The organism is Deferribacter autotrophicus (assembly GCF_008362905.1).
GTDB lineage: Bacteria > Chrysiogenota > Deferribacteres > Deferribacterales > Deferribacteraceae > Deferribacter > Deferribacter autotrophicus.
The window spans coordinates 115,344-230,686 of record NZ_VFJB01000005.1 but is presented as its reverse complement, the minus strand read 5'-3'; the positions used below and the strand labels follow the sequence as shown (position 1 = coordinate 230,686).

General features: G+C 32.8%; 106 protein-coding genes and 1 tRNA gene (2 of these 107 cut by a window edge). 23 read left to right on the top strand and 84 right to left on the bottom strand.

Going from position 1 to position 115,343, the window contains the following annotated elements:
* Nucleotides 1-89, bottom strand: the 5' portion of a protein-coding gene (locus FHQ18_RS07005) for an S-layer homology domain-containing protein (protein WP_149266456.1). Its footprint begins 1,126 nt before the window's first position; the window shows 89 of its 1,215 coding nt (coding positions 1-89); it begins with the start codon at nucleotides 87-89; its stop codon lies beyond the left edge, outside the window.
* Between the two features lie 12 nt (nucleotides 90-101).
* Nucleotides 102-1,310, bottom strand: coding sequence for a CsgG/HfaB family protein (locus FHQ18_RS07000; protein WP_149266455.1), 1,209 nt, complete (start codon nucleotides 1,308-1,310; stop codon nucleotides 102-104).
* A 142-nt stretch (nucleotides 1,311-1,452) separates the two neighbouring features.
* Between FHQ18_RS07000 and FHQ18_RS12975 the strand changes: the two genes are divergently transcribed.
* Both FHQ18_RS12975 and FHQ18_RS12970 read left to right on the top strand, forming a co-directional pair.
* On the top strand, nucleotides 1,453-1,584 hold the full coding sequence (locus tag FHQ18_RS12975) for a nuclear transport factor 2 family protein (RefSeq protein ID WP_149266580.1): 132 nt from the start codon (nucleotides 1,453-1,455) through the stop codon (nucleotides 1,582-1,584).
* A 28-nt stretch (nucleotides 1,585-1,612) separates the two neighbouring features.
* Nucleotides 1,613-1,795 (top strand): nuclear transport factor 2 family protein, encoded by a 183-nt coding sequence (locus FHQ18_RS12970; protein WP_149266579.1) that lies wholly within the window; start codon nucleotides 1,613-1,615, stop codon nucleotides 1,793-1,795.
* Between the two features lie 22 nt (nucleotides 1,796-1,817).
* Here the strand turns inward: FHQ18_RS12970 and FHQ18_RS06985 are convergent, their stop codons facing one another.
* Nucleotides 1,818-3,080, bottom strand: a complete 1,263-nt coding sequence (locus tag FHQ18_RS06985) for an ammonium transporter (RefSeq protein WP_149266454.1) — start codon at nucleotides 3,078-3,080, stop codon at nucleotides 1,818-1,820.
* 211 nt (nucleotides 3,081-3,291) lie between these two features.
* Here FHQ18_RS06985 and FHQ18_RS06980 point away from each other — a divergent pair, with 211 nt between their 5' ends.
* Nucleotides 3,292-3,891 (top strand): 50S ribosomal protein L25, encoded by a 600-nt coding sequence (locus FHQ18_RS06980; protein ID WP_149266453.1) that lies wholly within the window; start codon nucleotides 3,292-3,294, stop codon nucleotides 3,889-3,891.
* 345 nt (nucleotides 3,892-4,236) lie between these two features.
* Here the strand turns inward: FHQ18_RS06980 and FHQ18_RS06975 are convergent, their stop codons facing one another.
* Nucleotides 4,237-4,584: a cupin domain-containing protein gene (locus tag FHQ18_RS06975; RefSeq protein WP_149266452.1), complete on the bottom strand. Its 348-nt coding sequence runs from the start codon at nucleotides 4,582-4,584 to the stop codon at nucleotides 4,237-4,239.
* Between the two features lies 1 nt (nucleotide 4,585).
* Entirely contained in the window at nucleotides 4,586-5,122 is a 537-nt protein-coding gene (locus FHQ18_RS06970) for a 50S ribosomal protein L11 methyltransferase (RefSeq protein WP_149266451.1), read from the bottom strand.
* Between the two features lie 137 nt (nucleotides 5,123-5,259).
* On the opposite strand from FHQ18_RS06970, the gene FHQ18_RS06965 reads away from it, so the two are divergent.
* A complete protein-coding gene (locus FHQ18_RS06965) occupies nucleotides 5,260-6,279 on the top strand; it encodes an aspartate-semialdehyde dehydrogenase (RefSeq protein WP_149266450.1) in 1,020 nt (339 codons plus the stop codon).
* A gap of 48 nt (nucleotides 6,280-6,327) precedes the next feature.
* Here FHQ18_RS06965 and FHQ18_RS06960 read toward each other — a convergent pair whose 3' ends face one another.
* Genes FHQ18_RS06960 through murJ form a run of 3 tightly spaced genes read right to left on the bottom strand, consistent with a single transcriptional unit; the run spans nucleotide 6,328 to nucleotide 8,902 of the window.
* Complete coding sequence (locus tag FHQ18_RS06960; protein WP_149266449.1) at nucleotides 6,328-6,957, bottom strand: MBL fold metallo-hydrolase; 630 nt, start codon at nucleotides 6,955-6,957, stop codon at nucleotides 6,328-6,330.
* Between the two features lie 11 nt (nucleotides 6,958-6,968).
* Nucleotides 6,969-7,424, bottom strand: a complete 456-nt coding sequence (gene dtd, locus FHQ18_RS06955) for a D-aminoacyl-tRNA deacylase (RefSeq protein WP_149266448.1) — start codon at nucleotides 7,422-7,424, stop codon at nucleotides 6,969-6,971.
* Entirely contained in the window at nucleotides 7,421-8,902 is a 1,482-nt protein-coding gene (gene murJ, locus FHQ18_RS06950) for a murein biosynthesis integral membrane protein MurJ (RefSeq protein WP_149266447.1), read from the bottom strand. The genes dtd and murJ overlap by 4 nt, the downstream gene beginning before the upstream one ends.
* A gap of 171 nt (nucleotides 8,903-9,073) precedes the next feature.
* Between murJ and FHQ18_RS06945 the strand changes: the two genes are divergently transcribed.
* Entirely contained in the window at nucleotides 9,074-9,364 is a 291-nt protein-coding gene (locus FHQ18_RS06945; protein WP_149266446.1) for an integration host factor subunit beta, read from the top strand.
* Nucleotides 9,365-9,437: 73 nt separating this feature from the next.
* Here FHQ18_RS06945 and FHQ18_RS06940 read toward each other — a convergent pair.
* From FHQ18_RS06940 to FHQ18_RS06795, 30 genes are all read right to left on the bottom strand, one after another.
* Nucleotides 9,438-9,510: transfer RNA gene (locus tag FHQ18_RS06940), tRNA-Thr, on the bottom strand.
* A 45-nt stretch (nucleotides 9,511-9,555) separates the two neighbouring features.
* On the bottom strand, nucleotides 9,556-11,637 hold the full coding sequence (gene rnr, locus FHQ18_RS06935; RefSeq protein ID WP_246798678.1) for a ribonuclease R: 2,082 nt from the start codon (nucleotides 11,635-11,637) through the stop codon (nucleotides 9,556-9,558).
* A complete protein-coding gene (locus FHQ18_RS06930; RefSeq protein WP_425457886.1) occupies nucleotides 11,624-13,012 on the bottom strand; it encodes a sigma-54-dependent transcriptional regulator in 1,389 nt (462 codons plus the stop codon). Before FHQ18_RS06930 ends, rnr begins: the two co-directional genes overlap by 14 nt.
* A 155-nt stretch (nucleotides 13,013-13,167) precedes the next feature.
* Complete coding sequence (locus tag FHQ18_RS06925) at nucleotides 13,168-14,094, bottom strand: two-component system sensor histidine kinase NtrB (protein WP_149266444.1); 927 nt, start codon at nucleotides 14,092-14,094, stop codon at nucleotides 13,168-13,170.
* Nucleotides 14,095-14,097: 3 nt separating this feature from the next.
* On the bottom strand, nucleotides 14,098-16,281 hold the full coding sequence (locus FHQ18_RS06920; RefSeq protein ID WP_246798676.1) for a penicillin-binding protein 1A: 2,184 nt from the start codon (nucleotides 16,279-16,281) through the stop codon (nucleotides 14,098-14,100).
* A gap of 37 nt (nucleotides 16,282-16,318) precedes the next feature.
* Nucleotides 16,319-16,519 (bottom strand): hypothetical protein, encoded by a 201-nt coding sequence (locus FHQ18_RS06915; RefSeq protein WP_149266442.1) that lies wholly within the window; start codon nucleotides 16,517-16,519, stop codon nucleotides 16,319-16,321.
* 53 nt (nucleotides 16,520-16,572) lie between these two features.
* Entirely contained in the window at nucleotides 16,573-18,549 is a 1,977-nt protein-coding gene (gene uvrB / locus FHQ18_RS06910) for an excinuclease ABC subunit UvrB (protein WP_149266441.1), read from the bottom strand.
* 150 nt (nucleotides 18,550-18,699) lie between these two features.
* Nucleotides 18,700-19,488, bottom strand: a complete 789-nt coding sequence (gene fdhD, locus FHQ18_RS06905; protein WP_246798674.1) for a formate dehydrogenase accessory sulfurtransferase FdhD — start codon at nucleotides 19,486-19,488, stop codon at nucleotides 18,700-18,702.
* Nucleotides 19,448-20,059 (bottom strand): molybdenum cofactor guanylyltransferase, encoded by a 612-nt coding sequence (mobA, locus tag FHQ18_RS06900; RefSeq protein ID WP_149266439.1) that lies wholly within the window; start codon nucleotides 20,057-20,059, stop codon nucleotides 19,448-19,450. Before mobA ends, fdhD begins: the two co-directional genes overlap by 41 nt.
* A 301-nt stretch (nucleotides 20,060-20,360) precedes the next feature.
* Complete coding sequence (locus FHQ18_RS06895; RefSeq protein ID WP_149266438.1) at nucleotides 20,361-21,275, bottom strand: formate dehydrogenase subunit gamma; 915 nt, start codon at nucleotides 21,273-21,275, stop codon at nucleotides 20,361-20,363.
* Nucleotides 21,276-21,316: 41 nt separating this feature from the next.
* Complete coding sequence (gene fdh3B / locus FHQ18_RS06890) at nucleotides 21,317-21,904, bottom strand: formate dehydrogenase FDH3 subunit beta (protein WP_149266437.1); 588 nt, start codon at nucleotides 21,902-21,904, stop codon at nucleotides 21,317-21,319.
* Nucleotides 21,905-21,916: 12 nt separating this feature from the next.
* Entirely contained in the window at nucleotides 21,917-24,703 is a 2,787-nt protein-coding gene (locus FHQ18_RS06885) for a formate dehydrogenase subunit alpha (protein ID WP_149266436.1), read from the bottom strand.
* A gap of 10 nt (nucleotides 24,704-24,713) precedes the next feature.
* Entirely contained in the window at nucleotides 24,714-24,896 is a 183-nt protein-coding gene (locus FHQ18_RS06880) for a hypothetical protein (RefSeq protein WP_149266435.1), read from the bottom strand.
* A 12-nt stretch (nucleotides 24,897-24,908) separates the two neighbouring features.
* Nucleotides 24,909-25,523 carry a TorD/DmsD family molecular chaperone gene (locus tag FHQ18_RS06875; RefSeq protein ID WP_149266434.1) on the bottom strand — a complete coding sequence of 205 codons (615 nt, stop codon included), beginning with the start codon at nucleotides 25,521-25,523 and terminating at the stop codon, nucleotides 24,909-24,911.
* Nucleotides 25,513-27,237 carry a 4Fe-4S binding protein gene (locus FHQ18_RS06870; RefSeq protein WP_149266433.1) on the bottom strand — a complete coding sequence of 575 codons (1,725 nt, stop codon included), beginning with the start codon at nucleotides 27,235-27,237 and terminating at the stop codon, nucleotides 25,513-25,515. Before FHQ18_RS06870 ends, FHQ18_RS06875 begins: the two co-directional genes overlap by 11 nt.
* A 122-nt stretch (nucleotides 27,238-27,359) precedes the next feature.
* Nucleotides 27,360-29,450: a CHASE2 domain-containing protein gene (locus FHQ18_RS06865; RefSeq protein WP_149266432.1), complete on the bottom strand. Its 2,091-nt coding sequence runs from the start codon at nucleotides 29,448-29,450 to the stop codon at nucleotides 27,360-27,362.
* A gap of 31 nt (nucleotides 29,451-29,481) precedes the next feature.
* Nucleotides 29,482-30,504, bottom strand: coding sequence for a FecR family protein (locus FHQ18_RS06860; protein ID WP_188020364.1), 1,023 nt, complete (start codon nucleotides 30,502-30,504; stop codon nucleotides 29,482-29,484).
* Entirely contained in the window at nucleotides 30,449-31,366 is a 918-nt protein-coding gene (locus FHQ18_RS06855) for an ROK family protein (RefSeq protein WP_188020363.1), read from the bottom strand. Before FHQ18_RS06855 ends, FHQ18_RS06860 begins: the two co-directional genes overlap by 56 nt.
* 566 nt (nucleotides 31,367-31,932) lie before the next feature.
* Nucleotides 31,933-32,964, bottom strand: a complete 1,032-nt coding sequence (locus FHQ18_RS06850; protein WP_149266429.1) for an SPL family radical SAM protein — start codon at nucleotides 32,962-32,964, stop codon at nucleotides 31,933-31,935.
* Entirely contained in the window at nucleotides 32,951-33,763 is an 813-nt protein-coding gene (locus tag FHQ18_RS06845; protein WP_149266428.1) for a hypothetical protein, read from the bottom strand. The genes FHQ18_RS06850 and FHQ18_RS06845 overlap by 14 nt, the downstream gene beginning before the upstream one ends.
* A 49-nt stretch (nucleotides 33,764-33,812) precedes the next feature.
* The gene (gene ftsY / locus FHQ18_RS06840; protein WP_149266427.1) at nucleotides 33,813-34,943 is read right to left on the bottom strand and encodes a signal recognition particle-docking protein FtsY; all 1,131 of its coding nucleotides are present in this window, start codon (nucleotides 34,941-34,943) and stop codon (nucleotides 33,813-33,815) included.
* Nucleotides 34,944-35,276: 333 nt separating this feature from the next.
* The gene (locus FHQ18_RS06835) at nucleotides 35,277-35,498 is read right to left on the bottom strand and encodes a hypothetical protein (protein ID WP_149266426.1); all 222 of its coding nucleotides are present in this window, start codon (nucleotides 35,496-35,498) and stop codon (nucleotides 35,277-35,279) included.
* Nucleotides 35,491-38,859 carry an AAA family ATPase gene (locus FHQ18_RS06830; protein WP_149266425.1) on the bottom strand — a complete coding sequence of 1,123 codons (3,369 nt, stop codon included), beginning with the start codon at nucleotides 38,857-38,859 and terminating at the stop codon, nucleotides 35,491-35,493. The genes FHQ18_RS06835 and FHQ18_RS06830 overlap by 8 nt, the downstream gene beginning before the upstream one ends.
* Before the next feature lie 480 nt (nucleotides 38,860-39,339).
* Nucleotides 39,340-42,348 (bottom strand): AAA family ATPase, encoded by a 3,009-nt coding sequence (locus FHQ18_RS06825; protein WP_149266424.1) that lies wholly within the window; start codon nucleotides 42,346-42,348, stop codon nucleotides 39,340-39,342.
* Complete coding sequence (locus FHQ18_RS06820) at nucleotides 42,345-43,475, bottom strand: metallophosphoesterase family protein (RefSeq protein ID WP_149266423.1); 1,131 nt, start codon at nucleotides 43,473-43,475, stop codon at nucleotides 42,345-42,347. Before FHQ18_RS06820 ends, FHQ18_RS06825 begins: the two co-directional genes overlap by 4 nt.
* Nucleotides 43,463-43,942 (bottom strand): bifunctional nuclease family protein, encoded by a 480-nt coding sequence (locus tag FHQ18_RS06815; RefSeq protein WP_149266422.1) that lies wholly within the window; start codon nucleotides 43,940-43,942, stop codon nucleotides 43,463-43,465. The genes FHQ18_RS06820 and FHQ18_RS06815 overlap by 13 nt, the downstream gene beginning before the upstream one ends.
* 6 nt (nucleotides 43,943-43,948) lie before the next feature.
* Nucleotides 43,949-45,271: a tRNA (N6-isopentenyl adenosine(37)-C2)-methylthiotransferase MiaB gene (gene miaB, locus FHQ18_RS06810; protein ID WP_149266421.1), complete on the bottom strand. Its 1,323-nt coding sequence runs from the start codon at nucleotides 45,269-45,271 to the stop codon at nucleotides 43,949-43,951.
* Between the two features lie 126 nt (nucleotides 45,272-45,397).
* The gene (locus tag FHQ18_RS06805) at nucleotides 45,398-46,126 is read right to left on the bottom strand and encodes a hypothetical protein (RefSeq protein ID WP_149266420.1); all 729 of its coding nucleotides are present in this window, start codon (nucleotides 46,124-46,126) and stop codon (nucleotides 45,398-45,400) included.
* A complete protein-coding gene (locus FHQ18_RS06800) occupies nucleotides 46,123-47,328 on the bottom strand; it encodes a hypothetical protein (RefSeq protein WP_149266419.1) in 1,206 nt (401 codons plus the stop codon). The genes FHQ18_RS06805 and FHQ18_RS06800 overlap by 4 nt, the downstream gene beginning before the upstream one ends.
* Complete coding sequence (locus FHQ18_RS06795; RefSeq protein WP_246798671.1) at nucleotides 47,313-50,174, bottom strand: anaerobic glycerol-3-phosphate dehydrogenase subunit C; 2,862 nt, start codon at nucleotides 50,172-50,174, stop codon at nucleotides 47,313-47,315. The genes FHQ18_RS06800 and FHQ18_RS06795 overlap by 16 nt, the downstream gene beginning before the upstream one ends.
* A 191-nt stretch (nucleotides 50,175-50,365) precedes the next feature.
* On the opposite strand from FHQ18_RS06795, the gene pyrR reads away from it, so the two are divergent.
* From pyrR to FHQ18_RS06765, 6 genes are all read left to right on the top strand, one after another.
* Nucleotides 50,366-50,908, top strand: a complete 543-nt coding sequence (gene pyrR, locus FHQ18_RS06790; RefSeq protein ID WP_149266418.1) for a bifunctional pyr operon transcriptional regulator/uracil phosphoribosyltransferase PyrR — start codon at nucleotides 50,366-50,368, stop codon at nucleotides 50,906-50,908.
* 8 nt (nucleotides 50,909-50,916) lie between these two features.
* Nucleotides 50,917-51,846: an aspartate carbamoyltransferase catalytic subunit gene (locus tag FHQ18_RS06785; RefSeq protein WP_149266417.1), complete on the top strand. Its 930-nt coding sequence runs from the start codon at nucleotides 50,917-50,919 to the stop codon at nucleotides 51,844-51,846.
* A 2-nt stretch (nucleotides 51,847-51,848) separates the two neighbouring features.
* The gene (locus FHQ18_RS06780; RefSeq protein ID WP_149266416.1) at nucleotides 51,849-53,123 is read left to right on the top strand and encodes a dihydroorotase; all 1,275 of its coding nucleotides are present in this window, start codon (nucleotides 51,849-51,851) and stop codon (nucleotides 53,121-53,123) included.
* Between the two features lie 432 nt (nucleotides 53,124-53,555).
* Nucleotides 53,556-54,485 (top strand): ABC transporter ATP-binding protein, encoded by a 930-nt coding sequence (locus tag FHQ18_RS06775; protein WP_149266415.1) that lies wholly within the window; start codon nucleotides 53,556-53,558, stop codon nucleotides 54,483-54,485.
* Between the two features lie 294 nt (nucleotides 54,486-54,779).
* A complete protein-coding gene (gene cysS, locus FHQ18_RS06770) occupies nucleotides 54,780-56,225 on the top strand; it encodes a cysteine--tRNA ligase (protein ID WP_149266414.1) in 1,446 nt (481 codons plus the stop codon).
* Entirely contained in the window at nucleotides 56,225-57,196 is a 972-nt protein-coding gene (locus FHQ18_RS06765; RefSeq protein WP_149266413.1) for a GDP-mannose 4,6-dehydratase, read from the top strand. Before cysS ends, FHQ18_RS06765 begins: the two co-directional genes overlap by 1 nt.
* Before the next feature lie 131 nt (nucleotides 57,197-57,327).
* On the opposite strand, the gene FHQ18_RS06760 is transcribed toward FHQ18_RS06765, so the two are convergent.
* The 42 genes from FHQ18_RS06760 to fliD form a co-directional block, all read right to left on the bottom strand.
* A complete protein-coding gene (locus FHQ18_RS06760; RefSeq protein ID WP_149266412.1) occupies nucleotides 57,328-57,771 on the bottom strand; it encodes a hypothetical protein in 444 nt (147 codons plus the stop codon).
* 56 nt (nucleotides 57,772-57,827) lie between these two features.
* On the bottom strand, nucleotides 57,828-58,922 hold the full coding sequence (locus tag FHQ18_RS06755) for an ABC transporter permease (RefSeq protein ID WP_149266411.1): 1,095 nt from the start codon (nucleotides 58,920-58,922) through the stop codon (nucleotides 57,828-57,830).
* Entirely contained in the window at nucleotides 58,919-60,055 is a 1,137-nt protein-coding gene (locus FHQ18_RS06750) for an ABC transporter permease (protein ID WP_246798670.1), read from the bottom strand. Before FHQ18_RS06750 ends, FHQ18_RS06755 begins: the two co-directional genes overlap by 4 nt.
* Nucleotides 60,033-61,811 carry an ATP-binding cassette domain-containing protein gene (locus FHQ18_RS06745; RefSeq protein WP_149266409.1) on the bottom strand — a complete coding sequence of 593 codons (1,779 nt, stop codon included), beginning with the start codon at nucleotides 61,809-61,811 and terminating at the stop codon, nucleotides 60,033-60,035. The genes FHQ18_RS06750 and FHQ18_RS06745 overlap by 23 nt, the downstream gene beginning before the upstream one ends.
* Nucleotides 61,808-62,980, bottom strand: coding sequence for an HlyD family secretion protein (locus FHQ18_RS06740; RefSeq protein ID WP_149266408.1), 1,173 nt, complete (start codon nucleotides 62,978-62,980; stop codon nucleotides 61,808-61,810). Before FHQ18_RS06740 ends, FHQ18_RS06745 begins: the two co-directional genes overlap by 4 nt.
* Before the next feature lie 239 nt (nucleotides 62,981-63,219).
* Nucleotides 63,220-65,514 carry an endonuclease MutS2 gene (locus FHQ18_RS06735; protein WP_149266407.1) on the bottom strand — a complete coding sequence of 765 codons (2,295 nt, stop codon included), beginning with the start codon at nucleotides 65,512-65,514 and terminating at the stop codon, nucleotides 63,220-63,222.
* A 3-nt stretch (nucleotides 65,515-65,517) separates the two neighbouring features.
* Entirely contained in the window at nucleotides 65,518-66,036 is a 519-nt protein-coding gene (locus FHQ18_RS06730) for a CvpA family protein (RefSeq protein WP_149266406.1), read from the bottom strand.
* A complete protein-coding gene (locus FHQ18_RS06725; RefSeq protein ID WP_149266405.1) occupies nucleotides 66,023-66,475 on the bottom strand; it encodes a GatB/YqeY domain-containing protein in 453 nt (150 codons plus the stop codon). The genes FHQ18_RS06730 and FHQ18_RS06725 overlap by 14 nt, the downstream gene beginning before the upstream one ends.
* Entirely contained in the window at nucleotides 66,450-66,986 is a 537-nt protein-coding gene (locus FHQ18_RS06720) for a cob(I)yrinic acid a,c-diamide adenosyltransferase (RefSeq protein ID WP_149266404.1), read from the bottom strand. The genes FHQ18_RS06725 and FHQ18_RS06720 overlap by 26 nt, the downstream gene beginning before the upstream one ends.
* On the bottom strand, nucleotides 66,983-67,183 hold the full coding sequence (locus FHQ18_RS06715) for a DUF6485 family protein (protein ID WP_149266403.1): 201 nt from the start codon (nucleotides 67,181-67,183) through the stop codon (nucleotides 66,983-66,985). Before FHQ18_RS06715 ends, FHQ18_RS06720 begins: the two co-directional genes overlap by 4 nt.
* A gap of 11 nt (nucleotides 67,184-67,194) precedes the next feature.
* Complete coding sequence (gene pfkA / locus FHQ18_RS06710) at nucleotides 67,195-68,157, bottom strand: 6-phosphofructokinase (protein WP_149266402.1); 963 nt, start codon at nucleotides 68,155-68,157, stop codon at nucleotides 67,195-67,197.
* A gap of 190 nt (nucleotides 68,158-68,347) precedes the next feature.
* Nucleotides 68,348-69,055: a 7-cyano-7-deazaguanine synthase QueC gene (gene queC / locus FHQ18_RS06705; protein WP_149266401.1), complete on the bottom strand. Its 708-nt coding sequence runs from the start codon at nucleotides 69,053-69,055 to the stop codon at nucleotides 68,348-68,350.
* Nucleotides 69,056-69,519: 464 nt separating this feature from the next.
* Nucleotides 69,520-69,690: a hypothetical protein gene (locus FHQ18_RS12630; protein ID WP_188020362.1), complete on the bottom strand. Its 171-nt coding sequence runs from the start codon at nucleotides 69,688-69,690 to the stop codon at nucleotides 69,520-69,522.
* A 156-nt stretch (nucleotides 69,691-69,846) separates the two neighbouring features.
* The gene (locus FHQ18_RS06700) at nucleotides 69,847-70,524 is read right to left on the bottom strand and encodes a cytidylate kinase-like family protein (RefSeq protein ID WP_149266400.1); all 678 of its coding nucleotides are present in this window, start codon (nucleotides 70,522-70,524) and stop codon (nucleotides 69,847-69,849) included.
* Nucleotides 70,515-71,012, bottom strand: a complete 498-nt coding sequence (gene folK, locus FHQ18_RS06695; protein ID WP_149266399.1) for a 2-amino-4-hydroxy-6-hydroxymethyldihydropteridine diphosphokinase — start codon at nucleotides 71,010-71,012, stop codon at nucleotides 70,515-70,517. Before folK ends, FHQ18_RS06700 begins: the two co-directional genes overlap by 10 nt.
* Entirely contained in the window at nucleotides 71,005-71,709 is a 705-nt protein-coding gene (locus FHQ18_RS06690) for a lysophospholipid acyltransferase family protein (protein ID WP_149266398.1), read from the bottom strand. The genes folK and FHQ18_RS06690 overlap by 8 nt, the downstream gene beginning before the upstream one ends.
* Entirely contained in the window at nucleotides 71,699-73,063 is a 1,365-nt protein-coding gene (locus FHQ18_RS06685) for a dihydrolipoyl dehydrogenase family protein (RefSeq protein ID WP_149266397.1), read from the bottom strand. The genes FHQ18_RS06690 and FHQ18_RS06685 overlap by 11 nt, the downstream gene beginning before the upstream one ends.
* Nucleotides 73,064-73,066: 3 nt before the next feature.
* A complete protein-coding gene (gene ahcY, locus FHQ18_RS06680) occupies nucleotides 73,067-74,326 on the bottom strand; it encodes an adenosylhomocysteinase (RefSeq protein WP_149266396.1) in 1,260 nt (419 codons plus the stop codon).
* Between the two features lie 16 nt (nucleotides 74,327-74,342).
* Entirely contained in the window at nucleotides 74,343-75,497 is a 1,155-nt protein-coding gene (metK, locus tag FHQ18_RS06675) for a methionine adenosyltransferase (protein WP_149266395.1), read from the bottom strand.
* 2 nt (nucleotides 75,498-75,499) lie between these two features.
* Complete coding sequence (locus FHQ18_RS06670) at nucleotides 75,500-75,736, bottom strand: DUF465 domain-containing protein (RefSeq protein ID WP_149266394.1); 237 nt, start codon at nucleotides 75,734-75,736, stop codon at nucleotides 75,500-75,502.
* A 3-nt stretch (nucleotides 75,737-75,739) separates the two neighbouring features.
* Nucleotides 75,740-76,162 (bottom strand): ribosomal protein S18-alanine N-acetyltransferase, encoded by a 423-nt coding sequence (gene rimI / locus FHQ18_RS06665; RefSeq protein ID WP_149266393.1) that lies wholly within the window; start codon nucleotides 76,160-76,162, stop codon nucleotides 75,740-75,742.
* Complete coding sequence (gene tsaB, locus FHQ18_RS06660; protein WP_149266392.1) at nucleotides 76,140-76,730, bottom strand: tRNA (adenosine(37)-N6)-threonylcarbamoyltransferase complex dimerization subunit type 1 TsaB; 591 nt, start codon at nucleotides 76,728-76,730, stop codon at nucleotides 76,140-76,142. Before tsaB ends, rimI begins: the two co-directional genes overlap by 23 nt.
* Nucleotides 76,731-76,757: 27 nt before the next feature.
* Complete coding sequence (gene dut / locus FHQ18_RS06655; RefSeq protein WP_149266391.1) at nucleotides 76,758-77,195, bottom strand: dUTP diphosphatase; 438 nt, start codon at nucleotides 77,193-77,195, stop codon at nucleotides 76,758-76,760.
* A 38-nt stretch (nucleotides 77,196-77,233) separates the two neighbouring features.
* A complete protein-coding gene (pnp, locus tag FHQ18_RS06650) occupies nucleotides 77,234-79,333 on the bottom strand; it encodes a polyribonucleotide nucleotidyltransferase (protein WP_149266390.1) in 2,100 nt (699 codons plus the stop codon).
* A gap of 3 nt (nucleotides 79,334-79,336) precedes the next feature.
* Nucleotides 79,337-79,606: a 30S ribosomal protein S15 gene (rpsO, locus tag FHQ18_RS06645; RefSeq protein WP_149266389.1), complete on the bottom strand. Its 270-nt coding sequence runs from the start codon at nucleotides 79,604-79,606 to the stop codon at nucleotides 79,337-79,339.
* A 329-nt stretch (nucleotides 79,607-79,935) separates the two neighbouring features.
* A complete protein-coding gene (gene truB, locus FHQ18_RS06640) occupies nucleotides 79,936-80,838 on the bottom strand; it encodes a tRNA pseudouridine(55) synthase TruB (RefSeq protein ID WP_149266388.1) in 903 nt (300 codons plus the stop codon).
* Entirely contained in the window at nucleotides 80,828-81,178 is a 351-nt protein-coding gene (gene rbfA / locus FHQ18_RS06635) for a 30S ribosome-binding factor RbfA (protein ID WP_149266387.1), read from the bottom strand. The genes truB and rbfA overlap by 11 nt, the downstream gene beginning before the upstream one ends.
* Nucleotides 81,179-81,475, bottom strand: coding sequence for a DUF503 domain-containing protein (locus tag FHQ18_RS06630; RefSeq protein WP_149266386.1), 297 nt, complete (start codon nucleotides 81,473-81,475; stop codon nucleotides 81,179-81,181).
* Complete coding sequence (infB, locus tag FHQ18_RS06625) at nucleotides 81,465-84,278, bottom strand: translation initiation factor IF-2 (protein WP_149266385.1); 2,814 nt, start codon at nucleotides 84,276-84,278, stop codon at nucleotides 81,465-81,467. Before infB ends, FHQ18_RS06630 begins: the two co-directional genes overlap by 11 nt.
* A gap of 15 nt (nucleotides 84,279-84,293) precedes the next feature.
* The gene (locus FHQ18_RS06620; protein ID WP_149266384.1) at nucleotides 84,294-84,878 is read right to left on the bottom strand and encodes a DUF448 domain-containing protein; all 585 of its coding nucleotides are present in this window, start codon (nucleotides 84,876-84,878) and stop codon (nucleotides 84,294-84,296) included.
* Nucleotides 84,878-86,200 carry a transcription termination factor NusA gene (gene nusA / locus FHQ18_RS06615; protein ID WP_149266383.1) on the bottom strand — a complete coding sequence of 441 codons (1,323 nt, stop codon included), beginning with the start codon at nucleotides 86,198-86,200 and terminating at the stop codon, nucleotides 84,878-84,880. The genes FHQ18_RS06620 and nusA overlap by 1 nt, the downstream gene beginning before the upstream one ends.
* Before the next feature lie 8 nt (nucleotides 86,201-86,208).
* Nucleotides 86,209-86,685, bottom strand: a complete 477-nt coding sequence (locus FHQ18_RS06610) for a ribosome maturation factor RimP (RefSeq protein ID WP_149266382.1) — start codon at nucleotides 86,683-86,685, stop codon at nucleotides 86,209-86,211.
* Nucleotides 86,686-86,784: 99 nt separating this feature from the next.
* Entirely contained in the window at nucleotides 86,785-87,657 is an 873-nt protein-coding gene (locus FHQ18_RS06605; RefSeq protein WP_149266381.1) for a PHP domain-containing protein, read from the bottom strand.
* Nucleotides 87,647-88,216, bottom strand: a complete 570-nt coding sequence (locus tag FHQ18_RS06600) for an indolepyruvate oxidoreductase subunit beta (protein WP_149266380.1) — start codon at nucleotides 88,214-88,216, stop codon at nucleotides 87,647-87,649. Before FHQ18_RS06600 ends, FHQ18_RS06605 begins: the two co-directional genes overlap by 11 nt.
* Nucleotides 88,213-89,952, bottom strand: a complete 1,740-nt coding sequence (gene iorA / locus FHQ18_RS06595; protein WP_149266379.1) for an indolepyruvate ferredoxin oxidoreductase subunit alpha — start codon at nucleotides 89,950-89,952, stop codon at nucleotides 88,213-88,215. The genes FHQ18_RS06600 and iorA overlap by 4 nt, the downstream gene beginning before the upstream one ends.
* On the bottom strand, nucleotides 89,949-90,533 hold the full coding sequence (locus tag FHQ18_RS06590) for a hypothetical protein (protein ID WP_149266378.1): 585 nt from the start codon (nucleotides 90,531-90,533) through the stop codon (nucleotides 89,949-89,951). Before FHQ18_RS06590 ends, iorA begins: the two co-directional genes overlap by 4 nt.
* Nucleotides 90,534-91,196, bottom strand: coding sequence for a histidinol phosphate phosphatase domain-containing protein (locus tag FHQ18_RS06585; protein WP_149266377.1), 663 nt, complete (start codon nucleotides 91,194-91,196; stop codon nucleotides 90,534-90,536).
* A 56-nt stretch (nucleotides 91,197-91,252) separates the two neighbouring features.
* Nucleotides 91,253-91,936 carry an LOG family protein gene (locus tag FHQ18_RS06580; RefSeq protein WP_149266376.1) on the bottom strand — a complete coding sequence of 228 codons (684 nt, stop codon included), beginning with the start codon at nucleotides 91,934-91,936 and terminating at the stop codon, nucleotides 91,253-91,255.
* Between the two features lie 11 nt (nucleotides 91,937-91,947).
* The gene (locus tag FHQ18_RS06575) at nucleotides 91,948-92,250 is read right to left on the bottom strand and encodes a hypothetical protein (RefSeq protein ID WP_149266375.1); all 303 of its coding nucleotides are present in this window, start codon (nucleotides 92,248-92,250) and stop codon (nucleotides 91,948-91,950) included.
* Nucleotides 92,251-92,311: 61 nt separating this feature from the next.
* The gene (locus FHQ18_RS06570) at nucleotides 92,312-92,632 is read right to left on the bottom strand and encodes a hypothetical protein (protein WP_149266374.1); all 321 of its coding nucleotides are present in this window, start codon (nucleotides 92,630-92,632) and stop codon (nucleotides 92,312-92,314) included.
* Between the two features lie 4 nt (nucleotides 92,633-92,636).
* Nucleotides 92,637-93,056: a flagellar export chaperone FliS gene (fliS, locus tag FHQ18_RS06565; RefSeq protein WP_149266373.1), complete on the bottom strand. Its 420-nt coding sequence runs from the start codon at nucleotides 93,054-93,056 to the stop codon at nucleotides 92,637-92,639.
* A 13-nt stretch (nucleotides 93,057-93,069) separates the two neighbouring features.
* On the bottom strand, nucleotides 93,070-95,661 hold the full coding sequence (gene fliD, locus FHQ18_RS06560) for a flagellar filament capping protein FliD (RefSeq protein ID WP_149266372.1): 2,592 nt from the start codon (nucleotides 95,659-95,661) through the stop codon (nucleotides 93,070-93,072).
* Nucleotides 95,662-95,968: 307 nt separating this feature from the next.
* Between fliD and accD the strand changes: the two genes are divergently transcribed.
* Genes accD through FHQ18_RS06520 form a run of 8 tightly spaced genes read left to right on the top strand, consistent with a single transcriptional unit; the run spans nucleotide 95,969 to nucleotide 104,551 of the window.
* The gene (accD, locus tag FHQ18_RS06555; RefSeq protein WP_149266371.1) at nucleotides 95,969-96,817 is read left to right on the top strand and encodes an acetyl-CoA carboxylase, carboxyltransferase subunit beta; all 849 of its coding nucleotides are present in this window, start codon (nucleotides 95,969-95,971) and stop codon (nucleotides 96,815-96,817) included.
* Complete coding sequence (locus FHQ18_RS06550; RefSeq protein WP_188020361.1) at nucleotides 96,775-97,953, top strand: bifunctional folylpolyglutamate synthase/dihydrofolate synthase; 1,179 nt, start codon at nucleotides 96,775-96,777, stop codon at nucleotides 97,951-97,953. Before accD ends, FHQ18_RS06550 begins: the two co-directional genes overlap by 43 nt.
* 9 nt (nucleotides 97,954-97,962) lie before the next feature.
* Nucleotides 97,963-100,113 carry an LPS-assembly protein LptD gene (locus tag FHQ18_RS06545; protein WP_149266369.1) on the top strand — a complete coding sequence of 717 codons (2,151 nt, stop codon included), beginning with the start codon at nucleotides 97,963-97,965 and terminating at the stop codon, nucleotides 100,111-100,113.
* Complete coding sequence (locus FHQ18_RS06540; protein ID WP_149266368.1) at nucleotides 100,110-101,108, top strand: NAD-dependent epimerase/dehydratase family protein; 999 nt, start codon at nucleotides 100,110-100,112, stop codon at nucleotides 101,106-101,108. The genes FHQ18_RS06545 and FHQ18_RS06540 overlap by 4 nt, the downstream gene beginning before the upstream one ends.
* On the top strand, nucleotides 101,065-102,093 hold the full coding sequence (locus FHQ18_RS06535) for a hypothetical protein (RefSeq protein ID WP_149266367.1): 1,029 nt from the start codon (nucleotides 101,065-101,067) through the stop codon (nucleotides 102,091-102,093). The genes FHQ18_RS06540 and FHQ18_RS06535 overlap by 44 nt, the downstream gene beginning before the upstream one ends.
* Nucleotides 102,090-103,085: a DHH family phosphoesterase gene (locus tag FHQ18_RS06530; RefSeq protein ID WP_149266366.1), complete on the top strand. Its 996-nt coding sequence runs from the start codon at nucleotides 102,090-102,092 to the stop codon at nucleotides 103,083-103,085. The genes FHQ18_RS06535 and FHQ18_RS06530 overlap by 4 nt, the downstream gene beginning before the upstream one ends.
* Nucleotides 103,086-103,132: 47 nt before the next feature.
* Complete coding sequence (gene rd / locus FHQ18_RS06525; RefSeq protein WP_149266365.1) at nucleotides 103,133-103,294, top strand: rubredoxin; 162 nt, start codon at nucleotides 103,133-103,135, stop codon at nucleotides 103,292-103,294.
* A gap of 54 nt (nucleotides 103,295-103,348) precedes the next feature.
* A complete protein-coding gene (locus FHQ18_RS06520) occupies nucleotides 103,349-104,551 on the top strand; it encodes an FprA family A-type flavoprotein (protein ID WP_149266364.1) in 1,203 nt (400 codons plus the stop codon).
* A 90-nt stretch (nucleotides 104,552-104,641) separates the two neighbouring features.
* Here the strand turns inward: FHQ18_RS06520 and FHQ18_RS06515 are convergent, their stop codons facing one another.
* The 3 genes from FHQ18_RS06515 to FHQ18_RS06505 all read right to left on the bottom strand — a co-directional run bounded on the left by FHQ18_RS06515 (nucleotide 104,642) and on the right by FHQ18_RS06505 (nucleotide 108,430).
* Nucleotides 104,642-105,301, bottom strand: a complete 660-nt coding sequence (locus FHQ18_RS06515) for a potassium channel family protein (RefSeq protein WP_149266363.1) — start codon at nucleotides 105,299-105,301, stop codon at nucleotides 104,642-104,644.
* Between the two features lie 3 nt (nucleotides 105,302-105,304).
* Complete coding sequence (locus FHQ18_RS06510; protein WP_149266362.1) at nucleotides 105,305-106,588, bottom strand: TrkH family potassium uptake protein; 1,284 nt, start codon at nucleotides 106,586-106,588, stop codon at nucleotides 105,305-105,307.
* A 201-nt stretch (nucleotides 106,589-106,789) separates the two neighbouring features.
* Nucleotides 106,790-108,430: an AMP-binding protein gene (locus FHQ18_RS06505; protein WP_149266361.1), complete on the bottom strand. Its 1,641-nt coding sequence runs from the start codon at nucleotides 108,428-108,430 to the stop codon at nucleotides 106,790-106,792.
* Nucleotides 108,431-108,662: 232 nt separating this feature from the next.
* Between FHQ18_RS06505 and nifJ the strand changes: the two genes are divergently transcribed.
* The 3 genes from nifJ (at nucleotide 108,663) to pyrE (ending at nucleotide 113,800) form a co-directional block, all read left to right on the top strand.
* A complete protein-coding gene (nifJ, locus tag FHQ18_RS06500) occupies nucleotides 108,663-112,238 on the top strand; it encodes a pyruvate:ferredoxin (flavodoxin) oxidoreductase (RefSeq protein WP_149266360.1) in 3,576 nt (1,191 codons plus the stop codon).
* A 292-nt stretch (nucleotides 112,239-112,530) separates the two neighbouring features.
* On the top strand, nucleotides 112,531-113,226 hold the full coding sequence (pyrF, locus tag FHQ18_RS06495) for an orotidine-5'-phosphate decarboxylase (protein ID WP_149266359.1): 696 nt from the start codon (nucleotides 112,531-112,533) through the stop codon (nucleotides 113,224-113,226).
* On the top strand, nucleotides 113,219-113,800 hold the full coding sequence (pyrE, locus tag FHQ18_RS06490; RefSeq protein ID WP_149266358.1) for an orotate phosphoribosyltransferase: 582 nt from the start codon (nucleotides 113,219-113,221) through the stop codon (nucleotides 113,798-113,800). The genes pyrF and pyrE overlap by 8 nt, the downstream gene beginning before the upstream one ends.
* Before the next feature lie 138 nt (nucleotides 113,801-113,938).
* Here the strand turns inward: pyrE and FHQ18_RS06485 are convergent, their stop codons facing one another.
* Nucleotides 113,939-114,937, bottom strand: a complete 999-nt coding sequence (locus FHQ18_RS06485) for a GGDEF domain-containing protein (RefSeq protein WP_149266357.1) — start codon at nucleotides 114,935-114,937, stop codon at nucleotides 113,939-113,941.
* 120 nt (nucleotides 114,938-115,057) lie between these two features.
* Here FHQ18_RS06485 and FHQ18_RS06480 point away from each other — a divergent pair, with 120 nt between their 5' ends.
* Nucleotides 115,058-115,343 carry the 5' portion of a TetR/AcrR family transcriptional regulator gene (locus FHQ18_RS06480; protein WP_149266356.1) on the top strand. The gene runs 281 nt beyond the window's last position, so 286 of the gene's 567 nt are visible here — the first part of the coding sequence; its start codon is at nucleotides 115,058-115,060; the stop codon falls past the right edge of the window.

The following is a 115,343-nucleotide window of genomic DNA, read 5'->3' as shown; positions in this document are numbered from 1 at the left end:
GGTAAATTACATACAGTTTTAGGTTTTGAACAACTAACAAAGATAAAAGCAGTAATTACAGTAAATAACAGTAAAATATTCCTTTTCATAATTTTATCCTCCTAGAACAATTTTTCCACAACTCCCTGACCATGAAGTTTTGCCCTTTTTACAAGGGTTCCTATTTTCAATCTTTGCTTATTTTTATCATCACCTTCAATTTTTACCCAGCATTGATTCTCATCTACCTGATCTGAAACAACCAATTTCACTGGTATCTTTGCTTTGCTACATGATACTGTTCCTTTAAATGGATCTTTGATTTCCATAAACTCATAAGCTTCAAGCTCTTGCCCAGGCTGAATTCCATTCATTGTTCCAAGATTAACTAAAGCAACTTCTTTATTCCCTCTAAGCTGAATTATATACCCCTTCACTGCAAACAAATCAGACAATTCAGGTTTTATATCTTCAGCAGCTTCACCCATAGCTTTTTTAGCTGCAGTAATTATTAATTCTGGATTGAAATATGGCTGAGTACCAGCTAATTCACGTCCTTTAACTTTTTTGGAAGCAATAATCTTTCCAGTTGATACATCAATAACCTGAACAGTCATTTCCACATTAACATTCCACCCTTCAGTTGCTGCTTTAACAGCAGCTTTTGTCAGAGAAAGAGCTAAATTCGCAAGAGCATTACCTGTATCGGTACTCTCACTTTTTGTAGGTTGAACATAGTTAGCTTTTATATTATCTACTGTACCTGTTATAATATAACTCACCCCAGCTATCTTTCCAAACTGTACAAGAGTATTAGGATCAGCTACATTCATCTGAAATCCCTGTTCTTGCATTACTTTTTTCATATTTGCTCTTGTAAAAACTTCAACACCACCCATATTTACAAGAATATCTTCTACTGCACTTTGAGCATACTCACCAATATTTGGGGCTATTTGACGCATAAATGTATTAATATTTTTTGAATATTTAATTTTAGTCTTACTTGCTGTAGCATATCCAATCCCAGCTGCCCCTGGTGCAACCACTACACCTGCCACACCTGCAGAAGTATGTGTTCTTGTCCCCTGCCCTTGGATACTAGTATTAACACCCGCCATTTTACCAAAAGTGGTATTATTTGCAAAATCCACAACAGCAACTCTCAACTTTCTTGTTTCATATTGTGCTTTACAAACCTCAGGTACCTGAACCTGCTCAGTGTCAGCAGAAACAATAGATAAAGACATAGGATCTACTTTCGGTGGACCACATGAAACTATCATCAACACAATCACCATTATACTAGCAGCAACAAGAAATTTTTTCATCAAGCTCCCTCCCTTTTTATTTTTACTTTTCATATGCCCAATATATTATATCATAAAAAAAGTGGTTGTAAAAAAAATTTTAAGAAAAACTGTTGTTGGTGAAAGAGAGCTTTAGAAACTTTTAGAACGCTATCTTTATGCAATATATACTGATGACTTTAAAACATACAAACAAACTTTTGTAGCCGATTCATCCATCTATGAATGTGAATGGTTTGTAGATTCTCATAGAATCGATAGTCTAAGCTTTCATGAGTTTATGATGAAAAAATGACTGGGCAGGTTCTTATAAAGGTTTTAATATATATCTGACAAATAACCACGCACAGATTTATGAAAACACAGCAATACTATTATCCTATACCCTAATTTTGTCTACAACTAAAATTGAAACAAATTATAAAGTGGTAAATGAAACAAGAGTTATTGTAAAATTTAACGGTGAATTAAAAGTTGTTCACATCCACAAAAGTCCAGGAAAATAAACATGTAAGGAAGATATCTTCCTTACATGTTGTAAGCATTCTCACCATGTTGTGATAAATCAAGCCCTTCAACTTCCTCTTCTTGATCAACTCTAAGGCCAACAATCCCATCTACGATTTTTGCAATAATCAGTGTACCAATTGCAGTAAATACTATTGTTACAAAAATACCCACAAGCTGATAAAAAAGTTGACTTACATTTCCTAAAAACAACCCTTTACCGTTAATTGAAGCAAATAACCCTGTCATTATTGCACCTATTAAACCACCAACACCATGCACACCTACAACATCTAATGAATCATCATAGTTCAATTTAAATTTTAACTGAATTGCATAATAACAAATAAAACCTCCCATAAACCCTATCAAAAGAGCAACCGGAGGTGTAACAAAACCAGCAGCATTTGTAACAGAAGCTAGTCCTGCAATAATCCCTGAACAAATTCCAAGAAAACTTGGTTTTGCATTCCTCATTTCAAGAACCATCCACATAAAGCCACCTGCAGCACCGGCAATAAATGTATTAACAAAAGCATAAAATGCAGTGGAGTTAACTGCCAGAGCACTACCAGCATTGAAACCAAACCAGCCAAACCAAAGTAACCCTGTTCCAATACCAGTAAGCACAAGATTGTGAGGTAAAAACTGCTTAGTTTGAAAACCTTTACGATTCCCAATTAGTAAAATCAAAGTTATTGCTGCAACTGCAGATGATAAGTGTACCACTAAACCGCCAGCAAAATCTAAAACCCCCAGACTTGCAAGCCACCCTGTATCTCCCCACACCCAATGCGCAAGAGGAGCATATATAAAGAGCGACCATAAAGCTATAACAATAACATATGCAGAAAACTTCATTCTCTCAACAACAGATCCACTAAATAACGCAACAGTTATGATAGCAAACATTCCCTGAAAAAAAGCAAATACTGATTCAGGGATAGTCCCATGAATATCGGTCATAAGAGCCTTATTCACAAACAAATACTTCATACTACCCAAAAATGCAGAACCATTCGGGCCAAATGCAATTGTATGTCCAAATAAAAACCACAAAACACCAACAACAGTCATTGAAACAAAACTATACGACATAGTTGATAAAATATTTTTTGCCCTTACCATACCACCATAAAATATTGAAAGAGCAGGCGTCATACCTAACACCAAAACTGCTGATAAAATTATCCATAAAGTATCAGCCTTATCAATTTTACCATCAGCAGCAAAAAGATTAACAGCACTACCCATAAAAATAATAAAGCTAAACCATCTCCTCATTAAAACCTCCATAATTGAATATATGATCACTAAATCAAAAAACATGCCATAATCAAAATATTAAAAGCTATTAATTTTACCATCTTTATATTTTCAACATATACATATCATGGGAAAAATTTAATCAGGCTCTGATTAAATTTTAATCAGCTCTTGACAGTAAAAAACAAGATATTAATTTAAAAATTGAAAATTTTAGTAGGAGGGGAATATGCTTCAAACAGTAACATGGAAAGCTATTCCTCGTAAAAATCACTCTAAAAGCCAAATCAAAAATATGCGAAAAAAAGGATTTATCCCCGCATCGATATCAGGTAAGAATTTTCAAAACATTGACGTATATCTAAATCAGACTGATGTTTCTAAACGCCCCGAAGGTGCATTTAAAATCAATCTTGAAATTGAAGAACTTAATGAATCAACACAGTGCATTTTAAAGCAAATCCAGTATGATTATATCAAAAATGAAATTTTGCACCTTGAACTTTATGCATTAAAACCTGATGAAAAAGTAGAAGTCTCTATTCCCGTTGAAATCGTGGGAAAAGCCAAAGGTGAAGAATATGGCGGTATTGTTAATCAGATAGTTGACCATATTGTAATAAGAACATACCCAGATAAAATCCCTGAATATATTGAAGTGGATATATCTAATTTAAATCTACATGAATCTATCAAAATTGAAGACCTAAAGCTTGATAATGAAATAGAATTAGTAGAACCCAAAAAAGGTGTTATTGTATCTATTTCAACATCTGGTTCAAGTGATAATGAAGAAGTAGCAACTAAACAGGAAGAAATTTCAGCTTAATATGAGATTCTGTAAGTTCAACAAAATCTTTATCAACTTCTATATTATACTTTCTAACAATAAAATCCGCAAAACCTCGTTTATATATACCAGAGAGAAAATATCTGACGGGTTTAAATCCCCATAAAACCGCCATTGACGGCGGTTTTATGGGGATTTACCTCGCAGTAGCACTTGATGTACCACGAGAATGAAGCAGTTATTTTCTCTCTGTTTTTTTTTTGCATAATTTATTGAAATTAATAAGCTATCCTTGCTCTGTATCCAAAAAAATGGGGTGACGCCAAAAACTTTAATTATCTATTATAATATAAAATTACACCCTTAAGATATACCTCTTTAAAATCAATACTCTCCTTTTGTCGGAACTATACAGATAAGCTCAAGATCTTCATTACCATCATTTTTAAATTGATGCACCAAGTTGGAAGGTACAAAAGCAACGCTCCCTTCTTCAATACTGTAATCTTTACCATCTATAAGAAGTCTACCAGCACCTCTAATAACGTAGTTTATATGAGGCCAAGGGTGTTTATGCTTAGGCGTATGTCCACCTGCTTCTATTCTAAAAACTCTCATTACATAATCATCCCACCCCTCATCTTTACCAATTGCAATTTTTTTAAATACTTTTACGGCTCCTTCCATATTCATTGGAACTTCTTTCATATCTTTCAGATGACCTAAAAACATTTCAAACCTCCTTCTTCATTAAAAAAGTAGTGTATTCTTCACCAAAAAAGCTTTTAATAATTGAATATCCTCTATTTACATAATTTTTTCTAACCTCATAATTTTCTTCAATTGGTATCCCTGACAAAAGCAAATATCCACCTTTTTGAGAAATCCATTCGTCAACTTTATCCCTTAGGTTTAGAATGATGTCAAAATAGATATTTGCCATAACAACATCATAACAACCATTAATTGCATTTTCATCACTGCAAATCACAAAACAGTTTTTTAGTCTATTCAAAGAGACATTCTCTTTAAACACTTTACAAGCGTTAAAAGAAATATCGTATCCAATCACCCGCTTAGCACCAAGAATTGACGCATATATACTCAAAATTCCTGTGCCACATCCAACATCAAGAACATTTTTCCTTTCTAATGGAATAAGTTCAAGAAAATTTAAGCAACTTTGTGTGGTTTCATGATCACCACTTCCAAAAGCACCAATCTTTATTTTAAATGTTTTTTTTCTACTTATTTTTTTCCAAAAGTTCATGCAATCATAATATTTAATTATTTTCACATTGCAACCTTAGAAAATAAAACTATTTTTTAATTTAAGCTTATTTTATTAAAAAATTGACTTAATAAATAAATAATAATATTTATTTTAAAACTTGCTGGGGGGTTAAAATGGCGTTAGCAAAAAAAGAAAAGTATAATGTAGCAATCGTAGGAGCAACAGGTGCAGTTGGCCAAGTTTTCCTTGATATTTTAGCTGAAAGAGATTTTCCAATCAATGAGTTGCGTCTTCTCGCATCTAAACGCTCGGCTGGGAAAAAAATAAAATTTAAAGATACAGAATACACCGTGGAAGAACTAACCCACGATAGTTTCAAAGGAATAGATATTGCTCTTTTCTCTGCAGGTGGAGGTAGAAGTAAAGAGTTTGCACCTTCAGCGGTAAAAGCCGGTGCAGTTGTTATTGATAACAGTTCCGCTTTTAGAATGGACAAAGATGTTCCTCTAGTTGTCCCTGAAGTAAATCCTGAGGATGCATTTAAACATAATGGTATTATAGCAAATCCAAATTGTACCACTATTATAATGGTAGTAGCTCTCAAGCCTTTACATGACTATGGTAAAATAAAGCGTGTGATTGTCTCTTCATATCAATCAGCATCTGGGGCAGGTGCTAAAGCAATGCAGGAACTTATGGATCAGGCAAAAGCTTGGTCAAATGGAGAACCTTTAAAAATAGAAGCTTTTCAGCACCAGATACTTTTTAATGTTATCCCACATATAGATGTATTTATGGATAACGGTTATACAAGAGAAGAAATGAAAATGTACAATGAAACTAAGAAAATAATGGGAGATGACTCCATCGAAGTTACAGCAACATGCGTAAGAGTCCCAGTATTAACAGCGCATTCTGAAGCTGTGACTGTGGAAACTGAGAAAAAAATCACACCAGATAAAGCAAGAGAGCTCTTTGAGCAGGCTCCTGGTATTCAAGTATTGGACAATCCAGAGAAAAACGAGTATCCAATGCCACTTTTTGTATCAGGAAAAGATGATTGTTATGTTGGAAGAATCAGAGAGGATATAACAAAGGAAAACTCTTTAAATTTCTGGGTTGTTGGTGATCAGCTCAGAAAAGGTGCGGCATTAAATGCCATCCAAATTGCAGAACTTTTAATATCCAAATAAAATTAAAAATAAGGTGGCAATATTTTGCCACCTTTACATTTATCTATTTTAGTTTTTAGCTCTTATAAATGCATTCATTTTGCGTTCATGACCAATAGATGTTGAAGGTCCATGGCCAGGATAAACTTTTGTTTCAGGATCTAAAGAGTATAGTTTTTGCTGAACACTAATTTTAAGCTCATTAAAGTTAGCATAAGGGAAATCCGTCCTTCCAACAGACTCACAAAAAAGAGTATCTCCTGTAAAAACAGAATTTATCTCCTCAATATAAAAACATACCCCACCAGGTGAATGCCCAGGAGTATGAAGAACTTTTACATTTATCTCTCCGAAATTTAGTATCTCACCATCCTCAATGTAATAATCTATCTTAGACGTTTTAACACCATCCAAACCGAACATCAAAGCATGCTGTGGAGCACTTTTTAAAAGAAATTCATCATCTTTATGCATATAAAGAGAAACGTTAAACTCATTTTTTACATCCTCGATTGCACCCACATGGTCAAAATGACCATGGGTATTCAGAATGGCAAGAGGTTTTAAAGATTTTGATACAATAAACTCTTTAATCTTATGAAAATCACTTCCTGGATCAATAACAATTGCATCATTACCTTTACTGATAATATAACAATTCACATATAAAGCACCAACAATAATTGTGTCTATTCTCATAGCCCACCTCATTATTTTTTTATAGGGTGTTCTAAGATAATTGTTACCGGACCATTATTTACTAGATGTACCTTCATGCTTGCTCCAAAAACTCCTGTTTTTACTTTTTCGTCACCTAAAATCTTTTTACATTCAGAAACAAATTGTTCATAAAATTTTTCAGCAGTTTCAGGTTCCATCGCAGAAGTAAAATCAGGACGTCTCCCCTTTTTTAATGTACCCGCTAACGTAAACTGACTCACAATCATCACTTCACCACCTATATCAGCAACACTTAAACTCATTTTACCATTATCGTCACTAAATATCCTCAAATTACAAGACTTATCGGCCAACCAAGTTATTGAATCTTCAACATCCCCTTTCTCCACACCAAAAAGTATTAAAAGTCCTTTACCTATTTGTGAATAAAAAGCACCATCCACATCAACTCTACAATTATCTACCCTTTGTATTACACACTTCATCTCAACACCCTCCATATATTAATTTTTAGCAACATTAAAATAAAATAGTAAGAAATAACAGTAGCAAAAATAATCAACAAAAGATGTATCCTAAATTTTATTAATATTACTATCAAAAATGACAAAAGAACATTTGCAAAAATAATTTTCATCAGAAGTAATAATTTATTTTTAATAAAAATCATGAAATCAAAAAGATTCCGCTTTTTTAACAAATATATATAAATTACACTACCAATAAAAGCAGAAATGGTAGCACTTAACGCAATACCGGCATGTTTAAGACTTTTTAACAAAAGCATTGAAAAAAGGAAATTTGACACCAATAACACAACAGAAATTTTAACAGGAGTTTTTGTATCAAGAACCGAGTGAAATACTTTTGTAAAAGTCATATTCATCGAAAAGAAAACCAACCCTATCGAATACATGATCAAAGCTGAAGATGTATTTAAAACATCAGCATAAGTAAAAGCTCTTCTTTGAAAAACCAACTTTATTATTTCATCTGATAAAAGAACTATCCCTATAGTGGATGGTATAATTATTAAAAAAATCGAAATTAGAGCCTTTGAAATAATCTCATTCCTTTTCTCTTCATCATTTTTACTCAATTCTGTTAACGAAACTGTGCCAATAGTAACCGAGAACAATCCAAATGGAAATTGAAACAATCTATTAGCATAGTACAAATAAGAAATGCTCCCATATTGCAAAAAAGATGCAAGAATTCTACCAATGAGAAAATTCAGTTGATTTACTCCTACCCCCAGAATCGATGGAACTATTAACAAAAATGTTTTTTTAACATCTGGATCTTTCTTACCTACCTTAGTGAAATAAAATCCTTTTATTTTTGCATAAAAGAAAACAAATAATAGTTGCAAAATACCCCCAAAAAATACCCCCCATGCTAAAAAATAAATATTTTTACTAAAAAGATAAGATAGATACACCGATATAATCATAGATAAATTCAACAGTGCTGTAGAAGCATAAGGGATATAATAACTCCCCTTTAAATTAAGATATCCAGCAAAAAGAGCTGAAATACTCACAAAAAATAAATATGGCATTACGATTACAAGGATCACAGATGCAGTTTTTACTAAAGCAAGATCATTCGAATAACCAGGCATAAAAATCAAAATCGTTTGCTTTGAAAAAATTGAAATTATTATAACGACGGCAAGGCTAAAAAAAGAAAGGTATAACAAAACATTAGTCAAATATATATTACCGGCTTCATCATTTTGTTTTAACTTATTACCCAGGATTGGCACAAAAGCAGATGACAAAGCCCCTTCGGCAAACAATGCCCTAAATAAATTAGGAATGGCAAATGCTACAAAAAAGATATCCGTAATGGCATTAGCGCCAAATACTGCGGCTATTGAAACATCTCTTATCAAACCTAATATTCTACTTGTAAGAACCCCAAAAGATGATTTTAAAACAGAAAAAAGAAAACTCTTCACACCCAAACTACCCCTAAATTTTGATTCAATATATTTCAAATATTTTTTTTAATAAAGTTAAAAGTTTGTTTAAAAAAATTTACAATTTGACTTTACTATAATTTATCATTAGGTTATAATTTTATAGATTAAAATACGGTTTAATATCTAAAATTTTACGGAGGTTATAAAATGACCAAATCTCAACTTATTGAGAAGATTTCTGAGCAGTATCCTAAATTAACAAAAAAGCAGATAGAATTTATTGTGAATGGTGTATTTAACACAATAAAAGAGGCATTAAAAGAGGGTGAACCTGTTGAAATTAGAGGTTTTGGTAGTTTTAAAGTAAGAGAAAAAGAAGCAAAAGTAGGCAGAAACCCTAAAACTGGAGAAAAGGTTCAAATCCCTGCCAAAAAAGTTCCTTATTTCAAACCTGGAAAAGAAATTAAAGAACAACTCATCGATAAACCAGTAGAATAATTTTTCAAGTTTATCAAATCAATCTATTACTTTAAATAAAAAAGAGGTAAGGAGAACCTTACCTCTAATTTTAAGCTGGTAGCCGGACTTGAACCGGCGACCTACGGATTACGAATCCGTTGCTCTACCGACTGAGCTATACCAGCAATAATTAACCATATAATCGCATAAAATTTTCTTGGCAAGTAAATTTATTCAACTAAAATAAAATCGGCTTCAAGATAGTCAAAATTAACCTTATCAACTTTTACCTTAACAAAATCCCCTACTCTGTATTTCTTACCCGACGCTTTACCGAAAATAGTATTTGTCTCTATATCAACAACATAATAATCATTATCAAGAGAAGAAATATGCACAAACCCTGTTAATAACAACTTTTCAATAAAGATGAAAAAGCCGTTTGAAGAAATACGATTTATAAAAGCATCATACACTTTGTCTCTATTTTCAAGTAAAAACTTAAGTTTTTTATACTGATGGATTTCCCTTTCAGCACTTTCAGCATTTTGCTCCATATTAGAACAGTGATCAGCAGCTTTACCCAAATACTCTTTATTTATCTTGTAATCATATCTAAACAACAATGTTTTTAAAATTCTATGAACAAGTAAATCTGGATATCTTCTTATGGGACTTGTAAAATGAGTATATGATTCCGATGCTAACCCAAAATGCCCTATATTATCTATGGAATAAAGAGCTTTCTGCATTGTCCTTACGAGCATAGAACCAAGTACATAACCATACTTTGATTCTTTTACTTTCTCTGCAATCTTTTGGATCATTTCCGGGGTAATCTCATCTGGCATCAACACATCAATACCAAAAAACTGACACATCTTATTAAACTCTTTTACCTTTTTCGCATCTGGATAATCATGCACCCTGAATACTGAAATATCAATATGTTCTTCCAGATACTCAGCTACAGCCTCATTAGCTTCTATCATGAAATTTTCAATAATTCTGTGTGAGAATTTACGTTCAAAAGGGACAATATCTATCAAATTACCATCATCATCAAATATAAAAGTAGCTTCAGGCAAATCAAAATCTATCATCCCTATCCTTTTTCTCTTCTTTATCAATTTATCTGTCAACTCCTTGCTCACATCCACAAGATACTTCAAATTTTCATCATCTGTTTCCTCTTTTCCATCAATCAAATCATTTACGTAGTTATAAGTTAATCTATAATCGCTTTTTATTATCGACTGATAAAATGATGTTTTTTTTCTATTGCCTACTTTGTCATATTCTATCTTTACAGTCATTGCAAGACGCTCTACATTAGGCATTAATGAGCACTGTTCATTAGAGAGTTTTTCAGGGAGCATAGGTATTGCAAATTCAGGGAAATAAACACTTGTGGCTCTATTGTATGCTTCCTTATCAATATTAGTACCAGGCCTTACATAATGAGCTACATCGGCAATATGCACATAAAGGATATAGCCACCATTAGTTTTCTCTATTGAAATAGCATCGTCAAAATCCCTTGCATCTTCACCATCAATCGTAACAGTAAAAAGTCTTGTAAAGTCTGTTCTCTCTCCTGCATTTTTGAAATAAAAATCAGCAGTCTCCTTTACCTCTTTCTTAACACTTTTAGGAAAATTTATGCGTAAATCATATTTTGCTAAAACTATTTTATTCTCGATACCTTTATCGTATAAATTTCCCAATACTTTTTTGATTTTACCTTCGGGATTTTTACCTTTTTCCGGATACTTTATTATCTCACAAATAACAACATCGTCATCTTTCAATTTTTTAGCGTATTTATTAGGGATATATATGTCATAAAAAAACTTTTTTTCATAAGGTATAACGTATGCAAAGTATTTTGATTTCTCAATTCTACCTACAACTCTTTTAAATCCCCTCTCAATAACCTTTATTACATGAGCTTCTTTCTTCCCTCTAAATTCTACTATTCTTGCTGTAACTTTATCTCCATGAACTGCGCCATTGAGCTTTTTAGGTGGAATAAACACATCTTCAAGCTCTTTATCTTCAGGTATTAAAAAAGCATAACCATCCGGATGACCGTCCACAGTTCCTATAACTAGGTCCAATACCTCACAAGGAGCATATTTACCATTCTTAAACTTGATTATTTTTCCTTCAATTATAAGAGTTCTGAGTGTTTTCCTTAAAACCTTTTTTTCAATCCCTGATAAATACAAAATTTGATTAAAATTGAGAGGTTTTGAAGATTGCTTTAAAAGTTCAATTATTTCTTTTTTAGTTATCTCATCCAATTTCATAATCCTTTATTTTTTTTCTTAAAGTATTTCTATTAATACCCAACAACTGCGCTGCAGCTGATTTATTGTTACCTGTTTTTTCAAGGGCTGCTTCAATAAGCGGTCTTTCCACAATTTTAACATACTCTTCATAAACAGTATGTCCATTTATCTTATCTTCGCCAGATATAAGTTTCATGGCTAATTCATAAAGCTCTTTTTTTATGGAGTTTCCACTAAACGAACTCTTTAAAATCTTTTCAGGCATATCAGATATATCAATTACATCCCCACCTGCTTGCACAATCATATGCTGAATAACATTTTCCAGTTCCCTTATATTTCCAGGCCAATGGTATGAGATCAGTTTTTCAAGCGCCCTATTACTGATACTTAACTGTCTATTCTTAATATATCTATATTTTTGAAGAAAATAACTAACTAGTATAGGTATATCTTCTTTTCTCTCCCGCAAAGGTGGCAGTTCTATATTTATTACATTCAATCTGTAATATAAGTCCTCTCTAAATTTCCCTTTTTCAATTAATTCTTCAAGGTTCTTATTTGTAGCTGCAATTACCCTCACATCAAGCTTTATAGGCTTATTCGAACCAAGTCTTGTAATTTCTCTCTCTTGCAATACTCTTAAAAGCTTTACCTGTAAATTTAGATCCATCTCCGATATTTCATCCAAAAAAATTGTACCGTAATTAGCTTCTTCAAATTTCCCAGCCTTATCGCTATTTGCTCCTGTAAAAGCACCTCTAACATGACCGAAAAGCTCACTTTCAATCAATTCTTGAGGTATAGCTGCCATGTTTATTGCTACAAAGGGCTTGTTCGCACGTATACTTTTTTTATGAATCAATCTTGCTATTACTTCCTTACCAGTGCCTGTCTCTCCAGTTATTAAAATATTGATATTCGATGTAGAGACCTTCCCAATCAGCTTATATATCTCAAGCATCCTTTTCGATTTTGATTGAAAGTCGTATTCCACAGACGGAAGCTCTATATCACTTTTTTGAAAATTTAATGCATCAACAATCTTTTCTTTCAATTCATCAAGTTCAAAAGGCTTCGAAATAAAATCGACAGCTCCAGCCTTCATAGATTCAATGACAGAGGTACTTGAATCTTGAGCAGTAATGACAATAAATTTTGTATCATATTTGTCTTTCCATTTTTCAATTAAATTAAGGCCATGTTCATTTTCAAGAAACAAATCAATAAGACAAACATCAATGTTGTAATCATTCATAAAATGCTCTGCTTTCGCTGAATTTTTAGCGCAAAATACATTAAACTCATCCTGTAAAGACTCATTTAACAACCACAAAATATGCTCTTCATCATCAATAATTAAAACATTACCTATCTTACTCAACTGAACCACCTACTACTTCATATATTAAAAATCATTTTTCATCATTAAAACTATACATTCAGAATGACACATAAGTAAAAATGTCATTCTGAATGAGTAAAGCAAACAAAGTACCCCATAAAAATTTCCAAATTTTTAAATAATTAGTACTTTATCAGAGCTAACTAGTTTATATAAGGTAAATATATGTTAAAAACTGTTCCCTTACCAACTTCGCTCGATACTTCAATTTTACCTTTATGAGCAGTAACGATTTCCTTTGCTATAGAAAGCCCTAACCCCATCCCTTTATTCTTAGTAGTGAAAAAAGGTTTAAAAATATTGTCCAACATCTGCTTGTCCATTCCACCTGCTATATCAATTATACTAATTTTTATCATAGGATACAACTTATTTTTTTCAGAATCCTGAAATTTTATTGTAGGATCTATATGAATAAGCAAAAATATCTCTCCTTTTTTCTGAGCCTCACAACAGTTTTTTACAATATTTTGTAATGCAACATACATTTTTTGATAATCAAAGAAAAATTCTGATACAGAAGGATCAATCTCCACTCTAAAAATAATATCAGCAAAAAGCATCGACATTGAATCAATAAGTTTTTTTACAAGCTCATTTATATTATTTTTTGAAAGATCAACTTTTAGATCAAAAAATATCCTTAAATTTTGTACAAATTCATAAAGTCTTGAACATTCCCTTTTTATCACCTCAGCACATCTTAGAGTAAAATCATCATTGCTCTTTTTCATCATAAGCTGAATTGTTCCATCAATAATTGTGAGTGGGTTTTTCAATTCATGCTGTAAAAGCCCCATATCAAAAAAAGCGCTAACATCAAGATAATCTAAAGGTAAAAAAAACAGTGAATAAACATCATCAGTACTATGCACTTTATATGTGTAATAACTATTCTGAATAGCTATCAACTTTTTATTATCTTTTATTTTATCAAGGAGAAAATTACCAACCTCTTTTACTCCAGATAAAGACAATTTGTTTAAAATCTGTTCACCTTCATTGTTAAAATCAATAATATCACCATCATTACCTATTTTAATATAGGGGAACAAATCTATTGCATTCATCAGTTACTGAATTTCTATGGACTCTTTAGAACTGTTATCAAAAAACGGTTCAAAGGAAAACTCTGTGGAATAACTATCGGTAATTTTGTGAGTATTCAAATCCACTTTATAGTATGTAACATCAGAAGATACTGGAAACTCTTTAAACGGCAAATAATCCACAATAGCTTTTGTAAATGATACAAAAGCAGGGAGTGCCGCTCTTGAACCTGTTTCAAGCCTACCTATAGGCTTGAAATCATCAAATCCTGTCCATACACCTGTTACGATATTTGGCATCACACCTATAAACCATGCATCTCGGTATTCGTTTGTTGTCCCTGTCTTGCCGCCAATTATACGAGGAATAACTTTTGCTCTTCTTCCAGTTCCATTTTCCACTACATTTATTAAAATGTCAGACATAATATGTGCAGTAGATGGTTTTAATACCTCAATTTTGTCATGAGGAACTTCTTCCACCAAAATTTCACCGTTATTGTCCACTACCATTTTCACAAAATAAGGTTGAACTCTCATCCCAAGGTTAGCAAAAGTTGAATAGGCATATACCATCTCCATAAGTGAGATTGAACCAGAACCAATGCTGATGGATAAATCATTTTCTAAAGGAGATGTTATACCAAATTTTTCTGCATAAGCTTTTATGGTGTCTACACCGAGTCTTTCTGCAAGTTTGATTGTCACCACATTTCTGGAATGTGTCAGCGCCTCTTTTAGAGTGGTAAACCCATAAAATTCCTCTTCAAAATTTTCAGGTTTCCAGTACCCCTTGTCTTTACCTTTACTCAAGATAACAGGAGCATCATAAATCAATGTATTTATATTATAACCTTTTTCGATTGCAGCAGAATAAACAATAGGCTTGAAGAGACTTCCCACCTGTCTTTTCGCCTGAACCACCCTGTTAAACATACTTCTATTATAAGAAAAGCCACCCACCATAGCAAATATTGAACCATTTTCTGGCGATATGGAAAGTAGGGCACCTTCAGTTTGAGGAATTTGAGTAAGATAAAGTTTATTTTTTGATTTTTTTACTAATATCACATCATTTTCTCTTAATATCTTCCTAAAATCATCAAGATACCTTAACCTAGAACCATAAGGTTTTGCCCACTTGTTATATTTCAGATTCAATTCACCAATTTCTCCATCAATATCCAATATAACTTTAAATCTATCTACCTTTTTAACTACAGCAAAATCAAAACCCAACTCATTTATATAAAAATATTTCTTCTTCAATTTCTCATACTTTATGTCAGCCAAATTCCCTAAAGGGCCAAAATACCCCTGTCTTTTTGAAAGATTTAAGAGGTTTTGCCGAACAGATTTTTCAGCAGCAAGCTGGAAATCTAAATTTAAAGTTGTAAATATCTTATACCCTTTATCTTTTATATCAAGTTCATACTTTTTCTTGATATATTGGGTAACAAAATCCACAAAATATTCTGCATGCTTTATCATTTTTGGTGCTTTAGGCACAATTTCTATCGGTTTTTCAGAAAGCTCTTTATACTGCAATTCATTTATATAGCCTTCTTCAAACATTCTATACAAAACATGGTTTCTTCGCTTCAAGGCCTTTTCAGGATTAATATGTGGTGCATAAAGACCTGGTGCTTTCGGCAAACCTGCAATAAGTGCCGCTTCATCAATACTCAACTCACTGACATGTTTGCCAAAATAAACCCTTGCCGCTGCCTCCACTCCATAAGCACCTCTTCCAAAATACACCTGATTCAAATACATCTCTAAAATTTTATCTTTTGTCAGGTAATTATCCAGTTTGTAGGCAAGAATAGCTTCTTTTACTTTTCTCTTCAGTTTTCTTTCTGGCGTTAGATAAAGAACCTTTACAAGCTGCTGAGTCAAAGTAGATCCGCCTTCTACAATCCTACCAGCTCTGATGTTTTTTATAAACGCCCTAACAATCCCTAAAAAGTCTACCCCTCCATGTTCATAAAATCTGCTATCCTCTACTGCGACAACAGCATTCTTCAAATATTCAGGCACATCTGACAACGGAACAGGGTATCTTCTTTCTGTACCAATTTCAGCTATAGTTCTGTTTTTAGCATCAAGAATTATACTGGGTTGTTTGTAAGTGAAACTTTTCAACTCTTTTATGGATGGTAATTCACTGCTAAGCTTGTAAATATAAACAAAAAAAACAGCAGTCACTAAAAAAGTTATTATAAAAAATGTTAATAAAGAGTACTTAAAAAATTTCTTCATAACTTTCCAATGTAAACGTTCTGCCTTCTTTTATTGACACTATATCAATTTCCTTCTGCAACTTTTCTTTATCATAGTCATCATTCACAACAGCAGTGAAAACTCTCTTTCTAATATCAAATGAAATCTCTTTTACATCCTGCAACCCGGCAAGATGAGCCAAAATAGCATCAGGACACCCCATTCAGAGGAATCCTCCTTTTATTCCCATTCCATCAACAGTAAATTTAATATTTTTCACTTTAATACCCCTTTATATTCAAATAAAAGGTCTCTTATTTTTGCAGCCTTCTCAAATTCATAATTCTCTGCTGCTTTATACATTGCTTTTTCCAATGTTTCAATGTCTTTCTCTTTATTACCGGTAAGAGTTACTCCAAGCTCATCATCCACGTCCACTGTGTAATAATCCTTTTCATAAATGCTTTCAAGGATATTATGGATTTTACTTTTAATTGATTCAGGAGTAATACCGTGCTTTTCATTATATTCTAATTGAATTTTTCTTCTTCTCTCTGTTTCCTCAATAGCTTTTTTCATAGAATTAGTTATTTTATCAGCATAAAAAATAGCCCTTCCATTCACATTTCTTGCTGCCCTACCAATTGTCTGAATCAAAGATTTTTCAGACCTCAAAAACCCTTCTTTATCTGCATCCAAAATTGCAATCAAACTTACCTCTGGAATATCTAACCCCTCACGAAGTAAATTTATCCCTACAAGCACATCAAATTTACCAAGCCTCAAATCTCTTATGATTTTTATACGTTCAATGGTATCTATTTCACTATGCATATATTCTACTCTTATTCCAAGCTCCCTGTAGTAAGATGTTAAATCCTCAGCCATCCTTTTAGTAAGTGTTGTAACAAGAACCCTTTCTCCATTTTCTACAGTTTTCAATATCTCATTATACAAATCATCCACCTGATTTCTTGCAGGCCTAACTTCAATTTTTGGATCTATCAAACCAGTCGGTCTAACCACTTGTTCTATCACAACCCCTTTACTATCCTCGATTTCAAACTCCCCTGGGGTTGCACTTACATACAAGACCCTACCAACCTTTTGATAAAATTCATCAAAAGTTAAAGGTCTATTATCCAATGCTGCAGGTAATCTGAAACCGTATTCCACCAAATTCATTTTCCTCGATCTGTCACCATGATACATCCCTCTAATTTGTGGGATGGTTATATGAGATTCATCAATTATCACCAATGCATCCTCAGGTAGATAACTCAACAGAGTAGGCGGAGTCTCACCGGGTTTTCTTCCTTCAAAGTATCTCGAATAGTTCTCAATCCCTTTACAATGCCCCGTTTCCTTTAACATCTCAATATCATGCATTGTTCTCTGAGTTAATCGTTGAGCTTCCAAAAGCTTCCCTGCATCTTCAAATTCTTGAACCCTCTTAATCAAATCCATTTTTATCTGTTTTATGGCATCCTCTATTGTAATTTTTGCTGTTACATAGTGAGTATTCGGATAGATCGCAATTTTAGGTCTATTCTTTATTGTCTTACCTGTAACGGGATCAAACTCAGAAATAGCATCCACCTCATCACCGAAAAACTCAATTCTGTATGCAATACTATCTTCATGGGAAGGAAACACTTCAAGAATATCCCCTTTTAACCTGAAAGTCCCTCTATGAAAATCATACTCATTTCTCTCATACTGTATCTCCACAAGCTTCTCAATAACCTCCTCAAGATTCACCTCATCACCTACTTCAAGGCTTACAAGTAGGCCATAGTAAGCTTCAGGTGATCCAAGTCCGTAAATACAAGATACACTAGCAACTATGACAACATCCCTTCGCTCTAACAAACTTCTTGTTGCAGAGTGCCTCATCCTATCAATGTGTTCATTTATAGAAGAGTCCTTCTCTATATATGTATCTGTGGTAGGAATATAAGCTTCGGGTTGATAATAATCATAATAACTAACAAAATATTCTACTGCATTTTCCGGAAAAAAACTTTTAAATTCACCATAAAGCTGAGCAGCAAGGGTTTTGTTGTGTGAAATTATTAGTGTAGGAACATTTAACTCTTTTATCACATTTGCCATTGTAAAAGTTTTACCAGAACCGGTAACACCAAGAAGAATCTGCCTATTAATCCCGGCTTTAAAATTTTCCACTATCTCTTTTATTGCTTTAGGCTGATCACCTTCCGGCTTGTAATCAGAAAAAAGCTTAAATCCCATCCTTACCCTTCATTAATATAATTTTAAATATGATAAATGACAATTGAGGTTCTTTGCTAACGCTCAGAATGCCCCTTCTCCTGTCATTCTGATACGATCGACGTCGACTTGCCAAATAGCGGTCGGAAACAAGCATTTATAATTCATCATTTAACATTTTAACCTAAACTCATTAGTAAAAACAGTAAATCCTCTAGTAGATGTTAAACCTATCAATGTCATATTTGTGTTGTTTGCAATATCAATACCCATTTTTGATGGCGCAGTCCTGGACACCACAACGGGAATTTTCGCTCTAGCACACTTCAGCACCATCTCTGATGTTAATCTTCCTGTTGTCAATATAACACCGTCATAACTTCTCTCATTCAGCATAATGGCACCAATTGTCTTGTCTATTGTATTATGTCTCCCAATATCTTCACAAGTAAAAGTAAACCCATCTCTACCAAAAAAATATGATTTATGCACACATCTTGTATGACTGTGAAGATGTGATTCTTTTTCAAGTCTTTTGAAGATCTCGATAATTTCATCTGCATCAACTTTGAAATCTGTTTCAATCTTCTCTAATCCTCTGTAAGTTTTCTCAAGTACTTTTCCACCACCACAACCAGATGTAACTGTCCATTTATTTTCATCTACAAATTCTTTGTACTCATTAAGAAAAATATAAGCATTCCTGTTCTCGCACATTCTGAAACTTTTTATATCTTTTACACTATCAATAATTTTTGATGTAAAAAGAAAACCATAAATAAATTCCTTTTCATACTCAGGTACAAGCATAACAGATGTAAATTTCTTACCATTTATAAAAATTCCATAGCTTTCTTCCCTGATTACGTATTTTTCACTTTTATCAAATAACTTTCTTTTTGCATCATATGTTTTTGTTTTAAATTCCCAAACCAACTTTTTCGGCAATTTCTTTTGCATACTCATAATCACCCTTTGTATTTATATTTATAAAACTGAGTAAATTTGTATCCACCTTTTTGATCTTTCCAACATCATTAAAATAAGATATGTTTAATTCAGGATATATGTCAAGTAAGCGATATATACCTTTTCTGAAATAATCTAATAAAATATTTAAAATCCTTTTATTATAAAAACCTGTAAGTGTATAAATTTTTCCATCAATAACCGGTAACAATACATCATAATTCCCCAAATGATTATAAAGTAAATCAATAATTTCAACTTTCAAAAGAGGTGAATCAGCTGATGTTATAAAAACCCACTCATTTACCGCATTTTCAAGCGCCGTAATTATCCCCACCAATGGGCACTGTGCCTCAAATTCATCATTAACAAATCGAACATTCTTATATTTGAAATCAAACTTTGAATTATCCTTACTTATAACCATTACATCACTGCTAATTTTAGATAATTTTATTGAAAGTATCTCAGTGAAAGAGTAACCACATAATTTTGCAACAGTTTTATCACTACCAAATCTTCTACTTTGACCGCCAGCAAGAATAGCACATGATATTTCCACTTGTCACCTCTTTAAAGGAATATAGGAGAAATTTTATGATTTTTCCAGAAGAAGTTAGTTGCCACTGAAATAGTGGCAACTAATTTAGTGGGTACCCCCTTTAAGAACCCCAAAAATAGGATAAAAACAATATTATATTTATTTATTCAGGAAAATTATTTTTTTTTAACTAGTTTAAAAATTAATAAAATCATAAAAAAATTTCATTTAATAAATAGTTCTCACTTTTTCAGTGAGAACTAAGTTAGAAAAGAAAATGAGCGCTTATTAAAAAGCGCCCATCATTTCTTAGAATTTTTTATTATTTACTACATTCTTTACCAGTAATTTTTTTGTAATATTTACAGTGTAACACACGAATCTCATCCTCATGTTTATAACCAGTAATCATAGATTTCAAAGAACCTTTGATAGCAAAAATAGCCATATACAGATGGACAAAAAACATAGCCACCATTGCCATACCTAATATGTTGTGTATCATAGCATACAATCTCAAATTATCCACATGCGTGTCAAAACTAAAAATATAATATCCAGTAAATCCCATTACCATACCACCCAATGTGGCAAGCCAAAACCAACTTTTTTGTCCAGGATTAAACTTACCAACTGGCATTATATTTTCAGTCTTTTTACTTAAATAACCACCAAATTTTATAAACCAAGTGATATCACCAGGAGCAATTATCATATCTTTTACCCACATCAAAAACATCAATATAGCAAAAGGGACAAACACCAAAGCTGCAGGAGCATGAATGTAACGCATAGTTCTTACAAACGATCCACCGCCAAAATATTTACCAAATATTATCACCAATCCTGAAGTTATCAAAATTGTAAAGGATGCAGCAGTGATCCAATGTACAAACCTGTTGAACAAGTTAAAAACCAGAATTTTCTCACCTTCATGACTAAATTTTTTAGGACCAATCACAAGATAATGGAGTAAAAATATGGCAGGAATACCAATCACTAGCCAAAAATATATTATTCTGAAATATTTTTTTTGTAAAATGGTAAATTTCTGACCGAATTTTTGCCAGTCTCCTGTAAAAACGTTAGTAATCTCATTGTAGGATTTGGTGGTGGACACAACTCCATAGCTTTGTGTATACTCAAGCTTATATTTTTCATAATCATGAAAATATGCAAAAGACAAGGACACAGTTATAAACAAAAAAATAGCCACAGTTACCAGTCTATTATACATATCGGCCACCCTTTTAATTAAAAAGAGGGGAAATTTCCCCTCTATTTTCTATTGTAAGCTTTATCCCAACCCCAGGCGTTTGCTCCAGAGCCTCTTTTGAATACGCGTTCTCTGTAAATATCTGCCACTTTATCAGCATCACCTGCAAGCAACGCCTTTGTAGCACACATCCCTGCACAAAGAGGAACTTTCCCTTCAGCAATTCTGTTCTGACCATACAATCTCTTTTCTTTATCACTGAAGGTTTCTGCAGGTCCCCCTGCACAGAAGGTACACTTATCCATAACTCCCCTTGCACCAAAGGAATTACCTTTAGGAAACTGTGGTGCACCAAATGGGCATGCAAAGAAGCAGTAGCCACATCCAATACATACATCTTTATTTACTAATACAATGCCATCTTCCCTCTGATAAAGCGCATCAACAGGGCAAACTGCAATACAAGGAGCATCAGAACAATGCATACAGGCAACTGATACACTTTTTTCTCCAGGTTTCCCCTCATTTATTGTAATAACCCTTCTTCTGTTAATCCCTACAAGAACATGATGACCTTCTTTACAAGCTACAACACACCCATTGCAGTCTATGCATCTATCAACATCGCATAAAAATTTCATTCTACCCATGATAAACCTCCATTAAGCCTTTTTGATGCGGCAAAGACCTGTCTTGGTCTCTTGCATTTGCGTAACAATATCATAACCATAATTTGTAACAACGTTAGCAGCTTCACCAAGCGCATAAGGCTCTGTTCCTTCAGGATATTTTCCTGCCCATGAATCACCCATGAAGAAACCACCAAAATGGAATGGTAGGAAAATAGTCTTATCATCTACTCTATCAGTGATTTTTGCTTTCACTTTTATTCTTCCACCATTTGGAGATTCTATCCATATCATTTCACCATCTCTAATTCCGTAATCATTTGCTGTTTTAAGGTTGATTTCAGCAAACATTTCTGGTTGTAATTCAGCAAGATATTTATTGCTTCTTGTTTCTGCTCCACCACCCATATATTCCACAAGTCTACCTGTTGTAAGAATAAGTGGGAACTCTTTTACCCAATCAAGTTTCTGTTCACTCTTATATTTTGTATAAACTCTGTAATGATCAGGCTTGTCATTATATGTTGGATATTTCTTAATCATCTCAGGATCTGGAGAGTGAATTGGCTCTCTGTGAACTGGTACTGGGTCAGGGAAGTTCCAAACATAACATCTTGCTCTTGCATTACCAAATGGAGCCATCCCACGCTTTATAGCTTCTTTAATTGTTTTTTGACTTAAATCAGTCTTCCAGTTTGTGCCTGGAACTACATCCTTAAATTCTGGATAACCACCATTTACTTCACTACCAGGGTTGGCAACACCATCAGCTGCAAGCAAGTTCTCTTTTTTACCATTTGGATATGTATAAGATGTTCCAAATCTTGCCCTAAAAGGTAAACCACCCTTAGCAACAGGTTTAGAAATATCATAAAGTATTGGTGTTCCTGGATGTTCTGTAGTCCAACATGGCCATGGTAATCCATAGTATTCACCATCACATGGACCACCTTTAGCCTGAAGAGTATCCACATCAAAAGTGTGCCAGTAGTCTGTATGTTTTTTAATACGTTCAGGGGTTTGACCGTTGTAACCTATGGTAAGGGCTCCCTTATTAATCTCTCTTGTTACATCCTCAGGTATCTTCTTGATGTTTTTGAAAAACTTATCATAAAAACCAAACCTTTTTACTAATTCCTGCATAATTGTATAGTCATCTTTACATTCATAAATTGGATCTACTACCTTGTATCTCCACTGTATTCCTCTTTGAGAGTTGGTGATACTTCCCTCAGTTTCATACTGGCTTGAAGAAGGTAAAAGATAAACATTATCTTTGTCACTTGCCACAGCCGTCATAGTTGGGAAAGGATCAATGATTACCACTAGGTCAAGCATATCAAGTGCTTTTTTCAGTTTATGATACTGTGATTGAGAGTTTGATGAACAACCCCAAAATACAACAGCTTTCAAAGGTGTGTATTGTGTAATCTTATCTTCCTGAATAGCACCTTCATACCATCTAGCAAGAGTGAATCCTTTTTTATTCATATACTCTTTATTTTTAAATCTTGATTTCATCCATTCATAATCTACATCCCAAACTCTACACCAATGTTTCCATGCACCATCAGAAAGACCGTAATATGCTGGAAGAGAATGGGAAAGAATACACATATCTGTGGCACCTTGCACATTATCATGCCCTCTGAAAATGTTTGTACCACCACCAGACTTACCCATATTACCGAGAACTAGCTGTAAAATACAGTATGCCCTTGTATTATTACTACCGATGGAATGCTGAGTTCCACCCATACACCATATAACAGTACCTGGCCTATTATCAGCAAGAAGTTTGGCTATTCTAACAACTTCTTTTGCAGGCACACCAGTAATTCTTTCTACCTCTTCAGGAGTATAATGTTTAGCAACTTCTTTAAGCTCTTCAAAACCAGCAACTCTTGTTCTAACAAATTCTTTATCATACCAATCATTCTGAATAATTACATTTATTAAACCCATTACAAATGCAGTATCCGTACCAGAGCGAATTCTTACATAATCTGTGGCCTTAGCAGCCGTTTTTGTAAATCTTGGATCAACTACAATGATTGGGGCATTATTTACTTCTTTTGCATAAAGAATATGCTGCATTGCCACAGGATGTGCTTCTGCAGCGTTTGAACCTATCATAAAAACACATTTTGAATGCCTTATGTCATTAATACTGTTTGTCATGGCACCATAGCCCCAGGTGTTTGCCACACCTGCAACTGTTGTTGAGTGACAAATTCTTGCCTGATGGTCTATGTTATTTGTACCCCAAAATGCAGCAAGCTTTCTTTGAAGATAAGCCATCTCATTAGAAACTTTGGCACTACCAATCCACATTACTGCATCAGGGCCATTTTTTTTCCTAATCTCAAGAAGTTTATTTGCAACCTCATCCAATGCTTGTTTCCAACTTATTTTCTGCCATTTGCCATTTACTTTTTTCAATGGATATTTAAGCCTTTTTGTACTTGTAACCATATCAATGGCGCCAGCACCTTTACAACAGTGAGCACCCCTAGAAATAGGATGATCCTGAGCTATTTCCTGCCTTACCCATACACCATTTTGAACCTCAGCATAAACTCCGCATCCTACAGCACAATGAGTACAAATTGTTTTTACTATTTTAGAATTTGGATAAGGATTTTTAGCTGCGTTTGCCTTCTTTACAAAAGTTGGAGATAAAGACATTCCTGCAAAAGCAGCTGTAGCTGCAGATAATTTTAGAAATGTTCTTCTACCAATTTGAGGATTTCTATCCACTGTAATAAGATTTCCCGAACTAATACTTCTAGTAACAGATTTTAGTTTTTTTCCAGCCATTTGAACCTCCTTAGCTTCTCAAAGATTCATAATATTTTTTAAAATGTTCAGTTTCACGATATAGAATTTCAGAACTGTTCTCCTGTAGCTCCTTCGCAATAACCTTTTTCCCTTTCAAAGTTGCCATAACTCCCACAGTGGTAATAGCACCTAACTTCAAAAACTCCCTTCTGCTACTTCTCTTCGAATTCATAAACACCTCCACTTAAACGACTTCGTTTAAATAACTTTTTTCTAGATTAGTTAAAAAGTCTAAATACATACCACAGCAAGCATAAAAATATGCTGATTCATGATTTTTAAGAGCTTTAGAAAACAGATCAAAGAAAGGTTCAAGAAATGTCTCAAAGTAATCCTTCTGAATATTATAACCATATTTTACTTTATCATCTTCCATATTCTTTATCAAGTAAATCATCACATCAGACATAAAAATTATTGAATCTTCCGGCTCTTTCAGATTTTCATCCTTCTCCAACCCCTTATCCCAGATAAATCCTCTCAATTTGACAAGAGTTTCTCCAAAATTCTTACCATCAAGATAATAGGAAGCATTTAGATTGATTAGATTATCGTTAAAAGGATTTACAAAAAGCTCATAATATTCATTTTTAAGCTTATCGAGATTATAGTTTTGAAAAACTTCCAAAAAATATGAAAGCATCTTTTCATAATGATCATTTATCTCAAGATTATCTCTTTTGAACTTATCGAAAATAGCGATCCATTCAGAATAAATCTTCTCATTAGGTTCATCAACAAAAAAAGACTTCAATAAATCATACAAAAAAACCCTTGTGTCGTCTATTTCATTGGGCATCTTTCTCCTCTCCAAAAAGCATTTTTACTCGGCATGTTTCACAATAATTGAGATATTTCCCTTTAACTTCAAACAAACCTGCCAAAGATAACTTCTCCTTCACTGCATTATAACTTTTCTTATTCCCAAAAACCTTACCACACCCAGGACAAACCATTGGTTCATCCTTGTTCAAAACTTTTAACTCAAAAAATTCATCAGCTAACAGTAAACCTGAAGCAACTTCAATAGCCTCTTCAGGACACACTTTTTCACATATTCTACACTGAATACAAATGGACGGATTATGATTTAAAGTATAATCTGTCTCTTTTGCTAAAAGTGCACCTATCTTACAGTGATTTACACAAGCAAGACATAGTGTGCATCTATCTTTATCAAGCAATACATTACCAAATATATCTAAGATATTATCCTTTAATAAAACATTTCGTTTTTCAGAGTTTTCATAAAGAAACTTTAAGATTGCAGCAAGTTTCTTTCTTCTGCTACTGAAGCTGAAATTGTTATACTTATTTTCCAAAGGATTTTGGTAGCTTTTTTCTGAATATTCATCATATTTCTCTATAAACTCTATAAAAGGATAATAACCAAAAAGAAATTTTATAAAAGAATTAACAAATTTAACTTCGTTTTTATCAGCAAGTTTATCATTAAGCAGATATAACTTTGCTACCCCAATGGAAAATAGAAAGAGATAGTGCATTACATTTAAAAATTTAGGATCAACCGGTATCGGATAACTCTTTTCAAAACTTTTATTATGATTACTCCACAAAAACTTTCTTATATTTTCCTCATCACCAAGTAGTAGTATAACATCTTCAGTCAACTGCAATGTTTGAAAGTATTTTATAAAAACATCATCTTTAAAATAACCATTTTGCATAGCCCCAGTAGGACAAACAGAAATACATCCACCACAACCTACACACAAAAGATGATTAACTTTTATACCATTATCATCCACATACAGAGCATCATATTTGCATGCTTGCAAACACCGCCTGCAGCCTATACCTAATTTTGGAGAATATTGACAGATCTCATTTTCATGTAAAACCAATTCTTCTACTTGATACTCGCCTACTCTTTCAAACAACTTATCTATTTCATCAGCACCAAATAACTCAACCCCTATTTTTGCAAACTCATTTTTCAAATCATCGTTATCAATGACAATAAAAGAAGCATTTATACTCAACTCATTTATTAATTTTATCTGGATTGACTCAAACTCACATACCTTTTCACATTCACCGCAAAATGTGCATTTAGAAAAATCTATATTTAAATCTAAATCAATACATTGTTCGGGACATGTAATGTAACATTTCCCACACCATACACATTTCTCAAAATCTATAGGAGAAAAAACCTTAACATTAACAGTGTATTCAGGAAACCCACCAGTTATTTCAAACTCACTTGCTGTATAAAAATCATTATTTGTCTTTTCAGATATATAAATTGATATAACGTTTAAAACACCTGAATAAGTATCTTCAAATTTTTTTAAAAATAAATCATCATTTGATATAACCACAACATCTGGTTTTACACTGTAGGTATAGGTTTTAACGCTTTTATTTTCTTCTTTTAAAGTTTCAGCAGATTTTAATAGATCAAGAAAATCTTGGTAGTTAGAACTAGTAGCAGTATCACAAATTTTGTAATAACGCTCTATATTATTATAACGTTTTATATTCTCCATGCAAAACGGAATAGCACTTTAACTAAAAAATGTCAACAATTATTTTATAGTAAAAGTATTTTTATTTTACTGTAAACAGTGAATATACAATGAAAATTAGTTCATTACTTGACAACGCTTCATTACTTTTTATAAAACGTTGTTATATAATCAAATTCTTCCTTAGCGCCCTTAAAACTAGCCATACGCTCCAAGTAAACTTCAGCTAAATAATCCTGGTATCTTTCAGCAAGTATCTCAAACCTTTTTCTTGCTTGCTCAAAATTGAACTCTCTGTAATATGCCAAGCCTTCCTCATAAAGTTTGAAAAACTCATCATCAACTTTCCTCACAACTACCTCAAAAATATCAACAGGTTTATTTTTCCCTTTAACTCTTACAGTATCCACAAGTCTCAAAGGAAAGTCTTCATTTAATCCTGCTTTAGTAAATTCTGAAATTAATATTTTAGTGCCATAATATTTATTGAGCCCTTCCAATCTACTTGCTAGATTTACGGTATCCCCAATTGCAGTATAGTCAAAGCGCCGCTCAGTGCCAAGATTTCCCACAACTGCATCTCCACTATTTATCCCTACGCTAATATCAAGTTTAGGCCACCCTTTTTTAACAAAATCATCATTAAGCCTATCTAGAAGTGATACAATTTCCATAGACGATTTTACCGCCATATCTCTGTGATTTTTAAGGTTTACCGGAGCATTAAAAATTGCCATGATTGCATCACCTATGTATTTATCAAGCATACCTCTATTTTTAAGTATAATCTCAGTAGCTGGTCCCAAAAAAGAATTTAAAAGGCTAACAAGCGACTCAGGATCCAACTCTTCTGAAATGCTTGTAAAACCTCTAATATCTGAAAAAAGAACTGTAATATCTCTTTTTTCACCTCCCAATTTCAATCTATCAGGATTTTGCAAAATCTCTTCAACGAGATCTTCAGAAATATAGCTACTAAAAGCCTTTTTAAGATACTTGCTTTTCTGCTCCACTACAAAATTCTTATAAATTTCAATAAGAATAAAAGATAACATTACAGATGAAAAAGGATAGATTGTGGAAAGTTGAAAATTATAAACATCAAACATTTTAAAATTAAAATAAAAATAAGCTAACGAAAAAAATAATGTAGTCACAAAAGAGTATATCCCTCTTCGAAACAAAACGGAAATAACAGCGACAATCAACGGTAAAAGAAAAATTGTCGCAATATCCATTATTACAGTCTTACTATCTTTAATCAGAAAGAAATTTTGTAAAACATTTGATGCAAATGTGCAGTGAATCTCTGTACCTGGAAAGCTAGAATCAACAGGAGTAGCCTGATAATCACCCACACCAATTTCTGTTATTCCAAGAAAAATCAATTTATTCTTTAGCAAATTACTATCAACTTTTCCTTCAAGGATATCAGCCGCCGAAATGGTAGTTATGGTCCCCTTTGTCCCGTAAAAATTTACAGGAATACTTCCATCCATATCCACAGGAATAAGTTCTTTTCCCAAAAGCAACCTATTTATACCGTATCTGTCCACATAAAGTGTTATCTCCTCATCAAGATAATGAGACAAAGCAGAAAGTGCCAAAGAGGGCATAATAAAACCATTAAAATCGGCCACAAGATGAACTCTTCTTAAAATTCCATCCCTATCAGGAAAAACGGAGAAAAATCCCTTTGAATAAGCTCCTTCTGCAATTTCATCAATATTGGTTTCGGCACTTCGAAAAGACAGAATAGGCAATTTATCCACTTCTTCAAGCAAGTTTATATTTTCAATTGAAAAATCAGGCAACCTTTCCATAGCGGCTTCAGCTTCTTCTTCACTAATGGTGTCTCTAAAGAAATAGCCCAAAATTACATTCTGCTCTCGATAGATTGCTTTTGATAAGGCAGCATCTGAGTCAGGATTGGATGGTTCGGAAAACACAACATCCAGAGCAATGGTTTTCACACCATAGTCGTTTAATTTATCAATCAACTTCGCAAATAGTTTTCTATCCCAGGGCCATCTGCCATACTTATCTATACTTTTACCATCGATGGCAACTAGCACTACTTTATCAGATGCTTTTTTAAAATATCTAAGTCTGAACTTACTGTCCTGCAACTTTGTATCTATACTATTCAGAAAGTCATATTGATTATAATAGAGAAAATAAATAAACAGTGAAACAGCAATGGCTATTAAAAAATAAACGATTTTTTTCAACATTTTTCTCTTTAATTATAGTATAATTAACTTCTTAATTAGGGATCAAATTCAGTATCACGTCCACAGTTGAGTTAAAACGACCCTCTGGAAATTCTTTTTTATACTTATTAAAATACTCTTTACACTTTTCGTAATCTTTCTGTTCATAGGCAATAAATCCTATTTGAAATACAGCATATTCATAATAGATTGTATCTTTGTAACTCACTAAAATATCTAATAAATGTTTCTCAGCAGAGCTTAAATCATTAAAAAATTTCGACTTAATTATCGATTTTTTATATAATGCCTCTGCCTTAAAATCAGGTGATTTTGCAAATAAATATGCATAATCCAATGATTTCAAAGCCTCATTATACTTTTTACTATCAGCTAAATAGTTGGCATAATTTATATTCCATCTAGCAATAATATCGGGCAACCTCTTACTCTTTTCTAATTCATCAGGCAATTTAAAATCCGTAATCGACAATAATGTCTGAAACATCTCTTTGAGTTTTTCATCTTTCTCAAAGTTTACAGGCTCAAGAGGCATAATCCCTTTTGAAGCTTGCGTCATCTCTCCCTTTCTAGTGTCCACTGAACCGTTATCCGTTAAAATGTTTACCACACCTTCATCAGTAAATACACATAGAGCCTCGCTGTTTGAAAATGCAATAAACTCAGTCCCCTTTACCCCAGCCACAGCACCAGCCGAAATAATGGAATACCTATCCCTAGGCTTTAACTTTGCCACTACAGATCTAACACTTCCTTTTTTCAGTTCAATTTCTGTATTACCATTACGCCTATCAGTCTTTTTAAGGATAACCTCACTATCAGGAGAAATAACGAAAACCGTCTTGTTTTTCATAATAATTGATAAAGACGATTTGGAATCGGTAACAATCTTATCACCCACATATACCTTTTTTCGTTTTTTAGCTCTTTTACCGTTAACTAATGGCGTCCCTTTTATCTCGGTAATTTTTCCAAAATATATTTTAATGGCAGCATAATTATTTGGAATGATTAGTGCTATTATTATCAAGAAGAAAATTACTTTCTTTAGCATAATAGAATCCTCCAAAAAGGGCCGCGTCATTTTTAAGATTAGCAATACTTATTATAACACTTTTTTTATACGGTGGGTATATTTTTGAATTAAAAAATTTTATTAAATCTTTGAAAAATATATCTCCAAAATGGGAAATTCCGCCACCAATAACAATATTTTCCACATAAACAACATTCAAAGCAGATACCAAACCTATTGACAGATAGTGAGCGAATTGTCTAAATGTTAATGAAGCTATAAGCTTTCCCTGCTTAGCTTCGGCATAAATCTTATTTATTGAATTATATTTTGCACCCCCCAAAATCTCATAGGTTGTAAGAATCCCCTTTTTGCCACAATATGCCTCTAAACATCCTCTGTTACCACATCCGCAAACTCTTCCATCATTTTCAACATTTATATGCCCTATCTCAGCCACTGAAAATTTTGATTTCAATAGTTTACCGTCAAGTATTAAACCGCCTCCGACTCCCGTACCAATGGTAACCATAAGCATACTTGAACTATCTTTCCAAAAAGTATGATATTCGCCAAGAGCAGCAAGATTGGCATCATTTTCAATCAAGACATTTTCCAAGTTTAAATCTCTCACCAAATCTTTATTTGTGAGATAATCAATATTTGGTGCATAAATAACTTTATAATTGCTGTAATCAATTACAGCCGGCAAACCTAAAACAACCACATCCACTCTATTTATTTTTTTTTCACGAATCAATGATAACAACTCATCATAACTTGATGGTGTTTTGACAACTTCTTTAGATAAAATTTCTCTTTTACTGTTAAAAACAGCAAATTTAGTATTTGTACCCCCAATGTCAAATACAGCAACTTCACCTCTTACAGCAGTTGTCACTGAGAAACTCCTTTCAAACAAAAAGATTACTCTGTTTCGAGCACCTCGATGTAAGATTTCGATATTAATAAATATTCAATTTAATAACAAACAGTAAGACTCCTATTGAGGCACTCACTCCTCGCAATAGCCGCCTTTACGTTTCAATCACTTTTTTGCAAAATCAAGCAAAAACACGAGGGAGTTACATTATTGCTTATAATTAGTTGCCACTAAAAAAGTGGCAACTAATTTATAATAATTGATTCATTTCAATTTTACCATAAAAATTCTCCCCAGTTTTTGAATATTTTTTACAGGACATAAAAGGGGTACCCCCCTTTATATCCCCCTAAAAATAGGATAAGACTGTAAATAATTATTTTTAGTAAATTAGTTTTTAAAAGAAAACTAATTTAGGGGATGGAAATTATAATATTGTGCCTTATTCATGTCTTCATATGTGTGTCATTCTTCTTTAACTATTTGCTAGGAACTAATTTAAAATTTATTAAAATTATAAAAATTTTATTTATTAATTAGTTCTCACTTTTTCAGTGAGAACTAATTAGCTAGCCAAAAGAATGCTAACTACAGCAATACCACGGAAAATTTTTTTCGAACTGCTCCCTCTCACCAGGATCAAAATTCATCAGCTTATCCCATATCTCTTTTTGTTCCATACAAAAATATATAAAAACATCTTTCCAATAACTTCTAATCTTTTCTATGACAAATCTCAACATATTAACTCTTAACCCCTTAAAATACCTCATCTTACCATCACCGGCTACAATAAAATTGTTTTCAAAAAGTATTGTCTCACCAAATTTTTCTCTAACCCTTTCATACAACTCAGGAATAAATCTAAAAGTAGAAACACTAATAAATTCCACTGATTTTTCAGGTATATTTTCAAAAAGCATCTCAATCACATCCGAATACCCTTTTTCAAAATTCTCATAATAGATTAAAGGATCAAAATGAAAAGACACTTTAAAACCTGCTTCTGCACACATCTTTGCTGCATTTATCCTTTCAGAAAGGGGGGCAGCTCTAATCTCTTCTTTTTCTACAATAAAATCAGGATTTAGGCTCCAGGATACTACAATATTTTTAGGGTTTAAATTTAATAAGTTTTCAATATTTTTTGATTTTGTTTTAAACTCAAACTGTATATTTTCAAGATTATTCACAATATCAGCATAAAATTTTGAAAACTCAAAAATATTGTCAAGAGCCAAACTATCTGACAATTCTCCAGTGCCAAGCCTAAATCTACCCCTGCTATTTAGTTCTAAAATTTCCTTTTTAATAACCTCAAGATCGGAATATATTTTGATGTATTCGTGATTGAGATACACCTGCAAAATACAATATTTGCAGTCATATGGACAACCTTCAATGGCATCAACCACCTGATAATTGCAACATCTATAATTTTTTGTTGCCGGACAAGGATGTACAAACTTATTTAAGCTACTCGTAATAAGGATATTACTCTTTTTATCCTCAATTTCACTATAATCGTTCTCAGAAATAACCTCAAAAGGGATACCTTTCTTCTCGATAATCTTTACAGGTATTGAATTTAAAGAAGCTTTATCAACATAAATCATAATCTTTTAATTCTTCAAAAAATTCTTCGATTTTATCCTTATTTTCTTTTATTTTTTCTATCTCCATAAAAAGCTCATCAGTGTTTGAAAATCTCACATTCAACTCGAAATCGCATGTTTCAAAATTTGATTTAGATATTATTTTCACATTTTTACCAAACTGTTTTTGTAATTCATCAAAAGCAACCAAAACATCAAAAAGCTGTTTATTCTTTTCTCTTTTAATCCTTTCAAAATACTCTTTATCATAAAAATCAATATTAATAAGTCTCGAATAGTCATACAAAAAATTAAGCAGTTTTCTAAAATCTCCAACAGAAGGAGTCTCTTTTTCAATATAATCCAAAACAATATCTTTCAAATTCTGCTTCAACCTTAAAAACAATGATATGTATTTTAGAGTTATGTTTTTATCGACGATATAACTTTTAAATTTATCAGGCATATTCAAAATATTCTTTAATGCTTCAAAATTTTTTTTACCCTTTACCCCTCTTTCTTGAAAAACTTTAACCTTATCAATATTACACTTAAAATTTTCCGCAACTTCCAAAATATTAGCTAACTCAACCAAATTTATATTCGAATACAAGGATGTAGAAAAATTTACAACACTCTCATAAGACTCAAAATTTTCAAGAAAAACATCGTCACCATCATAATCAAAATTATTTAACTGGTAAAATCTATTATCAACTCTTGCAATAATGGGCGGATAAATAGAATTCACACTCCTTTTGTACAACCAATTAAAGCTCTCTTTATCAATCTGTCCATCAAAATTAGAAATATACCTCATTTTTCAACCACACCTAAACATTGAACCTTGAACTTTGAACATTGAACTCCTACCACTCAGTCTCAAAAAGAGCATCCACAAAAGTTTTAGCATCAAAAGGCTTTAAATCATCCATCTTTTCACCAAATCCGATAAACTTCACAGGTATTTTTAACTCATCCACAATCCCTACAATCACTCCACCTTTTGCAGTCCCATCAAGTTTTGTAAGTACTATACCTGTAACCCCTACAGCCTCACTAAAAATCTTTGCCTGACTAACTGCATTTTGCCCGGATGTTGCATCTAAAACGAGCAAAATCTCATGTGGAGCTTCAGGCATCTCCTTTTTAATAACCCTCACAATTTTTTTAAGTTCATTCATAAGATTAAACTTTGTATGCAATCTTCCAGCAGTATCGGCAATCAACACATCATACCCTTTAGCCTTTGCAGATACTACGGCATCATAAATAACCGCAGCCGGATCACTGCCTTCTTTCTGTTTAATAACAGGAACACCTACTCTATCAGCCCAGATTTGCAACTGATCAATGGCTGCAGCCCTGAACGTATCTCCGGCAGCCAAAACAGTTTTCAACCCTTCATCCTTAAACATTTTTGCAAGCTTGGCAATGGTTGTAGTTTTACCTACACCGTTAACTCCCACCACAAGGATAACGTAAGGCTTTTCATCAACCTGTTTTAAGGAGTTATCCAAGCTTAAGATATTAAAGATTTTATCTTTTATCGAATTTTTTAACTCTTCTGGATTTTTTAAAACTTTTCTCGAAACTTCATCTCTAACCTCATCAATAATTTTCAAAGTAGTATTAACCCCCACATCGGAAGTAACAAACAACTCTTCCAACTCTTCAAGCAAATCCTCATCTATCTCTTTTTTTCCAAAGAATATGGTTTCAATTCCACCCACAAGTTTATTGGAAGTCTTGCTTAATCCTTCCTTTAAGCGTTTAAAAAAAGATTGCTTCTCATCTTCATTTTCTGAAGTATCTTCTTGTCTAACATTTGTTTCGGAAACAATTTCCACAACAACTTCCTTCTTTTCTTCAGAATTTAAATCTTCTTTCGCTGCTACCTCATCATCTTTTGCTTCTTCTTCCGTTTCTAAAACTTCAACTTTCTCCTCTTCTATTTTTTCATCTTTTTTCTTTTTCTTAAAAATATCAAAAAAGCCCATATACTTTACTCCTTCACAATTTTTTCTATCTTTATTTTAATTTCTTCCAACTCCTTTTTAGAACAAAACTCATTGGTACCAAGAAATATCGCCAACAAATATTCACTGACAAAAAACAGAACAACCTTCCTGGTGTTACCCCAAAATTTACATAATAACGTCTTAGAAATACAGAGGAAAAACATTTTTCGGGTTCAGGTTTCCAAAAAATCGCCATGGATGGCGATTTTTGAGAAACCTGCCTCGCAGTGGCACGGGATGTGCCACAAGAATGAGAAAAATGTTTTTCCACTGTATTTACTATGTAATCTACTAATAATACATATATAATTGCTATTCCTCCACAAATAATGGGGTGGCGCCAGCAACCTTCCCCTTATTAAAAAAGAAACTCACTGCATTAATATAATCTTTTCCTTTGAAAGCATTCAAAAGATGATTAACAATCATGAGAAAATCATACCATTTTTCTTTTTTTATATTCCAGCTAAATACCATCTCCCCCATTTCATCTATCATAATCATCTTCCTATCGCTTTGAATACTCCTAAACATTTTCCATTCTCACAGATAGAACCTTTGAGACTCCTGGTTCTTCCATTGTTATCCCGTAAAGGGAATCAGCATCACTCATAGTTTTTTGATTATGAGTAATGATGACAAACTGTGTATCTTTTGACAACTTTCTTACAATTTTCAAAAATCTATCAATATTGGCCTCATCAAGAGGGGCATCTACTTCATCAAGGAAACAAAACGGTGTAGGCTTATAAAGAAACATGGCAAAAAGTAGTGTGCAGGCAGTCATAGCCTTTTCTCCACCGGATAACAGATTCATGTTTGTCAACTTTTTACCAGGCGGTTGAACAAAAATCTCAACACCTGTTTCAAGAATATTTTCAGGTTGAGTGAGTTTCAACTCAGCTTTACCGTTACCAAAAAGGGTTTTAAATACATCTTGAAAATTTTGACGCACATGCTCAAAGGTGGTTTTAAATCTACTCACAGTGGTTTCATCAATTTCATTTATCAAATTCTGAATACTCTCAATGGATTTTTCAAGGTCTTCTCTCTGTTTACTTAAGAATTCATAACGCTCAACCAAAGACTTGTATTCATCTTCCGCAGCCATATTTAGTGGGCCCAAATTTTCTACCTCTTCCTGCAACCCCTTATATTCATCCCTGTTTTTCCTGACACTAAAACTCTCGCTAATATACTCCTCACATACGGTTTCAATATTAAGCCCAAAGCTATTATAAAACTGATCCCTGATATTCGATAATTTCGTCTGCAAACCGGCAAGTTTAATCTCAATATCGTAGACTTCCCTTTCAATTGCCTCAATCTCTCCCCTCTTTTTAGCAATTGCTGTTTCACTTGTATTTACATTCTGTTCCAATTCATTTATTTCGGCTTCCAACATATCTTTTTGCATCAAAACATTATGCTTTTCTTTTTCCAATAATGTTTTTTTCTCCTTTTTCTCATTCAAGCTTTCTTCCCAGTTTGTAATGTCTACGGTCAAAAGTTTTTTCAATCGCTCCTGTTTTGCTTTAATCTGGTTCAATGTTGAGTTTAACTCTTTTTCAAAATAACGCAATTCTCTATTTAAAGAGTTAAAAGATTCATCCAAACCTCTTTTTTCCACCAGTAAATCTGTAAGTTCACCTTTTTCTAAATCAATTTTCTCTTCATAAAATTCAAGCTCTCCTTCAACGTCATCCTTCTGATTTTCAATCTCTCTTAATCTTTCCGCTTTCGTCTCAATATCACCTTTCAACCCTAAAATCTCTTTTTCAGCAGCATCGATGGAATTTTGTAAAATTTCTTTTTCCTTTTCTACTATAGCGATAGATTTCTCAGCTTTTTCAATATAATTTCTAAGATTTGAAAGTTCTGCAGATTTTCTTTCATAAACCAATTTCTTTTCATTTATAACTTTAGTAAATTTCTCATGCTCAGACTTTAAATTGTCCAGCTTCTTCTGCCTCTCTTCTAAATTTTTTCCCATTATATCAATAGATTCGTTAACCTGTTTTAACTCATTTTCAATCTGCGAAATCCTTTCTCTAATCTCCTTAATCATTATAGATTTATCATCTTTCCCCATTTTCCTGTATATTTTGTTTACACAGATTAGCGAGTCATCAATTTTTTGGGAATCCAGGCCTATAATATTTTTCTCAATCTCCTCTAACATGGAAACAAAAGTGAATCTAATTCCATTTTGCATTTTCCCAATCAACTCAAAAACTTTATCCTTATCCTCATCAGCAAAAACAACTATATCGCCAAACTCAAGTTTAACCTCATCATCCATCCCTTTAATAAAATCTGTAATATAACCTTTCTGAATTTCCTTAAGATCAGAACTTACCTTATCCTGCCCAAAGGTATACTTATCAAGTTGCGTAGTTAAAATTTTTAATTCTTTTTCAAGAGAATTTTTCAAGATCGTCTTTTCTTTTATTTTCTCATTCAACTGGCTAATATCTTTTTCAACGGCTATAAGTTCATTCTGTATCAAACTCAACTTATCTTCATAAATATTTTTATCTTCCTCAATATCAGAAAGCTCTTTTTCAAGAGAACTTATATTCTCTTTATTTTTATTCAGTTCCTCCAATAATCCAACAAATTCTGCCTCTTTCCCTTTTATCTGACGTTTTGCAGAATCAATCTCGGTCTCAAGCTTAATTATTTGGTTTCTTTTTTCGGTAATTGCATCATTCAAATCCAAAAACTGGCTATCAAACTCATCCAGTTCATCCTTTAATGTTTCTATTTTTAATTTAAATTCTTCAATAACCTCTTCCTTTTCACTAATTTGATTAGAAAGTTGTTCACGATTCTTTTCAATATCCTCAAGCTGCTTTAGAATTTCGCTTTTCTTATAACTCAACTCTTTTAGTTTCTCTTCACCCTCTCGTATTTCCCGCCTTAATCCTTCTTTCCTCCTGCTGGCACTTTCAATATTATTTTTCAAAATAGCAATCTCATTTTCTATTTTCGAAATATTATTATTAAGTTCAATAATTGAGTCAGTAACCTTAGAATAAGTTCCTCTTTTTTCTGATAATATATTTTTATTGCTTTTCAGTTCACTTTCTAATGTCTGCAATTCATTTTTTTTGGTACTCAAAGTAACTTTTTTATCATTTAAGTCAGTCAACAAATTTGTATAGTCAGATTTCACTTTAACAAAATTGTTGGATAAATATTCTTTTTCCAAAAAATCCAATCTTTGCTTTATCTCTCTGTATCTTTCCAGCTTTTTAACCTGAATTTCCAAAACGTTCTTATTCTTTTCCACTTCACCAAGGATATCGGCAAGACGAAGCAAATTCTCTTTTGTATGGGATAACCTGTTCAAAGCTTCCTTCTTTCTCTCTTTAAATTTGGTTACTCCTGCAACTTCATCAAAAAACAATCGCAACTCCTCAGGAGATGCTTGAATTATCTTTTCCACCCTTCCCTGCTCAATAATAGATATACTTCTTGCGCCAATCCCGGTGTCGTAAAAAAGCTCCTTTATATCCTTTAACCTACATTTTCTACCATTGATGAGATATTCTCGCTCACCTGTCCTATAATATTTTCTGGAAATGGAAATTTCCGACAGTGTCCCCCATTTTTCAGCTATCTCCTCAGAGACATCCGAAACAACCAGTGTCACTTCACAAAAACCTGCAGGTTTTCTGTTTTCACTACCTGCAAAAATGACATCTTCCATATTATTGCCACGCAGCTCTTTTGGGCTTTGTTCTCCAAAAACCCACCTGATGGCATCTAAAATATTACTTTTACCACTACCGTTGGGACCCACTACACAGGTAATACCTTCGGGAAAATCGATTATTGTTTTATCCACAAAAGATTTAAATCCGTTTAATATCAATCTTTTAAATTTCATCCGTCACCCAATTTCCGCTAAATAAATTAACTGCTAAATATACCTAAATTTTCCCCATATTTCCAGAAATTTTTACAACTGGCATCACCACATTTTTGCAAAATTATACATTGTCATTAGGCCCAGAAATAACATTTCCTGGTTTCAAGTTCCAATAAAACCGCCATGGACGGCGGTTTTAGAGGAACTTGCCTCGGAGCAAAACTGGACGTTTTGCGAGAATGAAGGAAATGTTATTTCTGGGCTTATATTAAACTCAATTGGTTGATAAATCATATAATCTATAAAAAAGTGGGGTGATGCCAGACTTTTACAACTAACCTGCCCACTCACAGTCATCGTTCTGCCAACAACTCACTCATAATAATTTTTATCATTAATTGCAAGCAAAGCGAAACAATCTCACATATGATTTTTCTTCTATTCAAAATGGCAAATAAGTGAAATTTTACATAATAATCAATAAACAATCATGTAAATTTAAAGCTCGAAAATAGAAAATCTCTCAATAAGTTTTGAAACTAATGTTCTTTTACAAGTAAAAATGAAAATCTGTCTATCATCACTTATTTTTTCCAATGTTTCCAAAAAGTTTTGCTCTCTTTCATCATCAAAATTTGCCGTAACTTCATCAAAAAACAGAGGTAACTTCAATTTTTTATCAATCAAATCAATATATCCAAGCCTCAATGCAAGATAAAGCTGATCCTTCGTCCCAGCAGATAACTCATCTATCTCCTTTATCCTATCATCATTACTCAAAACAAAAAGATTACCCTCTATATTTGTTCGAATTTGCTTATATCTACCGTTAGTAAACCTTTCAAAATATTTTGAGCTGTTTTGCAATAATTCAGGCTGATATTCTTCTTCATACCTTTTCAATGTATTTTCCAAAATTTTCAAAGAAAGATTTTTTACAGCAAACTCTTCCAGCTTACTTTTAAACTCACCCTTTAACTTCTCAAGTTCACTCTCTTTTTCATGGAGAATATCCTTGTTTAAATAAATATTGATCCTTTCGTCCAATCTACTGATCTCTTCAGCCACTTCTTGCAATTTTCTTTGCAAATGTTCCATTTCACTCATTTTTTCATTTAAAGAATTTTGTAGCTGTATCTCAGAAATATTTTCCACTCTTTTTGAATAATCTTCATACTCAATACCAAAACGCTTTTCAAAAGTGGAAACACGCTCTTTTATTTCCTCCTTTAAGCCTTTTAACACCTTAAAATTCTCAAAACCAAGTTCCATATCATCGAAACTATTCACTCCAAATTTAACAAAAATATCTTTTACATTCTTTTGCAAATTTTTAAATTTTATTCTCAACTGCACCAATTCACTTTGGGTTAAATTATATTCACTTTCCAATTTCAACTTGTAATCCTGCCCTGTTACCACTTTTTCTACAAATTCGGCTAATTCATCAAGACTTATATCATCACTAAGCTTCAATTCATTTTTTAAACTATTAACAGTACGATTAAAATCATTTATATTAACAATGAGATCATCAATTTTTTTCTTCTCGGCAATTAAATTTTTTACCTTCTCTATATCCAATAAAATCTTTTCTTCATCTTCCAGATTAAACCCAAAACTTTTAATTTCCAACTCTATTCTTCCCAAATCCATTTTTACTTTCTCAATATTTGTAACTAATTCATCATACTCACTTTTCAAAATCTTCAACCCAGCCAATTTTTGCTTTAATCCGTCAATTTCCTCTTCCACCTCATAAAGCTCTCTATCTAACGTTTCCATATCTCCCACAACATCATCAAACTGCTTCAACTTATTTATTAAAGATTCTTTCTCCTTTCTCAGAAATTCAATCTCATTTATTTTTTTTAGAACATCATCGATGTTTTCATTTTTTAAATTCTTAAGATTCTGAAATTCATTAAAATATTCCAAAAACTCTTTATATGAAAATACCTTAAATTTTCTTAATAACCTAAAATATAAAAAATAACTTGATGCAGAAATTAAAAACAACAGAACTAATCCCACAATTAGAAAACTAATATTTTTACCGATTGCAAATACCAAACCTAAAATATTTGCTAAAATAAGGGAAAAACTTATCAACTTTATTTTTGGCAATAAACTTTTTATTTTCTCGATTTCCTTTTCATCAAAATCAACCAAAGGATTGTTATTAAACTTTCTAAGTTTTGTATTTAAATCTTGCAGTTTTTCTAAATCAATATCTTTTAAATGTTCATCCAGTTCATTAATCCTACTTAAAATTTTTTCTTTCTCCCGAAGTATGTCAATCAAATTTCTTATTTTTTCTCTTTTCTTTTTCAATCGAAATAGATTCTCTTTTAGTTCATTCTCATCGACAGCTGTCAAAATACCCTTTTTCTTTTCATACTCTGTATTATACAACTCAAGATTTTGCTTTAAAGAATTGTAATTATTTAACAGTTTCTTAATCTTCTTCTCTACAATCGAAAGTTCCTCAATATTAAATTCTACATTTTCAAAAAAATTGTTTATTTCTAATTCTAGTTTTTCCTTTTTGTGAAAAAGTTCATCAAAATCATAATCACCATACAAAAAATAACCTTTTTTAAATTTATCAAGTAAATCTCTTTTTATATCATAATCTATTTTCCCAATTTCACCCTTTAAAACAGAAAGTCTATAGACTTTCTCCTCAATTGACCTCTCTACCTCCTCCATTTCTTTTCTTAACCTTTTTATATTATTAAAGCTTTGCTCATCAACTATCACTTCCTTTGACAACCCGTTATATTTCTGCTTTTTATTTCTTATTTCAAGATAGCTTTCAAAAGGGGTTAGTAGTTTTCTAATATTCTCTATCTCTTTCTTTAAACCAATAATTCGCTTCTCATAATCTTGACGTTCTTCTTCAAGCACTTTTTTTCTGATCAGATCAGAATCAACATCCTGAATTTCATCTTTAGCTTCACTTATCTCTTTCTCTAAACTCTTCAACCTATCCTTAAGCTGGTTGATATACGGTTTTCTCCCTCTTTGTTTATATAATTTATCAATATCTTTTCTTAAGGAATTAAATAGTTCAGACAAATTGTTAGAATAAGAAAGACCTGAGACGCCTAAAAACAACTCCCTCTTCTTTTTAAGTAAATCAAAATATTCCACTTTAAATAGCTCTTCCTGAGTGATAGCAAAACTATTTTTGAAAGATTCAAAATCAAACAATTCATTAATATTCAAGAAAATTCTTTCAGAAGGAATAACTCTGAGATTATTGTTATCAAAATTAATTACATAATCCTCTTCATAAAATTGAATCACAGTATCTGCTGAAAAGTTTGAAATATACCATGGTTTCGCTTTTTTTTCTTTCGGAAAAAACAAATACCTAAAAAAAGTTAAAATTGTAGTTTTTCCGGCTTCATTCTCGCCATAAATCACATTTACACTATTATCAAAAGTAAACTTAACATCCAATAAATTTTCAATATTTAAATTTAATTTTTTAACTATCATTCATCATCCGCAATATTGGCAAATAAGTAGGATAAAGCATTTTTTTTCAATTTTTCATAATCAAAATCAATATCATATTTCTTGATTAGCTTCTTTATACTTTCATCAAATATTTCCATATCTTTTATAGACTCCTCATACAACAATTTTTGAAAAACTCCCATTTTATCAATCTGTTTCAACTCAAGAGCAGTCAAGCTTTCATCTGCTATATCCACAATATTCGTAAATTCATCCAGCAAATCTCTTTTAGCTTCCATCAATTCCCATTTCAAACTTCCGTTTGCAACACCTTTTATTTTAACAGAATAATAAAACTCGTCCGAAATAATTTTAGATAGTTTATCATAAAGATCTTCCAACCTGTCATCTTCTGTTACATTCAGCTCTTTTTCATGAATTACAATGCCTGTCATAATCTTTTTTACCAAAAAATTATAACCATCAAATTCAACTAGATTCAAATATTTCTCCCCTACCTCATTAATTCTAACGGGAAGAGGTGAACCAGGATAAGAGACCGTAACATTATCAACCGTCTCAAGATAAAATTGATGAATATGCCCCATTGCTAGATAAAAAGGAACATCAAATCCTATCAAATCATTAAACCCGACAGGGAGGTAATTCTCATGGTCACTGACAATTCCGGTGAAATTTGAGTGCATTAGAAAAACAGTGGGTTTCTTAAAAACTCCCTTATCATATTTCTTTAAAGGATTCACACTTCTTAAAGAAAAATCAAGATTAGCCCCGGCAACACATATTTCATCCTCATCATAAAATGTAATTTCATTATCATCAAAAATTATAAAATTATCATAATTTCTAAAAAAATCATAAAACCTGTTTTCAAAAGGATCATGATTGCCGGATAAAAAATAAATACGTCTGTTACTATTTTTTTTTAAAAAATTTGCAAAAAGAAATTTGAATTTATAATCGATAATAGTGGAGTTGAAAATATCTCCCGGTAAAACAAAGAAACTTACATCATATTTATCCGCTAAATCACTTATAAAGTGAAGAACACTTTTGAAAAGCTCATAATCTCCATGAGCTCTTAAAAAAGATAAACTTCTTCCAATATGTAAGTCAGCAAAATGAATAAACCTTACACATCCCAATAGGTAGTACCCTGGTCAGTTAAGATTTCTTCTAAAATATCTGCGCCTGTTTCCCCTTTAATACAATCTTTTGTAAAACACTTACACTTACTTAGCACAACCTCTTCAATATAAACAGGTGATTTTACTCTTAAAGAAAGGGCTATGGCATCAGAAGGCCTGCAATCAATTACCTTGCAGCTACTCCCATTTACTAAATAAAGACTCGCTTTAAATATACCGTCCTCATAATCTTCTATAATCACTTTTTCAACCTTGACATCATCAATGGCAGATAAAATACCAGTTATGAAATCGTATGTCATTGGCCTTGGTGGAACAATCTGATTTAATTCTGTATAAATTGCTTCTGCTTCAAAAACACCTATTTTAATAGGTATATAAAAACCATCCTTTGTTTCAAGTATTAAAACATAACGTGAAGTAAGAGGATCCTTAATCACACATTTTACAGATGCTTCCTTCATAAAATACTACCTCCCAGCATATTCAACCACTCTTCCCAATAATGAATTCTTTTTAGCTTCAGTAATTTCAACGGTAACAATATCACCTATATTTAATTTATAATTTGACAAAATATTTACAACCTTATTTTGCCTGTTTCTACCCGAAAAAACATTTTTATCCTTTTTGCTAACCCCTTCAACCAATATCTCTTGTACTTTACCCACATAACTCTTATTAATTTCTTCAGTAATTTTCGATTGAAGTTTTAAAACTTCATCAAGCCTTCTTGATTTTTCCTCTTCACTCACATCATCTTCCCACATGCTTGCTTTAGTTTTCGGTCTTGGTGAATATTTGAAGGCAAAAATAGATTCATATCTTATCTCTTCCAAAGCCTTTAATGTCATCTCAAAGTCATCTTCAGTTTCACCTGGAAATCCCACAATGAAATCGGAAGACAGTGCTAAATCAGGAATCATCTCTTTTGCCTTTAAAACCTTATCTCTATACTCTTCATAAGAATATTTTCTATTCATTAGTTTAAGAATCCTGCTTGAGCCTGCCTGTAGAGGCAAATGAAGATATTCGCATATTTTCGGTAAATCCCTGATGGCAAAAATCAAATCATCACCAAAATCCTTTGGATGAGAAGTAACAAACCTTAATCTTTCAAGCCCATTTATCTCATGAACCTTATAAAGTAGCTCTGCAAAAGTAATTGTTTCATCAAGGTTTTTCCCATATGAGTTTACATTTTGTCCAAGGAGAGTAACCTCTTTTACTCCATTATCCACTAGATATTTTACTTCATCCAATATTTCATCAGGTTTACGACTCTTTTCTCTACCCCTGACATAAGGTACAATACAGTATGAGCAAAAGTTATCGCACCCCTTCATAATCGTTACAAAAGCTGATACCTTTTTTTCCCTTGCAAAAACAGGGATGGAAAGCTCATCCTCCGCTTCATTTACATCACATACTCTCTCTCCTTGCTCTACCAGATCAAGTAAAGAGTGAAGCCTGTTTATAGCACTTGTCCCGAATACCAAGTCCACATAGTCAAATCTATCAAGAAACTTTTCGCCATCCTGCTGCGCAACACAACCACATACAGCTATTTTAAAATTAGGCTTATTTCTTTTCATAAACTTTAATCTGCCAAGCTCACTCTCCACCTTATGATAAGGCTTTTCCCTTACACTGCACGTATTGATAACGGCAAAATCAGCCTCTTTTATATTATCTGTTAAGTCATAACCACGCTCTGCAAAAACAGAAGCAATCCTCTCTGAGTCGTATTCATTCATCTGACAACCAAAGGTTCTTATATAAAGTTTACTCATATCTTACTCCTATTACTCCTCTCTTAATTCCTTATTTTTAAAATTGTTTTTTCTCCGCTCCAGGGCGGATCCTCACAAAGATGTATATACCGGTTGGTCGGGGAAGCAATCTCAAAACAAAATATATCATTTACTTAATAAACCCTTCAACACTTTCAGCTCTTTCTGAGCCATTTCATATTTTGGATGTGTTTTATCCACCTTTGACAGCCAATATATTGCATCATTAATATAAGTTTTATCAGCACTCCCTTTATGGGAAAGCACATAAGTGTACCTTTTATTTCCGATTTCAAAGGCAAAATCCATCTTCAATCTTTTCACCTTTTCATTTTCAAACCCTAGCCTTTCCAGATACTCATATGCCGCCACATAATCGCCTTTAGCTGAAAGAGTTAATGCTTTATTAATATATGCTTTAGAAATCACTATAGAAAATCTATCAATATCCTTTTTTACTTCTTCAAGAAGCATATCGGCTTTTTCTTTAATAGGTACATCGCTTGGAATATTAATTAACAAATCAAAACACTCGGCGATGTATTTTTTTGCCGTTTCATAATCTTCTATAAAATACGCTTTTTTTGCCTCTTTGTAAAGTCTTTCAGCCTTTTTATAGTCTTCTTCAGCTTTGATTATCTTGTAAAGTCTTGCCTTCAGTACCAGAGATTTCTTATTGAATTTATAATATTTTAAAGATTCAATAATCTTTGCATACGCCTCATGATACTTTTCCTCTTCCGCCAAAGCTGCAGCTTCCCTGTACAATTTATAAGTAGCACTGTTTAAATAATACCAAACTGTACCGGCAGCTATCAAAAATAATACCGCGATTAAAATTATAACCTTTTTCATTGTAACAATTTCAACAATTCCTTCTTTATTTTTTCATCTTTAATGGAATTAAAAACTTTCTCCGCTGAGTTTGTATCCTCTAAAAGTAAATATGCCAATACCTTATAATATTTTCCCTTATCACTATTATCAACGCTCATAAGCTTCAACACTGCTTCTCCCTTCTCATCTGCAATCAGCTGTTCAGCAATATCATACCTGTTATCACATTTTTGCAAATCGTTTATGCCTACTTTACCAATCTCATATCCATACACTCCAAACTCACATGCAACATTCCTATATTTATTGAAAGTAATAGAAAAAGTTTTAACAAACCCTTCCTTATCGTTATTAGTTTGATAACAGGATAATTTTGCCTTATAATAAGCACCATCTTTCTTCTTAAAACATTTATCAAGCAAATTGCAATCAGCGCTTTTACCCAACTTTCTATACGCTTCATAAGCTCTACAATAATTCACACTGTTAACACGGAATTTCTTTCTATTTATCTCAAAACTCTTAACAAAGGAATCATACCTCTTCAAGTTCCAAACCCTTTCCAGAGCAAGATTCACAAGGTCACTGTCTTTATAAAGATTGTATATTTTCCAAAAATAATCGTATTTTTTATTTTTATAAAAATACACGGCAAAAGATTTTTTATATTTGTTTGCAATTTTTTTCACATTGAGCTTCGAAAACTGTTTTACCACCTCATCAGGATAATCTTTAAGTTTTACGGCAAGAAGCAATCTCATATCATTTGGCAATCTTAATTTTAAACTCTCTTTAGAAATATCTTTATCCACGGAACAGTTTGATTTTAAATAGGCAGCTAAAGTCTCATTAAAAAAGTTTTTATCCAAATACCTTTTGGCTACTTTACAGTCTTTCGTAGCAAGAATCAACAGTTTATCAGCTTTAACATCCTTAAAATTGATTCTTTCATCCTTTGTATTTTCAATCAGCTCTATATATTTCAGTGCCTCATCAAAATTTTTCTTTTTAAAGTTTATTTTGTAAAGTAGATAGTTTGCAAATAAAATTTTCTTTTTATCTTCCGCATCTTTCAGATAATCATGCAAACTCATTTCCGCCACATCATAAAAACCATCCTTGTAAGTGGAAACCGCCAAAAAATAGTCTGAGCTATCTTCGGCATAAGTAGAGAAAAAAGTAAAAATAAAAAAACAAAAAACTATTAATCTTTTAAGCACTTAGCAAGCACCTCCACAGGATGCAAAACATGTTTATCACTTATATGTTCCATCTGTATTCTACATGTCGGACAATCGGTAACCGCTATTTCCGCATTTGAGTCATTGAGTTTTCTATGTAAATCAGAGGCAATCTCCATACTCAAATCATAATTTTCTGCGGAAAGCCCCCAACTTCCTGCAATACCACAACAGTGAGAATTTAAATTTTTGATATCATAGCCCAAACTTTTTTGCATTAGATCAATAGAACTGTTAGCATACTTTTGAGCCTTCAAATGGCAAGGCATATGATAGGCATACTTTTTACCATCAGGTTTTATTTCTAACTTTTCAAGGTTATCGTTTAACAGTTTTGTAATATGAACAACCTTACTTTTTATCTTCTCAATCTCTTCCGTATTTAACAGATACCCCCACTCTTGTAGCAATGATAATCCGCAGGATGAACAGGAAACCACAATATAATCTACTTTATCAATGAGATTTCCCCATTTTGACAAATTCTTCTTAACCTTCTTTTTGGCACTGTCCACCATCCCCTTTGAAATCATAGGCAAACCGCAACAATGTTGATCTGGAATATAAACTTTGTATCCAATGGCCTTTAAAAGTTTTATGGTAGATAGCCCTATATTTGGCTCTATATACCCGGCATAACAACCTGTAAAGTAAAGTACCGATTTATCACCTGCCCCCTCTTCCCTTTCCACTTGCTCAAAAAGTGATTTACTCTTAAAAGCAATAAACTCTCTTTCTTCAGCAAGCCCTGTAAATAATTCATTTATTTTTCTTACAATTTTCGGCTTCATAACTTTTTCAAGCAGTGGCGAAATCTTTCTTGTAGTCCTTGCAGCCAATTCAACACTTACTACAAGTTTTTTCTCGATTCCGGCACCAAATTTTTTAACATATTGAGCCCTTGCTTCCATAGCCATTTTGGGAATGTTGACATTTGAAGGACATTCTTTGTAACAGCTTCCACAATTCACGCAGTGATTTATTACATATTGAAACGCTTTATCAAACAGAGCCTTATCATCAATGGCACCACTTACCAAAGCTCTTAAAATATTAGCTTTAGCCTTAGGCGCAGCCGCCTCATCTCTTGTGAATTTGTAAATAGGACACATCCTTGTTGCTTCAGTTACGGTGGTACATTTTGAACATCCATGACACTTTTCCACTTCATCAAGAAAGCCTTCACTCCATACAAGCAATTTATTAGGTAAATCATAGCTTCGATAATCTTTGCCGAATCTTAAGAATTTTTTCACCTGATATGGGTCACTATGGGTTATTATCTCAGGATTAAAGATACTATTCTCATCAAATATATTTTTTACCTCTTTAAAAAGGTGGTAAATCTCAGGATACTGTTTTTCTATATAATAACTTCTAATCCTTCCATCCCCATGCTCACCCGAAATGGCACCATCCAGAGAATTTACTAGCTCAAAAACCTCATCAGCTAATATTTTCAAGTAATCTATATCATGAGGATCTTGCAAATCAAGCAGTGGTCTTGTATGAAGTAACCCTTTCGCAATATGTCCATAAATAACAAAATCAACTTTATGTTTTTCCAGCAGAGCATACAGCCCTTTAAAATACTCAACAAGCTTATCAGTAGGTACTGCAGCATCCTCTATCAAAGCTAAAATCTTCTTTCTCCCTTTCAACTTATACAGTATCGGTACTGCAGCTTTCCTAATAGCCCAGAATTTTTCCTTTTCCTCCTTTTCCACTGCCAAAAAAGCACTATTTGTTAAACCATGCTCTTCTATAAGTGCCTTAGCCTTTTCAGCCATCAACCTCGCTTCATCTTTATCAAAGGAATCAAACTCAATTAACAATACATTATCTATCCCATCAGGAATTTTATCACGTAAAGTCTCATCATTATCTTTGGCAATCTTCAAAAGCGATTTATCCATTATTTCTATTCCACTTGGCCCCATGGGCAAAATAAGCTGCACTGCTTCTGCACTGGCAATAATATCGTCAAAATAAGCCACAATAAGACTATCATATTTAGGTTTTGGGATTATTTTAAACTTTAGCTTTGTAGCAATTCCCAAAGTACCTTCGGCACCACAGAACAGCTTGGATAAATCGAGCCTCCCACCTTTTACAAGCTCCCTCAGATTATACCCTGTCACATTATATTTTACAGGGGGGTAAGCTGATTCAATTTTTTCTTTATTCTTTTCATAAAGATCATAAATTCTCTTTAAATTATCATCCAGTTCATCATAATCCTTTTTTAAAACCTCAGAAATAACAATTTTCTCACCATTACTTAAAATAATATCTGCATCAAGCACATAATCTGAAACATTGCCATATTTCACCGAATGCGCACCGCTGGCATTTGTTCCGAACATACCCCCAAAGGATGTATATTCACCACTGGAAGGATCAGGTGGGAAGAAAAAACCTTCTTTAGAAATTACTTTCTCTAGTTCACCAAAACGATAGCCAGGTTCACACACGAAATAACCTTCTTCATAATTCACTTCCAGAAGTCTGTTCATATATTTCATAAAATCTATCACAATACCTTTACCGATAGCAGAACCACATAACCCGCTACCTGCACCACGAGGATGCACTGACAAACCATATTTCAAAGCAAAATCAATTACAGATTTTACATCCTCTTCATCCTTTGGATATACGACACAGGATGGCTCTACCCTGTAAATACTCCCATCCGTGGAATGCATATACCTTCTGAGTTTATCGGTATAGACATCCCCCTTAATTATCTCGTGCAATTCATCAAAAATATTATCCGTAAGTTGCGGCATCTCCACTCCCCATTCAAGTTTCGAAGTTTTCATAGAATATAATAACAGATGCAAAAAAGTAAAGATTAATCAATGAAAAATCTTGACATCTGTTTTAAAAATTGACAATATCAACAAGGGTTGCTGATGTTGAACATATTCATAGGTTTTAGGTTTATAAAATAAATATGCTAAAAAGCCTTCCGGTTAATCCGGAAGGCTTTTTTTTTAACTAGGAGGCAGTTATGAAATATGAAAAAGAAATCTTAAATGCCCACGAACTTGATAACATCCTTACAAGATTAACGTTTCAAATCTTAGAAAAATGTACTGATTTTGAAAACACTAAAATAATAGGGATCAAAAGACGGGGTGCCATACTAGCTGATAGAATCAGGGAGAAGATAAAACAGTTTAAAGATAAGGATATCGAAATAGGATATCTGGATATCACTCTTTACAGAGATGACTTAACGGAAATTTCGGAGTTTCCCATTATAAGAGGCACAGAAATCCCTTTTAATGTAAAAAATAAAAATATCATACTTGTAGATGATGTGATCTTTACAGGAAGGACAGCAAGAGCCGCTCTTGATGCCATAATGGACTATGGTAGGCCAAAAAAGATTATTCTTGCCGTGTTGATTGATAGAGGTCACAGAGAACTTCCTATCCAGCCTAATTACAAAGGGAAATACGTTCCCACCAGTTTTGATGAACGAATAAATGTAAAATTGAAAGAACTAGATGGAATAGATAGTATCAGCATTAGTAAAAATATTAAGTGAGGGGTGTTATGTCTTTTACCAAAACTGATCTTCTAGGTCTAAAAGACCTTAGTAAGGAAGAGATTTTATTTATTATTGAAACAGCAGAAAAATTAAAAGAAATTAATGGAAGAGATGTTAAAAAAGTCCCAACTTTAAAAGGGAAAACGGTTGTTAATTTATTCTTTGAACCATCAACAAGGACAAGGACATCCTTTGAAATTGCAGGAAAAAGGCTTTCTGCAGACACTATCAACTTCTCTGCTTCTTCAAGTAGTACTTCAAAAGGGGAAACTCTCATTGACACAGTGAAAAATATTGAAGCCATGCACTCTGATATCTTCGTAGTAAGACACGCTTTTTCAGGATCGGTTAAATTTATTGCTGAAAATACAAAGGCAAACGTAGTCAATGCCGGTGATGGTACTAATGAACATCCCACACAAGCTCTTCTTGATTTGATGACTATAAAAGAACACAAAGGTGGTTTTGAAGGGTTAAATGTTGCAATCATGGGAGATATAGAACACAGTAGAGTAGCAAGATCAAACTTGTGGGGAATGAGTAAATTAGGAATCAACGTCCGTCTTTTCGGGCCTAAAACAATGCTTCCTGAACATTTTAAACATTTCAACTGTAAGATTTGCTCATCCATGGAAGAAGCAGTGGAAAATGCCGATGTAATTATGATGTTAAGAATTCAGAGGGAAAGACAGTCAAATCTTTTGTTGCCCTCTTTGAGAGAATATTCAAAATTTTTCGGACTAAACAAAAGAGCCTTGTCATTAGCCAAAAAAGATGCCATCATTATGCATCCAGGCCCAATTAACAGAGGTGTGGAATTACCAAGTATCCTTGCCGATAGCAAACAGTCAGTAATACTTGAACAGGTGGAAAATGGTGTTGCCATCAGAATGGCAGTATTATATCTGCTATCACTTAATAAGAAGGAGGGTTAAATATGTTACTTTTGAAAAATTGCACTGTAATAAATTTCGATAAAATTGAAGAAAATGTAAACATTTTGATTAACAATGATAAAATCGAAGATATAACAAAAGAAGAAATTGAGAGTGCAACTGTAATTGATTGCTCTGGCAAATATGTTGTCCCAGGTCTTATAGATATGCATGTCCATTTCAGGGATCCCGGATTTGAATACAAAGAGGATATTGAGTCCGGCAGCAAAGCCGCAGTGGCCGGTGGTGTAACTACATGTCTCCCAATGGCAAACACAAAACCTGTGAATGACAACAGCTCCATCACAAGATATATGGTAGAAAAAGCAAAAGAGATTGGACTTATTGATCTTTTCCCTATTGCAGCAGTGACAAAAGGGATGAAAGGGGAAGAGTTAACGGAAATGGGAGACATTCTAGAGGCAGGTGCAATAGCCTTTTCTGATGACGGTCTACCTGTAATGAATTCCGAAGTAATGAGAAGGGCCCTCGAATATGCAAGTCAATTTGGATCGTTTATCATTAGCCACGCCGAAGATAAAAATCTTACAGGAGACGGTGTAATAAATGAAGGGAAAATATCCACAATAACAGGATTAAAAGGGATACCGGCTGAATCAGAAGAAGTGATGATTGCAAGGGACATACTTCTTGCAAAACTCACTAAAGCCCATGTTCATATAGCTCATGTAAGCACAAAAGGAAGTGTAGAACTGATTAGATGGGCAAAAAAAATGGGTATTAATGTAACTGCTGAAGCAACGCCACATCATTTTACACTCACCGATGAAGAACTCTTAAATTACGATACAAACTACAAAATGAACCCACCGTTAAGAACAGAAGAAGATAAAAATGCAATAATCGAAGGATTAAAAGATGGTACCATTGATATAATTGCTACAGATCATGCTCCTCACCATAGAGTTGAAAAATTTGTTGAATTTGACAATGCCGCTTTTGGAATTACGGGATTGCAAACTTTAATTCCTCTAACACTAAACCTGGTAAAATCTGGACAGTTTGATATGAAAAAATTCGTTTATCTTACATCCTATAAACCAGCAGAAATTTTGAACCTCAAAGATAGAGGTTATATTGCCAAAGGTAAAAAAGCCGATATTACAGTTATTGACGATAAAATTGAATACATTTTTGATGAAAAAGTAAACAAATCAAAATCTGATAATACTCCATTTTTTAAGAAAAAATTAATTGGAGCTGCAATTTATACCATTAAAGATGGAAAAATCGTTTATGATTTTCATCAACAATAAAAAAGTATAAGATTGCTTCTTGCCGACTCTCCCGACGGCAGTCGGGAGAGTCGCTTTTGGACATATCGCAATGACAGACTCGGAAAGAAGCAATCTCTTGCTTTTGTGTAAATCTAAAATAAAATTATTGTTTTTGGAAAACATAACTATCTGATGTCACCCCATTTTTTACAAAACCTTGTTTATATACGCCAGAGATAAAATATCTTCCGGGTTTAAATCCCCATAAAACCGCCATGGATGGCGGTTTTAGAGGGATTTACCTCGCAGTGGAACTGGATGTGCCACGAGAATGAGGAAGATATTTTATCTCTGGTTTTTTTTGCGTAATTTATTGAAATTAATAACATCTTATTGTTCTGTGTCAAAAAAATGGGTAACCCCAGATAAATATTTATTGAATTATTGTGAATATGAAATATAAAGAAGGCTATGAATCCATTGGCGATTTTAGAATGTAATAACATTTTCAAGTCATTTGATATTTCCTCCACATTTATTTCTAAGAGTAAGGTAAAAGTTCACGCTTTAAACGGAGTAAACTTTTATGTAAAAAGAGGAGAAATTGTTGGTATAGTAGGTGAATCAGGCAGTGGCAAAACCACTTTGGCCAAAATTATTACAAATATATACAAGCCAGATTCAGGTAATATTTATTTTAATAAAAAAAATATCCATAAAGATAGTGAATCTTATTCTGAATACAGAAAAAATGTTCAGATGGTTTTTCAAGACCCTTATTCTAGTTTAAACCCAAGGCTGAAAATCATATCAACCCTTAAAGATGGGATAAAGCAGTATATTACAAACAACAAAAAAGAAATTCATGAAATTTGCAAGTCACTGATAAAGTCTGTTGGGCTTGAAGAAGACCATCTTTATAGATACCCCCATCAGTTTTCCGGTGGACAAAGACAAAGGATATCCATAGCAAGAGCTCTATCAGTGGATCCTGAAGTCATTGTAGCTGATGAGCCTGTTAGTGCGCTTGATGTTTCCGTTCAGGCACAAATTCTAAACCTCTTTAAGAAATTAAATAAAGAAAAAAACAAAACCATTATTTTAATCTCTCACGATTTAGCAGTAGTTAATTTTTTATGCCATCGAGTTTATGTGATGTATAAAGGGTTCGTAGTGGAAATGGCAGAAACGGAAAAACTGTTAAAAAATCCTTTACATCCCTATACATATCAATTAATAAATTCCAAGCATCTGCAGGTGGATGAAGTAAAAAATGAAAATGTTAAATCCAGTTGCCCTTATGCTGAACGTTGTAAAAAATACTCAGCAAAATGCGATAATGAAATAAAGCTCATTGAAGTGGGAAAAAATCATTTCGTACGATGTGCTTATTATGAGTAACACAACTTTGATATTAAATATTACAGCAAGCCAGAATGACAACCATGTTGGGGTCATTGCAAAGAACGAGCATCACGATGTATATTTTCGAAGTTGAAAAGTTCTGTGAGTTTGATTGCAAGCAGTTAAAAAATAGTAAGAATCAAGCGAGGTGCTTGGTACAAAGCAATCTCGCGCTTATAAAATTGTCTCATTCGCCCTGGGGCGGATCACAATGACGGTATTGCAGGAAAAACTGCTCCCAAGTTATTGTGCAAAAGGATGTTTAAATAATACAAACGAATGAGGAGAGTTATGCTAAAAGTTTTTAACACGATGACAGGTGAAAAAGAGGAGTTTATCCCTTTAAAAGATAACGAAGTAAGAATGTATGTTTGTGGCGTCACTGTTTATGACTACTGCCACATTGGACATGCAAGAAGCTCAGTGGTTTTTGATGTTATTAGAAGATACTTGACTTACAAAGGGTTTAAAGTAACTTTTGTAAAAAATTTCACAGATATCGATGATAAAATTATAAATCGAAGCAACAAAGAAAATATCCACTGGAAAGAGCTAACGGAAAAATTCATCAAAGAGCATGATTATGACATGAGTCAACTCAATATTTTACCCCCCGACCACACCCCTAAAGCTACAGAATTTATAGATGAAATGATAAAACTGTGTGAAACATTGATAGAAAAAGGGTATGCTTACGTTGCAGATGGAGATGTCTACTATAGAGTTTCAAAATTTAAAGAATACGGAAAGCTCTCAAAACGTGACCTTGAAGAATTGATGGCAGGAGCAAGAGTGGACATTAATGAAAAGAAAGAGAATCCTCTTGATTTTGCTCTCTGGAAAAAAAGCAAAGAGAATGAACCTTTTTGGGAAAGTCCATGGGGAAAAGGACGTCCGGGATGGCATATTGAGTGTAGTGTGATGAGTTCTAAAATTTTAGGAATCCCTTTTGATATACATGGGGGTGGAAAAGATTTGATTTTCCCTCATCATGAAAATGAGATAGCTCAAAGTGAAGCCGCTGAAGAGAAAATGTTTGCAAAATACTGGATACATAACGGCTTTGTTAATGTTAACAAAGAAAAAATGTCAAAATCTCTTGGTAATTTCTTTACCATCAGAGATATTATTACGAAATTTGATCCTGAAGTGTTGAGGTTTTTTCTTCTTACTACCCATTACAGAAGCCCCATCGACTTCTCTTTCGACCACTTAATAGAAGCCGAAAATTCACTCAATAGAATTTATATCTTTTTTGACGATTTAAACCACTACATTGTAACAAAAAAAGGTAAAAACCGTATAGATGAAGCAAAAAAGATTTTTGAAGAGTTTATTTCCTCTTTTGAAGAAGCAATGGATGATGATTTCAATACTGCCAAAGGGCTAGCATCCATATTTGACTATATCAGAGATATGAATAGACTCCTCAATCAAAAAGTTGATGAAGAAACTTTATCCGAAATAGAAAAACTAAGTAGTCAGATGAAAGATATTGTTAATCAGGTTTTAGGCATTATCGTTAAAACACCTGAAGAATGGTTTGAAAAAAATCTACCACTACCTAAAAATGAACTTTTAAAACTTATCGAAGAAAGAGCAACTGCAAGAAAAAATAAAGACTTTGAAAAAGCAGATAAAATAAGAGATAAACTCGAATCAATGGGGATAGAACTTCTTGACACACCAAAAGGTACAAGATTTAGAGCCATAAGAAAACACGAGGAGTTGAACTAATGAAAATATTATTAACGGGTGCTGCAGGGTTTATCGGTTATTTCACCACTAAAAAATTATTAGAAGAAGGACATGAAGTCATAGGCATAGATAATCTAAATGATTACTATGACGTCAGATTAAAAGAATACAGAAAAAATGAGCTTGAGAAATATGATAATTTTACATTTATAAGGGTAGATATATCAAATTTTGAAGCTTTATCTGTTATTTTCCAGACCTATAAATTTGATGCCATAATAAATCTTGCAGCACGAGCTGGGGTAAGATACAGCATTGTAAACCCTTTTGTATATTATGAGACAAACTCTACCGGGACAGTAAACCTTTTAGAACTAGCCAAAAATTACGAAGTAAATAAATTTGTCCTTGCATCCACATCAAGTCTCTATGCAGGCCAACCGATGCCTTTTACCGAAGATAAGCCGGTAAACACACCTATTTCCCCTTATGCTGCATCAAAAAAATCAGCGGAAGTAACCTGCTATACATATCATTTTTATTATGGAATTGATGTAAGTGTAGTGCGCTATTTTACAGTATATGGACCTGCAGGAAGACCAGATATGAGTGTTTTCAGATTCATCTCACAAATATACAATGAACAGCCTATTATAATTTATGGAGATGGTTCACAATCAAGGGATTTTACCTTTGTAGAAGACATAGCTGCAGGAACTGTAAAAGCACTAAAACCAGTCGGATATGAAATAATAAACCTTGGAAATAATAGTCCGAACAAATTAAGTGAAGTAATTGAAAAAATTGAAGAATTGCTTGGGAAAAAAGCAATAAAAGAATTTAAACCATTTCATAAAGCTGATATGATGGCCACATGGGCAGACATCACAAAGGCAAAAACCCTACTAAACTGGCAACCCCAAGTTGACATTAATGAAGGGCTAGAAAAAACCGTTAAATGGTTTTTAGACAACAAAGAATTCGCCTTTAATATTAAATTAACCGAGTAAATAATCATAACTAAAAAACCCGTCCCGAACTAAACTGGGGAGACAAAGAAATGAAAGAGATTGCCTCCCCAGACTTTTCGAAACCTAAGTTTAGAGAATGTTATTGAATATTTATTAGAAAATTTTACAACTTACTGTATACCCAATAGTGATTTGATCCCTGCCCAAGCCTTCTTTCTGAAATATTGGAAATTATCAGCATCAGAATGTTCTTTACTTTCAATATACTTTAATAAATAAGCAGACTCTTGATCAAGATAGCCATAAACCTCTATCACTTGATACCCAAAACTTATATCGCTACCTTCAAAATCCCCAGCATCTATTAATTTTTTGATTGCATCCTGTTTATTTTTTATCATCTGCTTTTGAAAGTTTATTATCGATTTTGTATTTTCAACACTGTATTTACCATAGGCATACAAATCACTAACAGAACCAATAGCCACATAACTACTAAGTAAATCTGAAGCGATAAATGTACCCAGTGACTCAAGTAATAAATCTTTATCAGCCTTCGCAACTCCTTGTCCCAAAATCATCAAAAAGGCCAAAAATAGAGTAATCTTTCTCATAATTCACCTCTCAAACATTATACAGAAATTATATCACAGAAATTGCAAAAAGTTGGTTAAAGTTTCTTCATGAGAAAATATGTACCTACAATAAACAGAGGCAAACCCATAAAAAACATCATAAAAATATCAAAAGCAATAAACTTAAACCCAAGCCCTTTTAAAATAACAGCATACCCTGCATCAAGATAATATTTCAAAGGTGAAAGATATGTCATTTTTTGAAAAATTACAGGCATTGACTCATATGGAGTCCAGGAACCTGAAAGAAAAAGAATGGGGAGTAAAAAAAGTATGGCAAGCTGTGACACCTGCAACATATTTTCTGAAATGGAAGCTATAAACAAAGACAAACCCATGGTAGTAAAAATATACCCCAATGTTAATAAAAGAAATAAACCTATACTGCCTCTAACAGGGACATTAAGTCCCATATTTAAGACAACATTTACTGCAACATAAGTGCCCAAAAGGATAACAATTGACATGGCAATCAATTTTGCCACCACAAGCCTTTTTATACTAAGAGGAGATATTAGTATCATTTCTATATTTCCTTCATCCTTTTCTCTAATTATCGATGCAGCAGGAAGGATTAAAACAAGAAGCGTTATTACTGAAAAAAGTTCCGACAATCCGAGAAAATTTTTTGTCAGCGCATTTTCATTGTAAAGAATACGTGACTCCGTAATAACTTTTGCAAACCTTTCCCTACTTGGCACATTTTCAAGATAATAATCAATCATAATGTTAGACGCATAACTTGTAAAAAGATACCCGGTACTCGCATCAGCACCATTTAAATAGAGAGCCACATCAAACTCTCCCTTTTTCAACTTCTTACTAAAATCATTAGGAACAACCAGAACACCTACCCCTTTATCTCTAATAAGATAATCATCTGCAAGCCTTTCATTGACAAGATAACCCTTAAAATCAAACCAGGGTTTTACCATTTTAGAAACAAGCTCTCTCGATTGAAAGCTCATATCATAATCCACAGCATAAAATTTTGCATCTTTAAGGCTCAAATCGATACCATTGGCAGCAATATAGATATCTCCGGTAAAAAGATAAATTACAAATACCAAAAGCCCTTTATTTCTCAAAAAGTGCAATAACTCTTTTTTAATTAAAAATAAAAATCTCATCTTTCCTTCTTTTTAAACAATATAAAAGTTAATCCGAAAAAGATTATGTAAAAAATAATCAAAATAGCTACATTTAGAGTAAAAAAATTAATATTCACTCCTTTTAAATAATTCATCTTAATAATATTCATAAAATAAAATGTAGGATAAATGTGTGCTTGTATATATGCTTCATTGGACATAGAACTTACCGGTACGAGATATCCCGAATAAAGAAAAGCCGGGATAATGGCAATTACAGAAATTCCTACAATGACCGACACTTGTGTTTTTAAAAAAGATGAAAGAAAAAGACCTATACTTGTAGAAACAAAAATATATATTACCGATGAGATGAAAAAAAGTGAAAAATTTCCTTTGAACGGTATCCCAAATAAAAACTTTATAAGTAAAAAAAGTATAAAAAAATTTATAATGGAAACAAACACTGCAAATAACTGTTTACTAAAGAGATATTCAAATTTTGTTATGGAAGAAGTATAAATGTTATAGATGGAGCCACTCTCTTTCTCTTTAACAATCAAAAGGGATGCAAAGATGGCAGGATTGAGAAAAAGTATGATGGCCAGTAAACCACTTGTGGTCAATTTCACACTTTTTAAATTTTCATTAAACCAATATCTCACATTTAGCTTAAACAGTTTTTTCAGATCGATATCGTTTAAAACCAGATTAAAACTGTTCACCATAGCTTCCACATAAGATTTAATAACATCAGCTCTATAAGGAAAAATACCATCCACCAATAATTGAATTTTTACATTTTCTTTTTTCTTCAATTTTTCTGTAAAATCAGATGGAATAATTATACCAAACCTCACTTTATTCTCATCTATCAGTTTGATAACTTCATCTTGGCTTGCTACCTCACCATAAAAACTGAAATATTCCCTATTATTTATAAAGCGATATTTAAAATCTCTGCTTAATGCCGTTTTATCTTCATCAACAATCACAAAAGGTATATGATGTACATCAAGGGCCATACCGTACCCAAAAATGATCATCATAACAAAAGGAACAACAAATACTATTATTCTTGAAATCCTATCCCTTCTAAGCTCTTTAAACTCTTTCATGAATATGGAAACAATCCTTTTCAATCTTTTATTAAGCGTAATAGACAAAAACATCCTCCATGGTAGGCACACTTTTTTTAAAAGTGCAATTCTCACTCAAGAAATCTTTAAAACTCTCATCTTTGGTATAAATCCTAATCTTTCTGCCAAGTAAGGATGCTCTATACCCCTCTTTTTTCAACTTCCTATAAATCCTATAGTAATCATCACATTGAAGATCGTACACGTCACCAGCTTCTTCAATTAATCCTTTTTTTAATCTTTCCGGCTCATCAAGAGCAATAAGTTGGCCGGCAGAGATAAGAGCTATTCTATCACAATATTCGGCTTCACTCATATAATGTGTTGTCACGATAACTGTGATTCCGGATTTTGATAATTTTGTTATAAGCTGCCAGAAAACATCTCTTTCCACTGGATCCACACCAGAAGTGGGCTCATCAAGAAATACAATTTCCGGCAAATGAAGAATGGAACAAATAAGTGCAAGACGCTGTTTAAAGCCAAGTGGTAACTTTTTTACAATTTCTTTTTTGTATTTATCAAGTCCGATTATTTTTATAATGTTTTCAAATTTTTCTATGTTTTTTACTCCATATACATTAGAATAATATTCGATGTTTTCTTCCACACTTAAATCACTATATAAGGAAAACTTTTGAGACATATATCCGATTCTATGTTTTAACTGTCTCAAACCGCTGCTTCCAAAAACCTCGAATTCTCCTTCACTCTGTTTGTATAATCCGGTCAAAATCTTAATTAGCGTGGTTTTTCCAGCTCCGTTCGGCCCTAATAAACCGAAAATTTCTCCTCGTTTTACACTGAAACTAACCTCTTTCAATGCATAAAAATCACCAAAAGTTTTACTTATCCCCTTCAGTACAATCACATTGTCATCTTTAAATTTTGAGTTAATTTTTGGAAAGTTGATATCCAGATATTTTGTTTCAAGCTGATTCATTACCACATCTTCAAAAACCGGCTCTACTACAAATTTTTCTTCCCTTTCTTCATTTTTATCCTTTACATATCTTACCAAATTACGCCTAAATCGAACCCCTCTGTATTTTTCATAATAATATTTGATGTCATGCAAACTTGCAGGTTCTTCCACCACATCTATATTTTCATATAACTCTTTTCCGATTACACCATAATATTTAACCATCCCATTATGCAAAAATATTACTTTATCACAACGCTCCGCCTCATCCAGATAGGAGGTTGAAATAATTACAGAAAGATTTTCCTGATTTACAAAATCCATAAATAGATCCCACAACTCTCTTCTTGAAATAGGATCCACCCCCACTGTGGGCTCATCTAGTATAATCAACTCAGGCCTATGAATCAAAGAGCAGCAAATTCCTAGTTTCTGCTTCATCCCTCCGGAAAGATTCATGGCTAGTCTATCCTTAAATCTCTCAAGCCCGGTTATTCTCAATAATCTGCTTTTTCTTTCCTCTATTTCATCAATATCCAACCCTTTAAGTTCGGCAAAAAAATTGATATTTTCTTCTACACTTAGCTTTTGATAAAGGTTCAACCCGAGTCCTTGAGGCATATAGGCAATTCTATCTTTCAATACATCATAACTTTTTTTACGATTTATTTCGTTATCAAAGAGATAAAGCCTGCCTTCATCAAAATCCATAACATTAGCAACAATTTTCATTAAAGTAGATTTACCAGCACCATCAGGACCAACAAGTCCCAATATTTCACCTTGATTTAATGTAAAAGAAACACTTTTTAAGGAAAAACCTTTTTTAAAATATTTACAGATGTTTTCAGCTTTGACTATCATTGGAAATGAAAAATCATATCTGCAGGCATACCAGGCTTTAAATATTTATCTGGTTTATTAAAATAGGCCTTAATAGCAAAAACCTGCTTTACTCTTTCTTCCTTCGTCTGCACCTCTTTTGGAGTAAACTCCGCTCTATCACTCACATAAGAAATTTTCGCATCAAACCCTTTTTCAAGACCATCCACATACACTTTTACTTTATCACCAAGCTTTATTCTTGATAAATATTTCTCAGGGAAAAAACCTTTAAAATATATTTTTTTCGGATCATACAATGAATAAACCGGTTGATAAGCCACAGCAATCTCACCAAAATTGATATTTTTGCTCATAATCACGCCATCAATGGGAGCTCTAACATAGGTATCATTAATTTTAATCTGCAACTCGTTTATCATCGCTTTAACCTCATTTAGAGACTCAACCATTCCCTGTTTTTCACTCATCTTAATATTGATAACCTCTTGAATCCCTTTTATCTCTTTATCAAGCAAGTCTATCTCTTTGCGCTGCAATTTTGCCCTTTCAAGGTTTTTCTTGCTGTTACTCAAATAATGTCTTGCAGATTCCAACTCCTTCTTCACACTTTCAAATTCACTTTTTAACGTATCAAACTTTAAGCTGATATCCTCATACATAGATTTTGAAATCGCCCCTTCGTTGTACAATGTTTTGTATCGCTTATAATCTTTCTCAACCTTTCTTAAATTTGCAAAAATAACATCTTTCTTTTCTTCCAATATTTTTACATTTGCGCTGGCTACTTTAATTTCATTCTTTGCAATTTCAATTGCAAGTTCCACATCTTTTGACACTTTTTCCTTCTTGATTAACAACTGTTTCAATTTTACTCTATATGATTGAATCTCACTCTCCTTAGCTCTTATACCGTTTTCTACTTGCCTTTTTTTTGCAATTAACTGATTCGTCTTTTCATCAAGTTCTTCTCTACCAAGCTCTACCAATATATCTCCTCTTTTTACCTCATCCCCTTCGTCAAAATAAACTCTAACGACCTCTCCACTCACTTTAGGAGATACATCTACAACATCAACCTCAATCCTGCCGCTTATTGTAAGGCTATCAAGATTTTTCTTTTTAGTTACACTTAATAGAATTAAAACTACCAATAAAACAACAACGACTAAAACAGCTATTTTTTTCATCAATCCTCCCTGTAGTTAACAGTGAAAACTCCTTCCCACAAAAGTGAAACTAAGCCCCCATCCCAAACAAATCCAACATACAATGCAAACACTAGTCATAAATAAGGTAAAATACAATCTATATAATACCTTCCAGGCATTTCATCGGTACTAAAATATTTACTAAAAAAACCGAAAGAAACATTACTCTTTTTGTCTAAAAACCTATATTCCTCAATAGGTTTTTTAGTGCCAATAAGTTAAAACTCCACAATGGTTACGGCGTCACCACCTTCATGAAATGTCCCAACCCTAAAAGATTTAACTCTTCTATCATTTTTTAAAAACTGATGCACCCCTTTTCTCAAGGCGCCTGTTCCCCTGCCATGAATAATTACTGCACTGTTAATTCCGGCCAATACACATTTATCTAAAAATTTATCCACTTCATCAATGGCTTCATCCACTTTTTTCCCTATAATATTCAACTCATAAGATACACTTTTTGTAACTTCCCCCTTTACGCTCAACTGTTTAGCTTTTTGTTTTTCTTTCTCCACATCTTCAAGTCTTTTACCCACCAAATCCTTCTTCTTAATCTCTATACGTATACCCTCCAAATTCACAAGCACGGATTTTTTTTTAACCTCAAGAATCTCCGCCAATTTATTATATTTTTCCAAAATTATTTTATCCCCAACCTTTACATCTTCCAGCGGCTTTTTCTTCTCACTTATTTTTTCAAGTTTTTTCGATGTAACTTTTATATCTTTTTCAACCTCATCCAAGGTTGCCTTTTTCATTTTCCCTTTTAAAATTGATCTCCCCTTTTGTAAAAGATAATACGCCTCTTCCAGCAATTGCTCTTCTTTTTTGCTCAACTTTTCCTCAAGTTCCTTCTCACGCTTCCTTAAAACTTCCTCTTTAAATTGCAGATCTTTTTCTTTCTCTTCCAATCTTTTTCGTAATATTTCCACCTCAACCTTCAAATCATTTAATCTTTCAAGCTCATATTCCATTTTGGTTTTATCTTCTTGAAGTTTCTTCAAAGCCAAACTTATTATCTCTTCATTAAAATTGAGACGCCTGGCTATCAAAATAGGATCGGATTTACCAATAACCCCTTTTAATAAAGAATATTTCGGCGTAAAGGTTTTATAATCAAAATCCACCGCATAGTTTTCAGCAAAATCATTTTTCAAAGCATACTCTTTTACCTCTTTATAATGCGTGGTAACAATAATTTTCGAACCTTTTTTAACAAGGTATTCAATAATTGCCACAGCAAGAATAGCACCCTCTTTAGGTTCAGTACCCGTTCCAAGCTCATCCAACAAAACCAAAGATGACTTTTCAGCCAAATCCACAATATTTTTAATATTCATAAGATGAGCAGAAAAAGTACTCAAATCCATCACTAAGGATTGGTTGTCCCCAATATCAGCCATTATATTTTTAAAAAGTTTTATCTTTGCATAATGTCCAAAAAGAGGTAACCCACACATGGCAATAACATGATTTAATCCTATCGATTTTAAGGCCGCAGTTTTACCTCCCGTGTTCGGCCCACTGATAACAACAACCTTTTTCCCATCCTCCATTATAAAATCAAGAGGCACCGAATTATCTTTTTTTGTTAACAAAATTATGGGATGATGAATTTTTTTGAATTCAACAGTCTCATCGATATCCGGGAAAACCACATCAAAATTTTTTACAAATTTGGCATATTCAATATAAAAAATCAGTTTTTGGTACGCTGCAATAGTAGAACTCAACTCAAACCTTTTACCCTTTACCTTATCAATCAACTCATAAATGATTTTTCTTATCTCTTCATCTTCCGCAATCTTCAATGACTGATAACGGTTGTTCAAATCCACTATTTGCGCAGGCTCCACAAAATAGGTTTGAGCACTCTTTGATATATCATGTACAATCCCGTTTATAAACTGCCTGAAATTAGGTTTACAGGGGATAACAAACCTGCCATTTCTTTCCACAACCGTCTTATCCTGAATAAAACTGTCTGACGATTTGCCGTAAATAATGGAATTTAATGTCTTATTTATCTGCTTACCTACACTGTTCAACTCTTTCCTTATAGTTGCAAGCTCAATTGTGGCATCTGTTTTCACCTGTCCGTTATCAGCGATTTTTTTGTCTATCTCTTCTATCAATTCTCCAAATGAATAAATATCTTTTAAAACTTCCCTCAATGTATCGATGGCTTCATTTTCCAACAAAACTTTCTTTAAATTTCCAAGCCACTTATGAAAAATCTTAAATGTCACAAGCTCCTGGGCAGAAAACCCCTTATATGGATCCATCAGGTTTTGATAAAAATTCTCATAATCAGAATCATTAAAAAGTTCAATTTCAGTACCTGTCAAATAATTCATTATTTCTCGGATATAATTTTGAACCTTTTTGATGCTATTTTCAGATTGAAAAGGCTTTAAATTAAAAAAATATTTTTTGGCAAAAACTGACGTGAACTCACTGGATACAAGCTTCTTGTATAATGGAAATTCAAGAACATCAAAATCGATCATATATTAAAATTTTATACCTTTAAAAGGATTTCTCTTTTTCTCCTTAGGCAACTTATTCAGCATATCAAAAACATAAGGGGTTACCTTCATGAAACTTTTGGCAACAGGTGATTTTTTCAAATCCTTTGACATGGCAACAGAAGGTGGCAATACAGATATAAGAAAATATAACAAAACACCTAAAATGACACTTGCCTTTATAACCCCAAAGGCAAAACCACCAGTCTTATCCATCCATCCAAGTTTAATCGTTTTAAAGAATTTTCTAAGTAAAGTTCCAATTAAAAATATAACAATGTAAATCAGCAAAAACGTAATCACAAATCCTAAGGCATCGGCAACACTTCGTTTAATACCAAACCCACTTATTATCTTTGCAAAAATTCCATAATATTGATAAGCTAATACATACCCTAAAATTAATCCCAAAATACCGAAAACCTCACTAATAAGCCCTCTAAACAAACCCTTGATACCAAAAACCCCAATGACTATTAACAAGACAATATCAATTACCCCCATTGAACGCCTCATTGACAAGTTTATTCACAAGCTTGCCATCAGCTCTTCCTTTAACTTTAGACATCACACCCTTCATCACCTGACCAAAATATTTTTTATCTTTACTTTCAAGCTTGCCTATTTCCTCTTCTATTATTTTTTTAAGCTCCTCTTCGCTTAACTGTTCAGGAAGATATTTAGAAAGAATCTCAATCTCTTTTTTCTCTTTTTCAGCCAAATCAGCTCTACCGGCCTTTTCGTACTGTTCTACCGCATCTTTTCTCTTTTTAATAGCACTTTGAACAACCTGAATAACCTCATCATCATCAAGCTCTTTCTTTTTATCTATCTCAGCATTTTTAATCTCTGCTCTAAGCATCCTTATTGCTCCAAGAGCTATTTCATTTTTTTCTCTCATAAATTTTTTCATATCATCAAGTATTTGATTTTTTAAACTCATCGACATAACCTCCTTCTCTTTTTCCAACAACCCTTGCCAGCATAAACAAACAATCACTCAACCTATTTATAAACTTCAAAATGTTTTTGTCAATCTTAATATCTTTCGACAAAGCCACCACTCTTCTTTCAAATCTGCGACAAACTGTTCTACATACATCACACTTCGCAGCAGCCAGTGTTTCCGACGGTATTATAAAACTTTTTAACTTACCAAACTCCATTTCGAAATCTGCTAACATCTTATCAAGAAAATCCATATCCTCTTCTGATACAAAATAATTTTCCATAAGTTTTGTGCTTGCAAGGTTGGCATTTATTTTAAAAATTATCTTTTGAACTTCCTCAATAAAATCTTTAAAATCTTTTGCATAAAATTTTAATTCTGCAAGATGGCTAATAAGCTCATCCCCTGTACCGTATGCCTCCACTCTCAAATCATCTTTTTCTACTCTTTCACCCGAAAACAGATAAGTTTTTCCAAAATCACCCTTTTTTGTAGCAATACTCATGAAATAAGTCCTTTATCTTTTGCAAAATTCACAAAAGACCTATCATACGTTTTTTCAGCTTCTGGTGAAAAATAACAAGCTGGCAACTCATCCCTTTCTCTGTGATACGCTATACAATCACAGCAACGACCTCTTTTCGAACAACTCATCCAAGTACATGGACATTTTTCCGCAATCTTATGAGCCTTACATTCCATAAGCCACCTCCTTAATTACTTAACATCTCAGCAATTTCTAGAAGTGTAGGATCAAGCTCTTTTCTTTTAAATAACACTTCATCAAGTTTTACAAGTTCCATTTTAGTCTTTTGTAATGCAACCATATCACCACATGCACCATCTAAAAGTGCTTCCACTGCAAATGCACCCATCCTTGTGGCAAGCGTTCTATCAAAAACAGTGGGGCTACCTCCTCTTTGCAAATGCCCAAGAACAGTAATCCTTGTATCAAATCCACCAATCATACCAAAAACTTTTCCAAAATCGTAAGCAGAACCAACACTTTCAGCCACAATTATAATACTCCTTGTTTTACCTTCTTCATACCTTCTTTTAATCTTCTCAATTATTTTCTCGATGTTGTAAGGAACTTCAGGGATCAATACCGCCTCAGCTCCACCGGCAATGGCAGACATAAGTGCAAGATATCCACAATCTCTACCCATAACCTCTATCAAAAATGTCCTATCATGAGAACTCGCAGTATCATTTATTGAATCGATACATCTTACTATTGTATTAAGTGCAGTATCAACACCAATAGACATATCTGTACCGTATATATCATTATCGATTGAACCAGGAATCCCTATCACTTTTACTCCGTATTTCTTACAAAGCACGTTAGCTCCACGCAAGGAACCATCTCCACCTATAACAATCAATGCATCAATATTAAACTTTTCAAGATTTTTTATAGCTTCCTTTTGTCCTTCCTCCGTTTTAAATCGCTCACTTCTGGCACTTCTTAAAAAAGTCCCTCCACGTTGAATAATATTTGCCACATCCCTACTTTCAAGTTTTCTAAACTTCCCCTCTATCATCCCTTTGTAACCTTGCTCTATACCATATACTTCCAATCCTTTAGAAATAGCAGTCCTCACAACACTTCTTATTGCAGCATTCATTCCGGGGCAATCCCCACCACTTGTTATAACAGCAACTCTTTTCATCAACTCCCCCTTTTATTTAGTTGCCACTTAAAAATTGGCAACTAATTTATAATAATTGATTTATTGCAATATCTCTATAAAAATCCCCCCAGTTTTTTGATAATTCTTGCAAAAACTAGGGATATAACCCTTTTTTTAATTATTTATAAAATCATAAAATTTTTTTATTTAATAAAAAGTTCTCACTTTTTCAGTGAGAACTTTTTAGAAACTCCTGATAAAAATCAGGATATTTCTTATAAGATATCGGATCAATCTCTCCGGCATCCATAAAACCTTTCAACCTTAAAAAACAACTATCACATTCACCACAAGCCTTATCTTCACTTTTATAACAAGACCAGCTCAGATGCAAAGGTGCTTTCAACTCAACCCCTTTTTGCACTATTTGACCTTTTTTCAAATTAATTAAAGGAGTTACCACTTCAACTTTAAAGTCTGAAGCAAGCGCCACAGATAAAAGCTCGTTAAACTTTTTATAAAATATCTCCCTGCAATCGGGATACCCCGAACTATCCTCTTCTACAGCTCCTATAAATATTTTCTCTGCCCCTATAACTTCAGCCCAACTCGTAGCAATTGAAAGTATATTTGCATTTCTAAAAGGTACATAGGTGGTAGGTATTCCTTCCCTGTTCAATTTACCTTTTTCCACTTCCATACTCTCATCGGTAAGAGATGAACCACCAATCTTTTTCAAATAACTAATATCAACAACCATAGTGTCTTTAGCATTATAAAAAGATGATATATCATAGAACGCCTGTAATTCTCTTTTTTCAGTTCTCTGTCCATAATTGACATGAAGAAAGTAAAGCTCATATCCCAAATCCTTGGCTATGGCTGCTGTCACGCAGCTATCCATTCCACCACTTACCAAAACAATACCCTTAGACATTTTCCCTCCATTTTTTTATAAAATATAAGATTATAATTTATTGAATTCTTTTACTTTTCCATACTTATATTGTCTATTAAGTTTCATAATTTGATTATAACAAATATAATGAAATTTTAAATAAAATATTACTAATATATCGAAAGAAATTTATCAATAACGTAACTTCTTGGTGTCACCTCAATTTTTACAAATAATCCTATTAATAAGGGTTGTAGAAGGTTGTGAGGGTATTAGGGGTTGAAGAGGTAAAAGGGAGGACAGGGAAATGGCTAAAGAGTAAAAGTTCAAGGTTCAATGTTCAAAGTTCAAGGTTCAATGTTTAAAAAGGTTAAGATTTAGGATAAGGTTAAGGAAATAAATTTCAAGTATCACTCTTACAACCCTTATTACTTTTACAACCCTTACAACCTTTACTACTTTAGAAAAAGTGTATTCGCAAGTCGTACTATTATTTTCTAAATTTACTGATCTAAAACTGCTTTTAAATCGCCTTGATTATTTTCAATATGCTCTTCCAGTTCTTTATGTAAACCAATAAAGAAGTCAATTTTCTCAATTGCTTCTAGCGAATATTTATTTTTATAATCAATATAATCATTAGCCTCTTTACTAACTCTTTCTAATCTCTCCATAATCGCACCTCTTTTCTTTTTTTCAAAACTTTAACTTTAAAAAATTATTATGAAAACTTTAATCTATGATTGATTGTACATTCATTTTTTAACAATAAATTTAACAAAAATCTTCTTAGTTGTATTATTTTAAAAATTTACTGATAAGATAACAAATTATCTTACAATATGAGAAATAATTTCAACTGCACCATCTATTGAAACTTTCGACATGTTAATTAATAAATGATACAAATTTTTATCATCAATATTTTTGTCGTAATAATGCTCCACAAAATTCCTTTTTCTTTTATCAATCTCCATAATTTTTTTTCTCGCATCATTCTCTGAAATATTTTCACTTTTCGACACCCATTTGATTCTATCTTCAATATCAGCATATAGCCTGAAATGGTAAGCTTTTTCAAAATTTTGCAATATACATTGTGAACCCCTTCCAAGAATCACAACATTATCTTCATCTGCAAGTTTGGTAATTAACCTTTCCACCATTGAATGAAAAATTTCACTATCTATGACATGGCTGGCGGAGAATCTGTCACCAAATAAATCTTGATCATCATCCAATATCTTGATTTCTTTTTCAGCTTCTTCTACTTTTTCAAAAATATCTTTAAACATATCTAGATCAAAATACTTTGATATAAAAGCTTTGAAATTAGAGTGCATCTCCTCATCATATTTCTCGACCACCTCTTTAGGAACCCCGGTTAAAATGGCAATATACTCAATCAACTCTTTATTTATATATTTATAATTTAACTGCTTACTCAATCGTGCAGCGACAAATTCTCCCGAACATCCATACTCTCTAGAAATGGTAATTACGGCCATTTAAGCACCCCCACCCTTTTAATAGCAAGATCGCATTCTATTTTTTTTATAAAATACTCTAAAGATTTTTTACTGACCGGATGAATATAATCGGGGCAAATCTCCTTCATAGGATAAACTACAAAACTTCGTTTGTGAAACTGCAAATGGGGTATAATCAACTCATCAGTTATAAAAACTTTTCTATTAAAATCGATTATATCAACATCTATAATCCTCGGCATCCATCTCTCTGTATGAGTTCTACCCATCTTTTTTTCAATCTCTTTACACACATCTAAAAGCTCAATTTGAAATAACTTTGTTTCTGCTTCCACTACAATATTAAAATAGTCAGGTTGGTCATCAAGTAGCAACGATTTCGTTCTATAAACTGATGATATCTTTTCAATTTGAACAAGTTTTTTTTCAAGAAGCAGCAAAGAAGTATATATATTTTTTAACTTGTCTCCAAGATTAGTACCGATAGAAAGAATTACCTTATGCATTAAGCTCCTTCAAAATGGCTTCACGCACTTCCAGAAGTAATTCATTTATCTTTTTCCCTTCGGAAGAAACTGGCGGTAAAAAAGTAATGGAGATTTTTTGAAACGGACGAATTTTTAAGCTGTTTTTCTTTAAAACATTATTCGTCCCTCTGATTGCAAATGGCAATATATCAAGCCCCGCCCTTTTTGCCAAAATAAAGCCACCTTGCTTAAATTCCAGTAATTTACCGTCTTCAGACCTGGTACCTTCTGGAAACACTAAAATAGAATCACCCTCCTTCAGCTTTTTTGACGCTTCAATTAAACTTTTCATGGCTTCTCTCGGATTTTCCCTATCAACAGGTATAAAATCCATTCGTTTTAGTACAGTACCAAAAAATGGGATAGAAAAAAGCTCTTTTTTTGCCATAAAAACGATTTTATCTTTTAAAGCTACAAACACAAGAAAAATATCAAAATAGCTTAAATGATTCCCCATTACGATGTAATTCTTTGTAAAATCAATATTTTCTATTCCTTTAACTTCATATTTTGTAAAGGTAGCCATTAAAGAAAACTTACCCCAATAATATCCAAGCTTTCTATAAAAGCTCCTTTTATTAAATTTGAACCTAATCAACTCGAAAGGAGCACCAACAATAATTGTAATGGCTGTAATCAAAATCAAAATAAACCAAAAAAAATAACTAAGAATCACAACACTTCCCCCTAATTGCCTCACTGAGATCAGTTAAAATGGAAGCAAATAAAGGATTGTTAAAAATACAGGTTTTAATCTTCTCTACACCAACTTTCAATTGTATCATTAAACCAAAAATATTTATCAGCTCAGATGCACCTTTACCAAGCACATGAGCTCCCACAATCTTACTGTCATCTTTATTATAAATTATTTTTATTACTCCTTTTGAAAATCCTAAAATAGCTGATTTTTCAATGTCCGCAAAACTATATTTAATTACTTCATAGTTCATCTTTTGCTCTTTTGCCTCCTGTTCAGTAATTCCAATTGAAGCAATCTCAGGATCAGCATAAATAATTTTTGGGATAGTTACTTTTTTATAATTTCTCTTTGCACCTAAGATATTATCTACTACTATTTCCGAAGACTTATAAGACCAATTAACAAACATATTAAAACCAGTGGCATCACCGACCACAAAAACCTTTTTATTACTAGTCTGCAAATAATTATTAAGCTTGATTCTACCGTCTTTTACCCTGATACCAGCTTTTTCCAAATCCAAATTTGCTAAATTAGGTTCACGTCCTATTGCTACGAAAGTCTCGTTTGTTTCTATCTTTTCACCATTATTAAGAAAAATTATGATCTTACTACCAACCCTTTCAATTTTTTCAGGTACAACTTTTTTAAGTATATTGACACCACCTTTTTTAAGAGCATCTTCAAATTTTTTCACAATAAAATCATCAAAATCTCTCAAAAGCTTATCTTCCTTCTCAACAATTGTTACCTGAGCACCAAAACGCTTAAAAATAACTGCAATTTCTACTCCTACATATCCTCCACCAATAATTGTTATATTTTCAGGAATTGATTCTAGATTTAAAAAGTTTTCTAGAGTTAAATAATTTATTTTTGATCCAAGTTTCAAACTTTTAGGAGTAGAGCCAGTAGCTATCACAACATAATCAAACTCATATACCTCATCATCAATTAATATTGAACTTTCGTTTAAAAACTTTGCTACACCAGATTTCAAAGAAATATTATTTTCCACAAGCTCATTAATAAAAGTCTTACTTAACTTATTTTTTATAGTATCAATACTTTTTCTTAGCTTTTTTACATGTACTTTTACATCTTTTTCTTTTATATCAATGAAGTTTATTATTCTATTGATAAACATATCATACAAGTAACTATAATACAGTACAGAATTTGATAAAACACTCCCCTTCTGTACGTAATTATTTGCTACATTGTTATCTACAACAAGAACGGATTTACCTTTTTGGCTTAATTGTTTGGCAGTGCTGATCCCGGCAGGACCAGCACCTATGACAATTACATCGAAGTAATTATCCATATGTTATGTTCCAATTTCCCAGGCTGATAAATACTCTTTTTGTTCTTCCGTTAATTGGTCTATTTTAATTCCCATTGTAGCAAGTTTTGTGAATGCTATATCCTGCTCAATTTCTTCAGGCAGGACATAAACTTTATTTTCTAATTTATCTTTATTTTTTACAACATACTCGGATGCTAGAGCTTGCGTCGCAAAACTCATATCCATAACACTTGCAGGGTGTCCTTCAGCTGCACTAAGATTCACAAGTCTTCCTTCAGCAAGCAGATATATTTTTCTTCCATCAGCTAAAACATATTCATCTACAAAGTTTCTAACATTTTCATTAATTTCTTCTGCAAGTTCTTTCAAAGCCGGAATATCAATCTCCACATCAAAATGACCGGAATTGCATATATAGCATCCATCTTTCATCACTTCAAAATGCTCTTTTCTTAACACATGGATATTTCCTGTTACAGTGCATATTATATCCGCTTCTTTAACTGCATCAATCATTTCCATAACTCTAAAGCCATCCATTGCAGCTTCTAATGCTTTAATGGGGTTTACTTCAGTTACTATAACATTAGCTCCCATACCTTTTGCTCTCTCGGCAAGACCACGACCACACCAGCCATATCCTGCAATCACAAAGGTTTTACCAGCAAGCAGAACATCTGTTGCCCTTATAATTCCATCCAGAGTAGATTGCCCAGTTCCGTACCTGTTATCAAACATATACTTTGTCTGCACATCATTCACAGCTATCACCGGAAATTTCAAAACATTATTCTTTTCCATAGCCTTAAGCCTGATAACACCCGTGGTAGTTTCCTCCATACTTCCTAAAATCTGCCCATATAGCTCTGGATGATTCTTTAAAATTTCACTTACCAAATCTGCCCCATCATCCATTGTAATGTTTGGAGAATGAGCAATGGCACTCTCAAGATGTTTATAATACGTTTCGTTATCTTCCCCTTTTATTGCAAATACAGGTATCCCAAAATCCCTAACAAGTGAAGCAGCCACATCATCCTGCGTAGATAGAGGGTTTGATGCACAAAGCACTACATCAGCGCCACCCGCCTTCAAAGTCCTCACAAGGTTTGCAGTCTCAGCTGTGACATGAAGACAGCAAGACATCTTTAAACCAGCAAAAGGCTTTTCTTTTTCAAACCTCTCCCTTATTTTTGATAGGACAGGCATATCTTTATCTGCCCAAAGAATACGCCTTTTACCCAAATCAGCTAAGTTTATATCCTTTATATCATATTTCATTTAAAAATCCTCCTTTTTAAGCTCCTAATTTTCCAGCCAACTCTTTTATTTCATCCACCCTGTTTGTTTGTTCCCAGCTAAACTCTTTCCTACCAAAATGCCCATAAGCAGCTGTTTTCTTGTATATAGGCTTTCTTAAATCAAGAGCTTCTATGATACCTTTTGGAGTCAAATCAAATACTTTTTCTACAATCTTCTCTATCTCTTCATCTGGAATAATCCCAGTACCAAATGTGTTTACCATAATTGACACAGGGTATGCTACACCAATAGCATAAGCAAGCTGAATCTCACATCTTGTTGCAAGGCCAGCAGCTACTATATTTTTCGCCACCCATCTTGCTGCATAAGCTGCACTTCTATCCACTTTAGATGGGTCCTTACCACTGAAACATCCTCCACCATGTCTTCCTATGCCGCCATAAGTATCAACAATTATCTTTCTACCTGTAAGACCGCAATCCCCCATTGGACCACCAATTACAAATCTTCCAGTCGGATTTATATGGTATGTCACATGTTCTTCATCTAGAAGTTCTTTTGGTACAACGGGCTTAATTATTTTCTCTATTACATCTTCTTTTAAATCATTTAATTTCACATCAGGAGAATGTTGTGTTGATACAACAATGGTGTCTATCTTAACAGGTTTAAAACCCTCATACTGAATAGTTACCTGAGATTTTCCATCAGGCCTTAAATAGTGTAAAATCCCTTGTTTCCTAACGTCACTTAACTGCTTACATATTTTATGAGCAAGCATGATAGGTAAAGGCATCAATTCCTCTGTTTCATCACAGGCAAAACCAAACATTAACCCCTGATCACCTGCACCACCAGTATCCACACCCATAGCTATATCAGGTGATTGTTTATCAATTGTAGTTATTACTCCACAGGTTTCATAATCAAAACCATACTTTGCTCTTGTATAACCTATCTCTTTTATTGTTTCTCTAACAATACCCGGAATATCAACATATGTACGTGTTGTTATTTCACCTGCTACAATTGCTAAACCTGTCGTAACCAATGTTTCACACGCCACACGGCTGTATGGATCATCTTTTATCAAAGCATCTAAAATCGCATCTGATATTTGATCAGCAACTTTATCAGGATGACCTTCTGTTACTGATTCTGATGTAAACACATACCTCTTTCTTTCCATTCTTATTCCCCCTGAATTTTCTCTTTGTATTCTTTTATTATTTGATTCATCCTATCTTTTCCTTTTAACTTTGTAAGTTTAATCTCTTTTATTTTCAGCTCCACTTCAGGAGGAAAGTATTTTAAACTGTAAAGGGCTTCCAAATCTTGCTCTAACCTTATATGTTCTTCAAAAAGTTTTCTGAATTCATCATTTTTTTCAAGCAACTCTTTAATAATAGTATCATTCTTATCTAACATATTTCACCCCTTCTTTAATTTCATTAAAATTGCATGCTTACCTAAACCATAATAATTCAATCTCTTACCATATTCTATAAAACCAAATTTTGTATATAATCTTCTTGCTGCTTTATTACCTTCTTCAACCTCAAGGTAAAAAACAGCATCCCCTTTAGAATCTAAAACAAATTCTAGCAATTTACCTCCAACCCCTTGTCCTTGATATGATTTTGAAACAGCTATATTTGCAATCTCAACTTCATTTCCTAAATCCCATATAACAACAAAACCGATTATACTTTTATTATACTCATAAACATATATTTGTGAACAAGGATTATAAAATTCTTTAACAAAACTTTCATAACTCCATGGAGTATCATAAACTTCCATCTCTATAGCATAAATTTTCTTTAAATCATCATAAACCGCAGGCTTTATCAAAGTTAATCTCTGCCTGTGATTTTCTCATATAAAAAGGTTCATATCCTCTTAAAAAATCTTTAAATAAACTATGTTCATAACATCTTGTAAGATCAATATACTTTTTATTTAACACATAAGTATCAGAAGAGATTTCATCTTCCTTAATCACCAGATAGTCACTGAATTTGTTCTCTTTAAAATCGTATTCTCTATAAGCATATTCATTTAATCTGAGCTTTGTCGCAACAGAAATCTTATCAACATTTTTATCTTTATTCAATCTCAATGCAGCTGCATCAAGAGATGTAATCCCATACAACGGTCTTCCTGTGGACAAAGACAACCCTAATATTGTAGATACACCGATTCTAATCCCCGTAAAAGAACCGGGACCTACAACAACATAAAACTCATCAATATCACGGATATCAATCTTTAATGACTTAAAAGCAAAATCAATTATTGAAAGCAATTCTTCATTAAACCTGCTTTTCAATAGAACGGAATTACTATAAATAATTGCTGATGATTGATAAATGGAAAGAGATAAATAATTGGAAGATGTATCTAAAAATAATGTCTTCATTAATTATATTCTAATCTAAAAAAACTTTTAGTCAACACCGGTTGAGCCAAAACCACCATCGCCCCTTTCTGTCTCAGTAATTTCATCAACAATCTCCACTTCAGCTCTTATAACTTCAGCCACCACAAGTTGAGCAATTCTATCCCCTCTTTTCACCTGAAAATCGTCATTACCAAAATTAACAAGTATAACTTTGATTTCACCTCTGTAATCAGAATCAATAGTGCCGGGAGTGTTTAAAACGGTAATTCCATGTTTTAAAGCCAGACCACTTCTTGGCCTAACTTGTGCTTCATAACCATCAGGTAATTCAACATAAACTCCAGTGGGGATAAGTTTGAATTTGCCAGAAGGAATTACTACATCTACTCTTGAGCGCAAATCCATTCCACTGGAACCGGAAGATTTATACTCCGGAACTAAATCTTTCTCCAAACATTTCAGTTTTATTTTTAACTTTTTCATAACCACCAAATAAAAAAAAGGAACCAACAAGGTTCCTTTTATACTATTGTTTTTCTACTAAGCTTTATCCTACCCTGATCATCTTTACCAAGGTATTGAACCTGAAGTGTATCTCCTACCTTTACATGATCACGGATATTTCCAATTCTCTCTTTGCAAAATTGAGACACATGGAGCAAACCTTCTACTCCAGGAAAAAGCTCCACAAAAGCACCATAATCCACAACCCTTTTAACTTTTGCATTATATATTTTCCCCACAGTTAGCTCTTGTGTAACTGCTTCTATCATTTCCACAGCACTATCAATAGCCTCTTTACTATTTCCAAAAATGTGGAGCTCACCTTCTTCTAAGATATCAATTTTTACACCAGTTTTATCTATTATCGCCTTTATAGTCTTACCCGCAGGACCAATAAGAAGACCTACTTTTTCTGGATTTACCTTTATCTTCTCAAATTTCGGAGCATTTGGAGAAACCTCTTTCCTTGGCTCAGAGAGAACGGATTTCATTTTAGCTAAAATAAATAGTCTACCTTCCCGTGCTTGTTCAAGGGCTTGTTGAAGAATTTCTCTCTTTAGCCCCTTTATCTTAATATCCATCTGTAATGCAGTAATTCCTGTTTCAGTCCCCGCTACTTTAAAATCCATATCACCAAGATGATCCTCAATCCCCATTATGTCGCTTAAAATCACATATTTATCTTCTTCATAAATTAATCCCATTGCAATTCCTGCTACCACATCCTTGATTGGTACACCTGCATCCATCAATGCAAGAGAACCACCACATACCGTTGCCATAGAGGAAGACCCATTAGATTCAAGAATCTCAGATACTACCCTTATTGTATAAGGGAAAGAATCTTCATCAGGTATAACAGGGGCTAAAGCTCTCTCGGCAAGAAAACCATGACCAATCTCACGTCTTCCTGGTGGTCTTAAAGGACTTACTTCACCAACAGAATAAGGTGGGAAATTATAATGAAGCATAAAACGCTTGAAAGTTTCCCCTTCCAAGTCATCAAGTAATTGACTATCAAACTTTGTCCCTAAGGTTGTTGTGACAAGAGCTTGTGTTTCACCGCGGGTAAAAAGTGCTGAACCATGAGCGCAAGGGAGTAAATCCACTTCTATATCAATAGGTCTTATTTCATCATAGCGTCTTCCATCAACTCTACGCCCTGAATTCAATGTTATTTCACGAAAAACTTTTTTTTCTACCTTTTGATAAACCTCATTATATACAGCTTTTTTTTCTTCAAACTCTTCACCCAATCTTTCCTGCAACTTCTCAAAATATTCTTCTTTTATCTTATCGATGGCAGCATACTTATCGAGTTTTTTAGGAAGCAACACAGCTTCTTTTAACTTTTCACTTAATTCCTTATATGCTTCTTCTACCAAGTCATCAGAAACTTTAAAGTCTCTATAATCGATTTTCTCTTTACCAATTTCCTCTCTCATTTTCAGCTGAAGATCTACAAGCTTCTTAATTGCCTCATGCCCAAATTCAAGTGCATTTATCACATCTTCTTCAGAACAGTTTTTCATACCAGCTTCAACCATAACAATGGAATCTTTTGTTCCTGCCACAACGATATTCATATCAAATTCATCTAAATAAGCTACAGGCGGATTTATCACATAACTACCATTAACTTTGCCTACTCTTACAGCACCAACAGGACCTTCAAAAGGTATATCTGATATCATTAATGCAGCACTTGCTGCATTTAATGCTAAAATATCTGTTGCATTTGTTTGATCACTGGAAACAACTGTGGCGACAATCTGTGTTTCGTTTCTAAACCCTTCAGGGAAAAGCGGCCTTATGGGTCTATCAATAAGTCTTGCTATAAGCGTCTCTCTATCGGAGGGTTTTCCTTCTCTTTTTATAAACCCTCCAGGAATCTTACCCACAGCATAAAACTTCTCAATATAATTCACAGTAAGTGGGAAAAAATCAATATTTTCAGGAACATCATCACTCGCTACTGCAGTAACAAGAACAACAGAACCACCTTGTTTTATCCAAATACTTCCATTTGTTTGCTTAGCTTTCCAACCAGCTTCAAAAATAATAGGGTCACTATCTTCTGTTAACTTAATTTCATAACTAAATATTTTCTTTTCCATATATTACTTCCTTAATCCAAGCGCCTCAATCAGATTTTTATATCTGTTGAAATCCTTTTTTCTTAAATAATCAAGAAGCTTTCTTCTTTGACCAACCAACATTAAAAGACCTCTTCTTGAATGATGATCTTTTGGATGCTGTTTAAAATGCTCTGTGAGATATTTAATTCTCTCGGTAAGTAAAGCTACCTGCACTTCAGGAGAACCAGTATCCCCCTCATGCCTCTTAAATTTCTCAATAATTTCTCTTTTTCTTACTGAATCTAAAGCCATTACACACCTCCATTTTTAAAGCTTTTATTTATAGCAAATTTTTTTTTAAAAAACAATATTTATCTACTACTGGAGTCACCCCATTTCTTGCAAAACTTTGTTTTAATGAGTTTGTGGGGAAACATTTTTCGGGTTCAAGTTCCCATAAAACCGCCATGGATGGCGGTTTTAGAGGAACTTGCCTCGGAACAAAACTGGACGTTTTGTGAGAATGAGAAAAATGTTTTCCCACAAACAATTCAACATAATTTATTGATATATAATTATAATTCAAAACAGCCTCCGAAAAAATTGGGTGACGCCAGTTATCTACTACCACTATTACTTACTCAATTCAAAAAAACATGTTCAATCTTCAAAGGATAAATTGATCCTTCTTCCTTTTTTGCAATAGCAAAAATATTACCTTCTCTATCACTTAAAAAATAATATTTATCATAATCTGTTATGGGAAATTTTAGATACATAGCCCTCTTTAATTTACCACCATTCTTTGCAAGTTTTAAGTATTCATCTTTTACAACAGCAGTAGGGAATAACAACACTTTCCAAACAGGAATAATAAAAGAATAATCATTTTCATCTATTTTTTTCTCAATATCTTCTATTTTTAAAGCATCTTTTATACTAAAGTCTCCACTTCTAGTTCTAATAAGATTGCTCATTGTGGCAAATGAACCAAGCCTGATACCCATTTCATTTATAAAACTTCTTATATAAGTTCCTTTAGAACATACTATTTTAACTATCCCTGTTGGATACTGATAGTCAACTAATTCAACATGAAAAATTTTTGAGACTCTACTTCCTGCATCAAAATCTTTTTTCTGCCTTGCAAGCTTATAAGCTCTTTCCCCACCAATCTTCACAGCAGAAAATTTAGGCACAGGAAGTAATAAATCACCTGTCATCTCTCTTAAAACTTTTTTAACTTCTTCAATACTTGGAATTTTATCTTTATTTTCACTGACAATTGTTCCCGTGATATCAAAAGTATCAGTGGAAATTCCCAACTTAAACTCAGCTATATATTCTTTCTCATTTTCATTTAAGTATTTGATAAATTTAGTAGCATTATTCACACATACAGGTAAAACACCTTCAGCTATAGGATCAAGTGTACCTGTATGCCCACACTTCTTTGCACCTAAAATCTTACGCAATTTATCAATCGCTTTGAAAGAACTTATATTTTTTTCTTTGTAAAGAATTATAAATCCATTAAGATTCATGAAGCTTTTTAATTATCTGCTCTATTTTAAAACCTTCATCCACAGTATCATCGATGAAAAATTCAAAAGATGGTATTTTTTTTAAACGTAGTGAGCGTTTTATATTCTCTCGCAAAAATCCTTTACTTCTATTTAAGCCAGACAAAATATCCTCAAGGTTAGCTTCCACATCATAAGAGCGAAAATATATCCTCGCAATGCTTAAATCATTCGTAACTTTCACAGCGGTGATTATAACTGATTTTACACGAGGGTCTTTGACTTCATAAATTATTAACCTAGAAAGTTCTTCTCTCAGTAACTCTGAAACTCTTTTTGCACGTAAACCTTTTGCCATCATCTATAAAATTTCCTCATACATTTTTAATATGTTGATTTCTGGAAAATTATCAACAAAATTTATGATTTTTTGCAACATTTCATCCACTAAGCGTCTGTTATCTGATACTGTAGTAACAGCCAAGACACTTCTATTCCATACATCTTTACCACCCACCTCAGAAACAGCAACATTAAACTTATTTTTCATTTGCGATTTCAAACTGTTTAATACTCGTCTTTTATCTTTCAGAGAAAATGCCCCAGGTATATCTAATTCAAACAACACCGCCCCAATTATAAATGTACTATTTCTCATTATTTTCCCCTTTTACATCATCAAGGGTTCTTTTCTCCTCTACAAGTTCGTAAACTTCTAATATATCACCTTCTTTTATATCATTATACCTATCAATTGTTAAACCACATTCATAACCAGCCACAACCTCTTTCACATCATCCTGAAAACGCTTCAATGTTCCAATTTTGCCATCATAAATAACAACATTATCCCTTAAAATTCTCACATTTGAATTCCTTGTTACTTTACCTTCAAGGACATAACAACCAGCCACTCTACCAACTTTAGATATGGTAAATACTTTCCTAATCTCAACCTTACCAACTATATTTTCTTTTGTCTCAGGAGTGAGCATACCTTCAATAGCCTTTTTAACGTCCTCAATTGCATCATAGATAACAGAGTAAAGATGAATTTCCACCTTTTCCCTTTCACTTGCCGCCTTAGCTTTTGAATCAGGTCTTACATTAAAACCAATAATAATAGCATTTGAAGCTGATGCTAAAAGGACATCAGACTCACTTATTGCACCTACTCCATCATGGATAACATTAACTTTTACCTCAGGATTAGAAAGCTTAAGCAATGATGATTTCAATGCTTCCACAGATCCCTGAACATCAGCTTTTATAATAATGTTAAGCTCTTGAAGCTCACCTTCCTGAATTTTACTAAATATATCTGTAAGGCTAACCTTACTTTTCTCAAGAAGCTCCTGCTCTCTCTTTTTCTCTTTCCTCATTTCAGCTATTTGTTTTGCCAGTTTTTCATTTGGTAAAACTATCAATCTTTCCCCTGCATCAGGCACTTCAGAAAAGCCCATTAATTCCACAGGGATAGATGGGCCAGCTTCTTTCACAGTCTTACCTAAGAAATTGAACATTGACCTAACCTTACCATACTGAGCACCCACTACAAAAACATCACCTTTTTTCAATGTCCCGTTTTGTACAATAACAGTTGCAACAGGTCCTCTATGTTTATCCAGCTTTGATTCAATAATTACACACTCAGCAGGACGCTTTGGATTTGCTTTGAGCTCAAGCATCTCTGCTTCTAACCATACTCTTTCCAAAAGTTCATCTATTCCCTGTCCTGTTTTTGCTGAAACTTCCTGAAACTGATAATCTCCACCCCACTCATCTGAAATAATGCCAAGCTCAGCAAGCTGTCCTTTCACATGTTCTGGGTTAGCATTTGGTTTATCAATTTTATTAATAGCTACCACTATTGGAACATTTGCAGCTTTTGAATGGTCAATAGCCTCTTTTGTTTGAGGCATAACACCATCATCTGCAGCAACCACAAGAATAACAATATCTGTTACCTGAGCTCCTCTTGCCCTTAATGTAGTAAAAGCTTCATGACCAGGAGTATCAAGAAACACAAGTTTCCCTTGTGGTAAATCAACTTCATAAGCACCTATATGCTGAGTTATTCCTCCAGCCTCTTTCTCTGCAACTTTTGTTTTTCTTATTTTATCCAAAAGAGAAGTCTTACCATGATCCACATGTCCCATAACTGTAATAATTGGAGGTCTCGGTTTTAAATCCTCAGGCTTATCTTCATACTTTGGTATTAAATCTTCTTCAGTAACTGTTTTTACTTCTACTTCAATATCATACTCAGCACCCAAAAGCTGCGCAGTTTCAGCATCAATTGATTGAGTAATATTAGCCATTACACCCATTTCAAAAAGTTTCTTTACTATTTCATTTGCCTTTATACCCATCAACCTTGCTAATTCAGTAATTGAAACACTTTCACCAATCTGAATCTTAGAAGGTTTTACAGGTTTTCTAGGCTGTTCTTCTTTTTTCTCTTCAACAACTTCTTTTTTATCTACTACTTGCTCCTCTTCAGTTACTATATCTTCACCGACAAAGGTATCCTCAACTTTTTCAATTTCCTCTTCCAACTCAAGTTCATCTATACCTTCTAAAATATCCTTTTTAAAATTCTTAACTTTCTTAACACCTTTTTTCCCTTTAGGTTTTTTAACCTCTTTAACTTCTAAAATTTCATCTTTATCTTTTTTCTTCTTTTTCAAAGCTTCTTTTTCAGTATCAACTTCTATATCAGGAACTATACGTTTTTCTTCTTTTTTAACTGCTTCTTTAACAATTTCCTCTTTCTTATAAACTTTTTTACCTCTTACATCCTCTGGTTTACGAGGGCGATAAGGCTTTTTGCCTCTTTTATCTTCTTTTTTCTCTTCTCTTACAACGCCTTTATCAGGCTTAGCTTCTTCAGTCTGTATATATTTTCTAGTATCTCTATCTACGTCCTCTTTAACTTTATAAGGTTTTTCTTCTGAAATTTCCCTTTTTATACTTTTATCAACTACCTCTGCTGCAGGAGTAACTTTCTGAGCAACCTTTTTTTCCTCTTTAATCTTCTCTTTTTCAGCAGCCACTTCTCCTTTCTTAACTACTTTAGTAACTGTCTCTGCTTTAATCTCTTCCTGTTTTTTTCTGCGCAACTCATCGACTTTTTTCAAGCTCTTCTCTAATTCAAGTTTTTTCTTTAAAAGCTCTTCTTTTGATAATCTTTTTCTTTCTTTTTGACCTGCTTGATCCTTAACAACTACTTCTTTAGGTTTGGGGTGTCTTTTGCGTCTTTCCAGTGCCTTTTTCAAAAACTCTTGTCTTTTATCCATCTGCAATTTCTTAGGATCCAATCCCAACAGCTCTACTGCTTTATCATCTATACTTTTATTAACATCAATATCTTCATATCCTTTTTCTTTTAGCTTCTCCACCACCTCTTCAGCAGTAATTTTGAGCTTTTCTGCAACTTCATCGATTTTAAATCTTGCCATACAAAACACCCCTTACTAAATCCATTTTTTTATCTGCTTAATCTTTTCTAATTTTTCTATCATAACATTTGCTAACTTTTTATCAAGGACAGCATAAGCTCCCCTTATTGGCCTGTGTATATTTATTGCTACAGTCTTTTTATCATCTAACATATAAAAAGGAACTTTTTTTCTAATAATCAAATTAGTAAGCTTATCCTTACTATTTTTACTCACATCAGATGGGAAAAGACATAAAAAAGCCTTCTCCTCTTTTAAAGCTTCTTTCACCTTAAAAATGCCTTCCACTATATTCTTAGAAATTATATTTACTCTCAATAAAGTATAAATATATCTCTTGTATGTTTCCCTGACATTTTTACATAAAGCAAAAAAGGAAATATCTTCCAATATATTGCTTTTCAAATGTTTTTGAAACAACCTCTTTTTTGTACTCTTCTTAAAACACTCTTTAGAAAAACACAAGTAACACCCACGACCTTCTAGCTTTTGCTTTAAATCAAACACAAGCTGACCATCAACAATCACAAATCGAAGTAACTCATCTTTGTATTTTTCAGTATTGCATGCAATACAGGTTCTAATAGCCTTACTACCCATTACTCCTCTTCATCAGAAATTTCTTCTTCCTCATACCCAAGCTCATCAAGCTTCTCAGTAAGATAATCAATGGCACTGTTGATTATTACAATAGCCTGATCCTCATTAACACCAAGGGCCATTACTACTTCATCCACACTTGCAGTGGAAAGCTTTTCAACGTCATCAATACCATGTTCAAGTAATTTCGATATCATATTTTCATCCAAGATATCTATATTTTCAAGATTATATATCTCGTAAAACTCTTTTAACTCCTCTTCCTGCTCCTGCATTCTCTCTTTTCTAATTATGTTATATTCACTTTCTTTCAATACATCCAATCTCCAACCAGTTAACATTGCAGCAAGTCTAACATTCTGCCCTCTCTTACCAATAGCCAATGATAACTGATCATCTGGCACTACAACTTCAATTGTTTTTTCATCCTCAAATATATTTGTTAAAATTACTTCTGCAGGTGATAGAGCATTACAAACAAACTTTACAGGATCCGGAGACCATTCAATGACATCTATTTTCTCTCCACGCAATTCGTTACTTATTGCATTAATCCTTGTACCTTTTAAACCTATACAAGCACCAACAGGGTCAATACTACTACTCTTCGAATACACAGCTACTTTTGCTCGATCACCAGGCTCTCTAGCAACAGATTTAACCTCTATAATACCTTCAAACACCTCAGGTATTTCCACTTCAAACAGTTTCTTCAGAAAATCTGGATGTGTCCTGGAAAGGATCAATTGAGGCCATCCTCTAACAACCCTTATTTCAAGCAACAGAGCTCTTACATAATCACCTCTATCATAATAATCCCCAGGTATCACTTCTCTTTTAGGCATAAATGCTTCAGTTTTACCTATACTAACAATCATATTATCTTTATCAGATTTCAAAACAACCCCAGTAACAATTTGTCCAACCTTACCTTGAAATTCATCATATACTACCTGTTTTTCGGCATCTCTAATTCTTTCAAAAAGTCTTTGTTTAGCAACAAGAGCAGCTTGTCTACCAAGTTCATTAAAAGAGATAGGTACCATTATTACATCACCTAACTCAGCGTCAGGTTTAATCTTCTTTGCATCATCTATCAAAATTTCATAATTTTTATTCTCAACTGATTCAACTACCTCTTTTGGTATTTTAATGTCTATCTTACCACGCTCAAGGTCTACTGACACTTCAGGTTCAGTTAATCTACCATACTTTCTTATTACAGCAGCTCTAATAGAATCTTCAAGGGCTTCACTCAAAACTTCTCTTGACAACCCTTTTTCTCTACCTATTTCATCAGCCACTCTTGCTAACTCTTTCATCTTTCCTCCTAAAACTTCACATCTAAATTTGCTTTTTTAATTTTGTCATAATCTATCTCGAAATTTTTATTTTCTTCCTCTACAAACAAAATAACATAGTTATCCTGTACATCTTTAATATAACCTTTATAATTAATACGTCCATATTTATCATGTTCTTTCATTTTAATCTTGCAATACTTACCAATATATTTTTTAAATTCATCAAGGCTTCTTACTTCCCTGTTTGCTCCAGGGGTTGATACTTCCAAATTATAGTTTTCATAAGGTATTATATCCACTTCATCTAACCAATTGGAAACAAGTTTACTCACAGAGACACATTCATCAAGTCCAACACGATCCCCATCAATGAAAATACGCAAAACCCAACCACGTCTTTCCCTTCTAAAGACAATATCATAAAGCTCTATTCTGTCATCTTTAATGTTTTTTTCGAAAAAGGAAATTACTTCTTTTTTTATTTTTTCGCTTAAAATATCCATTGCCATAATCCTTACAAAAAAATAAGTGGGCTAAGCCCACTTGGTTTAATAACTATCATAAAAATTTTCCTATTTCAACCATAATTTTTAGTAATCAGTTTAGATAAAATAACTCTTTAAAGAATCTAACCTTTCGATTAACCTGCTTTCAACATCAAATGGCAGTTCGTAATTGATAAATTCCACATTAGGTTTAATATTTTTACCATGATGGTCACTTCCACATGTCACAACCAATCCCTTATCTGAAGCTAATCTAACAAATCTTTGGCTCTGCTCAATATCATGATAACTACTATAAGCCTCAATACCATCAACCGATTCAATCAAAAGTTTACCTATCAATTCCTCAGGATACAACCCAGGATGAGCCAATACCAAAAAAGTATCTTTTAATATATTTACTACCTCAAAATAATCAAGTAATTTTATCTCCACATAGGCAAATCCACCTTTTCTAAAAAAATCAAAATAGAAATTTGTATAAGGTGAATTAGATTTATCTCCTTCTAAATAATCATAAAGTTTTTGCCGATTTTCCTTGTATCGTTTTAAAACATTTAAAAAGGTTACCCCCGAAGCAGCCTTTTCCCCTGCTTCTTCTAAGACCTCTTCCACATTTAAAATAAAACCTATTTCTTGCAACTTACGAGTTCTTCTAATAGCTTGCTCTCTCTTAATCTTCTTAAAATTATCTTCTAAAAAATCATACCGCTCATCCAAATGATTAAAACCATAAGATAGAAGGTGAATTTCATACCCTTCAAATGAACAAGAAAATTCAACACCAGGGATAAACATTACACTACCATTTTTCACACTTTTCAGTAAATTTCTCACCCCTTTTACAGTGTTATGGTCTGTAATTGAAAAGATATTGATTTTTTTAGTCTTAATTATTTCATAAATCTCTGAAGGTTTGCGTTCACCATCAGAACTAAAATTTGAATGGATATGCAAATCAATGAGCATATCCTAAATCAAAAGCCTTGATATTAACATCCACAACCTTTTTAGGCACCCTCATCCTAATCACTTCATACCAGCTATCTTTTTTAAAAGGTAACAGTTTTGCTAACGCACCAAGCATTACAGTGCTTACAACTTTTACATTTCCAGACTCTTTAGCAATTTTAAGAGCATCTATCTCATACAATTCTTTAAAATTTTTCTTTTCTTTTTCTATTAACTCATCAGGATAATCTGCCTCACCCATAGCAACAGGTGGTGGATAGATTCTATTGGTATTCAAAATAAGCATTGTGTTATTGTTTTTATATTCAAGATACCTTAAAAATTCCATATTTTCATAAGAAACAATAACATCAGCCTCACCAACAGGAATAACCGGAGAAAAAACTTTATCCCCTACTCTAACATGGGAAACTACACTTCCACCTCTTTGAGCCATACCATGTATTTCACTTTTTTTAACATCATAACCTTCTAAAAGAGCTACATCACATAATATATCACTTGCTAAAACTATTCCCTGACCACCTACTCCCACCATCAGAATATCTTTTTTCATTTCTCCCCCCTTTGGTGAATAGCATCGAAACGGCATACTTTGGGACAAAGGCCACAACCAGTACATAGCGTTTCATCAATGTACGCTTGTCTCTTATTTTCATCCCACAAAATAGCAGGACAACCGATTTTAGTACATGCTTTACAACCTGTACATTTTTCTACATCCACATAAAATGGACTAGAAATCACTGATCTATCAGCAAAAATACAAGGTCTTGTAGTTATTATTACACTAGGCTCTTTCTTCTCCACTTCTCTTTTCAAAACCTCCATACACTCTTCTATATTGAAAGGATCCACTTTATATACATTTTTCACACCCATTGCTCTTACTAGCACTTCAAAATCAATTTTAGGTGCAGGTTCCCCTTTAATTGTAAAACCTGTAGCTGGGTTAGGCTGGTGCCCTGTCATCCCAGTTATTCTGTTATCAAGAATTATAATGGTAGAAAACCCCTTATTATAAATTATATTCATCAAACCATTTACGCCTGTATGCAAAAATGTAGAATCACCTATTACTCCAACCACTTTTTTTGTATATTCTCCATCGCTCGCTTTATCTATACCATGTGTCATTGAAACACTTGCACCCATACAAACCGTAGAATTAATTGCACTCAATGGAGGTAATAGCCCCAATGTATAACAACCAATATCTCCGACAACAAAAAGCTTTAATCTATTGATTGCGTAAAAAATACCTCTATGAGAACACCCCGGACACATGTTTGGCGGTCTGTTTGGTAAACTTAACTGACTAACTTCTTTAGCAACCGTTTCTTCACCAAACAATTCTCTAACTTTTTCTACTGAAAGTTCTCCACAAACATCCCTATTTAAACTTTCGACCTTTATTCCAGCAGCTTTCAGTTCATTTTCAATAAACTTATCAAGTTCTTCCACAACGTACAATTTATCCACTTTTTCAGAAAATTCTTTAACTAGATCTATACTAATGGGATAAACCATCCCAAGTTTTAAAATTGAAGCATCAGGTAAAGCTTCTTTAACGTATTGATAAACTATACCAGAACAAACAATCCCTATATTTTTAGATTTATACTCAATCTTGTTTAAATTCGAACTATATGAAAAATCCGTCAACTTTTTCAGTCTATCTTCTACAACTATATGTCTTTTCCTTGCATTGGCAGGTACCATCACCCATTTTGGTATATTGTTTTCAAGCCCCAAATCAACCTCTGCACACCTTTCACCTAGTTCTACTACAGTTTTGCTGTGAGATAATCTGGTGCATGAGCGAACCAGCACTGGAGTACAAAATTCTTCTGATATCTTAAAAGCCTCGATTAAATAATCTTTTGCTTCTTGTGAGTCTGATGGTTCTAACATAGGTACTTTTGCAAATCTTGCATAATGCCTACTATCCTGCTCATTCTGCGAACTGTACATATTTGGATCATCAGCTACAATAACCACCATCCCACCATTGACACCAGTGTAACTAGCAGTCATTAAGGGGTCAGCAGCCACATTTAATCCCACATGTTTCATACATGTCAAAGCCCTTTTTCCGGCAAGAGATGCACCAAGAGCTACTTCAAAGGCAACTTTCTCATTTGGAGCCCATTCAGAATATATCTCGTCGTAAAACTTTATGTTTTCTGTTATTTCAGTGCTTGGAGTTCCTGGATAAGAACTCACCACTTTAACAGCGGCTTCAAAAGCCCCCCTCGCAAATGCTTCATTTCCACTTAAAACCCTCTTCATGAATTAAGCCCCCAATTATCCAACAATTCTAACAATCTACTTTCAGGAAATTTCAATTTAAATTCTTCATAAAGTTTTTTTCTTTCATCATCACTCTTGCTATTCAATATAGCCTTGTAATACCACACAGGCTTTAAATAAGAATCTGTGAGATACTTGTTAGCATCTACATTCTTGATATTTAAATCACTTAACAAGCTATCGGACAACTCCCTAAAATTATCTCCAACATTTGACGCCAACATCTTAATTTCATTTGTAAGCCCCAAATCAGTATAAAGCTGAATAGCCTTCAAAACCACATAATCTTTAACCTTAGAGATAGATACACCTTTATCTACATAATCACTTATCAAAGCCTTATCTTTTTCACCGTTTGCAAAGGATATCTCATATCCGCCCAATTCATTCAAACTTGATATATATTTGTTTGACATATAAGTTTTGACGCCATATCCGGCTAAAACAGCCAAAATCAACACACCCACTACTATTAAAATATTCTTAAAATTCTTCTCAACAAAACTCTCCACCTTATCTATAGGCACTTCATCCAACACTTGATTTTTCTTCTTAACCATCTAACCCTCCAAACATTTAGTGAATATTTTTTTATTGTTTTGAAAAATATGTTCGACCATTTCTTCGTCTAAACCCGCTCCCACTAAAGTTTTATTTAGCATATCAACTGAAAAATAATCTCCAGGTGTATGAAAATCATTATTAACTACAAGTTTTGCACCATATTTTAATGCAAGCTTTGCTACATGAGCATTGGTCAGAGAATGTCCTTTTCTTGTAGTAATTTCAAGATGCACTCCGTTTTCTTTTGCCTTCTTTACTAATTCTTCAGTAATCAGACCTGGATGAGCTAGAATATCCACGCAAGCATCAATTGCAGCCCTATTTGTATCTTCTTCTACAGGTTCAACTATAGTTTCACCATGAACAAGAACTATATCAGCACCTGCTTCTCTACTAAGAAAGGTAAGCTTTTCAATTTGAGATGGTAAAACATGGGTCAATTCCACCCCAACAATTACTTTAAATTCACTACTACCGTTATTAAAATCGTCCTTAAACCTTAGTAAATTTTCAATGATTAGCAAATAATTAGATGAGTCTGCATGATCAGTGATTGCTATACCAGAATAACCTAATACTTTTGCTCTTCTAGCTAACTCTGCAGGAATTAATACCCCATCGCTAAATGTGGTATGAGTATGCAAGTCCACATAAAACATAGCGACTATCTTATATATTCTTTTAAAAATAAATCAACTATTTTAATAATTAAAGATTAAAACATAGATAAAAAAGTTTTTATTGTATCAACCACTTCGTGCACATCATCTTTAACCTGAATAAGATCAATATCTTTTTCCGAAACAAACCCCTCAACTAACACTCTATTTTTTATCCAATCCAATAAACCAGACCAATAATCACTATCCATCAATATAAGAGGAAAAGGCAAAATCTTCCTTGTTTGAATCAAAGTCAACGCTTCAAAAAATTCATCCATTGTTCCAAAACCACCAGGAAATATAACAAAAGCACTTGCATATTTTACAAGCATTACTTTCCTAACAAAAAAGTAATTAAATGTTATCACTTTTTTAGCATAAGGATTAGGCTTTTGTTCAAAAGGTAACTCTATGTTTAAACCAATTGACCTTCCACCAGCTTCTGCAGCTCCTCTGTTTGCTGCTTCCATTATTCCAGGTCCGCCACCTGTTACAACACTAATGCCTTCTTTTGCAAGTAATCTTCCTAGCTCTCTTGCTCTTCTATAATCTCTGTGGTCTTCTTTTACCCTTGCCGAACCAAAAATGCTTACAGCCGGCTCAACTCCAGACAAACGCTCAAACCCTTCCACAAATTCTGAAAGGATCTTAAATATCCGCCAAGTATCTCCAACTTTTATTTCATCAATTAAATACTGTCTTTTTCTTATATTGTTGCTATTATTCTTATCATTCATTATCCAAGATCCTAATTATAATACTTCTTTTTTAAATTCTCTTTTCTATTTACTTTCAATATATCATTTTTCAAATTATCTTTTTCAGATTTCAACCTTGACAATAATGCATTATTCTTTTCATTGATATCCATTAAAATTTTCTTACCTTCTTCATCTATCGTATCCATTTTTTCAGTAATTTGTAGAAGCTGATTTAAAAAGTTTTCATACATTTTCACTTTTAAAAAAAACTCATCATTTATTTCCATTTCATTAAGTTCTTCCAAGAAAAGCAAAAGTTTTTCAGCAACTATTCTAAAACTCGTGGACATAAAGATACTGTAACGATTTTTTGAATAATATCAAGAATAAATCTCTTCGGGCTCTAAAATATTACTCAAAAGGATAAAACTTTAATACCTTATCTGCATTAGCATTATCATGGGCAAGAAGTGCTTTTTTCGCATCTTTGCTAAACAGGTTTTGCAAGTCATTCACAAGACGAGCAGCTTCATCCTCATTTCTGATATCCATATTTGCAGCTAACCAGTTTTCATTTTTAATCCTTACCAGATCAACTATCTCTCTTTTGTCCCCTTTGGAGGTCGATTTGGACACATTACTCCTTGATTCGATACCAGAGCCCTTTTTCTTTCCTAACTCCTCAATTTTCTGCCTAAAATTAATTATGTTGCCATCAAAATTAATTGTCATAGACCTAACCTGAGATATTTATTTGCTTTGCTTCCCCTTCTTCCAACTTCTTTTTTTCTTCCTGCTCTACTATTTGTTTCCACCCTTCTCTTAATACAAGCATAAGTTTTATCACGGACTCTATTTTAGATTTATCCTTATCTTTATTTGCCATAACAAGTTGATAAACCATAAAATCATAAAGCCTTAGTAAATTTTCTGCAATTTCCCCCCCAGCTTCCATATTTAGTGTTGACATCAATTCATAAATAATATTTTCTGCTTTTATAATGTTAGAATGTGCTTCAGGAATATTCTTCTCATCGATATATTTACAGGCCATTTTCATATATTTTATGGCCCCATCATATAGTAGCAGAACAAGTTTCCCCTTTGTTGCACCCTCGATTTCATTTCTCAAATACGTTTTAATTGGGTTTTTCATAACACCTCCTATTTTAACCCTGTGTAATTAATTGCTGAAGATATGACCCCTGCGCTTGCAGATCGGCAATTACTTTTTCCATATTTGAAAATTTCTGCCACAATCTATTTAGATATGATTCAACATACATTTCTTTAGCATCAATCTGTTTTGCAAGAGTATATAACTCTCTATCAATTGTGCCAAACGGTCTTATTTTCACATCTATCAGACCATTTAAAGACACATACTGATTAATAATACTTTCATATCTTCTTGCCCATCCTTGTGTATCCCCATCATTGACAGCAAAAAGTTTGTAAACATCCTCTGGGTTATCTTTTAATGCATTAATAAATGTGGTATTCTCTTCAAGTTTTTTCTTAATTTCTTCATAATCTGTACTATCAATAAGAAGGTAGCCTTTTTTCTCAATTTCAATATTTCCATCACCTGCAATATCAAGGCCTATATCTACCAATGAATTATACTTTCCATTTAATCCTGTAATTTCGCTTAAGAGGTTGGACCTAAGACTTAATTTTAAACTTCTAATTTCTGAACTTTTTCTTATTATTTCATAAGTATTAAATTTTTTCCAATTCTCTTCGTATTGTTTCACCTCCTCGTCACTCATTGTTGCTTTATCATCATCTGTTAAAGGTTCTAAATATTCTTTATCTTCATCATCCAATTCGGGCGGATTAAGTTTTTCCACTAAAGCGTTATAGTGTGATATGAAAGATGCAATACTTTCCACTGCTTTAGTAGTATCTACGGAAACATTTACAGTTACAGATTCAGTTGATGCATTTTGCAGATTTAACGTAACACCAGGAATTATATCATCAATTTTATTTGTCTTCCTAATATAATCGATTCCATCTACTGTTACGGATGCATATTCACCTTCAAAACCTAATTCTTTCTCAGTAGTAGTATTATTCGTAAGATTCAAAACTTCTAATAAGTTGCTTGTATCGTAAACAGAACCAAAAGTAATCTTATCCACATCATTAGATTTGATATATACTTTATCTGATACTTGGTCATAACTGATAGTAACCCCAGCTCCGGAATTATTTATTTTATAAAATACATCATTTAAACTGTCATTTTCCGCATCCACATATATGGAAACACCATTTATGGTAATAATCCCACTGGTAATAACCGTATTAAAATTACTATTTGAAAGCTTTTCTGTAGGATCAACACTTCCATCTGTTGTACCGTAATCAGTTTTAGCACCTTCTGCCACAGATAACCTGAGAATTGAAAGTATATTGCTTGTATCCGAAAAATCTCCTAAAGAAATACTTCCACCACCCGTCTCATTTGCTTCAAGAACAATCCTATCATTATCACTATCGTAATACGCTGTAACACCTGCACCTGAACTGTTGATTTTAGCCAACAAATCATTTACCGAAATAGATGTATAATCTTCAATAGTAATTTTTACGCCGTTTATAGTAAAAGTCCCGTTTGTGTTGGAGTCCACCGTTTTCAAGAACCCTGCATTCTGCAAACCAATGGCGGTAACATTCAGACCGCTACCACTGCTAACAGTATTTCCCAAAATTTTTGTTTTTGTAGCATAACCTGTACTCAAAGTCGCATCCTGTACTATTTGCAAATTGCCTTCAGTTAACCCTGACTCCGTGTTTAACGTAACTCCTGCAATCAAACCATAATTAGAATCGTTTATTTTTGACTCTAAACCTGCCAAGTCCACTGCGGCTATATAATTATCAATAGAATTCACATTTGATGTCGTAGTAGTATCCAATCCTAAATCGGTAATAAGCGTAGATGGCGAACTGGAATCAATTGTTAGATTGTAATCTGTAACACGGGTTTTATAAATTGCCAAAGACCAGTTGGTCCCATCAAATTGAGCTTTAACTGCCACATATTGAATATCGGTTGTATTCTCAATTATATTTATTTCATTATTTAAACCATCCTGAATCTGCTGAGCAATTTTATTAAGACTATCACCGGTAACAGCATTCACAGATACATTAATTACTGTTGATTGATACGTAAAAGATAATGTACCCGACTCATCAGCAGTCAAATCGCCAAAATCATCTACATTCGCGATAGAAGTACCGGAGATTTTTTGTACAAAAGGCTGATTTAATAACTTTATAGAATCATGGGCAAGATATCTCGTCCCATCACTTGATATAGAAATATTATGCAAACCTTCAATATTTTCCGAAGGTCTACCAGTCAATGAAGTAACCCCTGCACCACTTTCCACAATCTTTGCAAACGTATAATTACTGTACCAATAGGCATTTTGTGCGAGATTATTCACTTTAATGGTATGACTACCTACTGATGCCGATGTGGAAGCAGTGGCTGTTAAGATAGATGTATTTGATGATGTAGCTGTCATAGACTTAAAGGTAGATTCAAGCTTCAAAGATAATAAATCGGTCTTTAAATTAACTAAATCTGTACTGATTTCCTGAAATACATTTTTCTCTAAAGTCTTTAAATCGTACTGCCCTTGAAGTTTTTCGATGGGAATCCTGGCTTGCTTAACCAATGTATCTACAATACCATTGGTATCAAGACCACTCATTATACCGCCAATCCTTAGCGCATCCATTAGGCCAACCTCCGTGTCTTGCTATATTTATCGGCACATAAAAAAAACTCTTTAGTATTTTTTTAAACTATTTATATTAGCCTTTAACATAGGTGATAAATATGAAAAAAGTTTTGACAACAGATTCCTTTGCTTTAAGTAAAGAAAGTGGAATATTTTATAAATGCACTCAATGTCATGGTACTAATGAGTAATTATAAAAAAATAAAATTTACACAAAATTAAACTGAATATGACTTCACTATTTTGATATTGATTTAGTGTTTAAAATACTTTAAGTAGGTTGCTTTGATAAACGGAGGTACAAATGGGTTTGAAAAATTTTCTTTTTGATAAAATAAAAAAAGTTAAAACGTTTGGCACAAAAAAGGAAATAAAAGAAAGCGTATGGATAAAATGTCCTGAGTGTGGTGAAATCAATTATAAAAAAGAGATTGAAAGGCATTTTCATACTTGTCCAAATTGTGAATATCATTTTAGAATAAGTGCTTTTGAAAAAATTAAAATCATTATCGATGAAGGCTCTTTTATAGAAACTGATGCAAATTTAGTTTCAAAAGACCCATTGAAATTTAGGGATACAAAAAAATATCCAGACAGGTTAAAGGCAGCAATGAAAAAAACTGGCATGAATGAAGCTTTTATCAGCGGTATTGGAACAGTTTATGGTAAAAGTGTTCATATAGGTGCCATGGAATTCTCCTTTCTTGGCGGTTCAATGGGGAGTGTAGTAGGAGAAAAAATTACTAGACTTATTGAATCAGCTATAATTAATAAAAACCATGTCATTACAATTAGTTGTTCTGGTGGAGCAAGAATGCAGGAAAGTATTCTATCCCTTATGCAAATGGCAAAAACTTCAGCTGCCCTTAAAAAACTTGAAAAGGCAGGTCTTGCACACATTTCTATTTTAACTGACCCCACTACTGGTGGTGTTACCGCTAGTTATGCAATGTTGGGCGATGTCATAATTGCTGAACCGAAAGCATTGATAGGCTTTGCTGGACCAAGAGTTATAGAACAAACCATTCGACAAAAACTACCTGAAGGTTTTCAGCGTTCAGAATTTCTTCTAGAGCATGGTATGGTAGACATGGTTGTTCATCGCAAAGATTGGAAAGACACAATATCAAAATTACTGGAGTATTTTGGCTGATTACTAAATTTGAAAAATTCTTCTCATCCGTAAATGAGTATCTCAACGCAAAACTCACTTTAAACAGGATAAAAGCAGCTTTAAATCATACTAACTTTGATGAAAAAAAACTTGGAAAAATTATTCACATTGCAGGAACAAATGGTAAAGGATCAACTGCTCACTTTATATCGTCAGCTTTAATAAATTCTGGTTATAAAGTAGCACTTTTCACCTCCCCTCATCTACTTAGCATATGTGAAAGGATCAAGGTCAACAGACAACAAATCAGGTTCAGCGACCTAGACAACCTATTTACAACCTACTTCTCAATTATAAAAGAATATAAACTTACCTATTTCGAAGCAATAACACTTCTAGCCTTTAAATATTTTGAAGAATTTAAACCTGATTTTTCAATTATTGAGACAGGTATGGGTGGCACCTATGATGCTACTAACGTTCTTGAAAATAAAATTCCTGTAATTACAAGCATATCTATTGATCACGAGCAATATTTAGGAAAAACTTTAGAGTCTATTACAAGAGAAAAAGCAGCTATCGTGAAAGAAAATGACCCGATATTTCTTGGTACTAATAACGAAACTGTTTATAAGATCATTGCTTCCATTTATCCTCACAAAAAAATTATTACACCAGAAAAAGAAACAATCGAACTATTAAAACATCATTTTCCATCACCTTATTATAAAAATGCAGCATTAGCAAAAATGATTTTAAATTATCTGAATATCACTGCACCTTTTAATAAAATTAGTCTTCCACCTTGTAGGTTTGAGAAATATGATAATATAATAATAGATGGAGCTCACAATTTTAACGGCATAATCGAAATACTGAAAAATTTTAAACAAAAACCAATTATTGTATTTTCTTCCACAAAAGATAGAGATTATCAAAAAATCATAAACCTATTATCAATTAAATCTACAAAATTAATACTTACTGAGATCCCAAATAATATAAGATCGATTAAACTAAATGAGTTGGAAACAACTAATAAAAACATAATAAAAGAGTCCGATTTAAAAATTGCATTAAGAAAAGCTGTTGAGTTATCAAAAAATAATGATATACTGGTTTGTGGTTCGCTTTACCTGTGTGCTGAAGTAAAGAAGATTCTAAAAGGTTTTTGAGATATTTAAATGATGAATGGCTTTTTGAGACTGTTGATTTTATCTATTTTGCTTCTTAATATTATTCTCACTCCTGTTTTTTCAAAAGAAAATGTTATCTTAGAAGCAAACAAGGTTACTTCCATCGATAAAAACACCGTTGTTGCTGAAGGTGACGTCATTTTAATATATAAAGCTGTATTAGTCACAGCAAATAAAATCATATACAGAAAAGATAAAAATGAAATCGAGGCTTTTGATAATATTACCTTTAAGGATGACAATAATAACTACCTTACAGCACAATATTTAAAATTAAATCTTTCTACTCAAAAAGGAATTATTAAGAAAGCCAAAGGTTTTTATGCCCCTTATCATTATTTCAATGCATCTACAATTGAAAAAGTCGGAGATAAAAGTTTTAGATTATACGAAGCTGAAATAACAGCCTGTAAAGAAGATAATCCGGATTGGTCGTTTAAAAGTAAATCGGCAAAAATAGACTATGGTGAATACTTTTACAGTAAATCGGCCACTGCGAATATTAAAGGCTTTCCCATGTTATATATTCCATATTTTGTATGGCCTATTAAAGAAAAACGTGAATCAGGATTTCTTGTACCTGACATCGGTGTAAGTTCCAAAACAGGTTTTTTTATTACGCCAAAATATTTTTGGAATATTGATGCGGATAAAGATGCCACTTTTGGAATTAGTTATTTTCAAAAAAAAGGATTACTATACAATCTAGAACTAAGATATCAAAAAACCGATTCTGAAAAATTTTACTTTTACGGAGAATATATAAAAGATAAAGATATCACTTTTATTGATGACGAACGATGGAGACTCTTTAGTAACACAGATATCTATTTGGTAAAAAACTTAGAATTAAGAATCAATTTAGACTATGTAAGCGATTTCCAATATATAAGCGATTTTGAAACATTATCGTTAAACAAAGTAATAAAGGAAAATAAAGATAACAAATTTAAAACTGACTTAAGGCTCATTTATCATACCACATATTCCGATATTTCTTTGGTCTACAAAGATGATATGCAGTTTACAGATATATATGATGGATACAATAAAGAACACCTCTACAGAAAACCTCAAATTATTTTTGAGAAAAACAACTTGGATATTAAATTTTTTAAAATTGATTATTATGCCGATTTTAACAATTTAAAATCCACCACAATAACAAATAAAATAAATGATGAGTTTTATAGCACTTCAACCAAATTAAAAAGAGAACACCTTAAGATAAACATTTATAAACCAATTAATATTAAAATTGGTACATTTACTCCTAAATATACTCAATATTATACAAGATGGCATGATGCTAATTTTAAATTCAGCGGCAAAGATGATAATGAAAACATATTTTTAAAGTTAAAAACTGATAACAATAGCGTTGAAAGATTCATTTACTCTTTTAGATTAAAATTTGAGCTGAATGAAATATATAAAAATTACAAAACATTTAAACATTCCATATACAACAGTTTCGAGTATATTCAAACCCCATTTTTAGATCAATCGTCAATTCCTTCATTAATTGAAGATGATAAAATTTATGAAGAAAATATTTATAAATACACTATGACTCATTATTTCAAATCTAAAAACTGGAATTTAAAAATAGAATTCAACGAAAACTACAATGTTGTTAAAAATGATGAAAGATTTGAACCTTTTAATTATAAAATAGAATTTAATTATAAAGAATTGTTAAAAATTTATAAAAATACCAATTATGACTTCTATGAAAAAGAACCTTTTTACAATAAAGATTATATAAAATTAACTTACGATAAATTTTTCATATCTACTGAATTAATCTTCAATAAAAATATTACTTATGATGAAAACACTTCTTGGACTAACAGTATCGGTTATACTTATAAAAAATTAGAAATGTCAATTTCTTTGAAAAAATCAGGGTATAGAGAAAAACTAAAATATTTATCTAATGACTCATTAACTACTAATGAATTGATAGTCACAGGAGTTTACAATTCTGATTGTTGGAGTTTAGGTTTACAATATCACAAAAAATTAAATACTGACATCAGTTCTGATTCAATATCTAGTAAATATGATCACATTTTCTATTTATTAATATCCTTGAAAGGGATAGGAGATACAACCAGAGAGATTTATAAAAGATGAAAAATATACTAATAAGTGGTGCTTTAGGTTTCTTGGGTAGCAATTTATCTATTTTCTTAGCTAAAAATTTTCCAATGTACAATATAATTGCCATTGATAATGAAAAAGATCATAAATATGTTAAAAACAAACAAAAGTTTGATAATTTTAATAACATACTTTATATAAAAGGAGATTTAAAGGATAACTCACTAATTAATAATATTTTAAACGAGCATAAAAGCATGTTTAATCGTTTTTCGTTTGGAAGTATAAATTCAATTTATGCTTTTGCATTTGATAGTAATATGGAAATCTTCGACACATCATCATCAAAAAATCTTATTAATAACGTTTATTCAACTATTAATCTTGGAATTGCTGCTATTAATAACTGGCAATCTCTTAATGATAAAAATTTTATTTATGTAAGTTCTACAGATGTTTATGGATTTAATGAAACCGATAGTCAATTCAATGAAGAAAGCAAGTTAATGCCTTCAAGTTTAAAAGGAAGTATTCATGCTGCAAATGAACTAATTTTACAATCTTTTCATTTTGATTACAATTTACCTGTCACTATTTTTAGAATATCGAATTTTTTTGGCCCAGGATGTCAACATAAAAACATTCCAACTACTATTTTAAAAAATATTTTTTTCAATAATCCCATAACTCTAAACATTTCAAAACATTCCATTATAAATGTAATTTTCTATGACGATTTAATTTACGGTCTTGAACATGGATTAAAAATTAAAGGGACATATGATATATTTAATCTAGGCGGAGAAAACATACCTATTATTGACTTTGTCGAAATTGCAATCACTATTGCAAAATATAAATTTAATAGAATATTTGATAATGAAATAAATTATCAAGTTGACAAAAATAATAATTCATCTATTTCAATTGATAAAACATATGAAATATTAGGATGGAAAAACTACACAATATTAGAGGAAGCCATTGAAAAAACTTTTGCTTATTTTGCTAGCAATTATATTATTTAATTACAGTACTTACGCTACCCAATACGAAAGCTTTGGTACTTCTGTAATAGAAAATAATGATCTTAAAAAAGCGGATAAAAATGCTCTAACTAATGCGCTATTAAATGCTATAAAAAAACATTTTGAAAATGTAACCAGCGATAAAGATAGAATACCAGAAGTTACAAAAGACTTTATCAGGTTTGTAAAGTCCTATAAAATTCTTGATAGGTATATTAAAGATTATACTGTATATTACCATCTGATAGTAAAAGTAGATGAAATTACTGTTGATGATCTCCCTTTATTCTTTAACAATCTAAGACAATCGGTAATTTATTATTTATTTAACTATTCGAATTTTAACACCGATGAAAAAATAACCAATATATTTGAAAAGTACAATCTTTCATTAAAATATGAAGACGATTTTCTCTTTAACTTACCTCAAAATCCTTCCTATGATGATTTATTAAATGAGTTTGCAAAAAGTAATGCTAAATACCTAATAATATTCAAAACAAAGGCAATTTCAGTATCAGAGGAAACTCCTTACTTTTGCAAAACAGAGCTTATTACTGAAACGTTTACCAAAGAGAAAAAGTTTAAAACATTTAAAGTAGTTTCTACCAAATCTTCTATTGTTAGCAAAGACGACTGCATTTCTAATTCTATATTATCTTCTATTAATAAGGCGGTAGAGTACATAAAGAATAATTATATTGAATTACCTAACATAAATTTATCTAAAAATGAGTTAACTCTCACTTTCATTAATTTTAGTAATTTTAGAATTATTAAAAAATTATTAGAAGAATTAGATAACAAACACTATATAGAAAAATATAAAATGAAATCTTTCTCATTAAATGAAGCAGTTTTTGATACAATATCTCCTTTAACCATTGATAACTTTGAAGAAAAATTAAAATTATTGCAAAAAAGTTATAAGTACAATATTATTAACTTCGGTAATGGACAAATTATAATAGACTTTTCAAAATGATTGATGAAATTTTAGAATTAATAAAGCCAGCTCGAAAAATTTTAATTTTAACACATAACAACCCAGATCCAGACACCATTGCGTCTGCATATGGTTTAAAGTTTATCTTCCATACCATTTATAAAAAAAGATGTACAATTGCATATGAAGGTTTGATTGGTAGAGCTGAAAATAGAGAGCTTGTTAAAGAATGCAAAATAGAAATGCATCTTTCTAAAAAACTTAACTTTTCAAGATATGAGATCTTAGTCCTTGTTGATTCACAACCCACTGCAGGGAATGTTTATATCCCAAAAGGTTTCTTCCCACAAATAGTAATAGACCATCACAACTTTAGAAAAGCAACTTCAAAAGCTAAAATTTATGATGTAAGACAAGAAGCTGGTTCAACTTCAACGATTATTACTCAATATATTAGACACCTCGGTTTAGAACCCGACAGATATGTTGCTACAGCTCTTTATTACGGAATCAAAACTGATACTATAGGTTCTGCAAGAAGTAACTCAAAAACAGATTTAGAAATGATGAGTTTTCTATTACCTAAAATCTCATTAAATAAACTTTCTAAAATAGAAACACCTGAATTACCAAAATATTATTTTAAAAATTTAAAAAAAGCTATCGAGCAAAGTGAAATAATTGATGATTTAATATTTTGCAATCTAGAAGAAGTAAGAAATGCAGATCTGATTGCCGAAACATCTGACTTTCTACTCAGAATGAGAGATATAAAATGGTCCTTTGTAACTGGCAGGATCGACAATATATGCTATTTTTCCCTACGCTGCAAATCCTCAAGAAAAAAAGTTGGAACTATTGCTTTACAGATTGTAAGAAACTTAGGCACGGGCGGTGGGCACATGAAGTCTGCTGGCGGTCAAATTCCTCTTGAAAACAAGGAATACCCACAAATTGTAGAAATAATTAAAAAAAGATTATTAAAAAAATTAGGAATCATTATCGACAAAGTTGATATAAAAAGTATTTGACTTTCGAATTTTTATATTTACTATAATTCTAAAACAAGGAGGTGGATATGAATAAGTACATATGTTCAATATGTGGCTGGATCTATGATCCTGAAGTTGGAGATCCTGACAACGGAGTAGAAGCTGGTACAGCTTTTGAAGATATCCCTGAAGATTGGGTATGTCCTGAATGTGGAGCTAGTAAAGAAGCATTTGAACCTCAAGACTAATCTCAAAAGGCTATCTAAAAGATAGCCTTTTTTTTATATATAAAGGAGGATAAAATGGGTGCTGTAAAAATAAAAGAGAACATTTATTGGGTCGGTGTGTTTGATCCAGAATTAGAAATATTTGACATCGTTATCCCAACAGAGCATGGAACTACCTACAATAGTTATCTAGTTATAGGTTCAGAAAAAAAAGCTTTAATAGAAGCAAATAAAAAGATTTTTACAAATGAATATATTAAAACTATTGAGGAAATATGTCCTGTAGAAGAAATAGATTATATTATTTTAAACCACAATGAACCTGATCACTCAGGGGCTTTACCGGCTATTGTTGAAAGAAATCCCAATATTGAAGTAATATATTCTAAAACAGCAAAGTCCTTCGTTGATAATATCATCAATAAAGAATATAATGGTCGAGCTGTAGGTGATGGTGATTTTATTGACCTTGGTGGAAAAACATTAAGATTTTTTCATACACCTTTCCTCCATTGGCCTGATACAATGTTTACATATCTTGTTGAAGATAAAATACTGTTTCCTTGCGATTTTCTTGGTGCTCACTATTGTGACAAAAATCTTTTTAATGATAAACTAGAAAACAAAGAGGAAGCAAAAGCTGCATTTAGATTTTATTATAGTATGATTATGAGGCCTTATAAGGAGCATATTCTAAACGCCTTTAAAAAAATTGACGGTATAGAAATCGAAATGGTTTGTCCTTCTCACGGTCCTATATTAAGAGAAAATATCGATTATTATATTAACTATTACAAAGAACAAGCAAATAGGTATTATCTCAACAATCCAAAAAAACAAATTACAATTGTTTATGGAACTGCTTATGGTAATACAAAAATGCTTGCAGACCAAATTAAAGAAGGTATTGAAGAAACCGGTTTAACAGTAAAAATGTTTGATGCTGCAACGGATAATATGAACGATATCATTGATGAAATAGAACTATCTCACGGCTTACTAATCGGTTCACCTACCCTCAACGCTAAAGCGGCAAAACCTATTTTCACACTTTTTGCAAATCTTGTTGTACTAAACGTAGCAAACAGAAAAGCAGGTGCTTTTGGTTCTTACGGTTGGAGCGGTGAAGGAATTAAAATGGCTGAAGATATTTTGAAGACCATGAGAATGAAGTTACCTCTTCCTGCATTTAAAGTAAAAATGACCCCATCAGAAGAAGAATTGAAAAAAGCTAAAGAATGGGGACGTGAATTTGCTTTGAAGGTAATTGAAGGTTAAAAGGGGAGTAAAATCCCCTTTTTTATTATCTTCAACTTAACACGTAAATGATCCACAATATACATTTATTCCTTAGACTTGCTTCCCACCCTATTCACTAAACACCTTTTTTATATTATCCTCTTCTCCTGCCACAACAAGTTCATCATTTTCCATAAGTTTAATACTGGCATCTCTTATTAATTTTGCACTACCATCTCTAATTAAAATAATAGCAGTAATATTATATTTCTTTCTCAAATCTATTTCCATTAAAGACTTGTTATAAAATTTCGAAGGCACTTTTACCGTTGCAACTGCAGCATCACCACCTAACTCAAAAAAGTCAATAATGTTGGGTCTTGCAATCTTTTCGGCCAGCTTTAAAGCAATTTCTTTTTCAGGCAAAATTACTTCATCAGCCCCTATTTTCATTAAAATTTCTTTTTGGATTGCAGTGCTGGCTTTTGCAATTATATATTTTGCACCTAATTTTTTTAAATATGTAATACATAAAATCAAACTCTCAAAACTACTACTCATTCCCAAAATCACCGCATCATACTTATCCACAGATAATTCCTTTAATGCTTCTTCATTTGCAGCATCAGCCACCAGTGCATCAGTAACGATATCCTTTATCTGATTAATAACTTTTGTATTTTTATCCACTGCTAAAACATTTATACCTTCCTTTGCTAAACTCACAGCTACTTCATAACCAAATATACCAAGCCCCATCACCAATACATCTCTACTTTTTTCAAACATATATCACCCCAACACAACCTTTTCTTCTGGGTATTGTATAACCCTTTTCTTTTCCCTACCAAGCATAGCCATCACTAAAGCAGCCGGTCCAACCCTACCTAAGAACATACATGCAATAATAACCAACTTACCAGCAGTAGTTAATTTTGTTGTAATTCCAAGACTCAGACCGACGGTACTCAAAGCAGAAGTCACTTCAAACAACATTTCCAAAAAATTATAATCATAAATATATAGTAAAATTAAAGTAGCAGTAACATCCACAAATAGGTATAAAAATATAAGAGCAAAAGCCCTTAATATTGTTTGATAAGGTATTTGTCTTTTAAAAACTACAATTTTATTTTCACCTCTTAGTACCTTTGTAATTGAAGAAATTGTAATAAAAAACGTTGTCGTCTTAACACCACCACCAGTTGAACCGGGCGAAGCTCCAATTAACATCAAAATTATTAAAGTAAATTTACTTATATTATGTAAAGAGGTTAAATCTATTGTGTTAAATCCAGCAGTCCTTGCAGTAACAGATTGGAAAAAGCCATCAACAATATTCATATCACTTTCTACTACAGAAAATATCATAAACCCCATTATTATTAATAACAGTGAAGTTAAAAGTACAACCTTAGTATGAAGTTTGAGCCTACCTCCAGACTTAAAAAATTTATTTAAATCATATATCACATAATACCCTATCCCCCCCAATACTATCAAGCCTGTTATTGTTAACTTTATGATGATATTTGTTCCTACTAAACTTTGATCAAAGGTAGAAAACCCAGCATTACAAAAAGCCGAAATGGAATGAAATATCCCATAATAAATTGCATCACCTAACGTATTGTGAGAAATATAAAAACCTAAGCTGAGAACAATAGCCCCAATAAATTCAATAATAAAAGTATATTTTATAATATACACTAAGATATTCTCCACCTCATGCAAGCCAAAAACATCTGTAATCTTAGCCACCATAATTCTATGGCTCAAATCAAGCTCCCCTTTTAAAAAAATATAAAGGGAAGATGTGAGAGTCATTATCCCAATGGCTCCAAGCTGAATTAATATCAAAATAATGATTTGTCCAAAGGGAGTAAAATTTGATGTATTTGTTACAATTAAACCCGTTACACAAACAGCAGAAGTCGAAGTGAAAAGGGCATCCAAATAAGATAAATTACCTTTGGAATATGCCCCTGGAATCATCAGAAAAAAAGAACCTGCAATAATGAGAATTACAAAGGTTATTATTAAATAAGACCATGGACTCAATTTTAGATTCCGCATGAAGCGGATATTAGTATTTAAATTTTTTTTGTCAACAGAATAATAGGAAAGCGGCTAGGGAGGAATGTAGGGAAATAGGGAAATAGAGAGATACAAAAGAAAAAAAATGCTTGAATGTTAAAACGTTAGAACGTTTTAACGTTGGAACGTTAGTACTTTACTACCCCCTATCTCACTGTCTTTCTACTTCCCTACTCACACTTACACAAGTTGCAGTTTTTTAGCACCGATTTCTCTCAATTTAAATTTCTGAATTTTCCCACTCGCAGTCATAGGATACTCATCTACAAATTCAATATATTTAGGGATTTTATAATCAGCAATTTTTCCTTTACAAAATTCTCTAATATCTTCAGGAGTTACTTTACCGCGATATTTTTCTTTAATCTTGATAAAAGCCATAACCTCTTCACCATATTTTTTATCAGGCACACCCACAATCTGAACATCTTCAATAGGTTCATAAGTGTACAGAAAGTCTTCAATTTCTTTTGGGTAAATATTTTCACCACCCCTAATAATCATATCTTTAATTCTACCTGTTATTACATAATAACCATCCTCTGTTTTTAAAGCCAAATCCCCTGTATGCAACCAACCCTCACTATCAATTGCTTGTTTGGTAGCTTCTTCCATCTTATAATAACCTTTCATAACATTGTAACCTCTTGCACAAAGCTCACCTGCTACATTCGGCGGACATTCTTTACCAGTTGTAGGATCTACAATCTTCACCTCCACTCCAGGCAACTCTCTGCCGACGGTGGAAACACGTTTTTCTACATCATCATTCACTCTCGTTTGAGTAATGCCAGGGGAAGCTTCAGTTTGACCATAAACTATAGTAATTTCTTTCATATTCATCACGTCCATAACTTTTTTCATCACTTCAACCGGACAAGGAGAACCAGCCATAATCCCAGTTCTAAGAGAAGAAATATCAAAATTCTCATATTCTAAAACTTGTAACTCAGAAATAAACATTGTAGGTACACCATGTAAAGCTGTGCACTTCTCTTTCTCAACAGTTTTTAAGACTTCAATTGGATTGAAATATTCTACAGGCACCATCGTAGCACCATGTGTAAGACAGACAAGAATACTTAACACTAAACCAAAGCAGTGAAAGAATGGAACCGGAATACACAGTCTATCTTTATCTGTAAATTTCATAATCATACCAATTGCATAAGCATTGTTTAATATGTTGTAGTGCGTAAGCATAACCCCTTTTGGAAACCCAGTAGTTCCCGAAGTATATTGCATATTAATAACATCATCATAATGTAACGTATTCATCACTTTTTCTAATTCATCTTTATCAAAAGACTCACCCATATTATAAAGCTCATTAAAATTAATCATTCCTGGAAACTTTTTGTCATCAATCATCACAACCTTTTCAAGAAAAGGAAACTTTTCAGATTTTTTACCTTCAGCAAGCTCAGGATAGATATTATAAAGCGTTTTTGCATAATCAAGTGTTCTATATTTCTCCACTAAAAACAGATATTTAGAATCAGACTGTTGTAAAAGGTATTCAAGCTCCCTTTCACGATACAAAGTATTTACAGTCACTAAAACAGCACCAATTTTAGCAGTAGCAAACAAAAGATAAATCCATTCAGGTACATTATGTGCCCAGATTGCAACATGATCCCCTTTTTTAACGCCAAGTTTCAAAAGAGCATATGCAAGTTTGTCAGTCAAATTGTCGAGTTCTTTATAAGTTAACCTAATTTCTCTAAAAGGATATACAACAGCTTCATTGTCAGGATATTTATTAGCAATGTTTTTTAAATATTCTCCTATCGTCTGTTTAATAAAATTAAATTTTTCCATCATTTCCTCCGTGTTGTTTAATGTTGCTTTACATTTTATAGTTTCGACAAACCTATATCACCATTAAAAAATATTTTCAAGTACTTTTATAAAAAAACATAAATCTACTTTAACATCGTTTTATAAATTTAGTGACTCTGAAATACTTTAAAAATAACGAAAATTGTTTGACTGACTATTGATAAAATGCTATATTATTTTACCTTTGATAAATTTTAAATAGGAGGTTTTAATGTCTAAAAGAAGGTATGTCAATGTCGACGGTAACACAGCCGCAGCATATGTGGCACATGCTACAAATGAAGTAATCGCCATTTATCCTATCACTCCTTCTTCCGTAATGGGTGAGTTAGCTGACGAAAAAAGTGCAAAAGGTGAAAAGAATATATGGGGGACAATTCCAAAGGTTATAGAAATGCAATCTGAAGGTGGTGCAGCAGGAGCCTGCCACGGTTCTTTAACTGCTGGAGCTCTCACTACTACTTTTACAGCATCACAAGGTTTACTTTTAATGATACCAAATATGTACAAAATTGCAGGTGAACTGACCCCTACTGTTTTTCATGTTAGTGCAAGAGCTTTAGCTACTCACGCTCTTTCAATTTTTGGTGATCATTCTGACGTAATGGCATGTAGACAAACTGGGTGGGCAATGCTTGCTTCCAACAACCCTCAGGAAGTTATGGACTTTGCTCTCATTGCTCAAGCATCTACGCTCGAATCAAGAGTTCCATTTTTACACTTTTTTGATGGTTTTAGAACATCTCATGAAATCCAAAAAGTAGAAGAACTCACTTTTGATGATATGAGAGCAATGATCGATGATGATCTTGTAAGAAGACATAAAGAGAGAGCTTTAAATCCTGAAAGACCTTCTATAAAAGGGACATCCCAGAATCCTGATGTTTTCTTCCAGAGCCGTGAAGCTGTTAATAAATATTACGATAATGTTCCAGCCATCGTTCAAAAACAAATGGACAAATTCTTTGAACTTACAGGTAGAAGATACAACCTTGTAGATTATGTAGGTGCACCTGATGCTGAAAAAGTTATTATAATTATGGGTTCAGGTGCTGATGTAGTCCACGAAACTGTGGAATACTTGAATTCTTTAGGCGAAAAAGTTGGTGTTGTAAAGATAAGACTTTTCAGACCATTCCCACTTGAAGCCTTTGTTAATGCACTTCCTAAAACTGTTAAAAAAATAGCTGTTCTTGACAGGACAAAAGAACCTGGTGCCTTAGGTGAACCTCTTTATCTTGACGTTAGAACTGCAATCGGTGAAGCAATGCAGAAAAAAATGGTTAATTTCGATAAATATCCTATAATCATCGGAGGAAGATACGGTCTTGGCTCAAAAGACTTCACTCCAGCAATGGTAAAAGCTGTCTTTGATAATCTTGATAAAGAAGAACCAATTAACAGCTTCTCAGTAGGTATCAAAGATGATGTCACAAATAAAAGTCTTGATTATGATCCAGAATGGCTTACACCTCAAGATGACGTATTTAATGGTATGTTCTTCGGTCTTGGCTCAGATGGTACAGTAGGTGCAAATAAAAACTCTGCTAAAATAATTGGTGATTTGACAGATAATTATGTGCAAGCTTACTTCGTGTATGACTCAAAAAAATCAGGTTCTATGACAGTATCTCACGTTAGATTTGGTAATAGACCAATCAGAAGCTCCTATTTAATTCAAAAGGCAGATTTTATTGCTTGCCACAACTTCTCATTTCTTGAGCAGTATGAAATTTTAAAACCACTTAAAAAAGGTGGTATTTTCTTGCTTAACAGTATTTATTCTAAAGATGAAGTATGGGACAAACTCCCAGTTGAAGTTCAAAAACAAATCATTGAAAAAGAAGCAAAATTTTACGTAATCAATGCAAATAAAATAGCTGAAGAAATCGGTCTTGGACCAAGAGTTAACGTAATATTGCAAACAGCTTTCTTCAAAATCTCCAACGTTATCCCATTTGAAAAGGCTGTAGATGCAATTAAAGACGCTATCAAAAAGACTTATGGTAAATATGGAGATGAAGTTGTTAATATGAATATGAAAGCTGTTGATGCAGGAATGAATGAAGTGTATGAAGTAGATTATCCAAAATCTGTAACATCAGATGTAAAAATGCATAAATACATTGACGATCCTGATGCTCCAGAATTTGTAAAAAAGGCAATTAGCAAGATGATAGCTATGGAAGGGGATGATATTCCTGTATCTTGGTTACCAGATGATGGTACATATCCAACAGGAACTTCTAAATATGAAAAGAGAAATATTGCATTGAAAATACCTGTGTGGGATCCAGAAGTGTGTATCCAGTGTGGAATCTGTTCTTTTGTTTGTCCACACGCTACAATAAGGATGAAAATTTATGATCCTGAATATCTTGAAAATGCACCTGAAACTTTCAAATCAGCCGATGCAAAAGGCAAAGAATTTGCAGGGATGAAATTTACACTTCAGGTTGCTCCTGAAGATTGTACAGGTTGCGGTGCCTGTGTTTATAATTGTCCTGCTAAAAGTAAAACAGATCCTACAAGAAAAGCTATTAACATGGAACCTCAGCCACCACTTAGAGAAAAAGAAGCTGAAAATTTCAAATACTTCCTTTCAATACCTGACCTTGACTATTCAAAATACAACAAAGCTTCACTTAAAGGTAGCCAGTTAGCACCTCATCTTTTTGAATTTTCTGGTGCTTGTGCTGGCTGTGGTGAAACTCCTTATGTAAGGCTTCTTTGCCATCTTTTTGGCGATAGAGCAATCATTGCCAATGCAACAGGTTGTTCTTCCATCTATGGTGGTAACCTACCAACAACTCCTTACACAACAAGAACTGATGGCAGAGGTCCTGCATGGTCAAACTCTCTTTTTGAAGACAATGCGGAATTTGGTCTTGGTATGCACCTTGCCACAGAAAAATTTAAAGAGCAAGCAACCGAGCTGTTAACTGAACTCAAAGATAAAGTGGGCGCTGAGCTTGCAGATGAAATTCTTAATGCCGATCAATCCAATCAATTAGGAATCGAAAAACAGAGAGAAAGAGTTGCAAAACTTAAAGATATATTAGAAAAACTTGATGATCCAAAAGCTAAATTGCTCTTCGATGTAGCAGATTACCTTATTAAAAAATCCATCTGGATCCTTGGTGGTGACGGTTGGGCTTATGACATCGGTTATGGTGGTCTTGACCATGTTCTTGCTCAAAAATATAATGTTAATATATTAGTGCTTGATACAGAAGTTTATTCAAACACAGGTGGACAGTCATCAAAAGCTACTAACACAGGTGCTTTCGCTAAATTTGCATACAATGGTAAATCAGATTTCAAAAAAGATCTTGGTATGATGGCTATGAGCTATGGTCATGTATATGTTGCTCAGGTTTCTCTCGCTAATCCAGCTCAGTGTGTAAAAGCATTTATTGAAGCTGAAAGCTATGACGGCCCATCACTTATAATTGCTAATTGTCACTGTATTGCTCACGGTATCGATATGAGCAAAGGTGTTGAACAACAAAAACTTGCAGTAAATTCAGGATACTGGCTGCTTTACAGATTTGACCCAAGACTAACTGAGGAAGGAAAAAATCCACTTCAATTTGATACTAAAGATCTCAAAGTATCCATCTATGACTACATGAAAACTGAAAACAGATTCAGAGCTGTCGCCAAAATGTTCCCAGAAAGAGCTAAAATGCTTGCAGATGCTCTTAATGAAAGTGTTAAGAGAAGATACAGTATTTACAAACAGCTTGCTACAAAGCTTGAATGTTCTGAAGAAGAAGAAGAATAAAAAAAGCGGGTTTTATACCCGCTTTTTTTTTAACTAGTTAGCATTGAAAAATTGCTAACTAATTAAAAATAAAAGTATGTTAGAGAAAATCAGCAAATTTTCCCCAGATTTTTTTAGTTTATTGATAAAAAGCTGCGGGATAAAATTAAAAAAATATATGATAAATAATAATTGAAAATATTTTGCTATTGAGGTATCCGACTAGAGTCGGACAGAGCTGGAACACAGCCCCTGTATAATTGTTGGTGAGAAGTTTTTCAGGAATAACTTAATAAATTTTCTGGAGGATGTTTTGAAACCTGAGATAATTGTAGCGCTTGATTTTGCAGATTTTGAACAGGCAAAGTCAATTATTAACAAATTAGAAGATGAAATAACTTACTACAAAGTAGGGCTTGAAGCCTTTGTTTCCATAGGTAACAGTATTATTGATTATTTAAAAAATAAAAATAAAAAAGTCTTCTTGGATCTTAAATTTCATGACATTCCAAATACAGTCAAGAAAGCTAGTATTGCAGCTGCAAAATTAAATATTGATATGTTCAACATACATATTCAGGGTGGCAAAAAAATGATCTCAGAAACAGTATCTGCTGTTAAAGAAATCAACAGTTCAGTAATTATCCTTGGTGTAACATTACTGACATCACTGGATAAAAACTATTTTAATGAATTTAATATTAAGTTTAATAATGAAACAGAATACGTACTGCATCTTGCAAAAATTGGAAAATTAGCTGGACTTGATGGAGTGGTATCCTCTGCAAAAGAAACTCCAATTATTAAAAATCAATTAGGTGATGACTTTCTAACAGTCACACCAGGAATACGCCTTGCTTCAAACGATATTAATGACCAAAAACGAGTAGTAACACCCAAAGATGCAAAAAATATGGGTACAGATTATATTGTGGTCGGTAGGCCTATCACACAGGCAGATGATCCTAAAAAAGCGGCAATGATTTTCAAGGAGGAGCTATATGGATAAAAATGAAATTTTAGAAATTTACAAAAAACACAACGCACTTTTAAAAGGTCATTTTCTTCTTTCTTCAGGTCTTCATAGCGATACTTATTTACAATCAGCACTTGTAATGCAATATCCCGTCATAGCAGAAGAAATTATTAAGGAACTTGTTAAAGAGATTTATCATCTAAAATTTACTACCATTGTAAGCCCTGCAATTGGTGGAATAAGATTTGGCTATGAACTCGCAAGACTTTTAAAAAAACGTGCAATTTTTACCGAAAGGGTAGACGGAAAAATGACTTTAAGAAGAGGTTTTACTATTGATCCTGATGAAAAAATTCTTATTGCTGAAGATGTTGTCACCACAGGAAAATCCACAAGAGAGTGTATAGAAGCAGTAAAAGAGCATGGTGGAAACGTTGTCGCCATTACAAGTCTTATAGATAGAAGCAATGGACAGGCGAAATTTGAATATCCTTTTTTTCCATTACTCACTGTCAATGTAAAAACATACTCTCCTGAAGAATGCCCTTTATGCAAGGAAGGTATACCTTTGGAAAAACCTGGTAGCCGTTTCATAAAAAATAGTTAGCACTTTGAAAGTGCTAACTATTTTTTGCCTAATTAACCGTTACCTTTACATTCCCCGGGATCTTCATCTGAAAACGAATTTAATTAATTTTACTCTTACACTTTTAAAAAGATTATTTTACTAAATAATGAAAGATATCTAATGTTTTGATTCTACACGATTTCGTCCGTTTTCCTTGGCTTGATACAAGGCTTTATCACCCCTTTTATAAAAAGACTCCATGTCATCATCTTGTCTTAATTCTGTAACACCCATACTAATCGTCACTTTTTTAACTGTATCAAACCGTGTACCTTCTACAATTCGGCATAATTTTTCAGCAACTTTTAGAGCCGCTTCTAAATCTGTATTTGGCAACAAAATAGCAAATTCTTCACCACCTATACGAAACAACATATCGGTAGTTCTAATACTTTTCTTGATAATATTGGATAATTTTTTCAATACATAATCACCTGTTTGATGCCCATACGTATCATTTATCTTTTTAAAAAAATCGACATCAAAAATTATTATACTGAGTTTCTGTTGATATCTTTTTGCCCTTTCAATCTCCTCATTAACCACTAGATTAAAATACCTTCTATTGTAAACCATTGTTAGCTCATCTAAAATAGCTTTTTTCATTAAATCACTAATCTTTTTTTCCTGCTCAGTAATATCCTCAATTATTCCCACAATTCCGCCAATTCTACCCTTATCATTTACAAAAAAAGCTTTTGAAATTTTTATCCGTTTAACATCAAAATCTTGCGATCGTAATGAAATATCCAATGGCTTTGAGGACACTGCATTTAAACCATATTTTCTTGCACCCTTTAACTCCATATCAATTATCTTTCCTAACTTTTCCAACTCCCTATTTTCGACAGATTTTATATCCTTACCAACAATCACCTCTCTTTGAACATTAAAAAAATCTTCAAACTGTTTATTCACATTTAAATATCTACCGGTAATATCCATAATAAAAATAGGTTTAGGTATTAAATTGAGCATAAACTCTTCCATTTTATTTTTTTCTTCAATCAATTCTTGTAATGATTCTCTCTCCTTTTTAAACTTGTAAAAATTAAATAAAAGAATGACAAACATTATTAAAAGCAAACTTATTAACAAATAACCATTAATCATCATTTAGCTCTAAAATCCTCTACATAAATTTTTCCTAAATACTTAATTTATCACTTTTTCTCACATTTTAAAATCAAAAATGAAATCTTGACACAAAATATTTTTTATCTTATTTTATGACTGATGAGTCAGTCGAAAAAAAATACCAAACAAAAAATTTTTGATGCTGCAATAAAGACTTTTGCAGAAAAAGGATTTTGGAAAACAAAAGTATCCGATATTGTTGCAGAAGCTGGAGTAGCCCAAGGCACTTTCTATCTTTATTTCAACAGTAAAGACGATTGTTTATATGAACTTCTAGAGTATTTGCATAAAGGAACACTTCATCAAATCAATCAATTAATAGAAAATAAACAGTCTACCATCTTTGATATTTGCGCCTCATTCATAAAAAGGATTTATCAGTACA

Bases quoted from the DNA above. Each gene is read 5' to 3' on its own strand.
- FHQ18_RS07000 (WP_149266455.1), bottom strand. From the start codon at position 1,310: ATGAAAAAATTTCTTGTTGCTGCTAGTATAATGGTGATTGTGTTGATG.
- FHQ18_RS06985 (WP_149266454.1), bottom strand. From the start codon at position 3,080: ATGAGGAGATGGTTTAGCTTTATTATTTTTATGGGTAGTGCTGTTAAT.
- FHQ18_RS06980 (WP_149266453.1), top strand. From the start codon at position 3,292: ATGCTTCAAACAGTAACATGGAAAGCTATTCCTCGTAAAAATCACTCT.
- FHQ18_RS06975 (WP_149266452.1), bottom strand. From the start codon at position 4,584: ATGTTTTTAGGTCATCTGAAAGATATGAAAGAAGTTCCAATGAATATG.
- FHQ18_RS06970 (WP_149266451.1), bottom strand. From the start codon at position 5,122: ATGAACTTTTGGAAAAAAATAAGTAGAAAAAAAACATTTAAAATAAAG.
- FHQ18_RS06965 (WP_149266450.1), top strand. From the start codon at position 5,260: ATGGCGTTAGCAAAAAAAGAAAAGTATAATGTAGCAATCGTAGGAGCA.
- FHQ18_RS06960 (WP_149266449.1), bottom strand. From the start codon at position 6,957: ATGAGAATAGACACAATTATTGTTGGTGCTTTATATGTGAATTGTTAT.
- dtd (WP_149266448.1), bottom strand. From the start codon at position 7,424: ATGAAGTGTGTAATACAAAGGGTAGATAATTGTAGAGTTGATGTGGAT.
- FHQ18_RS06945 (WP_149266446.1), top strand. From the start codon at position 9,074: ATGACCAAATCTCAACTTATTGAGAAGATTTCTGAGCAGTATCCTAAA.
- rnr (WP_246798678.1), bottom strand. From the start codon at position 11,637: ATGAAATTGGATGAGATAACTAAAAAAGAAATAATTGAACTTTTAAAG.
- FHQ18_RS06925 (WP_149266444.1), bottom strand. From the start codon at position 14,094: ATGAATGCAATAGATTTGTTCCCCTATATTAAAATAGGTAATGATGGT.
- FHQ18_RS06915 (WP_149266442.1), bottom strand. From the start codon at position 16,519: ATGGGGTGTCCTGATGCTATTTTGGCTCATCTTGCCGGGTTGCAGGAT.
- uvrB (WP_149266441.1), bottom strand. From the start codon at position 18,549: ATGGGATTTAAGCTTTTTTCTGATTACAAGCCGGAAGGTGATCAGCCT.
- fdhD (WP_246798674.1), bottom strand. From the start codon at position 19,488: ATGCAAAAGAAATTGCCGAAAAAGTTGGTTTGGGAATTTAAAACAAAA.
- FHQ18_RS06895 (WP_149266438.1), bottom strand. From the start codon at position 21,275: ATGTATAATAGACTGGTAACTGTGGCTATTTTTTTGTTTATAACTGTG.
- fdh3B (WP_149266437.1), bottom strand. From the start codon at position 21,904: ATGGGTAGAATGAAATTTTTATGCGATGTTGATAGATGCATAGACTGC.
- FHQ18_RS06885 (WP_149266436.1), bottom strand. From the start codon at position 24,703: ATGGCTGGAAAAAAACTAAAATCTGTTACTAGAAGTATTAGTTCGGGA.
- FHQ18_RS06880 (WP_149266435.1), bottom strand. From the start codon at position 24,896: ATGAATTCGAAGAGAAGTAGCAGAAGGGAGTTTTTGAAGTTAGGTGCT.
- FHQ18_RS06875 (WP_149266434.1), bottom strand. From the start codon at position 25,523: ATGCCCAATGAAATAGACGACACAAGGGTTTTTTTGTATGATTTATTG.
- FHQ18_RS06870 (WP_149266433.1), bottom strand. From the start codon at position 27,237: ATGGAGAATATAAAACGTTATAATAATATAGAGCGTTATTACAAAATT.
- FHQ18_RS06865 (WP_149266432.1), bottom strand. From the start codon at position 29,450: ATGTTGAAAAAAATCGTTTATTTTTTAATAGCCATTGCTGTTTCACTG.
- FHQ18_RS06860 (WP_188020364.1), bottom strand. From the start codon at position 30,504: ATGCTAAAGAAAGTAATTTTCTTCTTGATAATAATAGCACTAATCATT.
- FHQ18_RS06850 (WP_149266429.1), bottom strand. From the start codon at position 32,964: ATGATTTATGTTGATAAAGCTTCTTTAAATTCAATACCTGTAAAGATT.
- FHQ18_RS06845 (WP_149266428.1), bottom strand. From the start codon at position 33,763: ATGAGGTATATTTCTAATTTTGATGGACAGATTGATAAAGAGAGCTTT.
- ftsY (WP_149266427.1), bottom strand. From the start codon at position 34,943: ATGGGCTTTTTTGATATTTTTAAGAAAAAGAAAAAAGATGAAAAAATA.
- FHQ18_RS06835 (WP_149266426.1), bottom strand. From the start codon at position 35,498: ATGTTTAGGAGTATTCAAAGCGATAGGAAGATGATTATGATAGATGAA.
- FHQ18_RS06830 (WP_149266425.1), bottom strand. From the start codon at position 38,859: ATGAAATTTAAAAGATTGATATTAAACGGATTTAAATCTTTTGTGGAT.
- FHQ18_RS06825 (WP_149266424.1), bottom strand. From the start codon at position 42,348: ATGATAGTTAAAAAATTAAATTTAAATATTGAAAATTTATTGGATGTT.
- FHQ18_RS06815 (WP_149266422.1), bottom strand. From the start codon at position 43,942: ATGAAGGAAGCATCTGTAAAATGTGTGATTAAGGATCCTCTTACTTCA.
- miaB (WP_149266421.1), bottom strand. From the start codon at position 45,271: ATGAGTAAACTTTATATAAGAACCTTTGGTTGTCAGATGAATGAATAC.
- FHQ18_RS06805 (WP_149266420.1), bottom strand. From the start codon at position 46,126: ATGAAAAAGGTTATAATTTTAATCGCGGTATTATTTTTGATAGCTGCC.
- FHQ18_RS06795 (WP_246798671.1), bottom strand. From the start codon at position 50,174: ATGAAAACTTCGAAACTTGAATGGGGAGTGGAGATGCCGCAACTTACG.
- pyrR (WP_149266418.1), top strand. From the start codon at position 50,366: ATGAAATATGAAAAAGAAATCTTAAATGCCCACGAACTTGATAACATC.
- FHQ18_RS06785 (WP_149266417.1), top strand. From the start codon at position 50,917: ATGTCTTTTACCAAAACTGATCTTCTAGGTCTAAAAGACCTTAGTAAG.
- FHQ18_RS06780 (WP_149266416.1), top strand. From the start codon at position 51,849: ATGTTACTTTTGAAAAATTGCACTGTAATAAATTTCGATAAAATTGAA.
- FHQ18_RS06775 (WP_149266415.1), top strand. From the start codon at position 53,556: ATGAATCCATTGGCGATTTTAGAATGTAATAACATTTTCAAGTCATTT.
- cysS (WP_149266414.1), top strand. From the start codon at position 54,780: ATGCTAAAAGTTTTTAACACGATGACAGGTGAAAAAGAGGAGTTTATC.
- FHQ18_RS06765 (WP_149266413.1), top strand. From the start codon at position 56,225: ATGAAAATATTATTAACGGGTGCTGCAGGGTTTATCGGTTATTTCACC.
- FHQ18_RS06760 (WP_149266412.1), bottom strand. From the start codon at position 57,771: ATGAGAAAGATTACTCTATTTTTGGCCTTTTTGATGATTTTGGGACAA.
- FHQ18_RS06755 (WP_149266411.1), bottom strand. From the start codon at position 58,922: ATGAGATTTTTATTTTTAATTAAAAAAGAGTTATTGCACTTTTTGAGA.
- FHQ18_RS06750 (WP_246798670.1), bottom strand. From the start codon at position 60,055: ATGTTTTTGTCTATTACGCTTAATAAAAGATTGAAAAGGATTGTTTCC.
- FHQ18_RS06745 (WP_149266409.1), bottom strand. From the start codon at position 61,811: ATGATAGTCAAAGCTGAAAACATCTGTAAATATTTTAAAAAAGGTTTT.
- FHQ18_RS06740 (WP_149266408.1), bottom strand. From the start codon at position 62,980: ATGAAAAAAATAGCTGTTTTAGTCGTTGTTGTTTTATTGGTAGTTTTA.
- FHQ18_RS06735 (WP_149266407.1), bottom strand. From the start codon at position 65,514: ATGATCGATTTTGATGTTCTTGAATTTCCATTATACAAGAAGCTTGTA.
- FHQ18_RS06730 (WP_149266406.1), bottom strand. From the start codon at position 66,036: ATGGGGGTAATTGATATTGTCTTGTTAATAGTCATTGGGGTTTTTGGT.
- FHQ18_RS06725 (WP_149266405.1), bottom strand. From the start codon at position 66,475: ATGAGTTTAAAAAATCAAATACTTGATGATATGAAAAAATTTATGAGA.
- FHQ18_RS06720 (WP_149266404.1), bottom strand. From the start codon at position 66,986: ATGAGTATTGCTACAAAAAAGGGTGATTTTGGAAAAACTTATCTGTTT.
- FHQ18_RS06715 (WP_149266403.1), bottom strand. From the start codon at position 67,183: ATGGAATGTAAGGCTCATAAGATTGCGGAAAAATGTCCATGTACTTGG.
- pfkA (WP_149266402.1), bottom strand. From the start codon at position 68,157: ATGAAAAGAGTTGCTGTTATAACAAGTGGTGGGGATTGCCCCGGAATG.
- queC (WP_149266401.1), bottom strand. From the start codon at position 69,055: ATGTCTAAGGGTATTGTTTTGGTAAGTGGTGGAATGGATAGCTGCGTG.
- FHQ18_RS12630 (WP_188020362.1), bottom strand. From the start codon at position 69,690: ATGGAGAGATTAGAAAGAGTTAGTAAAGAGGCTAATGATTATATTGAT.
- FHQ18_RS06700 (WP_149266400.1), bottom strand. From the start codon at position 70,524: ATGGCCGTAATTACCATTTCTAGAGAGTATGGATGTTCGGGAGAATTT.
- folK (WP_149266399.1), bottom strand. From the start codon at position 71,012: ATGCATAAGGTAATTCTTTCTATCGGTACTAATCTTGGAGACAAGTTA.
- FHQ18_RS06685 (WP_149266397.1), bottom strand. From the start codon at position 73,063: ATGGATAATTACTTCGATGTAATTGTCATAGGTGCTGGTCCTGCCGGG.
- ahcY (WP_149266396.1), bottom strand. From the start codon at position 74,326: ATGAAATATGATATAAAGGATATAAACTTAGCTGATTTGGGTAAAAGG.
- metK (WP_149266395.1), bottom strand. From the start codon at position 75,497: ATGGAAAGAAAGAGGTATGTGTTTACATCAGAATCAGTAACAGAAGGT.
- FHQ18_RS06670 (WP_149266394.1), bottom strand. From the start codon at position 75,736: ATGTTAGATAAGAATGATACTATTATTAAAGAGTTGCTTGAAAAAAAT.
- tsaB (WP_149266392.1), bottom strand. From the start codon at position 76,730: ATGAAGACATTATTTTTAGATACATCTTCCAATTATTTATCTCTTTCC.
- dut (WP_149266391.1), bottom strand. From the start codon at position 77,195: ATGAAAAAGTTAAAAATAAAACTGAAATGTTTGGAGAAAGATTTAGTT.
- pnp (WP_149266390.1), bottom strand. From the start codon at position 79,333: ATGGAAAAGAAAATATTTAGTTATGAAATTAAGTTAACAGAAGATAGT.
- rpsO (WP_149266389.1), bottom strand. From the start codon at position 79,606: ATGGCTTTAGATTCAGTAAGAAAAAGAGAAATTATTGAGAAATTTAAG.
- truB (WP_149266388.1), bottom strand. From the start codon at position 80,838: ATGAATCTTAATGGATTTATAATTCTTTACAAAGAAAAAAATATAAGT.
- rbfA (WP_149266387.1), bottom strand. From the start codon at position 81,178: ATGATGGCAAAAGGTTTACGTGCAAAAAGAGTTTCAGAGTTACTGAGA.
- FHQ18_RS06630 (WP_149266386.1), bottom strand. From the start codon at position 81,475: ATGAGAAATAGTACATTTATAATTGGGGCGGTGTTGTTTGAATTAGAT.
- infB (WP_149266385.1), bottom strand. From the start codon at position 84,278: ATGGCAAGATTTAAAATCGATGAAGTTGCAGAAAAGCTCAAAATTACT.
- FHQ18_RS06620 (WP_149266384.1), bottom strand. From the start codon at position 84,878: ATGGGTAGTAAGGCTATTAGAACCTGTATTGCATGCAATACTGAAAAA.
- nusA (WP_149266383.1), bottom strand. From the start codon at position 86,200: ATGAAAGAGTTAGCAAGAGTGGCTGATGAAATAGGTAGAGAAAAAGGG.
- FHQ18_RS06610 (WP_149266382.1), bottom strand. From the start codon at position 86,685: ATGGATATTTTAAGCGAAAAAATAAAAAAAGAAGTAATTTCCTTTTTC.
- FHQ18_RS06605 (WP_149266381.1), bottom strand. From the start codon at position 87,657: ATGCTCATTGATTTGCATATCCATTCAAATTTTAGTTCTGATGGTGAA.
- FHQ18_RS06600 (WP_149266380.1), bottom strand. From the start codon at position 88,216: ATGAAAAAAGATATTCTGATGGTGGGAGTAGGTGGTCAGGGAATAGTT.
- iorA (WP_149266379.1), bottom strand. From the start codon at position 89,952: ATGAAGAGGGTTTTAAGTGGAAATGAAGCATTTGCGAGGGGGGCTTTT.
- FHQ18_RS06590 (WP_149266378.1), bottom strand. From the start codon at position 90,533: ATGGTTAAGAAGAAAAATCAAGTGTTGGATGAAGTGCCTATAGATAAG.
- FHQ18_RS06585 (WP_149266377.1), bottom strand. From the start codon at position 91,196: ATGTTTTATGTGGACTTGCATACTCATACCACATTTAGCGATGGGGTA.
- FHQ18_RS06580 (WP_149266376.1), bottom strand. From the start codon at position 91,936: ATGAATGATAAGAATAATAGCAACAATATAAGAAAAAGACAGTATTTA.
- FHQ18_RS06575 (WP_149266375.1), bottom strand. From the start codon at position 92,250: ATGTCCACGAGTTTTAGAATAGTTGCTGAAAAACTTTTGCTTTTCTTG.
- FHQ18_RS06570 (WP_149266374.1), bottom strand. From the start codon at position 92,632: ATGACAATTAATTTTGATGGCAACATAATTAATTTTAGGCAGAAAATT.
- fliS (WP_149266373.1), bottom strand. From the start codon at position 93,056: ATGAAAAACCCAATTAAAACGTATTTGAGAAATGAAATCGAGGGTGCA.
- fliD (WP_149266372.1), bottom strand. From the start codon at position 95,661: ATGGATGCGCTAAGGATTGGCGGTATAATGAGTGGTCTTGATACCAAT.
- accD (WP_149266371.1), top strand. From the start codon at position 95,969: ATGGGTTTGAAAAATTTTCTTTTTGATAAAATAAAAAAAGTTAAAACG.
- FHQ18_RS06545 (WP_149266369.1), top strand. From the start codon at position 97,963: ATGATGAATGGCTTTTTGAGACTGTTGATTTTATCTATTTTGCTTCTT.
- FHQ18_RS06540 (WP_149266368.1), top strand. From the start codon at position 100,110: ATGAAAAATATACTAATAAGTGGTGCTTTAGGTTTCTTGGGTAGCAAT.
- FHQ18_RS06530 (WP_149266366.1), top strand. From the start codon at position 102,090: ATGATTGATGAAATTTTAGAATTAATAAAGCCAGCTCGAAAAATTTTA.
- rd (WP_149266365.1), top strand. From the start codon at position 103,133: ATGAATAAGTACATATGTTCAATATGTGGCTGGATCTATGATCCTGAA.
- FHQ18_RS06520 (WP_149266364.1), top strand. From the start codon at position 103,349: ATGGGTGCTGTAAAAATAAAAGAGAACATTTATTGGGTCGGTGTGTTT.
- FHQ18_RS06515 (WP_149266363.1), bottom strand. From the start codon at position 105,301: ATGTTTGAAAAAAGTAGAGATGTATTGGTGATGGGGCTTGGTATATTT.
- FHQ18_RS06510 (WP_149266362.1), bottom strand. From the start codon at position 106,588: ATGCGGAATCTAAAATTGAGTCCATGGTCTTATTTAATAATAACCTTT.
- FHQ18_RS06505 (WP_149266361.1), bottom strand. From the start codon at position 108,430: ATGGAAAAATTTAATTTTATTAAACAGACGATAGGAGAATATTTAAAA.
- nifJ (WP_149266360.1), top strand. From the start codon at position 108,663: ATGTCTAAAAGAAGGTATGTCAATGTCGACGGTAACACAGCCGCAGCA.
- pyrE (WP_149266358.1), top strand. From the start codon at position 113,219: ATGGATAAAAATGAAATTTTAGAAATTTACAAAAAACACAACGCACTT.
- FHQ18_RS06485 (WP_149266357.1), bottom strand. From the start codon at position 114,937: ATGATGATTAATGGTTATTTGTTAATAAGTTTGCTTTTAATAATGTTT.